Source organism: Vibrio sp. Y20_XG_PY13 (genome assembly GCF_024181925.1).
GTDB lineage: Bacteria > Pseudomonadota > Gammaproteobacteria > Enterobacterales > Vibrionaceae > Vibrio > Vibrio parahaemolyticus.
Map to the genome: position 1 here is coordinate 173015 of NZ_JAMZAL010000006.1, position 114532 is coordinate 287546.

Below are 114532 nucleotides of genomic sequence, written 5' to 3' on the forward strand. Positions count from 1 at the left end.
CCAAAGCTTGAATGCCTAAGTTCATATCTTCAAGTTCATCTACTTCACGAACACAGCCGTAAACGACTATACCTTCCCATTCGTTTTCTTCCGCAATGGTTGCGATTTCTGCATCGATAAGGGCCTTACGTAGGGAACCGCCACCGTCAATTAACAAAACGCGACCAAGTCCATCTTGCTCTAATGTCTCGCGGATCAACGAATTATCTTCAAAACACTTGATGGTGGTGATTTGCCCGGCAAATGAAGCGCGACCGCCAAAGTTACTGAACATTGGTTCAACCACATCTACCTGATCGAGGTAGATATCACAGAGTGCTGAGGTATTGTATTCCATAGCGTACCTTTCTAAACAGAAATTGGTTGTCTTTGAGTATATCTAGGCATTAAGTCAATGCAATGACAATCCTTTTTTAACTTACTAGAGTTTGAGCTACCACAATTGTTGCAAACAAAACGTTGGTGACTAAAGAGCATTTCACGATGACTGGCATCATTGGTGCTATCTGAGCGGGCTTTTGTGTATGCCAAACAGCTTTACCATGATCGGCCACGAAATAAATACTAAGTAAAAATGGCAAGCTAATCCAAACGGGTTTGTCTTGAATTAACAAGTAAGCCGCAAAGGCAAGGATAGCTCCGCCAAGTAAAATAAAGTGGTACTGTTTGGCTTTACGTTGACCCAAGCGTACTGCAACCGTGCGTTTACCACAGTCTCGGTCGTTCTCTATATCACGCATATTGTTGATATTGAGTACTGCAACGGCAAGTAAACCGCAGCCTAAAGCAGGTAAGAATAGCGAGGTGTCTACGTGACCGGTATGCAAGAAGTAGGTACCGGATACGCCGAGTAGACCAAAAAACAAGAACACTGATATATCGCCAAGCCCCACGTAACCGTATGGTTTACTACCCATGGTATAAGCAATGGCTGCGAGAATGGCCAAAATTCCCAGCCCGATAAAAGTGACAATGCTTTCCAATGAACTTAGTGAATAGAAAACTAACACCAGGCCTGAAATAGCGGTCAGAACGATATTAAAGATAATCGCTTGTTTCATTTGTTTCGCACTTACCGCGCCAGACTGCATCGCTCGCAATGGGCCGAGGCGTTTGTCGTTATCTGTACCTTGAACGGCATCGCCATAGTCGTTTGCCAGGTTGGACAGAATTTGCAGCAATGTCGCGGTTACGAAAGCCATGATGGCAATCGTCAGTGAGAAATGACCCGCCGAGTAGGCGAGCACGCTACCAGTTAAGATAGAGACCAATGCCAGAGGTAATGTTTTTGGACGAGCGGCTTCAAGCCAGATCTGTAGAGATTGTTTCATGGAAATTTCGTGCTAGTAACCAATGTGCCCAGTATAGACATAAATTTTTATGTACACTATTAACTTAAATCAAATAGGAGACGATTAAGTAAACTAATATGAGTATTAAAAGCAATACAGCGAAGTTCCTATAGCCTTAAGAATTCATTATTTATGAGTGATTCTATAACTTTATTTCTTTTCATGTTTTTTGAAATTGATATAGCTTTAAGTTTTTCATTGCTGCTTTCAGATAAGTTTATACAATATTGCTTTTTAGATTGAACTTTATCTCTAAACTTCTTTTGATTCCATGCCTTTTTTATCCTTTTAATAGTAATGTCTCTTTTGTTCTCTTCAATTGTATCAAAAAAAGCGATAATGAAATCTTTTAGGTCTTGCGTTGATTTTTTATTATTCCAAATATATTTAATAACCAAAGGCTCATGTTTAAGTATGTAGCTCCATGCCCATTTTATTTTTTCTTCATCATCTTTCAACCATGAAATGATCTCAGTTTTATCAAGTGATAAATACCACTTTCTTACAATAGCCCTCTCTAGTTCAATATGGCTATGCTTGCTTCTATTTACCTTTCTTATATATGATATTACCCAGGCTACTCTTTCTTTAAAACTGCTTCCATTTGGATTCAATGATATTTTCCCTGATGGTTTTTTTTGAATATAAAACCATGAAAAATTACAAAATCTTTCATTTTTTCTTATTTCATTTTTTATATATAAAATTGAATTATATTTTTCTTCTATTTCCCCGACAATCCTTTTGCAATCTTCGAATGAATATGATTTAAGAGCGGCATTTATTATACTTTCATTTTCTTTAATACTTAATGATTCTTCCCATACTGCTCTAATATCATGTGTTGATAGCTGACGAGCATAGAATCTTCCCATAGTTTCATCTTCAATTTTGACATTGTAATTTCCCATAATTAAACCCTCTGAAATGTTAATGTATAGCAACTAGTATCTTATATTTACTACAATGTAGTTTCAATCTATTTGGATTTGTGCCTATAAAACTACAATGTAGTTTTAGCCGGAGATGTAAGTTAAACGCTGACATTAACTAATTCCTCATGGTTGTCGCTAACTTCAGAGTCGCTCTTTTGCATCTGTTATACAGGAGGCTTAGACTGAACTCTTACCCGATATGTTGGTATGGTTAATATACATACATAACACATACTTAAAGAAGTACTCATATCCTAGATACCACTACCTTAGTAGAATTAGTATGCTCTCCTTAAATACCATGTATTAAATAACACAGTAATTCATATCTTTGGATTAATACCAAAGAGAATGAATGATGATTTATACTTACAAAGGTTTAGAGGTTCTTTATCCGGTCAGTGAACTCAATACACACTATCTAGATCGGATCATATTAACCATGTCTAAAGCATTAAAAGACTATAAGAGAGTTCATGCGTTAAGACTGGATTTGAGACTTCCTGTTTCTGATAGTGAAAAAGATATACTTCGCAGAGATGAGGTTTTGAACAATACATTTAATCAAAAAAACATAATTAAACGATTCTTTGAATCATTGAAGGCAAAAATAAAAGCGCAAGAAAAAAGAATGAAAGCGAGTGAGAAAAGGGTATATCCATGTCACCTACGATATGTTTGGTGTAGAGAAAGAAATAAATCTAACAATGACCACTATCACCTTGTCCTGTTTTTTAATAAAGATAGATATTTTAGTAGCGGTTATAGAGATAATGAAGAGAGTTTAGTAAGACTCATTATGGATGCATGGAGTAGTGCACTAGGAGAGTATGTTGATAATGCAGATAGGTTGGTTCAACTTGTTTATAAAGGTACACATTACTTAGATCAAAATAAATATGACTTCGAGAATAAATACCAGGCCCTCTTTACAAGACTCAGTTACTTTGCCAAAAATAGAACGAAGCATTATGGTGAAGGAAAACGTTGCTTTGGAACGAGTCAAGGATGATAGCCAATATACACACCTGTTTAGTATTTCGAAACGTGATTGCTCTTTAGATTGATTATAAGTGTAGAGATAACTGGAATAGCATATAGCCTCTTAGTTTCAATCTGCCATTCGGAGTATACTAGATAAGCACACAGCATTGGGTAGTCCGGTCATGCGCCGCTGGTATATTGGCCTCGATAACAACAGTAGTGTTAATGATATCCGTCCTCAGGACCCTACGTCTGTGTCAGTGTAAATGCCGTCTCACGTACTTAGTTATTCATGTATTATTTCTGAATACGCTTCGTTGTGCTCCATAATGACATTGGGAGTCTGACAAAAAAATAGGAAGCTAGGCCTCCTATTTTTACGATCTGCTGAAGATTACTGTTTGGTTAGAGTAACACATGCATCGTAGGTAAAGTTAGCAGGTGCAGGTTTTACCGTGTTGATGGTAACGCAGTCATCGATAGTTGCGTCGATGTTTACGTCAGTTAGACGGTACCAAATGCTAACACCACTATCAGTGTATTCAATCGATGCGATTTCACCGTGTTTGAATTCACCAATAACTTCGAATGTCATAGGACGACCTTGGTAGTCGATAGCACCAACGCCAGCAGGTACTTCTTCACCAATAGATTCTTCAGTTGCAGCTAGTGATAGCCCAGAGGTGTAAGCGAATACAGGCAAGTCTTTGTTAGGTAGCACGCCGTCACCATCGATGTCGATGAAGTAATCCACGTGTGGAATATCAAAGTCTAGACCGTTGTCTGCGTAGTACTTCTGAGTATTTTCATAAGCGGCAGTTTTGTATAGTGCGAGGCTGTACTGGGTTAATGCTTGTTTCATCTCTTCAAACTGAACGGACTTAGGCTCTAACAAGACCTGACCAATTTTCTCGATTTGTTGCTCTAACGTGAGTCCGTTTTCGGTCGCCATGGTTAAAGTACTTGCAGAGATAACGAGCAGCACAGTGCTGGTATCGCCAGCGTTAGAAAGGTTGACGTTATAGAAGTTAATATCGTCTGCCCATTGCGCAGGGTCATAACTGTAAAGGCTTAGCAGCTCAGAGGTGGTTTCATGTACCGCCTCATCAAAGGACTGTCCGGCTTGTACCTTTGCCATGATACTGGCTTTCATGGCCGCTGTAGCAACATTGAAGTTCACTTGTGTCGTCGCGTTCATATCGACAAAAGCGCTCATGCGCATCTGTTCATCACTTTTTCCTGTGAGCTCATTAAAGTAATTTCCCTGTGCAACGAGCTCGACATAAGGCGTATTGAACCGCTCATTCATGTTGTAATTACCTTCATAGTCCTCGATTTGAGTGGTGTACGAGGTATCGGTCTTTTCTAAGTCTTGGTTAAGTTCATAGGCAGTGACGACGGAGCCAGGTTGTAGAGGGCCTTTCTGTACAGCACCACCAAATTGATACGGCTGTCCTAAGTCGTTATGGTCGCTCCCGCCAGAAGAGCCTCCACACCCGATTAAGGCGAAAGGAGCGGAAAAGAGAGCAGTGGTAAGTAGGGTTTTAGATAGGTTCATTCTATTTCTCCATAGTAAGTTTTAGAGGGGACTATTGTGTTGAATTCAAGATGAGAGCTAGCGATATCAAACAGCTCTTGAACTTCAGAGGCGAGCAGAGTTGCATCCGTTTGAAGTTCAAAGCGAAAGCTCGACATGGTGGCCTCCTGGATGTTGCTAAGAGGTAAGGTGTTCAACTTGGTATGCGTGTGTGTACGCCAAACGAGATAAGGGCTGCCGTGATGGAGTACGAGACTTATTGGTTGAACGTTAGCTAGGCGTAGAGTGCCGTCTCCTTTGTTTATCTTTAATGAGATAAGACGTTGTTGAAGTGTCGCTAGACATACAATCTGAAAAATTTGGATATCGACTTGAGTGTGTTTACTCAATGGGGGTGGGGCTGTGATAGGAACTTTGGATGACCAATGATTTTGTATGTTATTGATGTCTTCAGGAGTTATGTTCGAAAGGAGGTCATCTAAGAGTGGAGCAAGGCTGCTAGGCAGATGATGCTTGGTTGACTCTATGAGCCAATAGATCAATACCGCTTCGTGAGCCGTCGTGCTCATCTTCAGAGTTTCGGTTTTTTGGTAACCAAAGGGTTTGTCTCTATCATCCACCATTACATTGGGAAACATGGCACAGATAGCGGACAGATTACGTTGGATAGTACGCAAGGAGCGCTCTAAACCAAGCGGGGACAGTTGAGCTTGAATTTGCCTGGCGGTGACTTTCTTATTGTAAGGAATAAGGTTGTAAATCGCCAAGATAAGCTCAAGGTGATACTGAGTTTGGTTAGGTTGCGTCATGGTCAGTTCAACAAGGTTCGTTCTGTTGGATATGACAATATCAAAAAGGCGCGACAAAGCTTGTCGTATCAATATTTTAAGCGGAAATGATACGACGCAATTTGTCACGCCTGCGTCATGAAGTGTCGTGATTAAGGGGGCAGAGGCTTACTTTCCAACGATGGATAAATCGATCTCGTCAAAATCCATGCTTGAAAGATGTCGAGCGAACGTTTTCATCCATACCTGAAGAAGGTCGATTACTTCTGGATGTTCAAGGTTTACCGCCCCTGTATCGGGCTGATAACACCATCCCTTGGCAAGATGAAAGTACAGTTCAGGTTGAACGTTGAGCGCGCTCTCAAAAGGGTAAGAAAAGCTGATAAAGAAGACAATCTGCCAGGGCTCTGAATTTGCAGTGCGTTGGAACTGCACTTCAACAGGATGAATACCTCGGCCATGGCGGTAGTAGCTTAATTGGCGGCAAGTTAGGAGCAACTGTTTGGCATTGTCAGGTAAAGAGTACCCCTTCAATAGATTTTCCAATAGTTGATGCAATTGTGGCGCTAAAGAAACACCACCATAAATTGTGTTGATCATAGCCACCCCTTTTCTGCAAACGAGACACTACTTTCTCCTACAACGATATGGTCAAGCACCCTGACATCCACTAACGCTAAAGCGTCGATAAGCTTGCGTGTGATACGCCTATCCGCTTGAGATGGGGAAGGGTCACCAGAAGGGTGGTTATGCGCCAGAATGACCGCCGCAGCATTTACTTCCAAAACGCTTTTGACGACCTCGCGCGGATAGACGCTGGCGGAGTCAATGGTGCCTTTAAAGAGTGATTTAAACTCGATGACACGGTGTTGGCTATCAAGTAATAGCAGAGCGAAAACCTCGTGCTCCGAGCTGGCTAGTTTGAATCGAACATACTCTTTGGTTGCTTCAGGGTTACAAAGGGCATTACCTCGAACGTAGCGGTTAGCTAGGATTTCAGCAGCATGCTCTAGGATTTCATTTTCTTGATGTTTCTTTTGTTTTTGGTAGTGAAGGTGATTGCTCGACATAGGTCCTCCAAGTGTTAAACGATAGGTACTTCACTAAGAGGACATATATCTGAAAGTAATTAGATTCAGAGTGAATAAGAGTCCTGAACGTTTTTTCTAACCCACAGCGTTATCCCATGGGTAAATGAATTAGGAGTAGGTCCCATGAGATTTTAAAGCCGAAAGAAGTGATGGAAAAGACTGAATTAAGCCGATCGGCTATCTACCGAAAAATGAACGATGATGCTTTCCCGAAGTCGGTCAACTTAGGTGACCGTGCGGTGGCATGGGTAGAAAGTGAAGTAGATGATTGGATGGAGAGCATTCTATTGACACGTTGATGTGAGGGAAGTCAGCTACTTTGATTTGAGCTATTTATGAATATATATCATTTAGTTGAATGACCTTTTATTACGATAAACGAGAAGTTTCAAAGTGTGTTATTCAATCGAAAGGGTTGCCATCGACAACCTTTTTTACTTGTTAATAATGGAGTTTTTATGTCTTTGTATCAAACGCTTGGTAAGGCAATTACAGGAACTGCGAGTGTTGCTGGTGTGATCACTGCTGCGCCAGTATTTGGCCCGAAAGGAACAATTACATCTAGTGGCATTGTTGTGTCTGTGTTGGTTGGAACGTCAGCGGCATTGATTGACCAAGCTGTGCAATCCACACGTTTGCAATGCCCTACTGTCACAGCTAACGAATATTGTGACGAAATATAAGATACAAAACCTTTAATTATATTTGTTTCAGGTTCTATATTTGAGAGTCCATGTCTGAGTACGCTTTCTTTATTCAGGAAGAGGAATCATCTAATTGATATTAAACATAGATTTCGATTAGTTGCCTAAAAGTTCTCATCCTACAATAAGGTGAAAACGCGTGTTAGATGGCGCTACGAGATTAGAGTAAACTTAATTTGTTATCCATAGAGGTATAGGCATTGCGCTCTCATCGTCTATGGATATTTTTTTTGAAGTTTAGTATCATTTTCGCGTAGATAAATAAAGCCATTACCCCAGAGCCACTCCTATTAAAAGTAGTGTTATGGTAATGGCTTAAATGAACTTAAATTAGCCAAATGAAAATTTCCAAAAATGTACATTTACACTAGGTCATTCTATAGGCTAATTGATTCTTACTATTTACAGAATAAAGCGACTTAGGTCTTCGTTTTCGATCGTATCACCTAAACGTTCTTTAACGTAAGCAGCATCAATCACAAACTTAGCACCAGATTGCTCTGCTGCATCGTAAGAGATTTCGTCCATCAGACGTTCCATCACGGTATGTAGACGACGAGCACCAATGTTTTCTGTGGTTTCGTTTACCGTCCATGCCGCTTCTGCGATTTGCGTGATACCGTCTTCGGTAAATTCGATATCGACGTTTTCTGTCTTCATCAGCGCAATGTATTGTTCAGTCAGCGACGCTTTAGGTTCAGTCAAAATACGTTTGAAGTCGTGGCTGCTCAGTGCTTCCAATTCCACACGGATTGGCAGACGGCCTTGCAGTTCTGGAATGAGATCAGATGGCTTGGCAACTTGGAATGCACCGGATGCAACAAACAGAATGTGGTCTGTTTTTACCATGCCGTGTTTTGTCGAAACGGTACTGCCTTCAATCAGAGGAAGTAAGTCACGTTGCACTCCTTCACGAGACACGTCCGGGCCAGAGCTTTCGCCACGTTTACAAATCTTGTCGATTTCATCAATGAAAACAATACCGTTGTTTTCTACGTTGAAAATCGCGGCTTCTTTTAGCTCTTCTTGGTTTACAAGTTTTGCAGCTTCCTCTTCTGCCAGCGCTTTCATCGCGTCTTTGATTTTTAGCTTACGCTTTTTCTTGGTGTCGCCGGCAAGGTTTTGGAACATACCTTGTAGCTGGTTGGTCATTTCTTCCATACCAGGAGGTGCCATGATCTCCACACCCATTTGAGGCGCTGCTACATCGATTTCAATCTCTTTATCGTCTAGCTGACCTTCACGGAGTTTTTTACGGAAGATTTGGCGAGTGTTTGAGGTGTCTTCTTTCTGCTCGACTTGACCCCAGCTATCGCGTGCCGGTGGCAGTAGTGCATCGAGAATGCGCTCTTCAGCTTGCTCTTCCGCGCGGAATTTTACTTTTTCCATCGCTTGTTGGTGGGTCATCTTCACTGCGACATCAGTCAGGTCACGAATGATGGTTTCAACTTCTTTACCAACGTAACCCACCTCGGTGAACTTTGTTGCTTCGACTTTGATGAATGGCGCATTGGCTAGTTTAGCAAGACGACGAGCAATCTCTGTCTTACCAACACCAGTTGGACCGATCATTAGAATGTTCTTCGGTGTGACTTCGACGCGCAAGCTTTCTTCTAGTTGCATACGACGCCAGCGGTTACGAAGGGCAATCGCAACCGAACGTTTTGCTTTGTCTTGACCAATGATGTGACGGTTCAGTTCATGAACGATTTCGCGAGGGGTCATTTCAGACATATTCTTTCCTTACTTCGTTACGATTACGCGGCTGGAGTTTCAGGCTCTGCAGTTGAGTCTAGTTCTTCTACGGTGTGGTGATGGTTGGTGAATACACAGATATCACCAGCGATGTTCAGTGCCTTTTCCGCGATTTCACGTGCATCTAAGTCAGTATTTTCTAAAAGTGCAGTTGCGGCTGCTTGTGCGTATGCACCACCAGAACCAATTGCAATCAAATCATTTTCTGGCTGAACGACATCGCCGTTACCAGTGATGATGAGTGATGCTGTTTCGTCTGCAACAGCAAGCAACGCTTCTAACTTACGAAGAGCTCGGTCGCTGCGCCAGTCTTTTGCCAGTTCTACGGCTGCTTTCGTCAGATGGCCCTGGTGCATTTGTAGTTTGCTTTCAAAGCGCTCAAATAGGGTGAAGGCGTCCGCTGTACCGCCAGCAAAACCAGCAAGCACTTTATTGTTGTATAGGCGGCGAACTTTGCGCGCGTTACCTTTCATGACGGTATTGCCTAGAGATACTTGGCCATCACCCGCGATGACGACTTTGTTATTTCGACGTACAGATACAATGGTAGTCACAGTCGACCTCTTAATTATTTCTCTTTGGATTTAATTCAGTATATGGGGGAGAGGAACTTGGGATTCAAGGGGAGGGCGTTTTTCACATTTGCTAACGCTGATGATGCCAATAACACGCGAGGAATAAAAAGACCAACAGCGAATGCGGTTGGTCTTTGTGAGATTAGAAGTTTTCTTTCCAAATTGCGCACGGTTCGATTTTCGCGCGTTGCAACTTGTGGCGATCTTTCTCTGCATCGCGTTTGAACTTGTACGGGCCAAGTACAACACGGTACCAAGAACTGCCTTCTTTCTTACGAATTTTGCTCGAAAGACCTTGGAAAGCAATAGCCAGTTTTCGTTCTTCGGCCTGCGCTTGGGTTTTGTAAGCGCCACACTGCATTACGTATGGGATTTTAGATACTTCGATTTCTTTAGCGACGACTTCCACTTCTCGCTTGGGTAAAGATTCGACGTATTCCCACTTCTCTTCAGGTGGTGGTGGCAAATCCTTTTTCGGCTTTGGCTTACTGACGGTCGTGGTAGGTTGTTGAACCACGGGTGGTTTCGGTTCTGGATCGTTACTTAATAAATACAGACCATAGCCAAAACCGCCCACAAGCAAGATTGCAAGTAGACCACTACGCCAAGGTTTTCTTTTGGGAGGTTGTTTTTTTGTCGACTTTTTTGGAGCGCCTCGCCCCCGTCTCACATAATCTCTGTTTGCCACGGTTACTTCTGGTCATCAAGGATTCTTCCAAATATGGTAATCCAGAACGGGTCGAGAAAACACCCTATTGATGTAATCTTGATAGCTACGTATCAGATAGAGAATACAAAAAGCGGCGCCAATGGGCACCGCTTATCGTTAGTTTACATGATAGTCGCGTTGGACTACCGAGCGCTTAGGCGCGTTGCGGTGGCGCTGCGCTACCACGGACAACAAGCTTAGTTTCTAGTAAGCGTGAACCTGAATGAACGTCATGACCTTTAAGGAGTTCAAGCATCATAAGCATCGCTTGGCGGCCAATTTCATAACGAGGTTGAGAAATGGTCGTTAACGGTGGATCGCAGTATTGAGCAAAGTTGATATCATCGAAACCAACCACTGACAGATCTTGCGGAACGCGCAGACCGAGTCGTTTCGCTTCTTGGATTGCGCCGATTGCCATGGTGTCGCAGTGGCAGAAAATCGCAGTTGGTGGCTCTGGAAGTTCTAGCAACTTACGTACAGCTTTCGCGCCGCCGTCAAAAGAAAACTCAGTGATAACGCTGTATTGTGGGTCTTTACTGATCCCCGCGCGACGCAAGGCTTGTTGATAACCTTGCTGGCGGAACTGGCACAATACCGCTGTGTCTGGCCCTGAAATTTGTGCTATGCGTTTATGGCCAAGTTGAGTTAGGTAATTGACCGCTTCAAAAGCAGACGTTAGGTTGTCAATGTGCACGGTTGGTAATTCTAGCTCTGGCGCAAACTCACAAGCCATGACCATTGGTGGCAGGTTTTTCTGTTCTGGCTTGCTGACATCAAATGGCAGGTCGGTGCCAAGCAGTAACATGCCATCGGCTTGTTTGGTGAACACTAGATTCACAAACGAGCTTTCACGCTTTTTCTGCTGGCCGCTGTCACCGAGCAGTACGAGGTAGCCATGTTCCATAGCGGCGTCTTCGATACCACGAATGATTTCAGAAAAGTAAGGATCACAGATGTCAGGAACGATGGTAACAATCGTTTTTGATTCGTTTCTACGTAGATTACGCGCTAATGAATTTGGAGAATAGCCCGCTTCAAGGACGGCATCTTCGACTCTTTTTCTTGTTGAAGAAGAGACTTTTTCTGGATTCATTAATGCTCGAGATACCGTAGCTGTCGACACTCCCGCAAGCTGGGCAACATCCTTCATTGTCGCCATAGTGTTTAACCTCTCAAATTTTTGCCAAGATGACGTTATTCCCTGTCAGAAGTCGTAGGTTTTTATCACTGGTAATCAGTGCCTATCTAATCACGTTGTTAGTGGTTATTTTTAGGGAGTAGGCGATAAAGCATCGCTTGGCTACTGCTTCAAATTTTGGGAATAGTCATTGTTTTAATCTAAGCCTATGGGGTAAACCCACTTTAGACTTTGCTAATTTGGATAGTCTATTCATTTCTATCGGGAAAGTTACGGTCTGTTTAACAAAAATTGCAATCTCGATGTGAGTCTCATCACATTAAAAGGTAATTCATTACATAGTTAAACGTTTGCTAGCTGAGATCTTGTGGTTCTATGTCTAAATTCCAGCGAACTTTTTTGGCATTAGGCAACAACTCAATAGCAGGTTTGGCACTGGTTAATAACTTTTGCATTAATGAACGGTGCTGGGTTTGGAGTAACAGCTGCCAACGGTATTTGCCTGCGCGTTTGGCGAGAGGCGATGGTGTTGGACCAAGCACCATGCAGGTGTCGTCAAACAAAGGGTGCGATTCTAAGGTAAAGCGAACTTGGCGCAGAAAATCTTCTACGATCTCGCTCTGATTCGCTTCGGCTTTAAATAGAGTCAGGAAACTGTACGGTGGCAACTGCGCCAGTTTACGTTCCTCTAATGCCGTCATAGCGAAGTGTCGGTAGTCCTTTTCCAATAAGGCTTGCAACAAACTGTGCTCAGGATGGTGAGTCTGCAAAACCACTTCCCCCGGCTTACTTGCACGTCCGGCTCGCCCTGCGACTTGAATGAATAGCTGCGCTAATCTTTCGGAGGCGCGGAAGTCGCTACTATATAGAGAGCCATCAACATCTAGCAAGGCGACGAGCGTTACATTGGGGAAATGGTGTCCCTTAGCCAACATTTGAGTGCCTATCAAAATTTGATATTCACCCTTGCGGATGGAGTCCAGCGCATCTTCTAAACTGCCTTTGCGGCGCGTACTATCTCTGTCGATACGGATGGCTTTGTATTCGGGAAACAATTGTGCCAATTGTTGTTCTAACTGTTCGGTACCGACACCAACGGTAACCAGTTGAGTTGAACCACAGCCCTGACACTGATGAATCACTGGTTGCTGAGAGCCACAATGGTGGCAGCGAATCTCATTGCTGTATTGGTGGAAGGTGTAATAAGCATCACAACGTTTGCATTCGGCAATCCAACCACATTCATGACACATGAGAGCAGGGGAGAATCCACGACGGTTAAGAAACAGCATCACCTGATTGCCTGCTTTAAGGTGTTTGCGCATTTCCGCAATCAATGGGGCAGATAAACCACTTTCTAAATACTGACCTTTGACGTCGAGCACTTTATTAGTGGTAGGAACCGCAGAGCCTGCGCGTTGGGTCAGGGTTAAATGGTGATACTTGCCTGACAAGGCATTGTGCAATGTCTCCAGTGCAGGTGTGGCTGAGCCCAGAACAATCGGAACTTGTTCTTTATGAGCGCGCATTACAGCAACATCGCGTGCATGATAACGCAAGCTATCTTGCTGTTTGTAAGAGGTGTCATGTTCCTCGTCCACAATGATAATCCCGAGATCAGCAAAAGGCGCGAGTAGGGCAGAGCGTGTGCCGATAATGATTCCGGCCGCTTTGTCGCGTGCAGAAAGCCACGCATTCAGACGCTCCGTCTCGTTTAATCCGGAGTGGATAACGTCAACTGGCACATTAAAACGGCGTTTAAAGCGGTTGATGGTTTGTGGTGTTAAGCCAATCTCTGGTACTAAAACCAAAGCTTGTTTACCTTTCTCTAAGACCGGCTTGATCAGGTTAAGGTACACTTCTGTCTTACCTGAGCCCGTGACGCCTTCTAATAAATAGCAGACAAAACCTGTTTGGCTATTTACGCTCGCAATAGCTAGCGCTTGTTCGTGGTTGAGCTTTGGCTTCTCGACGTCGCATTCAACGTGCTGTCCCCACTGGGTGATTGCAGGCTTCTTCTCGATACGTTCAATCCAGCCTTTATCTTCTAAAGACTTTAGTACAGTTGAGGCTATCTCTTGGTCGACAAATTCCTGGTGAGGCAAAGCGCCGTTAACCAACATTTGCAAGACCTTCTGTTGTTTGACCGCTCGACGATCAAGCCCTTGCATCAGCTTGTCTTTACCGGATTCGGTAATTTGCCACTCTTGTAGCGTCGCAAAATCTGCAGGCTTTCCTTTACGCAGAGCTGCCGGCATCGCATTGTGTAGCGTATCTCCAAGTGGGTATTGGTAGAATTGGCTGCACCAAGTCAGCAACGAATAAAGCTTTTCAGACCATACCGGCTGAGAATCAAGAACTGCTTTGATTGGCTTGAGTTGATCTTTGGGGAAATCCGAGTGATTAACCATCGCGGTGACGATGCCAACTAACGTTTGACGTCCAAAAGGTACGGATACGCGCCCGCCAATGATAGGAAACAGGTGTCCTGGGATGGCATAGTCAAATTGTTTGTCGAGAGGTACGGGCAGTGCCACTCTAGCAATGGATGGACGCATAGATTCGTAGCTATATAAAAGAAGAAAGGACTGTAGAGTTTATTAAAATCGTCCCAGGAATACGAGTCAACCTACGGAGTGTGTTCGGAAATATACTAATATCACCGGATTGGTGAAAAAAGTGGCGAAAAAATTGCCATACGTATTGATCCTATCTAGGGGATTCATTACTATATCGCGCCTTGAGATATGGCTTCAGCAATTGGTTGGTGCGGTATCCCATTTTATTATTAATTGCGTGTGGTGTGCGGCTTAGATTCGTATAGCGACACGGCCTACTATTGAGGTTATCCCATGAAAGCTGGTATCCACCCAGAATACAAAGCAGTAAACGCTACTTGTTCTTGCGGCAACTCTTTCGAGTTCAACTCTACTCTAGGTAAAGAGTCTATCCACCTAGACGTATGTGACAAGTGTCACCCATTCTACACTGGTAAGCAACGTATCGTTGATACAGGCGGCCGTGTTGATCGCTTCAACAAGCGTTTCGGTGCACTATCAAGCGGTAAGAAATAATAGCAACTGCTATTACGATTACAGTTTAGAAAAGGACGCTTCGGCGTCCTTTTTGTTTATGGCCCATTTTGCAGGTGACCATAAAACAGCAAGTTAAAAATAGTTTCGATTATTTTTCATTCAGCCCTTGCAACCTAAAGTGTGATCTGTATAATGCGTCGCACTGGTTAAGCCAGTTGTGAACCAATGAGCAGTGAGGAGCTAACTTCCTTATAGGACTGTTAGGTAATGTAGACTCAGCTTATGTTCGCGGTTAATACAATTAGCTATCTTTTCTTCGGAAAAACTATCCCCAAAGGTGACTTTGGCACGTAGGGATTGTTAATCGAAAATTAACTGACAATGCGTCCTAATCTTGGATGCTACGGTTTCACATAAATCAATCGGCATTCTCTCGTCTTGGCGAGCTTGAGTGGCGATATTGTTTGTGTAATTTTTAAAATTGGAGCTCTGTCTCATGCAGAACCAACGTATCCGTATCCGCCTAAAAGCTTTCGATTACAAACTAATCGATGCTTCTACAGCGGAAATCGTTGAAACAGCTAAGCGCACTGGCGCACAGGTTCGTGGTCCAATCCCACTACCAACTCGTAAAGAGCGTTTCACAGTTCTTATCTCTCCACACGTTAACAAGAAAGCACGTGACCAGTACGAAATCCGTACTCACAAGCGTCTAATCGACATCGTTGAGCCAACAGACAAAACTGTTGATGCTCTAATGCGTCTAGACCTTGCTGCGGGCGTTGACGTTCAAATTAGCCTAGGTTAAGGGAGATTAGAAGTATGATTGGTCTAATCGGTCGTAAAGTGGGCATGACCCGCGTATTTACTGAAGAAGGCGTTTCTATTCCAGTAACTGTTGTTGAAGTTGAAGCTAACCGTGTTTCTCAAGTGAAAACTCTTGAAACTGATGGCTACGCTGCAATTCAGGTTACAGCTGGTTCTAAGAAAGCTAACCGCGTAAACAAAGCTGAAGCAGGTCACTTTGCTAAAGCTGGCGTTGAAGCTGGTCGCGGTCTTTGGGAATTCCGTTTAGAAAACGGCGAAGAGTTCGAAGTTGGTGCTGAACTAACTGTTGAACTATTCAACGAAACTAAGAAAGTAGACGTTACTGGTACATCTAAGGGTAAAGGTTTCCAAGGCGCTGTTAAGCGTTGGAACTTCCGTACTCAAGATATGACTCACGGTAACTCATTGTCTCACCGTGCTCCTGGTTCTATCGGTCAATGTCAGACTCCAGGTCGCGTATTTAAAGGCAAGAAAATGGCAGGTCACATGGGTGCTGAGCGTGTAACGACTCAAAACCTAGAGATCGTACGTGTTGACGCTGAGCGCAACCTGCTTCTTATTAAAGGTGCAGTCCCAGGCGCAACTGGCGGCAACGTGATCGTTAAACCAGCTGTTAAAGCATAACGTCTCAGGAGTAAGTAATGGAACTAATGGTTAAAGGTGCTGATGCACTAACTGTTTCCGAAACTACTTTCGGACGTGAGTTTAACGAAGCTCTTGTACACCAAGTAGTTGTTGCGTACGCAGCAGGTGCTCGTCAAGGTACACGTGCTCAAAAAACACGTTCAGAAGTATCTGGCGGTGGCGCTAAGCCATGGCGTCAAAAAGGTACTGGTCGCGCTCGCGCTGGTACAATTCGTAGCCCAATCTGGCGTACAGGTGGTGTTACTTTTGCTGCGAAACCACAAGATCACAGCCAAAAAGTAAACAAAAAAATGTACCGCGGTGCTATGAAGAGCATTCTTTCTGAGCTTGTTCGTCAAGAGCGTCTAATCGTTGTTGATAACTTCTCAGTTGAAGCACCAAAGACTAAAGAGCTAGTTGCTAAGCTGAAAGAGCTTGAGCTAACTGACGCTCTAATCGTGACTAGCGAAGTAGATGAGAATCTATTCCTAGCTGCTCGTAACCTATACAAAGTTGACGCACGTGATGTTGCTGGTATCGATCCAGTATCTCTAATCGCGTTTGACAAAGTTGTAATGACTGCAGAAGCAGTTAAGCAAGTAGAGGAAATGCTAGCATGATCACTGAAGAGCGTATCCTAAAAGTTCTACGTGCACCGCACATCTCTGAAAAAGCAACTATGGCAGCTGAGAAAGCGAACACTATCGTTTTCAAAGTAGCTAAAGATGCAACTAAAAAAGAGATCAAAGCAGCTGTAGAAAAGCTATTTGAAGTTGAAGTTAAGTCTGTAAATACTCTTATCACTAAGGGTAAGACCAAACGTCAAGGTCTACGCCAAGGTCGCCGCAGCGACGTTAAGAAAGCGTACGTTACTTTGAAAGAAGGTCAAGATCTTGACTTTGTTGGCGGCGCGGAATAACAGGAGTAGTTAAAAATGGCTATTGTTAAATGTAAGCCGACTTCCCCTGGTCGTCGTCACGTTGTTAAAGTTGTTAACGCTGACCTACACAAGGGCAAGCCATACGCACCTCTTCTAGAGAAAAACTCTAAGAATGGCGGTCGTAACAACAACGGTCGTATCACAGTACGTCACATCGGCGGTGGTCACAAGCATCACTACCGTGTAATTGACTTCAAACGTACTAAAGACGGTATCCCAGCGACAGTTGAGCGTCTAGAATACGATCCAAACCGTAGCGCAAACATTGCTCTAGTTCTTTACAAAGACGGTGAGCGTCGCTACATCCTAGCACCTAAAGGTGTTGTAGCTGGTGATGTTATTCAGTCTGGTGTTGATGCACCAATCAAAGCTGGTAACACTCTACCAATGCGTAACATCCCAGTAGGTTCAACTGTACACAATGTTGAACTTAAACCTGGTAAAGGTGGTCAGCTAGCTCGTTCGGCTGGTGCTTACGCTCAAATCGTTGCTCGCGACGGTGCGTACGTAACTATCCGTCTACGTTCTGGCGAAATGCGCAAAGTTCTTTCTGAAGGCCGTGCAACAATCGGTGAAGTTGGTAACTCTGAGCACATGCTACGCGAACTTGGTAAAGCTGGTGCTTCACGCTGGCGCGGCGTACGTCCAACCGTACGTGGTGTAGTAATGAACCCGGTTGATCACCCACACGGTGGTGGTGAAGGTCGTACTTCTGGTGGCCGTCATCCAGTATCTCCTTGGGGTATGCCAACTAAAGGCTTCAAGACTCGTAAGAACAAACGCACTGACAAGTACATCGTACGTCGTCGTAACAAGTAATCTATATAAAGAGGAATCGCCATGCCACGTTCTCTCAAGAAAGGTCCTTTTATTGACCTACACTTGCTGAAGAAGGTAGAGAAAGCGGTGGAAAGCGGAGACAAAAAGCCTATTAAGACTTGGTCCCGTCGTTCAATGATCATCCCTACGATGATCGGTTTGACCATCGCTGTCCATAATGGTCGTCAGCACGTACCAGTATTTGTAACTGATGAAATGATCGGTCACAAACTGGGCGAATTCGCACCAACACGTACTTACCGCGGTCACGCTGCGGATAAGAAAGCTAAGAAGCGCTAAGGAGTAGATAATGGAAGCAATTGCTAAACATAACTTTGCTCGCATTTCGCCTCAGAAAGCTCGCTTAGTTGCGGATCTAATCCGTGGTAAATCTGTTGACCAAGCTCTAGAAATCCTAACGTTCAGCAACAAAAAAGCTGCTGCACTAGTTAAGAAAGTTCTAGAGTCTGCTATCGCTAACGCGGAGCACAACGAAGGTGCAGATATTGACGATCTGAATGTCGCAAAAATCTTTGTAGATGAAGGCCCAACCATGAAGCGTATTATGCCTCGTGCTAAAGGTCGTGCGGATCGTATCTTGAAGCGTTCAAGCCACATCACTGTTGTTGTAGCAGATCGCTAGAGACTAGGAGAGTAAGCAATGGGTCAAAAAGTACATCCAAATGGTATTCGTCTAGGCATCGTTAAGCCTTGGAATGCTACATGGTTTGCTAACACCAAAGATTTCGCTGACAACCTAGACGGCGACTTCAAGGTACGTCAGTTCCTTACAAGTGAACTGAAAAAAGCGTCTCTATCACGTATCGTTATCGAGCGTCCTGCTAAGAGCATCCGTGTGACTATTCACACTGCTCGTCCAGGCGTTGTTATCGGTAAGAAAGGTGAAGACGTTGAGAAGCTACGCGCAGCTGTAGCTAAAATTGCAGGTGTACCAGCGCAAATTAACATCGCTGAAGTACGTAAGCCTGAACTAGATGCGCAACTTGTTGGTGACAGCATCGCGTCTCAGCTAGAGCGTCGTGTTATGTTCCGTCGTGCTATGAAGCGCGCAGTACAAAACGCTATGCGTCTAGGCGCTAAAGGTATCAAAGTGGAAGTAAGCGGTCGTCTAGGCGGCGCTGAAATCGCACGTTCAGAGTGGTACCGTGAAGGCCGTGTGCCTCTACACACTCTACGTGCTGACATTGATTACGCAACTTCTTCGGCTCACACTCAATACGGTGTGATCGGCATTAAAACTTGGATCTTCAAAGGTGAAATCCTAGGTGGTATGCCAGCAGCTAACGCTGTAGAGCCTAAAGGCGACAAGCCTAAGAAGCAGCGTAAAGGCCGTAAGTAAGGAGTCGACAGATGCTACAACCTAAACGTACTAAGTTCCGTAAGGTTCAGACTGGTCGTAACCGTGGTCTAGCTAAAGGTACTGATGTAAGCTTCGGCGAATTCGGTCTTAAAGCTGTTGGCCGTGGTCGTCTAACTGCTCGTCAAATCGAAGCGGCACGTCGTGCAATGACACGTCACGTTAAGCGTCAAGGTAAAATCTGGATCCGTGTGTTCCCAGACAAACCAATCACAGAAAAACCACTAGAAGTTCGTCAAGGTAAGGGTAAAGGTAACGTTGAGTACTGGGTAGCCCAAATCCAACCTGGTAAGGTTATGTACGAAATGGGTGGTGTACCTGAAGAATTGGCACGTGAAGCGTTCCGTCTAGCGGCACGTAAACTGCCTTTCAAAACTACATTTGTAACTAAGCAGGTGATGTGATGAAAGCACAAGATCTACGCGAGAAAAGCGTTGAAGAGCTTAACGCTGAGCTAATGAATTTGCTACGTGAACAGTTCAACTTGCGCATGCAAGCTGCAACTGGTCAACTACAGCAAACTCATACTCTGAAAGCTGTACGCCGTGATATCGCACGTGTGAAAACTGTTTTGACTGAGAAGGCAGGCGCATAATGAGCGAAGTAAAACGTACTCAACAAGGTCGTGTTGTTAGCGACAAGATGGACAAGTCTATCACTGTTGCAATCGAACGTTTCGTAAAACACCCAATTTACGGTAAGTTCGTTAAACGTACGACTAAAGTACACGCACATGACGAAAACAACGAGTGTGGCATTGGCGACACTGTTGAAATCGCAGAGTGTCGTCCACTGTCTAAGACTAAGTCTTGGACTTTGGTGAAAGTTGTAGAAAAGGCGAAGATGTAATCTTCACTCTTCTATGATAATAAACGGCTCCAAAAATATTTTTGGAGCCGTTTATTTTTTGACTACCCAATCACAGAAAAGGGTGGTACAATTCGCGTCCCTTATAAAGAGGCAGCCCGACCCGTGATGGGTCTAGTTATTAATATTTAGCGGAGCACTAACATGATCCAAATGCAAAGTATGCTGGACGCAGCTGATAACTCAGGCGCACGCAGCGTAATGTGTATTAAGGTTCTGGGTGGCTCACACCGCCGTTATGCACATATCGGTGACGTCATCAAAGTTACTGTTAAGGAAGCAATTCCTCGCGGTAAAGTTAAAAAAGGTGACGTTATGAAGGCGGTTGTAGTGCGCACCCGTAAAGGCGTACGTCGTCCTGACGGTTCTGTCATTCGCTTCGACCGAAATGCTTGCGTACTGTTGAATAACACTACTGAGCAACCAATCGGTACACGTATCTTTGGTCCTGTGACACGCGAACTTCGTGGCGATAAGTTCATGAAGATCGTTTCACTGGCTCCAGAAGTTCTGTAAGGAGCACGTAGAAATGGCAGCTAAAATCCGTCGTAATGACGAAGTAATCGTTCTTGCTGGTAAAGACAAAGGCAAGAAAGGTAAAGTAACTAAGGTCCTAGCAACTGGTAAAGTTATCGTTGAAGGTATCAACCTTGTTAAGAAACACCAGAAACCTGTTCCTGCACTAGGTATCCAAGGCGGTATCGTAGAGCAAGAAGCAGCAATCGATGTTTCTAACGTGGCTATCTTTAATGCAGCTACTGGTAAAGCTGACCGTATCGGTTTCCGTTTTGAAGACGGCAAAAAAGTTCGTTTCTTCAAGTCTAACGGCGAAACCGTTTCTAACTAATAGAAGTAATTTGGAGTTCTACTATGGCGAAACTGCATGATTACTACAAGTCGTCTGTAGTCGCTGAACTGACCAAACAGTTCAGTTACACAAGCGTCATGCAAGTCCCTAGAATCGAGAAAATCACCCTAAACATGGGTGTTGGTGAAGCAATCAACGATAAGAAACTGCTAGAAAACGCAGCATCTGATATGGCAACGATCTCTGGTCAAAAGCCACTTATCACTAAAGCGCGTAAATCTGTTGCAGGTTTCAAAATCCGTGAAGGCTACCCTATCGGTTGTAAAGTAACCTTGCGTGGCGAACGTATGTGGGATTTTCTTGAGCGTTTGATTAACATCGCTCTTCCACGTGTACGTGACTTCCGTGGTGTTAGCGCTAAGTCTTTTGACGGTCGCGGTAACTACAGCATGGGCGTTCGCGAGCAAATCATCTTCCCGGAAATCGACTTTGATAAAGTTGATCGTGTACGCGGTCTAGACATCACTATTACGACGTCTGCTGGTACTGATGAGGAAGGCCGTGCTCTGCTGGCTGCCTTTAACTTCCCATTCCGTAAGTAAGGTGAAGGGTTACTGTTATGGCTAAACAATCAATGAAAGCACGTGAAGCTAAACGTGCAAAGCTAGTAGCTAAGTTCGCTGAAAAGCGTGCAGCGCTAAAAGCTATCATCAGCGATGTAAACGCATCTGAAGAAGATCGTTGGAACGCAGTTCTTACACTGCAATCTCTTCCACGTGATTCAAGTGCATCACGTCAGCGCAACCGTTGTAACCAAACTGGTCGTCCACACGGTTACCTACGTAAGTTCGGTCTAAGCCGTATTAAGGTTCGTGAAGCTTGCATGAAAGGCGAGATTCCGGGTCTTCGTAAGGCTAGCTGGTAATTGCCACTTAATCATTTGGAGTAAATCATATGAGCATGCAAGATCCGATTTCGGATATGCTGACCCGCGTTCGTAACGGTCAGGCAGCAAACAAAGTTGCTGTTAAAATGCCTTCTTCAAAGCTTAAAGTTGCAATTGCTGCACTACTAAAAGCTGAAGGTTACATCGTTGACTTCGCTGTTGAAGGCGAAGCAAAACCTGAGCTAGAAGTAACTCTTAAGTACTTCCAAGCTAAACCAGTAATCGAGCAACTTAAACGTGTTTCTCGTCCAGGTCTACGTGTTTACAAGAAGAAAGATGAACTTCCTTCTGTAATGGGTGGTCTTGGTATTGCTATCGTTTCTACTTCCAAGGGTCTTATGTCAGACCGCGCTGCACGTAAAGCAGGTCTTGGTGGTGAAATCATCTGCTACGTAGCTTAATAGGAGTAGAATATGTCTCGTGTTGCTAAAGCACCTGTCGCTATTCCAGCTGGCGTAGAGGTGAAACTAAACGGCCAAGAAATCACTGTAAAAGGTGCTAAAGGCGAACTAACTCGCGTACTAAACGACGCTGTAGTTATCGCTCAGGAAGAAAACAACCTAACTTTCGGTCCTAAAGAAGGTGTTGCTAACGCTTGGGCACAAGCAGGTACTGCTCGTGCACTAGTTAACAACATGGTTGTTGGTGTTACTGAAGGCTTTACTAAGAAGCTAACTCTTAAAGGTGTTGGTTACCGTGCTGCTATCAAAGGCAACGCTGTAGGTCTAACACTAGGCTTCTCACACCCAGTTGAGCACGAGTTGCCAGCGGGTATCAAAGCTGAATGTCCAAGCCAAACTGAAATCGTGATTACTGGTTGTGACAAACAACTAGTTGGTCAAGTTGCGGCTGACATTCGTTCTTACCGTCAACCTGAGCCTTACAAAGGTAAAGGTGTTCGTTACGCAGATGAAAATGTGCGTACTAAAGAAGCTAAGAAGAAGTAAGGTAACACTATGGATAAGAAAGCATCTCGCATCCGTCGTGCTACACGCGCACGTCGTAAGATTGCAGAACTGGGTGCGACTCGCCTAGTTGTACACCGTACTCCTCGTCACGTGTACGCACAGGTTATCGCGGCTAACGGCTCTGAGGTTATCGCAGCAGCTTCTACTGTAGAAAAAGCGATCCGTGAGCAAGTGAAATACACTGGTAACGTTGATGCAGCTAAAGCAGTAGGTAAAGCTGTTGCAGAACGCGCTCTTGAAAAAGGCGTAACTGCAGTTGCATTTGATCGTTCTGGTTTCCAATACCACGGTCGAGTAGCGGCGCTAGCAGAATCTGCTCGCGAAGCTGGTCTGAAATTCTAAGGTAGGGTTGGAAGATGGCTAAAGAACAACAAGTTCAAGCGAATGATTTGCAAGAAAAGCTAATCGCAGTTAACCGTGTTTCTAAAACGGTTAAAGGCGGTCGAATCATGAGCTTCACTGCACTAACAGTAGTTGGTGACGGTAATGGTCGTGTAGGTTTCGGTTACGGCAAAGCTCGTGAAGTACCTGCAGCGATCCAAAAAGCAATGGAAAAAGCGCGTCGTAACATGACTACGATCGCTCTAAACGAAGGCACTCTTCACCACCCAGTGAAAGGTCGCCACTCGGGCTCTAAAGTTTACATGCAGCCTGCAGCAGAAGGTACTGGTGTTATCGCAGGTGGTGCGATGCGTGCAGTACTAGAAGTTGCTGGTGTACACAACGTACTATCTAAAGCATACGGTTCAACGAACCCTATCAACATCGTTCGTGCAACGATCGATGCACTAGGTAGCATGAAGTCGCCAGAAATGGTTGCTGCTAAACGTGGTCTAACTGTTGAAGCTATTTCGGAGTAAGAACACCATGGCAACTATTAAAGTAACTCAAACTAAAAGCTCAATTGGCCGCCTACCAAAGCACAAAGCTACTTTGCGTGGTCTAGGTCTTCGTAAAATCAACCACACAGTAGAACTTGAAGATACTCCGTGCGTACGCGGTATGATCAACAAGGTTTACTACATGGTTAAAGTTGAGGAGTAATCAGAATGCGTTTGAATACTCTTGCACCGGCTGCTGGCTCTAAACATGCTCCTAAGCGTGTAGGCCGTGGTATCGGTTCTGGCCTAGGTAAAACTGGTGGCCGTGGTCACAAAGGTCAAAAATCACGTTCTGGCGGTAAAGTTCGTCCAGGTTTCGAAGGCGGTCAGATGCCTCTGAAACAACGTCTACCAAAATTCGGTTTCACTTCTCGTAAGAGCCTAGTGTCTGCTGAAGTTCGTCTAGCTGAGCTAGCGAAAGTTTCTGGTGACGTGGTTGATCTAAACAGCCTTAAAGCTGCTAACATCATCACTAAGAACATCGAATTCGTTAAAGTTGTTCTTTCTGGTGAAATTAACAAAGCAGTGACTGTTAAAGGTCTACGTGTGACTAAAGGCGCTAAAGCTGCAATCGAAGCTGCAGGCGGTAAAATCGAGGAATAATCTCGAGGAACGAGGTACAGATGGCTAAGAAACCAGGACAAGATTTTCGTAGTGCTCAGAGCGGCTTAAGTGAACTAAAGTCGCGCTTGTTATTCGTAATTGGTGCACTTTTAGTATTCCGAGCCGGCTCTTTTGTGCCGATTCCTGGTATTGACGCTGCTGTACTTGCCGATTTGTTCGAACAGCAAAAAGGTACCATCGTTGAAATGTTTAACATGTTCTCCGGTGGTGCTCTTGAGCGTGCATCTATATTAGCATTGGGCATCATGCCGTATATTTCGGCATCTATTGTTGTCCAATTGCTAACTGTAGTTCATCCAGCGTTAGCTGAACTCAAAAAAGAGGGTGAAGCAGGCCGTCGTAAGATCAGCCAATACACACGCTACGGCACGCTTGTACTTGCAACCTTCCAGGCTATAGGTATCGCAACAGGCTTACCAAACATGGTCGACAATCTGGTTGTTATCAACCAAACCATGTTTACGCTAATTGCTACCGTAAGTTTAGTAACCGGCACCATGTTCCTAATGTGGTTAGGTGAACAAATTACAGAGCGTGGAATTGGTAACGGTATTTCGTTACTAATTTTTGCAGGTATTGTTGCTGGATTGCCTTCTGCAATCGGTCAAACAATCGAGCAAGCGCGTCAAGGTGAATTGCATGTACTTCTTCTGTTGCTAATCGCGGTATTAGCTTTTGCAGTAATTTACTTCGTTGTTTTCATGGAACGTGGTCAGCGTCGAATCGTCGTTAACTACGCGAAGCGTCAACAAGGTCGTAAAGTATTTGCTGCACAAAGTTCTCACTTGCCACTTAAAATTAATATGGCAGGTGTTATTCCAGCGATTTTCGCATCAAGCATTATCCTGTTCCCAGGAACACTGGCTCAGTGGTTTGGTCAGAATGGTGAGAGCAGCGCGTTCGGTTGGTTAACTGACGTGTCTTTGGCTCTTAGCCCAGGTCAGCCATTGTATGTAATGCTATATGCAGCAGCAATTATCTTCTTCTGTTTCTTCTACACGGCGTTGGTTTTCAACCCGCGTGAAACAGCAGATAACTTGAAGAAGTCTGGTGCATTCGTACCCGGTATCCGCCCAGGTGAGCAGACAGCGAAGTACATCGATAAAGTAATGACACGTCTTACCCTTGCTGGTGCACTGTACATTACCTTTATCTGTCTGATTCCCGAGTTCATGATGGTCGCGTGGAACGTACGTTTCTACTTCGGCGGTACATCACTACTAATCGTAGTTGTTGTAATTATGGACTTTATGGCACAGGTACAGACTCATCTGATGTCTCAACAGTATGATTCTGTGTTGAAGAAAGCGAATCTGAAAGGCTACGGCCGTTAATCCGGCGGTAGACTCAGTTTCATTTACGGAGTTTAGCAATGAAAGTTCGTGCTTCCGTTAAAAAAATCTGCCGTAACTGTAAAGTAATCAAGCGTAACGGTGTCGTTCGCGTGATTTGCAGTGAGCCAAAGCACAAACAGCGCCAAGGCTAATTAGCAGAAATTTTTACTTGAAAATGAAGGTTGGGTCGAGTATATTCCTCGGCCTACCTTTTGCGTGCAAAAGAAGTAGTATTCCGCAGCGTATCCATAACGGGCTTTGCTGCGGCTAATTCTTTTATAGAAACACTTAGGAGTGAATAATGGCCCGTATAGCAGGCATTAACATTCCTGATCAGAAACACGCTGTAATCGCTCTAACGGCGATCTACGGCATCGGTAAAACTCGCTCTCAAGCTATCCTAGCTGAAGTGGGTATTGCTGAAGATGTTAAGATCAGTGAACTAACTGAAGAGCAGATCGATCAACTGCGTGATGGTGTAGCTAAGTACACTGTAGAAGGTGATCTACGTCGTGAAGTATCTATGAACATCAAGCGTCTTATGGACCTTGGCTGTTACCGTGGTCTTCGTCATCGTCGCAGTCTACCGCTACGTGGACAGCGTACTAAAACCAACGCTCGCACCCGTAAGGGTCCGCGTAAGCCGATCAAGAAATAATCGGGAAGGTAGAGTACAATGGCTAAACAACCAACTCGCGCTCGTAAGCGCGTACGCAAGCAAGTTGCAGATGGCGTTGCGCACATCCATGCTTCTTTCAATAACACAATCGTAACCATTACTGACCGTCAAGGTAACGCTCTTGCATGGGCTACTGCAGGTGGTTCTGGTTTCCGTGGTTCTCGTAAGTCTACTCCGTTCGCTGCACAGGTTGCTGCTGAGCGTTGTGCTGAAATGGCTAAAGAATACGGTCTAAAGAACTTGGAAGTTATGGTTAAGGGTCCTGGTCCAGGTCGTGAATCTACTGTTCGCGCACTGAACGCAGCTGGTTTCCGCATCACAAACATCGTTGATGCTACACCAATCCCTCATAACGGTTGTCGTCCACCTAAGAAACGTCGCGTATAACGTTTCTAGGACTATTGGAGAAGAATCATGGCAAGATATTTGGGTCCTAAGCTGAAGCTTAGCCGTCGTGAAGGCACTGACTTATTCCTTAAGTCTGGTGTTCGCGCGATCGATACCAAGTGTAAAATTGATAACGCACCAGGTGTACACGGCGCTCGTCGCGGTCGTCTATCTGAGTATGGCGTTCAGCTTCGTGAGAAGCAAAAAGTTCGTCGTATGTACGGCGTTCTAGAAAAACAATTCCGTAACTACTACAAAGAAGCTGCACGTCTTAAAGGCAACACAGGTGAGAACCTACTTCAGCTTCTTGAAGGTCGTCTTGATAACGTAGTTTACCGCATGGGCTTTGGCGCAACTCGCGCAGAAGCACGTCAGCTAGTTAGCCACAAAGCTATCCTAGTTAACGGTAAAGTTGTAAACGTTCCTTCTTTCAAAGTAGCGGCTAATGACGTTGTTTCTATTCGCGAGAAAGCTAAACAGCAAGCTCGTATCAAAGCAGCTCTAGAAGTTGCTGAACAACGTGAAAAACCAACTTGGATTGAAGTAGATGGTGGCAAGATGGAAGGTACATTCAAGCGTATGCCTGAGCGTTCTGATCTATCAGCTGACATCAACGAACAATTGATCGTCGAGCTTTACTCTAAGTAAGGTTTAAACTAAAGAGAGGACACAATGCAGGGTTCTGTAACAGAATTTCTTAAGCCACGTCTAGTTGACATCGAACAAATCAGCTCGACTCACGCAAAAGTAACTCTTGAGCCATTAGAGCGTGGCTTTGGTCATACTCTGGGTAATGCACTTCGCCGCATTCTTCTATCTTCTATGCCTGGTTGTGCAGTGACAGAAGTAGAAATTGAAGGCGTACTTCATGAGTACAGCACTAAAGAAGGCGTACAAGAAGATATTCTTGAAATCCTTCTAAACCTTAAAGGTTTGGCAGTGCGTGTAGCTGAAGGCAAAGATGAAGTGTTCATTACTTTGAACAAATCAGGCTCGGGCCCTGTGGTTGCAGGTGACATCACCCATGACGGTGATGTAGAGATCGCTAACCCTGAACACGTTATTTGTCACCTAACGGATGACAACGCTGAAATCGCAATGCGTATTAAAGTTGAACGTGGTCGTGGTTATGTTCCAGCTTCTGCGCGTATCCATAATGAAGAAGACGAGCGTCCAATCGGTCGCCTACTAGTAGATGCTACTTACAGCCCAGTAGACAAAATTGCCTACGCTGTAGAAGCAGCTCGTGTAGAACAGCGTACTGATCTAGACAAGCTTGTTATCGATATGGAAACAAACGGTACTCTAGAACCTGAGGAAGCAATCCGTCGTGCAGCTACTATCCTAGCTGAACAATTGGATGCATTCGTAGATCTTCGTGATGTACGTGTTCCTGAGGAGAAGGAAGAGAAGCCAGAATTCGATCCGATCCTACTGCGTCCTGTAGACGATCTTGAACTAACAGTTCGCTCTGCTAACTGTCTGAAAGCAGAAGCGATTCACTACATCGGTGATCTAGTACAACGTACTGAGGTTGAGCTACTTAAAACGCCTAACCTTGGTAAAAAATCTCTTACTGAGATTAAAGACGTACTTGCGTCACGTGGTCTGTCTCTGGGCATGCGCCTAGAAAACTGGCCACCTGCATCAATCGCTGAAGATTAATCGATACTAGTTAGAAGGATTAGGTCATGCGCCATCGTAAGAGTGGTCGTCAACTCAACCGCAACAGCTCACATCGTAAAGCGATGTTTAGCAACATGGCTAGCTCTCTAGTACGTCATGAAGTTATCAAGACTACTTTGCCAAAAGCAAAAGAGCTACGTCGCGTAGTTGAGCCTTTGATTACACTAGCTAAGACTGACAGTGTTGCTAACCGTCGTCTAGCATTTGCACGTACTCGTGACAACGAAGTAGTTGCAAAACTATTTAACGAACTAGGTCCACGTTTTGCTGCTCGTCAGGGCGGTTACACTCGTATCCTAAAAGCTGGCTTCCGTGCTGGTGATAAAGCTCCAATGGCTTACATTGAGCTTGTAGATCGCCCAGCTGCTGAAGAAGCTGCTGAGTAATCAGTTCGTAAGAACGAGAAAGCCGAGCGTTAGCTCGGCTTTTTTGTATCTGTAATTTGCTCAAAAATGGGAGCCTACTGTTTGTATGCTCCCATTCTTTTTACTTCTATTTCGATGGGGATTTCGCTTAAAGCGAAATTACTTACCGCTCGTCCATAGACCGCTTAAAGACTTCAATAGTCCCTCACTTGCTCCTTGCTCATTTAGGTAACCTAAAATCACTGGTGCAAATTGGCTGATCATCGATGGGTCTAGTCCTAGTGCATTAAATGCGCTTTGTACTGCACTCAAGCTTTCGATGTTACCTAACAGGCTTTGTGCACCTTTCAAGTTGGATAATCCAGGGATCAATGACTGCAATTCCGTGCTGTTTTGTTGAGACAGTTGGCTTTGAGCAAGTGCAATTAGGGCACTGCTGCCACCTGCAGCTTGTTCTGTCGAAACTGGTAGCTGACTCGTTAGTAGCTCAGTAAGAGGTGAAGATTCTGCATTTAGGCCTTGGCTTACCATATCCATAAGACCATTTTTGCTGCTCTTATCTACGACAGTGTCCAAAAACGCATGTGCGTTGCCAATATTCACTGATAGGAGAGCTAAAGTTAGGAGAGTTTTACGCATAGTACCTCCGACGGTTGAGCGTTTTAACTTATTTGTTGTATTTATTTTTTTAGGTCATCTGACTGATAACTTCTATTATTTTATAAAAAAAGCGGCGCTAATGCGCCGCTTTATGTAGGTCATTGAGAAAAGTCTCAATTATAGAATGTCTAGTAGCTCAACTTCGAATACTAGTGCTGCGAATGGAGGGATTGCAGCGCCTGCGCCACGTTCACCGTACGCAAGGTCTTGTGGGATGTATAGTTTCCACTTAGAACCTACAGGCATTAGTTGTAGAGCTTCAACCCAACCTTTAATTACGCCAGTTACTGGGAACTCAGCTGGTTGGCCGCGAGATACAGAGCTGTCGAATACTGTGCCGTCTGTTAGTTCACCGTGGTAGTGAACACGTACAGATTTATCAGCTGTTGGGATTTCGCCAGTACCTTCATTGATGATTTCGTACTGTAGGCCAGATTCAAGAACATTAACTTCTGGACGTAGAGCGTTGTCTTTTAGGAACGCTTCACCATCAGCTGCTGCTGCTTTAGCTGCTTCTTGACGAGCTGCTTCTGCGCGAGTGTGTAGCTCTTGCAGTGCATTGTTGATTTCGTCAATTTCGATTGATGGCATTTCGCCAGTCAATGCTGTTGCGATACCCGCAGCGATAGCGTCAACGCTAAGGCCTTCAAGACCAGAGCCAGCTAGTTGCTGACCCATTTGCAGACCAATGCCGTAGCTTGCTTTTTGTTCTGCAGTTTCAAATTTAATTTCAGACATGAATGTCGCTCTTATTAGGAGTGATAAAGGTAACAGGATATCAGTTTCGAGCTTAGGTTTAAATAATTGCTGGCGATTGCGTTATCTGACCAGTCAGCGTGTGACTTATCTCTTACTCCAAGTGAAATTTCTGCTAATTTAAACCAAATTCCATTTTACTTTAGTCAAAACCATATACTCTCCGCGCTGGTATTTTTATACTGGTAGTAGAAGTATTAAGGGACACATCAACATGAATCGTCGCAGAAAGAAAAAGCAGCAAGTCGACTACGTCGAGTTGGTCAAACAAAAGTTCGCTGCTATCAACTGGAAGCAGCCGTTCAACAAAAGTAAGTGGTTGGAACGTGTAGAACCAATCAAGGCATTTTGGCAGCGCTTACCTAAATTCCATCAACGAGCTTTGATGGTGTTAATGCCATTATTACTTCTACTTCTGATTGTACCGTTACCGAAAAAGACGGAAGCGTTAGTCGAACAGCAGGGTGAAGTGGATAGCCAGCGTGTTGCGATCCAGTTAAATGCGCAAAGCCTGAGTCAGCAACGTACGTCGCAAAACTCGGGGCCTAAGTCAGAAGACTGGAAAGAGTACCATGTGAAGAATGGTGATACGTTAGCTCAAGTTTTTCGCAACAATCAGCTTTCTATGGCTGACCTTAGCGCCTTAGTAAAAATAGAAGGAAGCGACAAGCCACTGAGCCATATCAAGCAGGGGCAACTCATCCGTTTTAAACTCTCAGAAAACGGCCAGTTAGATATGTTGCAACTGGAAAAGAGTGATCATTCGGTTATGTTCTTCCGTCTATCGGATGGCAGCTTCGGCAGAAACAAATAGTTTCCGTTGTAGATTTAAAAAAGACGCAATCATCTCGCGTCTTTTTTATTGCAGTTTTGTAGAGGTTTATTGAGTCGATTGCTTCCTGCGCATGTCTACGTGTGGAATTCCATCTTCTAAGTAACTGTCAGAAATAACCTCAAATCCATGGTGAGCATAAAAATCGATAAGATGTTCTTGTGCACCAATGTCTATGGTTTTTTCGGGCCATAACGTAGAGCATGCTTGGATGGCTCGTGTGATTAGCTGATGGCCTAAGCCACCACCTCGGGCTGTTTGTTTGGTCACGACTCGGCCAATACTGACGTTATCATAAGTGGTTCCAGCTGGCAGAAGCCGAGCGCAGGCAACTAATTCATCATTGTGGTAGCCGAGTAGGTGATGAACGCCGTCAATAACATCCCTACCATCTAGCTCTGGGTACGGGCAAGTTTGCTCGACGACGAACACATCGACGCGTAAGCGCAGCATCTCATACAGTTGTAAAGTAGTTAGTTGAGCAAAAGGCAAAGTGATCCAAGTGGTCATGTCCGTCGTCCATAATGATAGTAGAGTGCCTGAATGTACTCGCTTTTGTTTCAATACTCATTAACAATGGTTAATTTTCACTGGTCTTCCCAGAAAATCTGGCGATAATGTGCCCTCTTTTTCATCCCACCTGAGGATATTTCCCTGTGAGCAAACAAACTTTTGACCAAGTAGGCCTGAACCCAGCGCTACTAGAAACGCTGGATTCATTGAACTACACCCATATGACGCCAATTCAAGCGTTAAGCTTACCGGCGATTTTGAATCAGCGTGACGTAATTGGTCAGGGTAAAACGGGCTCGGGTAAAACAGCTGCGTTTGGTCTTGGCGTGCTATCAAATCTAAACGTAAAACGATTTCGCGTGCAGGCTTTGGTGCTGTGTCCGACTCGCGAACTGGCGGATCAAGTTGCTAAAGAAATTCGAACGCTAGGGCGTGGTATTCATAACATTAAAGTACTTACGTTGTGCGGCGGTATGCCGATGGGACCGCAAATTGGTTCGTTAGAGCATGGTGCACATATCCTTGTGGGTACTCCGGGGCGTATTCTGGATCACCTTGAGAAAGGCCGTATTAACTTGGAAGAGCTGAATACACTGGTGCTGGATGAAGCCGATCGTATGCTAGAAATGGGCTTCCAAGACGCTTTGGATGCGATTATTAATGCGGCGCCTAAACAGCGTCAGACATTGCTGTTTAGCGCAACATTCCCAGAGAAGATCGAGAAAATCGCTCAGCGTATTATGAAATCGCCAGAGATGATCAAGGTTGAATCGACTCACGATACTTCCAGCATTGCTCAATACTTCTACAAAGTAGAAGGAACTGAAGCGCGTGATGAGGCGCTAGCGAATCTTCTTTTGACTTACCAACCAGAGTCGGCGGTGGTGTTCTGTAATACGAAGAAAGAGGTTCAAAATGTTGCGGATGAATTACACCATCGTGGCTTTAGCGTGATCGATATTCACGGTGATCTTGAACAGCGTGAACGTGATCAAGCACTGGTGCAATTTGCGAACAAGAGCGTTTCTATTCTTGTAGCAACGGACGTGGCGGCACGAGGTTTGGATGTGGACAATCTTGATGCTGTGTTCAACTTTGAGCTGTCTCGTGACCCAGAGGTACACGTGCACCGTATTGGCCGTACTGGCCGAGCAGGCAGTAAAGGTTTGGCGTTCAGCTTCTTTGGTGAAAAAGACGGTCTACGTGTTGCTCGTATCGAAGAGTACTTAGAGATGGATGTGGTACCCGCGACCTCCTTGCCAGCGAAATCAAATCAGCAGCCATACCAAGCGAAGATGGTGACCATCAACATTGATGGCGGCAAGAAGCAAAAAGTTCGTCCTGGCGATATTCTTGGTTGTTTGACTGGCAAAAATGGCATCCCAGGTGCGCAAGTGGGCAAGATTCATTTGTTCCCTGTGCGTTCTTACGTTGCTGTAGAAAAGTCTGCCGCGAAGAAAGCATTGCAAATTATCAGTACGGGTAAGATGAAAGGGCGTCAGTTCCGAGCGCGTCTTCTTAAATAAGTCATTAGATTGAACAAAGGCTCTTCGTTGGAAGAGCCTTTTTTGTTTGGCGCGTCTCTTATTTGTTGTCTTTTGCTAAACGCGCTTTAATACGGCTTAAGCTGATAGCGGTAATGCCGAGGTAAGCCGCAATTTGGCTGTCGGTAATGCGTTGTTCTAAATCTGGGTAGTGGTGGCAAAATAGCTGATAACGTTCCTCAGGCGAATACAACAGCATAAAACGTTCTTTATTCTCTTTGTTCATCAACTGCGTTTCGAGCAATTTTAGGTAAATTGAGTGCTTTTCGGCGCGCCATTGATGCAATGCCTCGATAGGCAAACAGAATAAATGACATGCGGTCAGCGTTTCCAATAAGTACGGTGAAGGTTGACCTTTTATCACGCTTTCAAAGCCGATCACCCAGTCCTTTTCCCAATAAAACTCTTTGCTGAATTCTTTGCCTTTCTCTGTGAGATAGTTTGCGTGGCATAACCCTTCCAGAATGAAGTAGATGTGAGAACTAAATTCACCTTGATGGCTAAGAATGTGCCTAGTGGGTAATTCTAACTCTTGTCCATAGACCATGAGTTGTGAGGCTTCGTCTTCTGAAAAGCCATGTTGAGTGAGATCGAAAAATACGTCGTTTTGCATGAAGGTTATCTGCAGTGAAAGGGTTAGCGCATTTGAACTATCTTAACTGCTTTGCGCAGTAACAAAAAGCGGCTCACAGAGGAGCCGCTAGTTTGAACATGGAGTCGCTTATTTGTTTAAATCGATCTGATAAATCGCAAAGCCCACTTCGTCAGTTGTGACGCGTTTCATCGGGTATTGGTCTTTGTCTTGGATAAACTTCGAAGCTTTTTCGCTCGGTGAGGTTTCAAAGCGAATATCCAGTTTTTTGTCTGACTTAATTGGTGCGAACGACCAGTTATTGTCAACGCTTGGCGTGACTTCGCCTTTTTCCTCACTGACGCGAGAAATGTACGCGGCAACCACAGAACGGTTTTCGTCTGGAGAATCAAATGCAATGAAGTCCGGACCAGTGCCAGGGAAGGTATTGCTGTACGCGCGGTAATTGTTAGTCGCGATGATGAAATCTTGTTTCGGATCAACTGGTTTACCATTGAAAGTCAGATTCACGATACGCTGGGAGTCCGGGTTAATGACTTTACAATTCGCGTCGTACTTCGGTGGTTGAGTGATGTCGATTTGGTATTCCACACCATCAATCACGTCAAAGTTGTACGTACGGAAGTTATCCCAATCAATTAACGATTGTGGCTGAGTCGTATTGACATCAATGCGCTTGAATTGGCCCGCGCTGCACTCTAGCCATTCATGTACTTCTTTGCCTTTCACCTTCATTGCGACGAGCGTATTTGGGTATAGGTACAAGTCGGCGGCATTGCGGAAAGTCAGTTGGCCAGATTCAACCTCAGTGAAGCCGTTCGGATCATCTTTACGTCCGCCCACTTTAAACGGCGCTGCCGCGCTCAAAACTGGAATGTCAGCAAGGTCTGGATCGCCTTGAATGAAACGTTCAACGTAGTCTTTTTGTGCAAGGTTAACGATTTGGATTGTTGGGTCGTCTTGCACCAAAGCCAAGAAGCTGTACATCACGTCATTCGCTTTACCAATTGGTTGGTTAACGAATTCGCGAGTGCCTTTGTGATCGTCTTCGAGTGCTTTAATGATGCCTTGGTCTGCTTCTGCAAGCGATTTCTTAGTCGCTTTGTCGAAAATTGGTCGAGCTTCAGATTGTCCTTCCACTACTTTCCATTGGCCGTCTTTTTGCTCGATGACTAGATCCATGACTCCCACGTGGCTACCCCAACGGCCAGACATGACGGCAGTGACACCGTTGATGGTGCCTTTGTTGTTGTCTACGCCTTGTAGATTCTCAAATCCTTTGCCTGGGAAGACCGCGTGAGAGTGACCAAACGCAATGGCATCAATGCCTTTCACTTGCGTTAAATAGTACACCGAGTTCTCCGCACCTAGTTTATATGGATCGGTTGAAACCCCTGAATGCGGAATCGCGACAATAATGTCCGCACCTTCCTTCTTCATCTGCGGAATCAGCTTCTCTGCAGTTTCTTTGATGTCTTTGGCAACCACGTTACCTTCAAGATTTTTCTTATCCCAAACCATGATTTGCGGTGGAACAAACCCGATGTAACCCACTTTTACTTGATGAACTTCGCCATCGGTATCTTTAAAACTGTGTGTTTTGATCAGGTAAGGTTGGAAGTAATGTTCGCCAGTTTTCTTATCAAACACATTGGCGTTGATGTAGGGGAAGTTCGCGCCGGCCAGCGTATTTTGTAAGAAGTCCAAACCATAGTTGAATTCATGGTTACCAATGTTCCCCACATCATAGTGCAATTGGTTCATGGCTTTGTATACAGGATGAACTTCCCCAGCCTGTATGCCTTTTGCCGCCATGTAGTCACCCATCGGGCTACCTTGAATTAAGTCGCCGTTGTCGACCAACACGCTGTTTTCCACTTCGGATTTTGCCTGCTTAACTAATGTGGCTGCGCGGCTCAAACCAATTTGTTGTGATGGTTGGTCTTTGTAGTAATCGTAATCCATCACGTTGGTGTGGATGTCAGTGGTTTCAATAATGCGAAGCTTGATCGTGTCTGCCATTGCTGGCCCTGCAAGCGTCAACATGCCACTCAAAACTGCGACGGAAATAGGATTAACTGCCATTTTCATGAGGTGCTCCAATTTAATGGGATAGGAAGTCGAGTGTAACGAATTTTAATGCAACTTAATGATTAAGGTGCAGAAAACTGTGAATCAACGACATTTTACTGAACCCTTTTCATATTAAACGCCGACTTTTTCACGATTTTGAATGAGACCAAACAAAAACTTCTTAGCAGATTTTTGAATAAAAAATGAAATTTTAGAATTTCAGGTAATAAAAACACCCCGCCATAATGCCTGCATCACAATATCAATGGACGATGAGCAAGCACATGGCAACGAACGATTCAGTCACTACTTTACCTGTACAAAAGCCGAGGTTGGTTTCTGACAACCAAGTGTCTGGCGTCACTCGTTTTGCAAAGCAGTCACTCAAACCAGGCGAAGTGGCATTGGTTGGTGCTGGCCCTGGCGACCCTGAACTTCTCACTATTAAAGCACTGAACTGTTTACAACAGGCGGATGTGGTCTTGTACGACTATTTGGTGTCTGAAGAGATCATGGCGCTGATCCCAAGCGATACGATTTTAGTTTGTGTTGGCAAGCGTGCAGGGCACCACAGTGTACCGCAAGAAAAGACAAATCAACTTTTGGTTGATTTTGCTAAGCAAGGCTACCGAGTAGTACGAGTAAAAGGCGGTGATCCTTTCGTATTTGGTCGCGGTGGAGAAGAGCTAGAAGTTTTGGCTGATGCTGGCATTCGTTTTCAAGTGGTGCCTGGTATTACTGCCGCAGCAGGAGCAACAGCATATGCTGGCATTCCGTTGACGCACCGTGATTATGCTCAATCGGCCATTTTTGTTACTGGTCACTTGAAAGAAGAAAGTGATGAGATGGATTGGTCAACACTGGCTCGTGGTAATCAGACTTTAGTGATCTACATGGGACTCATGAAATCACACTATATTCAGAATCAGCTCATTCAGCACGGAAGAGCGGCTTCAACTCCGATTGCTATTATCGAGCGCGGTACGCAAATTCAGCAAAAAGTTTTTACGGGAGAACTTTCCCAACTATCTGATTTATCGAAGGAAGCTCAGGCGCCATCTTTGATTGTCGTAGGAGAGGTAGTGCGATTGTCTCAAAAGTTAGATTGGTTTTTGTCTAGTACTGATTTCAACAAAAGTGCTATTGCCAACTCCATATAATTTCAGTCCAAAGATTAGAGACGTAACGCGCCTTCAAGCTTAAAAAGGAAATACAAAACATGGACCAACAACGTTTAACTCACCTTAAACAACTCGAAGCGGAGAGTATTCATATCATCCGCGAAGTTGCTGCTGAGTTTGATAACCCAGTCATGATGTATTCGATTGGTAAAGATTCATCAGTGATGCTGCATTTGGCGCGTAAGGCGTTTTACCCAGGTAAGATCCCATTTCCGCTGTTGCATGTGGATACCGATTGGAAATTTCGCGAAATGATCGAATTCCGTGATCGTACTGCGGAAAAATACGGTTTTGAGCTTTTGGTTCATAAGAACCCAGAAGGCATCGCAATGGGATGTAGCCCGTTTGTTCATGGCTCGTCAAAGCATACGGACATCATGAAAACGCAAGGTCTTAAGCAAGCGCTAAACAAATATGGCTTCGATGCTGCTTTTGGTGGCGCTCGTCGTGATGAAGAAAAATCACGCGCAAAAGAGCGAGTGTATTCGTTCCGTGACAAGAACCATACCTGGGATCCGAAAAACCAACGTCCAGAACTTTGGAAAACCTACAACGGTCAAGTGAATAAAGGTGAGAGCATTCGAGTGTTCCCACTTTCTAACTGGACCGAGCTTGATATCTGGCAATACATCTACCTAGAGAACATCGAAATTGTCCCGCTTTATCTTGCTGATAAACGTCCGGTTGTCGAACGCGATGGCATGCTGATCATGGTGGATGATGACCGTATGGAGCTTCAACCGGGTGAAGTAATTGAAGAGAAAAGCGTGCGTTTCCGTACGTTGGGCTGTTATCCACTGACAGGTGCGATTGAATCTGAAGCGAATACGCTGACGGGCATCATTGAAGAGATGCTGGTGGCGACCTCAAGTGAGCGTCAAGGCCGCGCGATCGACCACGATCAGTCAGGATCGATGGAACTCAAGAAACGTCAAGGTTACTTCTAAAAGATCTAAGGAAAGAGAATGAACAGTGCAGTTGAAGCTCAATTAGCCGAGCTTGGTATCGAAGGCTATTTAAAACAACATCAGTACAAGTCTCTGCTTAGATTTCTGACTTGTGGTTCTGTGGATGATGGGAAAAGCACCCTGATTGGTCGCTTACTCCATGATTCAAAACAAATTTATGAAGACCAACTAGCAGCGGTTCACTCAGATAGCCAACGCGTTGGTACGACGGGTGAAAAGCCAGATTTGGCGTTGCTTGTCGATGGTCTGCAGGCTGAGCGTGAACAAGGCATCACAATCGATGTTGCTTACCGTTACTTCTCGACGCAGAAGCGTAAGTTCATCATTGCTGATACGCCTGGACATGAGCAGTACACGCGCAACATGGCGACAGGCGCATCGACGTGTGATTTAGCGGTGATCTTAGTGGATGCCCGTAAAGGCATTTTGGATCAGACGCGTCGTCACTCTTTCATTTCAAACCTATTGGGCTTGAAACATTTTGTTGTCGCAATCAACAAGATGGATTTGGTGGATTACTCGCAAGCGCGCTTCGAAGAAATTCGTGATGAGTACCTGAAGTTTTCTGAAAATCTAACTGGCGATATTGATATTCAAATTATCCCGATTTCAGCGCTGGAAGGCGACAACGTAGTGGATAAAGGACAGAACCTGAACTGGTTTGAAGGTCCATCGTTGCTTGAGTTGCTAGAAACGGTGGATGTGGACTACGAAAAAGGTGCGGGTGAATTCCGTTTCCCTGTTCAGTACGTGAATCGTCCTAACCTTGATTTCCGTGGCTTTGCGGGCACGGTGTCGTCTGGCTCTGTGAAAGTCGGTGATGCCATCAAAGCATTGCCGTCAGGTAAAACGTCGACTGTCGCTCGCATTGTGACCTTCGATGGCGACATTGAAGAAGCGCAAGCTGGTTTAGCCGTTACGTTGACTCTGAATGATGAAATTGACATCAGCCGTGGTGATTTGATCGTGCTTGAGAATGCGCAAGTGCAAACCACCAACCATTTGCTTACCGATGTGGTGTGGATGACTGAGCAGCCGTTGCAACCTGGTCGCGATTACGACATCAAGATTGCAGGTAAGAAGACCGTTGGTCACGTAGAGTCGATTCGTCACCAGTACGACATCAATAACTTGTCGACACATGGTGCTGCGGAACTGCCTCTAAATGGCATTGGTTTGTGTGAGTGGTCGCTCAATGAATCAGTAGCTTTGGACAATTACCAAGACTGCGCAGATACCGGTGGTTTCATCATCATCGATCGCCTAACTAATGTGACCGTTGGCGCTGGCATGGTGAAAGAAAGCTTAACCGAGCTTGAGCGCGGTTTGGCTGATGTATCTGCCTTTGAACTTGAGTTGAACGCCCTTGTTCGCAAACACTTCCCGCATTGGGAAGCTAAAGACCTAAGCCAGTTACTCAAGAAGTAATGGCAGTAAGCCTAGGGACGTTATCAGTGTCTAGGTTCACAGCCTAACCGAGTGCGAAATGCGGTTAGGCTGCCTCTAACACCGGAATGTTCAGTGAAGCCCAAGAAAATCTGAGCATTCTGGCACTCTTTTTCGCTTTGCTTTGCTCTGGTTACTTGTTTTATCGCTCTACACACTGTCGTTGTGTTGCGGTTTGTTTCGCTCGTTTCGGGCTGTTTGGTAAGGAAAGGCTATGTGGGAACAAGGATTTGTATTAGCGATTTTGCTTGGCATTATCACTTGTTTGCTTGTGACTAAGATTAAGCCGAGCTACGTTTTTGCTGGTGCAGCCTTTATTGCTTTCATGGCGGGAATGATGGATTCCACGACCATTGCTGCGAACTTTACCAACTCATCATTGTTAACTTTGGTCCTGTTGATTCTCGCTTCTTGTGCATTAGAAAAAACGTTACTGATCAGTTGGGTGAGCCGTAGTATTTCAGAAGGTCATTTAGGCAGTGTGATCGCCAAGCTTGGGTTATCGACCGCCTTACTGTCTTCCTTTACCAACAATACGGCCGTTGTTGTGTCTTTGATTGGTGCGATTAAACGCAATCAACAGCACGCGCCTTCTAAGCTACTGATTCCACTTTCTTACGCGGCGATATTTGGCGGCACATTAACGCTTATCGGTACTTCGACCAACCTTATTATTAATAGCTTTGTGGAAGATGCAGGGCTACCGAGTCTGAGCTTTTTTACTCCGACGATGATTGGCTTGGCTGTCTTAGCGGGTGGTCTTTTAATTCTTATTCCGCTGAGCTATTTGCTGCCAAGTTACGATGACCAAAACCAAGAAGACTTACCGTATTTCCTTGAATCTCGTGTTGAACCAGGTTCACCTTTGGTTGGCCGTACCATCAGTGAAAACAATCTGCGTGCGCTGCGTAAGTTGTTTCTTGCAGAGGTGGTTCGTGATGGCGTGACGGTATCGTCAGTAGGCCCCGACTTCGTGCTGAAAGCGAAAGATCGCCTGCTGTTTTGTGGTGATGTCGAAAGTGTGGCGACCTTGCAAGAAATTCCGGGGCTGACGCTATTTGGGCAACAGCATTTGAATGGTCAAAACTTTATTGAAGTGGTGGTCAGCTCATCTGCAACCTTCTGCCATAAGACCTTGAAAGAAAGCCGCTTCCGCGATCGTTTTGATGCGGTTGTTGTCGCCATTCGTCGTGGGCATGAGCGTTTAGAAGGTGGATTGGGCAGTATTACCTTAGCTCCGGGCGATACTTTAGTGTTGGTGCCGGGCAAGCGTTTCGAATCTGAGCGTCGAGCGCACCGTAAAGAATTTGTGTTAGTGCACGACTTAGATTCCAGCGCACGTTTGGACTCCAATAAATCGACGATTGTGTTGATTGGTTTTGCTGCGGTTATCGCCTGTGCACTACTAGAACTTGTGCCGATCATTAAAGGGCTCGCGGTATACATCATTGCACTCATTGCGTTTGGCATAGTGCAAATCTCTGAGCTTCGCCGCCGTTTTCCAATTGATATTGTGGTGATTGTGGGCTCTGCGCTCTCTATTGCGCAGCTGATGATTTCATCGGGCTTGTCCGTCAGGATGGGCGAGATGTTTATCGAAGCCTTTAACGGCTGGGGCGTATTTGGTGCGCTGGTGGCCACATACATCATGACCTTGGTGCTGACTGAATTGGTGACCAACAATGCCGCTGCCGCGTTAGCATTTCCGATTGGCTATAGCATGGCTGTCGGGTACGGAGTGGATCCGATGCCATTTATTATGGCGGTATTGTTTGGCGCAAGCGCGAGCTTTATTTCTCCCTACGGGTATCAAACCAACTTGTTGGTTTACAGTGTAGGTAATTACAAATTGACCGACTATGTGCGAATTGGTGTGCCGATTTCGATTGTGTATTCCGTATTGGTACTGACATTGATACCGGTCTTCTTTCCGTTTTAATTCCGATAAATACAAGGATTCGTTATGACCGCTGAAACACCGGTAAAAGATGAAAACATTGTCTGGCATCAGCACACGGTTGATAAACAGTTTCGTGCTGAGCTGAAAAAACAGAAACCAGCAGTGCTTTGGTGTACTGGTTTATCTGGCGCAGGTAAGTCAACCGTCGCGGGCGCGCTGGAGAATCGTTTAGCTGAGTTGGGCTACCACACTTATTTGTTGGACGGTGACAATGTTCGTCATGGCCTGTGTAGTGATCTAGGCTTTTCTGAACAAGATCGCCGTGAAAATATTCGTCGTATTGGCGAGTTGGCGAAACTGATGGCAGATGCGGGTTTGATTGTGTTGTCCGCGTTCATTTCTCCTCACCGTGCTGAGCGTCAACTCGTTCGCGATTTACTGCCCGAAGGTGAGTTCATTGAAGTGTTTGTGAATGCATCTCTCGAAGTGTGTGAAGGCCGAGATCCAAAAGGTTTATACAAAAAAGCGCGAGCAGGTGAGATCCCAAATTTCACGGGTATTGATTCTGAATATCAAGCGCCAATCAATCCAGAAATCGATTTGCCAGCAGGCGAGAAGAGCGTCGACGAGTTGGTTGAGTTGTGTTTGAATGAGCTTAAACAGCGTCGTGTGATCAGCTAACTCAGCTTTTGGATCATAGGTAGCCAAAAGCCTAGTGTACTGCTTGAGGAGCTTTTAGATCATAGGTGACCTAAAGCTCCTAGAGCGAAACTAAACGGTATAGTTCACGCTGCTGCTTGCTTCGGTGCTTACGCTAAACTTTTGATTTAACAAGGCGAGCATTTGATCGTAGTACTGGGAATTTGGCTTGTTGCCAAGCAGTTTGCACAGTTCGTTACCCGTCGGCGTGAAACGGTAGTACAGCAGACGGATGCCCTTCGTATTCACTTGCAGAGACAAATTCTTGCCTTGATATGCCAGTATCAATGGCGTTTCAATGCCGATCTCTCCTGATTCCAGTTCTGTGCTATGCAGTAACCCCAATTCAATCAATACTAATAGACTTGAGTACGGCAATTGAAAGCTGCCCATATTCAGATTGCTGGTGGTATCTCGTTTACCAAAGTTGAATATTCCGCCATGTGCCTTATAGCCTATCAATAACTTTTTACTGTTATCGCCGCCAAAACTGCACGCCAAAGAGGCTGCTCTTTGTAGTGTTTGCGCTTCTTTTGGGGACATATCCTTAAGGACTTTCAGCGCTTTCATCGACGTGGAACCTGGGTTGGTCACTTCACGCTTCATTACTTGCGCCCACAACTTCTGCATTGAACTGTTGTGGATGTCTTGGGCCATATCAAAAAATCGATACAACCAATCTTGATCGGGTTCACCTGCGGTTTCATCGCGGCAAGCGTTGTGCGCGAGTTTTAGGATTTGCTCAAGGTTTTTTTGTCTTTGCTCTTGGCGTCGTTGGTCTCGCAGTTGTGCTCTTTCTAATGCGGATTTGGCAGGAGGGTCAGTTTGCAACAGAGCGTCGAGGCCATGAGATTGAGCGATGTTTTTAATTCTGCTCGCACTGTCTTTGATGTAACCCGTTTTCTTGTCGTGGTGACCGTTTTTCTGCGTATTAGGCTGGTGTTCAATCACTACAGGTTGTTTCGTTGTTTCTGCCATGTATTTTCCTACCAAGAGCTTGCGTTTGACGCTTGCCTCAATTTACACCTTAATCCGCGAGGCGACCAGAGAGAGCGTCTCAGATTTTGAAGGAATAGGTCTATCCAAAATGATAATGAGTTGTTAAAATTGTTATCGTTATTTTGGAGGGGCGATGAAGTTCTCGGAAGCAAGTAAACTGAAAAAGCACCTGTCGATAGCGTTTCTTTTGATTCTTTATGTGGGCGTGTTAGCGTACTTATCGCGCTACATTGTTTAACATTTAAAGATGACAAAGGCGCCGATGCGACGCCTTTGGTGTACCTCGAAATCGACGACTACATATCGTCGTAGGCTTCGATTTTTGAACCTTCAATCACATACGCTGTTTCTGCCAGTTCATGGTTAATGGTTTCGGTTTTTAACGTTCCCACCACGTAAATGACATCCCAAAGTTCCTGTACTGGTGCGCCTTTCGGAAATTTCACGTAAATGATTTGGTTTGGTGGTGGTGGTGGTACGTGGATACACGCCCCAAAATACGGCACCAACAAAAATTCCGTCACCGTGTTGGCATCTCCCTCAAGAGGAATCACGAAGCCAGGGATTTTGACCTGACTGCCATTGAGTTCTGGTCTGACGTTACCGATTTTTGATTGCTGCGCCGCGCCACCACTGTGATCAGATGCGGGCATCCCCACGCTGTCGAACAGCTTACGTTCCGCTTCAGGAACCAGATCGATCCAGTCGAGCGTTAATGGCTCATCACTCGCCATGACCGGCGTCGTAAATGCAATCGCGAGTAAGCAACTGGCTAAAACTTTTTTCCACATCGTTAGATCCTTATGGTCATTCCGTCACTGAGTGACTGTCTGTAGGCGCGGAATGCTGGAATAAAACCAATCACAATACCGGCGCATTGTACAAAGCTAAGCAGCATCCATTCGTACGCAGAAAGCGTGCTTAACGTGAGATTTATACCGTAGTGTTGTTGAATTAGGGGCTGAAGTAGGGCGAGTATCGCATACAGCCCCAAAACGCCGGTGACGATACCTGCTGCTGTGAGTAAACTCGCTTCACTAATGAGCAGAGAAAAAACGTGGCGTGGGCGCGCTCCCATAGCGCGTAAAATGGCCATTTCTCGACGTCGTTCTTGTAAGCTGGTCAGTAGGCTGCTTAACATGCCGAGTAAACCCGCGATAACCACAAAACCAGAAACCGCCATCAAGGCCTGTTCTGCGACAGACATCATGCCCCATAATTCGTGTAGCGCGACACCGGGCATAATTGCACTGAGAGGCTCTTTCGGGTAGTTGTTGATCTGCCTTTGCAACGCAAAAGTTTGAATGCGTGATTTCAAGCCCACAAGCATGGCAGTGATCTGTTTTGGTTGAAAGTCCCTTTCTTGTAATACCTTCGCATCTGGTGTTGGACCCAAGCGTGCACCACTTTCCCAACCGACATGAATGGCTTCGATCGCCTCTAACGAGACGTGAACCGTCTTATCTACTGGTGTGCCAGTTGGAGCTAAAATACCAACAACTTTGAATGGCAGTTTATCGTGACGGCTGAAGCCAACATCACTGATACCATGGGCAATGATGATTTCACTGTCTATCTGGTAACCCAATTGTTTGGCGACGTCCGATCCGAGTACGGTTTCAAATAATCCATTGAACTCTTTCCCTTTTGAGAAAGTAAGTGGTTGCTTACTTCCGTACTTATAATACTCAAAGTAACTATGATTGGTCCCCATCACTCGAAAGCCTTTGTGAGAGTCTCCGAGCGAAATGGGAATTGCCCAATCAACCGCGCTATGCTGGCTGAATTCTTGGTAGCTTTTCCAATCGATATTATTGGTGGCATTACCGATACGAAAGACTGAATACAACAGTAAGTTCACTTGGCCTGAGCGTCCGCCGACAATTAGGTCGGTTCCGGAAATAGTGTTCGCAAAGCTGTCTTTTGCTTGAGTGCGGATACGTTCTACGCCAAGCAGCAAGATTACCGATATTGCTACCGTCATGATCGTCAACACCGCTGTCGCTTTGCGGTTCATCAAGCTTTTCCAAGCGAGTTTGATTACAGCACTCACGCTAGCACCTCCATGTTATTGCTTTGGTTTATTTCTGGCAGATTAATGGTGCGATCGAACAAGCTTTCCAGAGTTGGATCATGGCTGACAAAGATTAATGTCGCGTTGGCTTGATTAGCCTGTTCCATCAGCAGCTCGATGAACGCCATGCGATTATCATGATCGAGTGCAGATGTCGGCTCGTCAGCAATGACTAACGCAGGATGCCCTATTAGCGCACGAGCTGCAGCCACTCGCTGTTGTTGTCCAATACTCAGCTCCGACACTGGGCGAGAGTGTAAATTTGTCGGTAAATGAAGCCGCTCCAACAAGGTTGTCGCTTGTGATAAAAGCTCGGCTTTGGAGGCGTTTGGTGTCACGCGATCTCGTCTCACTTTACTGAACTGGCAAGGAAGTAATACGTTGTCGATGACATTCAAATACGGCAGCAAGTTGAATTGCTGGAAGATATAACCAATGTGGTCGGCGCGGAATCTATCTCTGCGGCTTGAACTCAGCGTCGCTAAGTTCGTATTGAGTACTGATAACGAGCCCGAACTTAACGTATTGATTCCGGTGATCAAAGCTAAAAGTGTGGATTTTCCGCAGCCACTTGGCCCTTTGATAAAGACATGCTCACCCGTCGCTATCTGCAAATCAGGAATATTGATCACCGCGGTCTCTGAACCGGGCCAGACAAACTGAGCCTGTTTGAGCTCAACCACGTTTGATGCTGAATCAGTCATAGTAAATCACCAAAGCGAATTAAAAAAACACAGCGTGTAAGTGGGTACTTACACGCTATTTGGGTTATTTGATTGTGATTTGAGTGTTGCTTTTGGTTAAGCTAGTGGCTGATTGAGTCGTATCTGTGAATAGGTTTACATTTACCGATTCAGTACTTGGGAATTGGTTAAACCAATCAGTTTGAATATGGCTGAGTTCGCCGACTTGGGCACAATGAAAGCGATATTGCACGGTAAATTCACCGTGGTCGCTGTGCTCTGAATGGTCGTGACCTTCATGACCGTCGTGATCATGTTTGTCGTGATCGTGATGGGCGTGTTCATCATGGTCATGGCCTTCATGATCATGGTGCTCATGTTCTTCATGTTGCCCCCCAAGCGAGTGTTCAACATGAACTTCTTCAATTTCGCATTGTGCTTGTGGGTTAATCGCAAACAGTGCGTTGCTATCTTCTAGCGTTGCGACTGCGTGTTGCAGTGTTTTCTCTTGCTCTGCATTTTCTGGTGCGTGTTCAAAGCCGACTACATCTGCACCAGGAGCTGTGATTTCGAGCAGCAAGTCACTGCCGTCTTGGGCAATATTAAATTCAACATGACCATGAACGTGCGCACTGTGTTGGCGGTATTCTTCTGCTGTTGCGACTGTCGATAGAGACAAACCGATAACGATCGCTAAAACCTGTTTAGATGGCATTTTACTTTCCTAATTTTGCTGATAAATCCGAGATCTGGTTGATTTCAGATTAGTACTCATTTGACGTTCTGTTATTGAAACGCGTCTATACACGTTGGAAATAACGTAATTGGGTTGTGTTTGAGTGTTTACGCAAAATAAGGCGGTGCACGCGCAGCGCTGAATACTTCTTCTACATGATGCGAGCGCTCTGAGACATCATCATAATGGGCCCGTGTGTATGACGGCACTGGGATTGCTGGTTGTGCTTTAGCGAGACCATGTTGCGTGCCAGCAAAGAGTTGGCAGTGATGATGAGTATGATGCTCTGGTGTGAGGTCGACTTGATGAAAGATCGAAGCAAAATTCCAGATGATCAGCAAAGCAACACTGAAAAGTACAACAGTGCGATGCCAAGATCTGAAAATGGTTTGCCAAGAAAAGTACATCTGAACGCCTGAAATCCTAACGGGTGTTATAATATAACACTCATTATTGGCAAAAGTTCACTCTTTTGTCTGGTGAGGAAAATTTAACACAGCATATTAGTGGGACATGGTGTGATTGAGGCTCCTGATTGGTGCCGAGTCAGGAGCCGTCATCTCGAACTAAATACTTTGCTTGATAAGGCCAATCACTTGTGTAATTTCGTCTTGCGTCAATGCGCCTTCTTTCACAAACAGAACTTTGCCTTGTTTGTCTTGTACGATGATCGCAGAGCTTTCTTCTTTTAGCCCCCAAGTGTTCGCCACCAAGCCATTTTCATCCAATACCATTGATGACCAAGGAAACTCTTTTTTACTGTCTTGTGCAGAAGATTTCACAAATGAGCCAGTGCCCCAAATCGCATCATCTTGGTTGATGATGGTGGTGGTCTGGTAGCTATCTTCTGGGAATTTAGCGGCGGTAATTGCAGTCATCAGCGGTGCGTTCATCTCTTTTGAACTGCTGCGACCAGCAATCGCTTGAATTACGCGGACTTTACCTAACATATGCTGTGTTGCCCAAGGCTGGTAAGCCACACCTTCACCTTGTAAAACAATTTCACCGTATGCGCCGACTTGTGCAGGTGGAACGGTTTCACCAACCGACAAGTTATGTGCGAAAGCCAAACTTGGAGAAAGAGCAAGCAGTATAGGTAGGAGAGTCTTAGTTTTCATATTGTTATATTCCGTTTGGGTTTGGGAGTTAAGCCAGTATATATCCAGTCCCGGCAAATTTGTAGAATTGTTGATAACATTTATTTAACGTATGCAGTGGTGTAATGTTGCGTTGTAGTTAGAATTTGCTACACTGAACTCCGTCGCAAAATGCGCATTAAGGTTGCAGAGAATAAGCAATCGGGGTTTTCTCAAAGGAATTGAGGTGAATTATGCTACGTGAGTTTGCTGTATATCGACCACTACAAGTGGCCCGTTTCGTAAAGACGTTGTTTAAAGGGCAATTCTTCATTGTTGGAGTGGGAAGTTTCTGCTTTGATAATGGCAAAGTGCTGCTTCCTGATGTGAAAGATCAAAAGCGACTGGCTGTCTTTAAAGAAGTAAACCAAGCAATTTCATCATTATCCGCCTAAACCATTCATGGCGTATTAACCCAAAAAACGAAAGATTAAAAAGAGCGACCTTGGTCGCTCTTTCTCGTTTCAGTGCAGTTTGATTAGCCTTGCAAGCTTGGTGGGAAGCAAACACCTGTGCCGCCTATGCCACAGTAGCCATCCGGATTCTTTGCAAGATACTGTTGATGGTAGGTTTCTGCAAAATAGTAAGGCCCTGCTGGGACGATCTCAGTAGTAATCGTTGAGCGAAGCTCAGCTTCTAATGCTTGTTGATACTGAAGCTTTGATTTTTCAGCAAGTTCTTGCTGCTCTTGAGAGTACGTGTAAATCGCAGATCGATATTGTGTGCCGAGATCGTTACCTTGGCGCATGCCTTGAGTCGGGTCATGCTTTTCCCAAAATACCGCAAGGAGTTGTGCTAGTGAGATAACACGCTCATCAAACACGACTCTCACAACCTCAGTATGACCGGTTTTACCCGTACACACTTCTTCGTAGGTTGGATTTGGTGTAAACCCACCCGCATAACCCACAGATGTCGAAACCACGCCATCCAATTGCCAAAAAAGACGCTCGGCGCCCCAAAAGCACCCCATGCCTAACAAAATCTGTTGCTGATGATGGGCTAGTGGTGCCGTTAGACTCGATTGATTTACAAAATGACAATCTTCAATCTGCATTGGTTGTTCTCTACCAGGCAGGGCATCTTCTATACTGATTAATGTCTGTTTGTTGAGCATGGTATTTGTCCTTTAATACGTGTCTTAAATTTGCGAACTTTTTCATTTCGTCTGTATCTGATGTTGTTATGACATAGACCGCGGTAAACCTATTAATATTACAGACTTAGCCTTTAATTGGCGTTATCATTATTTACGTTTATTTAACCTCATTCAGCTAAAAAAGCATGATAAAAAAAGCTCTCCCCATCATTGTTGGCTTGTTGGTTGTTTCTCAGAGCGCGTATGCCGATGTTTCTTTAAAGCTTAAAGGCATCGATGGCGCACTGGAAGATAACGTGAAAGCGTACCTGTCTTCGATTCCAGAGAAGGATTACTCCACTTCGCTGCGCTTTCAGGCGCGATTGGATCAAAGTATCACCGAAGCGCTTAATGCGCTTGGCTATTATCATGCAAAAATTTCATACTCTATTTCCGAAGGGAATGACGAGCTGATCGTTAACATCCACAAAGGTTTACCAGTTAAGATCAAAGTAATGGATGTCGTGATCAGCGGTGAAGCGAAAGAGGATGAAGAATTCGCGAATCTCATCGCCAAATCGCCTTTAAAAGTTGGGCGGATTTTAAATCAGGGTGAGTATGACAGCCTTAAATCAGGGATTCGTAACCTGGCTTTGCAACGTGGTTACTTCAATGGTGACTTTAAGCTCAACAAGCTGGAAGTGATCCCCGAATTGAATGAAGCCAATGTGCGTTTGCACTACGACAGCGGTATTCGCTATCACTTTGGTCCGGTAGAAATTACGGGAAGCCAGATCTGGGAAAACCGTGTTGAGTCGATGCGACCTTTTGAAATTGGCGAACCTTATCTTGTCTCTGATGTGGGTGAATACAACCAAAACCTGTCTAACACCGATTGGTTTTCCTCCGTGTTTGTTGAGCCTGACTTAAGCAAGCTTGAAGATGGGCGCGAGTTGCCGATTAAAGTCTCGTTAGCGCCTGCTGCGAAAAACCAGATTGAAACCGGTATTGGTTACTCCACCGATACGGGTGTGCGCGGTACTTTAAAATGGAAAAAACCATGGGTAAGTGCACGCGGTCATAGCTTTAATACGGCGCTTTCTCTCTCCAAACCAGAACAAACCATCACCGCCGGCTACAAGATTCCATTAGACGACGTCTTACGTGAATACTATCAATTGCAATTTGGTCTGAAGCATTTGGACAACCGTGATACTGAGAGTTTGGAATCAAACCTTGCGGTAGAAAGACACTGGTTAACCGACGGTGGTTGGCACAAAACCGTGTACGTTCGTCACTTGTACGAAAACTTCTCGCAAGGTTTGCAAGATGATGGCGTGCAGTTTGTGCTTCCAGGGGCAACCTTTTCGCGTACTCGTGTCCGTGGTGGCAGTATGCCAATGTGGGGCGATAAGCAAAGCGTAACGGTTGAATACGGCGATCCGGCGCTACTGTCTGAAACGCGAGTATTGCGTTTGCTTGGGCGATCTTCGTGGATTCGTGGCATCGGCGAAAACCATCGTGGTTTGTTCCGTCTCGAAGGGGGGGCTAATATCACGGAGGAATTTGAAAAGCTTTCGCCATCGTTGCGTTTCTTTGCTGGTGGTGACAACAACATCCGTGGTTATGGCTATGAATCCATCTCACCTGTCGATGAAAGTGGCGCATTAACGGGTGCGAAATACATCTTAAGCAGCACCTTAGAGTATCAATATCGTGTTTACGGCAACTGGTGGGCCGCAACGTTCTACGATATTGGTGATGCGTTTAATGACACACCTGAATGGAAATCTGGTGCCGGGGTTGGTATTCGATGGGCTTCACCTGTGGGACCGGTAAGCTTCGACTTTGCGTGGGGGCTGGATGAAAAGCCAAACAACGAATTCCGCATCCACTTCTCTTTGGGGCCTGAGCTATGATCAAAAAGATGTTTAAGTGGACCAAGTGGTTATCACTAAGTTTGATTGGCCTGCTGTTGTTAATCACTATTTTTATCGCAACGGTACTGTTTACCCATCCGGGATTGAAGTTGGCGATTTGGGGCGCAGAGAAAGCCTTGCCTCAACTCAAAGTCGAGAGCATTCAAGGTTCGCTATTCCCTCGTTTTGCACTGCAAAATGTCAGCTTTGTTGATGAGTCTTTACATATTGATGCGAAAGTTGAGCGCCTTGCGTTGGCGATTAACTTCCGCTGTTTCTTTGACCCAAAAGTATGTGTTGATGAACTGGCGTTACAAGGTGTTAACTTCCAAATGCCAGAATTGCCACCTGCCAGTGAAGAGCCTGAAGAAGAAACACCACCGCTGCGTTCTATCAGTACGCCAGTGCCAATTTTTGTCAATAAAGTCAGCTTTAATGACATCAACGTCAATGTGTTAGGCAATCAGATTGATTGGCAAACGTTCTCGACCGCTTTGTCGATGCAGGGCGATCGTTTGGTGATCGCACCAACCGCGTTGAAAGACATCAATGTTGCGCTCGCACCAAGTGAAGCTGAACCTGAAGCGGCTGCCGAGGAGCCGAAAGAAACTGACGCTACGCCGCAAGATATTGTGTTACCAGAAGTATGGATTCCACTGACGGTGGAAGCGCGTCGTCTGGATATTCATAATTTTAAACTGGCGGGTGAAACGCCAGTGATCGTCAATCATCTTGGTTTGGTTGCAAGAGCGGGTGGTGAGCGTGTTGATGTCAAAACGTTAGAGCTCGACATGCCAGAAGTGGAAGGCAAGTTAAGCACACAAGTGACCCTTTCTGCTGATTACCCAATCAAAGCGCAATTGGACGCGTTAGTGAAGCAAGCGGATGCGAAGGGACAAAAACTGTCGCTTTCGGCCTCTGGTTCGGTTGGGGATTTATCGTTAAATGCTACGCTTTCTGAGCTTGTACAAGCGGAGATCAAAGGTGACATCCAACCGCTTAAAACGCAGTTGCCGTTTGATGTATCGATCAAAAATGTTCAAGCGCAATGGCCGCTATTTGGGCAAAGTGATTATCAGGTTTCTGTACCAAGTTTGGCGGCAAAAGGTTCACTTGATGGTTACGAAGTCGCATTAGAAACCAAAGCGTCAGGCAAAGACATTCCCGCCGTTGATGTTGCGCTGAACGGCAAAGGTACGCTGGAGCAAATCGATCTCGAAAGCCTTGTAGTGAAAACTTTGGGGGGCGAACTTTCCGGTAAAGTTATGGCGAATTGGGCGGCGCCAATCAACTGGCAAGCCGACCTGAACCTGAAAAACATTCAACCAGGATTGCAGTGGAAAGAAGCAGAAGGGGATATCAGCGGTAGCCTCTCGACTTCGGGATCGTTAACGGAACAAGGTGGTTGGCAAGTCAGTTTGCCTAAGTTAGACATCGACGGCATTTTGCGAGGTTACCCATTGAATGTCGAAGGGCAACTTGAAGCGTCTGATAAGAATGGCAAAGGTGAAGACATCCAACTAACCACTCAAGGTTTAGCGCTTTCTCATGGCCCGAACCAACTGAGTGCGAAGGGCAAGATCGACAAACAAATCTTGATGGATGTTGAGGTTAACTTCCCTGACTTTGCGAAAAGTATTCCTGATCTTGCGGGTAAGATGCAAGGTAAAGTAGCGCTACGTGGTAGTTTGAAAGAGCCTGATATCAATCTTGATCTCGCTTTAAATCAGATCAACTGGCAGCAACAGGCGAATATAGAAACGATCACCTTAAAGGGCGATGTGACGCCTCTGCCAGCTCCAAAAGCGAACTTAAGTCTTATTGCGAATAACATTACCTACGACGACATTAAAGTCGATAGCGCGGATCTTGAAGTCTCTGGAGATGAAAAACTGCATCAACTTACGCTTGATGTGGTGTCAGATCTGGTTTCGACCAGTTTGGAAATCGAAGGGACGTTTAAGCAGAAGCCAGAAATGATTTGGGATGGGGCGCTGCGCCGCTTGACGCTGAGCTCGCAACAAGGTCCTTGGTCACTGCAAAAATCGACTGCAGTGAAGGTCAATATCGACAAACAGATCGCGAATGTTCAAGCCCATTGTTGGTTGCAAGCGAAGTCGAGTGTGTGTCTAACCGAAGATATTAGTGTCGGTAAGAGTGGCCAAGCGAAGTTAGCGATCAATGATTTTAATTTTGACCAAATCAAACAATTCCTGCCGCCAGAAACCAAGCTGCAAGGTTCAGTTAATGCACAGGCTTTTGCTAAATGGGCTCCAGAGAAAAAGCCTGAAGTTACCTTGAGTGTCAACATGCCAAAAGGCCAAGTTGAACAAGCACTAGAGCAGCCAATTAAAGTGGGCTGGGACAGCTTCAGCTTTAAAGCGGCATTAGCGAAAGACAAGCTTGATGCTGAGTGGTTATTTGATGTGAAAGATAACGGTGACTTGTCTGGTAAGGTTTCTTTACTGAATGTCTCATCTGAGAAGCCAACTATTGACGGTAAGGTTGCGCTTTCTACGTTCCACTTGGACTTCTTGGCTCCGTTGATCGGGGAATACAGCTTGTTCAAGGCGAATATGAATACTGATTTGGCCTTGTCTGGTGATGTAATGCATCCAAAAGTGAATGGTCAGTTCCTTATCGATCAAATGAAGCTGCAAGGCGAAGTGACGCCAATCGACATCAACTCCGGACAAGTCGTGATCAACTTTAAAGGTCACCAAGCGGATCTGGATGCTGGGATCATTACGCCTGACGGTAAGCTAGAAATCACCGGTGATGCTGACTGGCGTGACTTGCAAGACTGGCGCACTCGCGCCCGCGTGTTTGCAAAAGAGCTGAAAGTTGATATGCCGCCGATGGTCAAAATCAAAGTTGAGCCGGACATGACCATCGATGTCACACCGCAGTTAGCGAAGGTGGAAGGTAACATCAATCTGCCATGGGGGCGTATCGTCATTGAGGAACTGCCACCAAGTGCGGTTGGGGTGTCGAGTGATACCGTGATTTTAAACAAGGATTTACAGCCAGTTGATGAAGTGACGGCTATGCCATTCAATGTCGAAACGGACATCAACATCAAGATTGGTGACGACTTCCAACTTGCGGCGTTTGGCTTGAAGGGCGGCTTGAAAGGTAGCCTTAACGTGACACAAAAAGACAAAGGACCATTCATCGTTGGTGAGGTAAACATCGTTGACGGTTCTTACCGTTCATTTGGTCAAGATTTGGTGATCGAAGAAGGTAAGATCTTAATGAACGGTCCAGCGGATCAACCGTATGTATCGATCAAAGCGATTCGTAACCCTGACAATACTCAAGACGATGTGATCGCGGGTGTGCGTGTGACTGGCCCAGCTTCCGATCCGAGTGTGGAAATTTTCTCGGAGCCTGCGATGCCACAAGCCAACGCGTTGTCTTACCTGCTTCGTGGTCAAGATATTGATGGTGAGTCGGGTGGTAACGCGATGACGACCACATTAATTGGTCTGAGTTTGGCGAAAAGCGGTCGTGTTGTTGGAGAAATCGGTGAAGCCTTTGGCGTACAAGATTTACAGCTTGATACGGCTGGCTCGGGTGATGACTCTCAAGTGACGGTGAGTGGTTACATTTTGCCAGGTCTACAGGTTAAATATGGTGTTGGCATCTTCAACTCGCTGGGTGAGTTCACGGTGCGTTACCGATTGATGCAAGACCTGTATTTAGAGGCGGTATCTGGTGTAGATAGCGCAGTTGACCTACTCTATCAATTTGAATTTGATTAGGGCGCACGTCCTAACCACACAGAACTCATAGCTAAGGAGTGGTTATGCAGCATTTGATTTTTGTCTACGGGACGTTACGTAAGGGAGAGTACAACCATCATTATTTGAGCTCGGCTCAATTTCTTGGTTTACATGAAACGGACGCCCAATTTTCGCTCTACGATGTAGGTTCGTACCCAGCGCTGTCAGAAGGGCAGCGCTCAATCCAAGGCGAAGTTTATCTGATTGATGATGATACTTTGGTGGCGCTCGATAAGCTTGAAGACGTACCGGTCGAATATCGTAGAGAGAGCATTGCAACGCCATTTGGCCAAGCGTGGATTTACTTGTATCAAGACACGGAGCAGCTTACGGAAGAGATAGCGTCTGGTGACTGGTGTCAAAGGGTGTGAACTATACTTAAGTAACCATCGTAAGAACGTTGTCGAGATTTAAAAACGTTTCTAAACACGTTAGAAAACGACAAGTCAGAAAAGTAAGGAGTGATGATGAGAGTGTTAATAATTGGCGCGATGATGATGCTTCTGTCTGCTTGTGCGCAAACCACCTTACCAGCTTCAACCAGTGTGACTGATTGGCAAGCGTTCGGGAAACAGTCTGCCTTAGATGGATTACGAGAGTTGTCACAAGAGCGGATAGCTAAGTTGGATGGTACTAACCACGCAACGCCAGAACTGATCATGGCCTACCAAAACGGTTATCAAGAAGGTAAGCTAGAGTATTGTGAGCAAAGTGCCTATATGCTGGGTGTGGTTGGACGACCGTATTTCGGAATCTGCGATGACGTTGACCCGTTCTTCCAACACGATTATGACGCTGGTCGTATGTCCTCCGCGGGAGCTCCTATCTAAGGCAAGCGTTTAGGTTAGAAAGCAAAAGAGCTGCACTTTGCAGCTCTTTTTGTATTTGGGGTTGGCGTTTACGCTTATTTGTTTTGCGCACGCTCGTAAGATTGTAGAATCTCTGCTTTTGCCGCTTCTACATCTGCCCAGCCATCAACTTTCACCCACTTTCCTGATTCCAACTCTTTGTAGCGCTCAAAGAAATGCGTGATTTGCGCTTTTAGCAACTCAGGAATGTCGCCCACATCTTGAATGTGTTCATACTCTTTAGAGATTTTAGAGTGCGGTACGGCAACGACTTTGGCATCTTCGCCCGATTCATCCGTCATCTTCAAAACGCCAACAGGTCGGCAGCGAATAACAGAACCTGGCATGAGTGGGTATGGCGTTGGGACAAGGACATCTACTGGGTCACCATCAAGCGAAAGTGTGTTGTTCACGTAACCGTAGTTACATGGGTAAAACATTGGCGCAGACATGAAACGGTCGACAAATACAGCACCAGAGTCTTTATCTACTTCGTATTTGATAGGGTCAGCATTGGCAGGGATTTCGATAACGACGTAAATATCTTCAGGTAGCGATTTACCTGCTGGTACATGGTTTAGGCTCATTTGAATATTCCTTTTCATTGAGGATGAGTAGCCAGAAGATCGCCCTCATCTATGATTAATTCGCATTTCACTTTAGCGACAAAAACGCGGCAGGTAAACACCTGCCGCGTTGGACAAAGGTCTGAGATTATTCTTCGTCGCGGTGCAGTTCGAGGAACTCTTCAACTTTGCGAACCATGTTCTTCGAACCCACAAAGAAAGGTACACGCTGGTGTAGCTCAGTCGGTTTGATGTCCATGATGCGATTCACGCCATCTGATGCAATGCCGCCCGCTTGTTCGATGAGAAATGCCATTGGGTTGCATTCGTAAAGCAGGCGAAGTTTGCCTTGCGGGTGACTTTGCGTACTTGGGTAAAGGTAGATGCCACCTTTAAGCAGGTTGCGATGGAAATCCGCCACCAAAGAACCAATGTAGCGAGAGGTGTATGGACGACCGTCTTCAGGCACATTCTCTTGGCAGTATTTGATGTACTTTTTCACACCTTGTGGGAAACGAATGTAGTTACCTTCGTTGATGGAGTAGATCTTACCATCTTCAGGAATCATCATGTTTTCATGAGATAGGCAGAAGCTGCCGATGGATGGGTCGTAAGTAAAGCCGTTTACGCCGTTACCTGTGGTGTACACCAACATAGTTGATGAACCGTAAATTACGTAACCTGCTGCAACTTGCTTATGACCTGGCTGAAGGAAATCTTCTTCTGTCGCGGGTGTGCCAATAGGCGAAACACGGCGATAAATAGAGAAGATGGTACCGACAGACACGTTTACGTCGATATTTGAAGAACCATCAAGTGGGTCCATCAATACAACATACTTTGCGTTTTGGTTGAGTTCTTTGTTGAACGCAACCGCTTCATCTTCTTCTTCACTGGCAACGCCACAAACTTGGTCACGAGCTTCAAGCGCCGCTTTAAATTTGTCGTTCGCGTACACGTCTAGCTTTTGCTGCGCTTCGCCTTGGACATTTTCCGTGCCGACAGCGCCAGTGATATCACCAAGACCTGCTGCGTTGATTTCACGGTTAACGATTTTTGCAGCTAAACGAATGGATGCTAAAAGAGATGAGAGATCACCGCTAGCGTGGGGGAAATCCGCTTGTTTTTCAACAATGAATTCGCCTAGGGTGCGCATTCCTGACATGGTTAATCCTTACATTTACATTTCATTGGGGGTGTTGCGCAACGGGCATCTCTTTATGGATGTTAAACGTTTGCGCTAGATGTAATTTTAAGTCGTGGATCTTTTTAATGGTAATGAAGTAACTGTCTGAGATCTCAATTTATTTGTCTGCTCAAATTAGGGATTCATTCGCAGGTCAGAGCGCTGTACAGTCTCTGTTCAACCTTGTCATATTTGTGAAAGGGACTGCAAGAAGAAGGCTAAAGTCACTCGCTTTTCTGGTCGTTATCGCGATAATGAAGGCATCAAAGAACGCATTACAAGGTTTAGTTTATGCACATTCATATCTTGGGTATCTGTGGCACGTTTATGGGCGGCGCAGCAATTTTAGCGCGTCAATTAGGGCATAAAGTGACGGGTTCTGATGCCAATGTTTACCCACCGATGAGCACATTGCTAGAGTCTCAAGGTATTGAAATTATTGAAGGCTTCGACCCGTCTCAACTCGATCCTCAACCTGACCTTGTGGTGATTGGTAACGCGATGAGCCGTGGCAATCCGTGTGTTGAGCATGTACTTAATAGCAACATGCGTTACACCTCAGGACCACAATGGCTGAACGAATTTTTACTGCATGACCGTTGGGTGCTGGCTGTCTCCGGCACACACGGCAAAACGACCACTTCGAGCATGCTGGCGTGGATACTCGAAGACTGTGGTTACCAACCTGGGTTCCTCGTTGGTGGCGTGTTGGGTAACTTCGGTGTGTCGGCTCGTTTGGGCGAAAGCATGTTTTTTGTTGTTGAAGCGGACGAATATGACAGTGCTTTTTTCGATAAGCGTTCTAAGTTTGTGCATTACCATCCTCGCACTTTAATCATGAACAACCTTGAGTTCGATCATGCTGACATCTTCGATGATCTAGAAGCGATCAAGCGCCAATTCCATCATTTAGTGCGAACGGTACCGGGCAATGGTTTGATCTTAGCGCCGAAGCAGGATCAAGCTTTGACGGATGTATTAGAGCGTGGCTGCTGGACGGAAAAACAGTTCTCTGGTGAGGATGGTGACTGGCAAGCGCACAAATTAGTGCTTGATGGCTCAAAATTTGAAGTTGCTTTGCAAGGCGAGAAGGTCGGTATCGTCGAATGGGATTTGGTGGGTGACCACAATGTGGATAATGCACTGATGGCGATCGCTGCCGCACGACACGTTGGTGTAACGCCGGAACTTGCTTGTCAGGCGTTGGGGCGTTTTATCAACACTAAGCGTCGCTTAGAGCTCAAAGGTGAAGAACAAGACATCACGGTTTACGATGATTTCGCGCATCACCCTACGGCAATTGAACTGACACTGGGTGGTTTGCGTAACAAAGTGGGTGAAAAACGTATCCTTGCTGTGTTGGAACCTCGCTCTGCCACCATGAAGCGTGGTGTTCATAAGAACACACTCGCGGATTCGCTACACAGCGCAGATGAAGTGTTCTTATTCCAGCCAGACAATATCGAATGGTCGGTGCAAGACATTGCTGATCAATGCAAGCAGCCAGCGTTTGTCGATGCCGATATGGATAATTTTGTAGCTAAAATCGTCGAACGTGCTCAGCCTGGAGACCAAATTCTGGTAATGAGTAACGGTGGCTTTGGTGGTATTCACGGAAAACTTCTTGAGCAGTTAAAACTAAAAGCCTGATTGATATGCACAACAAAATACAACCCTCTCAGAAAAAAGCCATCACGTTGGCATTAACGGGGGCCTCTGGTGCTCCTTATGGCCTTCGTCTTTTAGAATGTTTGGTCGCGGCGGATTATCATGTCTACGTTCTGATTTCTTCGGCGGCTCGCGTTGTGATGGCAACCGAACACAACCTTAAGCTGCCAAGTGGGCCGGAAGCGGCGCAGCAAGCATTGGTAGAGCACCTGAACTGCAATCCAGATAACATCACCGTTTGCGGTAAAGATGACTGGTTCTCACCGGTAGCGTCTGGCTCAGCGGCACCAAAGCAAATGGTGGTTTGCCCATGTTCAGCAGGAAGTGTTGCGGCGATCGCGCATGGTATGTCGGACAACTTGATCGAACGGGCGGCTGATGTGGTAATGAAAGAACGCGGGCAACTGTTGCTCGTGGTTCGTGAAACGCCATTTTCAACGCTACATCTGGAGAACATGCACAAGCTATCGCAAATGGGCGTCACCATCATGCCAGCGGCTCCGGGCTTCTACCATCAGCCAAAGAGCATTGAAGACTTAGTGGATTTTATGGTGGCGAGAATTCTCGACCACTTGGGTATTGAGCAAGGTTTAGTGCCTCGTTGGGGCTATGACCAGCGCTCGTGAGCTGATTGTGTAACCACTCAAATACCTTTACAATCCATCCAACTCATCGGGGAGCAAACCCATTTTGCATTGAGTCAATCAATGCATTTGGGCGCTGAGACCTAAGTGCTTTACTAGGGACCCGTATTACCTGAACCAGATAATGCTGGCGTAGGAATTGAGTCTGGATATTGGAAATCCTTAATAGCCGCCTCAAACCCTGTGCCGCTCAACTTATTTCTCTGAAATACTCATGGAGAGCGAGCAGTGAAAACCACTCCAAATCTGATTGCCTTAGCTGCAATCACCTCTACTTCAGCGTTTGCCGCTGAAAACACATTAACCATCTATACCTACGACTCTTTTGCCGCAGATTGGGGGCCGGGTCCTAAAATCGAGCAAGCTTTTGAAGCAAAATGTGGCTGTGACGTTAACTTCGTGGCATTAGACGATGGTGTGTCGATCCTGAATCGTCTTCGTCTTGAAGGCGGTAATAGCAAAGCCGACATCGTGTTAGGTTTGGATAACAACCTGATGGCTGAAGCGAAGAAAACCGGTCTGCTTACCGAGCACAATGTGGATACGGCCAACACAGTGTTACCAAACGGTTGGAGCGATACGACGTTTGTACCGTACGATTACGGCTACTTCGCGTTTGTGTACAACAAAGAGAAACTGGCTAATCCGCCGAAAAGTATGAAAGAGCTGGTGGACACGCGCGACGATTTGAAAGTGATTTATCAAGATCCGCGTACGTCAACGCCAGGCCAAGGTTTGATGCTGTGGATGAAATCCATTTATGGCGACGATGTGACGCAAGCGTGGCAGAAGCTAGCAAGCAAAACCGTAACGGTCACGAAAGGTTGGTCAGAAGTGTATTCCATGTTCCTTAACGGCGAGTCGGACTTGGTGCTTTCTTACACCACGTCACCTGCGTACCACTTAATTGCGGAAAACGATTCAAAGTTTGCGACGGCGAATTTTGCTGAAGGCCACTACATGCAAGTTGAAGTCGCCGCCAAAGTGAAAGGGTCAAAAAATTCAGAACTTGCTGATCAGTTTATGAATTTCATTTTAAGTGATGAGTTCCAATCAGCGATGCCAACGGGCAACTGGATGTACCCAGTTACTGACGTTGAGTTACCTAAAGGTTTTGAAACCTTGAGCGTTCCAAGCAAGTCGTTGAGCTTTAGTGCTGATGAAGTGGCAAAAATGCGTAAGTCTTGGATTCGCGAATGGCAAAGCGCACTGACGTTTTAGCTGACGTTTCCACCCTCATCTGAATGAGATAGGTTTTACCTTTGAATTCTGTTCCAAAAATAGGTTTAGGGGTCGCGATGATCATCGCGACCTTTGTTATTTCTGCCCTAGGTGCTTTGATTGTTCAAGCCCCTTCACTTGATGTGTCTGTGGTATGGGACGACCCGTATTATCAACATGTCACCAAGTTCAGCTTTTACCAAGCTTTTCTTTCCACACTGCTCAGTGTTGGTTTTGCCATTCCAGTTGCGCACGCGCTTTCGCGTCGCCAATTTTGGGGTAAATCATTACTGCTTAAGCTATTTGCATCGACACTGGTTTTACCGGTTTTGGTTGGTGTTTTTGGGCTATTAGCGATTTATGGCAATAGCGGTTTGTTAGCGCAATGGCTGCAAGCTTTCGACACCAAACTTCCATTTTCTATTTATGGTTTGAATGGCATCTTACTTGCCCATGTGTTCTTTAATTTACCTTACGCGGCACGCTTGCTGCTGCAAGCCTTGGAGTCTATCCCTGCTGAGCAACATAAGCTGTGTGCGCATCTTGGTATGAGTCATTGGGATAAGTTTCGCAGGGTGGAATGGCCGCGTTTAAGGCAGCAACTTCCTCACGTTTGTGGCTTGGTATTTATGTTGTGCTTCACCAGTTTTGCCACCGTGATGGCGCTGGGAGGTGGGCCCAAATCCACCACTATTGAACTGGCCATCTATCAAGCGATTAAGTTTGATTTTGATTTGCAAGCTGGTGCGTTATTAGCGTTGTGGCAAATGCTGTTGTGTGGACTACTTGCGATTGGAGTACAGAAGTTAACAAAGCCTGTTGCTATCAGTGCTGGCAGCACATCGGTACAGCAATTTTTAACGAAGGATCATGGGTGGTCAAAAGCATGGGATAGCTTTTGGATCATAGGTGCCTTTTTACTGGTGATACCGCCGTTACTGATGGTGTTATTGAGTGGTATCAACCAACAAGTTTGGACGGTGTTAACCGATGAACGTTTTTGGTCTGCGTTATCTAACTCGCTCAAAGTTGCGGGGTTAGCCAGTGCGCTTGCGGTCGCTGCGGGAGTGTCTATATTGTTGACCAGTCGCCGTTGGCGTTTGCAGTATAAAAACACGCGAGCTGATCAGATAGAGTTAATCGGTACCATTATTCTAGTGACGCCGGGGCTGGTGATTAGTACTGGCCTATTCTTACTACTGCGATCATTTACCGATGTTTTTAGCTTGGCGTTTTTTGTCGTGATTTTGGTGAATGGTTTGATGGCTTTGCCTTACGTGATCAAAACGCTAGCGCAACCGATGCTGCACATTGAGCAACAGTATCAGTATGTCTGTGCCAGCTTAGGCATGCGTGGCTGGCAACGATTTAAAGTGGTGGAGTGGCAGGCGCTGCGCAAGCCGTTTGCACATGCGTTTGCGATCAGCTTTATGTTTGCAATAGGGGATTTAAGCGCGATAGCGCTGTTTGGTGGACAAGAATTTCGTACCTTACCTCTGTATTTGTTCCAGTTGCTTGGCAGTTATCAGATGGATGCCGCTGCGGTGGTGTCCGTAACGCTATTGTTGTTGAGTGTGGGCTGTTTTACCTTGATAGAGAAAGTATTGAAAGCGAAGGAGAAAGCATAATGCTAGTGTTGGATGATGTGCAGTACACCTACCAACGTGAACTGTTTCGTTTTGAGTTGAGCATTGAACGTGGTCAGATTGTATCGTTGATGGGGCCGAGTGGGGCAGGGAAATCAACCTTGCTGGCTCTGGTTGCAGGATTTATCCATCCTGACCAAGGTGACATTCGGGTTGATGGTGAGTCGATTGTGCGCAAAGAGCCTTATCAGCGTCCTTTCTCCATGCTGTTCCAAGAGCATAACTTGTTTTCTCACTTGTCGGTGCGTGACAACATTGGCTTAGGTTTACACCCGGGACTAAAGCTTACGGTGGACCAAAATCGTCAGATTGAACAAGCTGCGCAGCAAGTTGGTGTTGCAGAGTACCTCGACCGTTTGCCTGAGCACCTTTCTGGAGGGCAGCGTCAACGTGTTGCCTTAGCGCGTTGTTTTGTTCAGCCTCACTCCATGTGGCTGTTGGATGAGCCTTTCTCGGCGCTTGATCCGGTGTTGCGTGAAGAGATGCTGAGCTTGGTAAAAAAACTGGCCGCGGAGCGGGGAATTACCGTGTTGATGGTTACGCATCATCTTAGTGATGCCAAAGCGATTGCGAGTCACTTTGTCTTTGTTGCTAACGGAAAAGTAGAAGCGGTGGGTGAGATTGATGCCCTGACTGCCGAACATCCCAGCAAGACCCTACAGGCCTTCGTTCGCGCCGCCGGATAATGATTAGAGATACAAAAAAGGTTGATGCGAGCATCAACCTTTTTTCTTTTCTTGAGTGGCCGTAAGCTTAACCTTGCGGCTTCACTACCATCACGTTGATTGGAGAATATTCCACAACTTTACTTGCAACAGAACCAAGCATCACTTTGTTGATTTTCGAACGCTTGTGACTTGGCATAATAATAAGGTCTGCGCCCAAACGTTCGGCGTAATCAAGAATTGTTGCGTAAGCTTTGCCTTCGGCAACGTGCACTTTGTAAATCACTTCATCATCAATGTGCTCGCTGGCAAATGCTTTTAGCTGCTGCTTCACATCTTGCTTCATTTTCGCCGCTGCGTCTTTTGGGAAGTAAGTGGCGACCATCGACATGTGAATACCTGGCAAAACAGTGAGCAGGTGGATTTCTGCGTTTGCTTGTTTTGCTTGCCACACCGCCAGTTCAACCGCTCGGTCTGAGAAGCCTTGGTCATTTAGATCAACCGGAACAAGAATTTGTTTATACATTCAATGTCTCTCACTAAGGCCCCAGATCCGCGGGGCCAAATCGGTTATGCGCTCAGTTGTTCCTTGCGAGCACGACGTTTTTGGTTCATGGCAAGTACCAGCAGAAGAATCAAGCAAGGTACAAATACCCATTCTTTCATTGGACGATCCGCGTCTTGAACGACCCATTTGATTTCCCAATCAAAGTCGATACCAGATGACTCCGCAGGGCTACCAAATTCAACCATGTCGACGACCATTTTGCCGTCGTTCTCAGTCAGCATCAGACCCATTGAAGAGATACGCTCTTCAGCCGTCGTTGCTCTGTCTTCGAATGGCAGACGTACCGTTTTCTCGACGTATTCGCCTTCGAGGTTTTGTCCGGCAACACGTAACTCAATGGATTCTCCTACATTTAGGTTTTCCGTGATTTGAGCTATCTCAACCCCAGGAGAAAGAACTTTCGCTGGGTATAACATGTCCCACCAAAAACCAGGTCGGAAGAATGAGAAAGTTAATACTAATAATAGGACGGTTTCCCACCACTTGTTACGAGTCAGCCACCATCCCTGTGTAGCGGCAGAGAATATCAGCATCGCAATGATGGAAGAGATTACCGTGAGTGCTAAATGCCACCAAGAATCAATACCCATCAACAATAATTGGGTATTGAAAACAAACATGAATGGCAGAATGGCGGTTCGAATATCGTAGGTAAAGCCTTGGATACCGGTACGAATTGGATCGGACTTCGCGATTGCTGCAGCGGCAAAGGCAGCCAGACCGACCGGTGGTGTATCATCGGCGAGAATACCGAAATAGAACACGAACAAGTGCACTGCAATCAGTGGAATGATAAGACCGTGCGCTGCGCCGAGCGTTACGATAACTGGCGCCATTAGCGTTGATACTACAATATAGTTTGCTGTGGTAGGCAGACCCATACCGAGAATCAGACTGATAACCGCAGTAAACAGCAGCATTAGGATGACGCTACCGCCAGAGATAAACTCAACAAAGTCCGTCATCACCAAGCCGATACCAGTTAGCGTCACAACGCCAACAACCGTACCTGCCGCCGCTGTTGCGACACCGATACCGATCATGTTGCGAGCACCAGCCACCAAGCTTTCAGCAAGATCAACAAAACCCTCTTTGGTTTGCTGTACTAGGTCGCCTTCTTTCGCAAGTAACGCCATCAGAGGGCGTTGTGTTAGCAAAATGAAGACCATAAAGACGGTTGCCCAAAACGCTGATAAGCCAGGTGAGAAGCGCTCTACTGTTAAACACCAAACCAGTACCACGATAGGTAGCAGGTAGTGTAAGCCAGACTTCACTGTAGGCCCCGGATCTGGCACTTCAGTCAGCTCTGCATCAATCTCAATTGCGCCATCTTTCATGTGGTTCGCAGAAATTTTTACGAGGCCGACGTAGGCGATGAGTAGCGCGATCGTTACTATCGTAGTCGCTGCGTCGCCAAAGACATCTTTCGTCCAACCTACACCGTAGTACACCAAAGCGCTGATTACACACAGACCTAAAATGGTAGCTGTGAATGAAAGTAGGCTTTGCAGTAACGTTGGATTATGACGACGAGGTAAGCCAGTCATACCCGCTTTACATGCTTCAAGGTGAACGATGTAAATCAACGCAATGTAGGAAATCAGCGCTGGAAGTAATGCCGCTTTGATAACCTCTACGTAAGAAATCCCAACGTATTCCACCATCAAAAACGCTGCCGCGCCCATGATTGGCGGGGTGAGCTGACCATTGGTTGACGCTGCCACTTCAACTGCACCCGCTTTTGTGCCCGGGAAGCCGACTCGTTTCATCAATGGAATGGTAAAAGTACCCGTGGTTACGACGTTTGCGATCGATGAGCCTGAAACCAGACCCGATAGACCAGATGCGACAACCGCGGCTTTAGCTGGGCCGCCTTTCATATGACCAAGTAGAGAAAATGCGACTTTAATGAAGTAAGCACCTGCACCCGCACGCTCTAGCATCGCGCCAAACAGTACAAACAAGAATACGAAAGAAGTGGATACACCTAACGCAACACCAAATACCCCTTCGGTGGTTAGCCACAGATGCGACATCGCTTTACCTAAGCTTGCGCCTTTGTGGGCTATGACATCTGGCATGTATGGGCCAGCAAATGTGTAAGTCAGGAACACGGCGGCCACAACCATTAGCGGAGGCCCTAATGCACGACGAGTCGCTTCAAGTAGCAATATCATGCCAACGACCGCAACCACAATATCGGCAGTGGTGGGCGCGCCGGAACGTCCTGCGAGTTCGGTGTAGAAAAGGTAGATATAGGCAGCCGAAAAGCTACCCGCTAACGCTAGAATCCAATCCACAAGAGGAATGTGATCACGCGGAGAGTTCTTCATTGCTGGATAAGCAGTGAAGGCCAAAAATATCGCGAAAGTGAGGTGAATCGCTCGCGCTTCAGTGTCATTCAGTACGCCAAAATTGAAAATAAATGGTAGCGGGGAGGCGTACCATAATTGAAATAGTGACCAACACAGAGGGACTAACCAAAGGATTCGTCCTTGCACTCCCGAAGGGTTACGTGCGCCCGTGTCTGCTTGAGCCACCATTTCTTGCACATCTTGAGACGGAGTCTTATTCGTCGCCATGTACTTTTTCCTTATTATTGATGGTCCTGTCCGTTCTTCTATCGAGAACCACACTTCGCCTTTATCAGTGTAGTGAATGGAGCGAAGTTTGCTTTCGAGTATTCCGCTGCCGAATCACAAAGCAAGAGTACCGAGTGCTTTGTTGGCGGCGTTAAAGTGTTTTCTTGGGTATTGAGTGCGCAGTTCTAAGAAAAACTGGCAAATGAACAAAGCATGCTGGTTCAACGTGCTACAACCAGCGTACTCAATCAGGCAGAAAACCATCTTTTTCTGCCTGAGATTGAAATAAGTGAGTGCTTACTTAATTAGACCCACTTCTTTGTAGTATTTTTCTGCACCTGGGTGAAGAGGGATAGAAATACCTGCTTTCACCATGTCTTCTTTTTTCAGGTTAGCAAAAGCTGGATGCAGACGTTTGAAGGTGTCGAAGTTCTCGAACACGGCTTTAGCAACGTTGTATGCAACTTCATCAGAAACATCAGCTGTTGTTACCATTGTTGCTGCAACACCAAAGCTCTTCACGTCTTTATCTGTACCACGGTACATACCAGCCGGCACTGTGCTGAATGCGTAGTACGGGTTGTCTGCGACGATCTTGTCGATCTTAGGACCAGTTGCAGGCACTAGCTTCGCATCACATGATGTTGTTGCTTCTTTGATTGAACCGTTTGGATGGCCAACCATGTAGATGAACGCATCAATTTTGTTGTCACAAAGTGCTTGAGAACGCTCTGAGCCTTTTAGCTCTGAAGCAAGTTTGAAGCTGTCATTTGTCCAGCCCATTGCTTCCATTACTACGCCCATTGTCGCGCGGTCACCAGAACCTGGGTTACCGATGTTGACACGCTTACCTGCTAGGTCTTGAACGTTTTCGATGCCAGAGTCAGCACGTGCGATGATGTTGAAAGGTTCAGTATGAAGAGAGAACATTGCACGCAGTTTTTTGTACGGGCCTTGTTCCGCAAACTTGCTCGTACCGTTGTAGCCGTGGTACTGCCAATCCGATTGCACGATACCAAAATCTAATTCGCCTGCACGGATAGTGTTAACGTTGTAAATTGAGCCACCAGTTGATTCTACTGAACAACGGATGTTGTGGTCTTTACGACCTTTATTTACCAACTTACAGATAGCACCACCAGTAGGGTAGTAAACACCAGTTACAGAGCCAGTACCGATAGTAATAAACTCTTGAGCGTTAACCGCGCCTGCGCCCATTACAGCTGCAGCGATAGCGCCTACTTTGAGAAGTTTGTTAAATGCCATGAATTTCCCTTCCTTATATTCATTATTTACCCGGAAATAACCATAAATCACTTCTGGAGTTTCCTATTTGGAAACGGCATCTTTTCCAATCCAATTGTTTGAAAAAGCGAGCAAATCATAACAAAAAATTGGCAGAAAATTATCCGAATGTTAAATGTTATAGCGAATAAGTCTAAAGCTTGCGACAAGGTGTAGTGATTGATCTTCGGTTTAATTCTTTTTATAACAGCTAGTTAGGTATGATTAAGGCAAGATGGTGAAAAAGATCAATTGCGTGATATTAATCACAAAAGTGGTGGGTAAAAAGTAGTCACATGAAGCAATTTGTTTACATAAATAATGGGCTACAAAATAGTATTTCTTTCATAGCCCACAAAGAGTTACTTAAACCAATGCTCGTCGGTCTCAGCCTGTGTACTCGAATAGCTCACATACAGACTTGAACAATTGTTCAGTTGATACTGGCATTGTAGGGGTAATAAAAATGGTATCGTCACCCGCTACTACGCCAAGAATACCCTCGGATTTACCTAACGAGTCGAGTAGGCGAGCAATAAGCTGTGCTGCGCCAGGACCTGTGTGAATGACAACCAATGCCGCATTGTGATCGATGTCTAAAACCAGTTCACGTAGAGAGCTGCTTACTGTTGGTACGCCCAACTCGGCCGGTAGGCAGTACACCATTTCCATTTTTGCGTTACGAGTACGAACAGCACCAAACTTGGTCAGCATACGTGAAACTTTAGATTGGTTAATGCTTTCAAAGCCTTGCTGCTTGAGTGCGTCAACAATTTCACCCTGTGAGCCAAAGCTCTCTTCTTTTAGCAGGGCTTTAAAGGCGCGGACTAGGTTATCTTGTTTCTCTGAATTGCGCATAGTCATTATGATTCTCTTAGTACGTGTCAGCAATTTTGCATATTCTCGCATATATATTCATGCAGTGCCAAAAAGTCCCGGCATTCTGTTAGTTGCATCACTGTAAACCATAAACAGAACAGGATTCTTTAAGATTATTCAACCAGTCTCGTTTTGTCCTGTTGAATTTCTTGTCATTTCAACAGAATAAAAGAATAATCCAACCTTCATTTGTAGCACGACAACAGCGAGTTGCGCGAGGTCGCAAAGCTGGCGTTAATTGATTGTAATCAAGTTGTGATTCCGATAGCTTATTTCAGTTGGTTACAAACTACCCTACGAATACGTTTATAAGAGAAATACTCTCAAGGAGAACTACATGAAAGTAGCCGTTATTGGTGCCGCTGGTGGCATCGGTCAAGCCCTTGCCCTTCTGCTTAAGAACCGTCTTCCTGCTGGTTCTGATTTAGCCCTATACGATATTGCTCCAGTTACGCCTGGCGTAGCAGCAGATCTTAGCCACATCCCAACACCAGTATCGATCAAAGGTTATGCTGGTGAAGATCCAACTCCTGCGCTAGAAGGTGCAGATGTAGTTCTTATCTCTGCGGGTGTTGCTCGTAAGCCGGGCATGGATCGTGCGGATCTGTTCAATGTAAACGCTGGTATTGTGAAATCACTTGCTGAAAAGATTGCGGTTGTTTGTCCTAAAGCATGTGTAGGTATCATCACTAACCCAGTGAACACAACAGTGCCAATCGCTGCAGAAGTTCTGAAGAAAGCGGGTGTTTACGACAAGCGTCGCCTATTCGGTATTACCACACTAGACGTGATCCGTTCAGAAACGTTTGTTGCTGAGCTAAAAGGCAAAGATCCTAGCGATATTCGTGTACCAGTTATCGGTGGTCACTCTGGCGTGACAATTCTTCCTCTTCTTTCTCAAGTAGAAGGTGTGGAGTTTACAGCTGAAGAAGTAGAAGCTCTGACTAAGCGTATTCAAAACGCGGGCACAGAAGTTGTTGAAGCAAAAGCGGGTGGCGGTAGTGCGACACTTTCTATGGGCCAAGCGGCTTGTCGTTTCGGTCTAGCACTTGTACGAGCTCTTCAAGGTGAAGAAGGCGTTGTTGAGTGTGCTTACGTTGAAGGTGATAGCGAGCACGCACCTTACTTTGCACAACCAGTGAAGTTGGGTAAAGAAGGCGTAGAAGAAGTACTAAGCTACGGCGAATTGAGCGACTTCGAAAAAGCGGCGCTAGATGGAATGCTAGAAACGTTAAATGGCGACATCAACATTGGTGTTGAATTCGCTAAATAATCTCTATAACGCGAATTAAGAAGAAAGCCGATCTTAGGATCGGCTTTTTTGATCTTTTTGCTCTGAATTACGTATCACAAGCGAACCAAAACAACATTGTTAAGGAGAAGATGATGGAAGCAAGTCGAATCCGAAAAGGCATGGTTGTTGAGTGCCAAGAAGGCGTCGGTACGATTTTGGTTGTCGACCGTGAAGCAGAGACCGTTTTGTTATCCAAGCAAGGCTCAGATCAACAGATAGCAGTGAGTTTTGATGAGATAGAGGACGATCCACAGCTGCACGGTGGAAGCGAACGATACTATTAGTCAAAGTCGTTGAAATTGTCTAGAGCTGAGACGAAAAAGGAAGAGCGAAATGCTCTTCCTTTTGTGTTTCTTGCTAAAGGGTCCGATGGTGCTAGCGAGTGCGTTTTACCGCAACATGAGCCAGCGTGATAAGCGCTTCTTTGTATTCTGATTCTGGTAGTACTTCCAGTTCAGCGATCGCCTTATCTGCTTCTTCTAACGCTTTCTGCGTAGTGTATTCTAACGAACCGGCCTCTTTCATAACGGCTAGGATTTCATCTAAGCGTTCCATGCCATTGGCTTTTTCAATCGCTTCGCGAATCATCAGCGCATTTTCTGGCGTCGTATTACGCATTGCATGCAACAGAGGCAGTGTCGGTTTTCCTTCAGCCAAATCATCACCAACGTTTTTGCCCATGTCTTCGCCATCGGATGTGTAGTCCATCACATCATCAATAAGCTGGAATGCAGTGCCTAGGTATTTACCATAATTCTGCAGAGCCAATTCAACGTGTTCTGGAGCATCATTTAAGATTGCGCCAATTTGCGTTGCAGACTCGAACAAGCGTGCAGTCTTTGAGTAGATGACTTGCATGTAGCTTTCTTCGGTAGTGTCAGGATCGTTACAGTTCATCAACTGTTGAACTTCACCTTCGGCGATCACATTTACTGCATTACTCATTAGTTGAAGGATCTTCATGGATCCTAGCTCAGTCATCATCTGAAATGAGCGAGTGTAAATAAAGTCCCCAACAAGTACGCTCGCGGCATTACCAAACGCAGCATTCGCTGTCGCTTTTCCACGGCGCATGTCTGATTCGTCCACGACATCATCGTGCAGCAAAGTCGCTGTATGGATGAACTCGATAAACGCCGCTGCCATCGTATGGCCAGTGCCTTGGTACCCCAATGCACGTGCTGACAATATTGCCAGTAACGGTCGTAGACGTTTGCCTCCACCACTCACGATATAGAAACCGAGCTGGTTGATTAAAGAGACATCAGAATTTAGTTGGGCTTGAATTGTTTCATTCACTTTTGCCATGTCATCGGCAGTAAGCGCTTGGATAGTTTTAAAATCCATCGTATATCCGGCTGAAGTTAGACCCTGCAAGGCTTATTCGATTTATATAATTGTCGAATAATACACTAAAAAACGTTGATTAATACATTACTAAAGGGCATGATTGCCGCACTTTTCTTTGGCGATTAGCTTTTCGCCAATTTTTTCAAAATATGGCTTGTCATAGGGGCATCTCTTCTGTAGAATCTGCGCCCTATTGATGATTAGTTTAGCGCACACCCTCATGAAAAGGCTGTGCGGAAAAAGCGGAGTAAAATATGTACGCTGTTTTCCAATCTGGTGGTAAACAACACCGTGTAAGCGAAGGTCAAACTCTTCGTTTAGAGAAATTAGACGTTGAAACTGGTGCAACTGTAGAATTTGATAAAGTTCTTCTTGTTGCTAACGGCGAAGACATCAAAGTTGGTGCTCCTCTTGTAGAGGGCGGCAAAATTGTTGCTGAAGTTGTACAACACGGTCGTGGCGATAAAGTTAAAATCGTTAAGTTCCGTCGTCGTAAGCACTCTCGTAAGCAACAGGGTCACCGTCAGTGGTTCACTGAAGTGAAGATCACTGGTATCAACGCTTAATCTATTAGGAGAGTTTAACAATGGCACACAAAAAAGCTGGTGGTTCTACTCGTAACGGCCGCGATTCAGAAAGCAAACGTCTAGGTGTTAAGCGTTTCGGTGGTGAATCTGTACTTGCAGGTAACATCATCGTTCGTCAACGTGGTACTAAGTTCCACGCTGGTAACAACGTAGGTATCGGTAAAGACCACACTCTATTCGCTCTTACTGAAGGTAAAGTGAAGTTCGAAGTGAAAGGTCCTAAGAACCGTAAGTTTGTAAGCATCGAAGCTGAGTAATTAGGTTTTTACCAAGTTACTTAATAGCTTTAAGCTGAATTCAAAAGCCCTGCCGAATCGGCGGGGTTTTTTATTTATGGCAGTCGACATATCGAAGTTTCTCGTTAGAATCCGAGGCGATTTGAATCTGGGAGCTTAGATCTGTCATCTGCTAAAATTGTCGGATGACACAGTAGATTTAATCCACGCACGAAGTAGTCGGAGTAAAAGATGAAGTTCGTAGATGAAGCGGTAGTAAAAGTTCAGGCTGGTGATGGCGGTAGCGGCGTTGTCAGTTTCTGGCGTGAAAAATTCATCACTAAAGGTGGCCCTGACGGCGGTGATGGTGGTGACGGCGGTGATGTTTACATCCAAGCTGATGAAAACCTAAATACCCTAATTGATTACCGTTTCCAACGCTTCTACGAAGCGGAGCGTGGTGAAAACGGTCGCGGTGGTAACTGTACTGGTAAACGTGGTAAAGACATCGTTCTTCGCGTACCAGTGGGTACTCGCGCAGTAGATATCCACACTAACGAAATTGTGGCAGAAGTTGCTGAGCACGGTAAGAAAGTGATGGTCGCGAAAGGCGGCTGGCACGGTCTTGGTAACACGCGTTTCAAATCTTCAGTAAACCGAGCGCCTCGTCAAAGAACGCTAGGTACGAAAGGTGAAATTCGTGAAATCCGTCTTGAGCTACTGCTGTTGGCAGACGTTGGTATGCTTGGCTTGCCAAACGCAGGTAAATCAACGTTTATTCGCGCGGTATCAGCGGCAAAACCAAAAGTAGCAGACTACCCGTTTACCACGTTAATCCCAAGCTTGGGTGTGGTGAGTGTTGTTCCTGAAAAGAGCTTTGTGGTTGCTGACATCCCGGGGCTTATCGAAGGGGCTGCTGATGGTGCGGGTTTAGGTATTCGTTTCTTGAAACACCTAGAACGTTGCCGAGTGTTGCTGCACATGATTGATATCATGCCGATTGATCAGTCTGATCCTGTACAAAATGCACTAACCATCATTGATGAGCTAGAGCAGTACAGTGAAAAACTGGCAAGCAAACCTCGCTGGTTGGTGTTCAACAAAGTTGATCTGATGCCTGAAGAAGAAGCGAATGAAAAGATCCAAGAGATCTTGGATGCGCTAGGTTGGGAAGACGAGTACTTCAAGATCTCTGCGATCAACCGTTCTGGCACCAAAGAGCTTTGCTACAAACTTGCTGACTTTATGGAAAACCTACCTCGCGAAGAGGAAGAAGTGGCTGAAGAAGATAAAGTTAACTTCATGTGGGATGATTACCATAAAGATGCAATGGCAGGAAAAGACGTTGTTACTGAAGATGACGACGACTGGGATGATTGGGATGACGAAGAAGATGACGGTCACGTTGTCTACGTTCGTGACTAATTGTTCTCTCCAAGCGATGTCTTGCTAGAAAATTTAATAAAGCCGCAAAATCTATTGCGGCTTTTTTTTGTATCTAAATCATATTTAGATGATGTGATTTGCGGCACAATAGTGGCTTCGCGTGATAATTCTGGACTGGGCTCCTTCACGTGAGAGTAAGCAACACCCTAAAAGGACTTAGACCTATCTATGAATCTAGAAACCATACCGTCTGGAGAGTTGACGGTATCTAACCAACGCTCCATTTCTCGACTTGTCGCTCAAGCCGGACAAATGCTGTTGGCCCATGGCGCAGAAAGTACGCTTGTGTGCGATATCATGCGTCGTATTGGCTTAGCTTGTGGCGTGCATGAAGTGGCTGTAGCCCTCTCAGCCAATGCCTTGGTTGTCACGACCGTAATGGATGGACATTGCATCACCACTACTCGAAGCTGTGCCGATCGTGGCATCAACATGCGCGTTATTACGCAAATTCAACGTATCTGTATCATGATGGAGCGCGGGTTACTCGATGCTGCCATGGCGCAGAAAAAACTGAATACCATCAGCCCAGAACGGTACAACCGCTGGCTAGTGGTGCTTATGATTGGCTTATCATGCGCGGCATTCAGCCATTTAGCGGGTGGCGATTGGGGCGTATTTATTATGACCTTCTTGGCCTCGGCTGGTGGCATGATCGTGCGCCAAGAGATTGGCCATCGTCACTTCAATCCATTACTTAACTTTGCTGCTACCGCATTTGTAACCACGTTGATTTCTGCTCAAGCTGAAATTTATCAAATTGGTAATTTACCAACCGTAGCGATGGCATCGTCGGTGTTGATGTTGGTGCCTGGTTTTCCACTGATTAATTCGGTAGCAGACATGCTAAAAGGTCACATTAACATGGGTATTGCCCGGTTTGTAATGGCCAGTTTGCTGACGTTAGCAACGTGTTTGGGCATTGTGGCGGCAATGAGTGTAACTGGTATTTGGGGGTGGGCAATTTAATGAATATTTTTGATTTAACGCTCGGTTTGCTCAATGACATGTTTTTTGCTGCCATCCCTGCAGTCGGCTTTGCGTTGGTGTTTAATGTGCCACAGCGAGCTTTGATCTATTGCGCGGTAGGTGGTGCGATTGGTCACGGAAGCCGTTACTTGATGATGCAGTTTGGAGTACCGATTGAGTGGGCGACCTTCTTCGCTGCCACCTTGGTTGGCATGATAGGGGTTCATTGGTCTCACCGCTTTTTGGCTCATCCAAAAGTGTTTACTGTCGCTGCATTGATACCTATGGTGCCGGGCGTTTTTGCTTACAAAGCGATGATTGCGATGGTGGAGATTAACCATTTGGGTTACTCGCCAGAGTTAATTGCGACCTGCATGGAGAACTTTCTTAAAGCCATGTTTATTATTGCTGGTTTAGCAGTTGGCCTCGCAGTTCCTGGGCTGTTATTCTACCGCCGCAGACCGATAGTATAAGGACCCGACATGATCATTAGTATGATTGCCGCGATGGCAGACAACCGCGTTATTGGCAAAGATAATCAAATGCCTTGGCATCTTCCTGCGGATTTTGCTTGGTTTAAACGTTGTACGATGGGGAAGCCCGTCGTAATGGGAAGAAAGACTTACGATTCAATTGGTCGCCCTTTGCCAGGACGTTTGAATATTGTCATTAGCCGAGATGAATCATTGAGTATTGAAGGCGTTACGACGGTGACTTCAGTTGAAAAAGCGTTAGAGGCTGCAGGTGATGTTGAAGAAGTAATGATCATTGGTGGTGGTGCTATCTACGCTTCTTGTTTAGCGATGGCAAATAAACTGTATGTCACACATATTGATGCTGTAGTTGAAGGTGACACCCAGTTCCCAGACTGGGGTAATGAGTTCAAAGAGACATATTCTGAAACCTACCAAGCGGATGAGAAAAACGCTTACAACATGCGTTTTACGATTTTAGAAAAGCAATAGTTAGAAAAGTCTCTCGAAGCAGAATAGAAAAAAGCACCGTAACCACGGTGCTTTTTGTTTTTGGAGTAACGATCTAGTGATTAATCGAGAGCGTCTTGGGTAAAGAGTTGTTTGTCTTCCCAACGGATCATCGTCAGCGAACCACCCCAGACACAACCTGTATCGAGTCCAATGACTTTTTCATCGATATAGCCCTGCAATGCTGCCCAGTGGCCGAATAACACTGTTTTTTCTAACGGTATGCGGTGCGGCAGTTCAAACCAAGGTACCAATTGGTCACCTGTGACTTCTTGCGGAGGCAGTTTGCAGTCCATATCTAAACGACCATCAGAAAAGCAGAAACGCATTCTTGTAAAGGCATTGATGATATAGCGGTAGCGATCTAGACCTTCCAGTGAGTCATCCCAAAGATCTGGTAAGTTGCTGTACATATTTTTTAGCAACCACGGCAACTCTTCGCCTTGGATAATACGTTCTACTTCGCGAGCGCATTGTCTTGCTGTTTCTAAATCCCATTGCGGTGAAATACCCGCATGACACATCACAAACTCGTCGTGCTCTGCCAGAAGAGGTTGTTTAGCTAGCCAAGAGAGCAGTTCTTCGCGGTCTTTAGCGAGGAAAATAGGGGTCGTTTTATCTTTGTCTTTTCGCTTTTTCAGGCCGTAGGATACTGCCAGTAAATGCAAGTCATGATTGCCGAGTACGACTTTTGCGCTGTCACCGAGTGACTTTACGAAGCGCAGTGTTTCGAGTGATTTCGGGCCGCGAGCCACCAAATCTCCTGCGAGCCAAAGTTGGTCATGTTGAGTGGAAAAGTTGACGCGCTTGAGTAGCTGCTGTAGTTCGTCAAAACAGCCTTGGATGTCACCAACGATATAGGTAGCCACTGAATCTCCAATCTTATTAATTTAAAACGTTCGGAATCGCTAAACGAAATGGCTCAATTTCAGTGATGAATTCCTGGCCTTTTTCATCCAGCATTTTGTAGTGTCCTTGCATGACACCAACAGGCGTTTCTAACGCGGTACCACTGCTGTAAGTGTATTCATCGTTGCTTGGAATAAACGGCTGCTGCCCAACAACACCTTCTCCCTCTACCGTCATTTGTTTACCGTTGGAATCGGTAATCAACCATCGGCGACTTATGAGCTGCACTGTCTGCTGGCTGAGGTTTTTAATGGTAATGACGTAGGCGAAAACAAAGCGTTGTAGCTCTGGATTGGATTGCTCTTCGATGTATTTGGTGTGAACTTGAATCTTGATGCAGGGTTGAATGACGTCCATGTGCACTCCTTGATAAACTTAATAATAAGCCAAACCGGCAAGGGTTTGGCTTATTGTTTGAGTTATTAGTGCTGCGGGTTGTCCGCTAGCCAGTTCGCCATCGCGACGAATTGTTGTAGCGTTAGGTTTTCTGGACGCATGCTTGGGTTTACACCTAGCTCTTCCAGAACTTCTGCGCTCAACAGAGATTTGTAGCAGTTACGCACGGTTTTACGGCGTTGGTTAAAGCCTTCACGACAAACTCGATCGAGTAAACGTAGATCTTTCGCTGGGCATGGTAGCTCTTCATAAGGTACTAGGCGAACAACAGCGGAGTCTACTTTCGGTGGCGGAACAAATGCGGTTGGTGGTACTTCTAGTACAGGTACAACTTTACAGTAGTACTGCGCCATTACCGTTAGACGACCGTAAGCTTTACTACCTGGGCCTGCTGCCAAGCGATTCACCACTTCTTTTTGAAGCATAAAGTGCATGTCTTGAATGTCTTTATGGAATTCAAATAGGTGGAACATCAAAGGTGTAGAGATGTTGTACGGCAAGTTACCGAAGATACGCAGCTTGTTGTTTGGCTTCACTAACTGAGTGAAGTCAAAGCGCATTGCGTCGCCTTCATGAATCGTTAGTTTGTCTGCTAAATCAGGGTGGTTACGTAAACGCTCGGCAAGGTCACGGTCCAGTTCAATAACGGTGAACTTATCTACTTCACGGCCAACGGGTTCTGTGATTGCACCAAGACCCGGGCCGATCTCAACCAGATTCTGACCTGGCTTTGGGTTAATTGCTGATACGATGCCATCAATAATGTATGGATCGTTCAGGAAGTTTTGACCAAAACGTTTACGCGCTTTGTGTCCTAAATGGACATCATTTCTCATTGTTTCTTCTCTACCAATTCTATCGCATGCGTGAGCGCTGTTCGGAAGCTCCCTGTATCCGCTTGACCTGTCCCTGCCAGCTCTAATGCAGTACCGTGATCTACCGAGGTTCTAATAAAAGGTAGACCAAGAGTAATGTTTACTGAACGTCCAAAGCCTTTGTATTTTAATACTGGCAATACTTGGTCGTGGTACATGCCTAAAACAGCATCTGCATCGTTTAAATATTTTTCATTGAAAATGGTATCTGCCGGCAGTGGGCCGATCAGCTTGATACCTTTTTCTTTTTGAATCTTTTCCAGTGTCGGAGTGATGGTTTCGATCTCTTCACGACCTAAACAGCCATCTTCACCTGCATGAGGATTAAGCCCGCAAACATAGATGTTTGGCTCTGCGATGGCAAATTTTTCTACGAGGTCTTTATGAAGAATATCGATGATCTTCTCTAGTCGCTCTTCGGTGACCGCTTTTGACACATACGCCAATGGAATATGTGTGGTAACCAATGCGACACGCAGTCCTTCTGTTGCCAACATCATGACCACTAACGGTGTATTTGATTTCTCGGCAAAGAATTCAGTATGACCACTAAATGCAACACCTGCGCGATTGATCACCCCCTTGTGAACAGGGCCGGTGACAATAGCATCAAATTCATCATTCATACAGCCCAAAGCGGCTCTTTCTAGCGTTTTTAATACGTAGTGGCCGTTGCTTTCATTAAGTTGACCAGCAATCGCGTTTTCCGAAATTTCAACGTGGTCAACGATAAGTGTGCCCGCTTTTTGCGCCTTAGGTGCTTCTTCAGGATTGTAATCAAAGAGTTGGACATCAATGCCAAGCATTTTGGCACGTTCCAGCAACATGTTTTTATCTGCGCAGACGACAATCTGGTGTGCCCAATCTTCTTTTGATAGAGCCAGCACTAAGTCAGGGCCGATGCCCGCAGGTTCTCCTGCTGTTACGACAATTCTGCGAATTGAATTAGTTGTCATTGTTGTCATCCACGATTTCAACAAACGCACTTGCACGCAGCTCTTGCATCCATGCGCCTGCTTCTTCATTAAACTTTCGATTGAATAGAATGCGGTAAGCTTTATTCTTCATTGCTGAATCTGTGCGGTCGACTTGGCGTCGGTCTAACACTTCAACAATGTGCCAGCCATGAACCGTTTTGAATGGTTCACTGATTGAGCCAACTGGTAGCGTTTCAACTTGGTGTTTAAATTCAGGAACATAAAGATCTGGTGTTTGGTAACCAAGTTCACCATCTTGAGCCGCAGAGCCTGGGTCTTGGCTGTATTGTGAGGCCAATTGAGCAAAGGTCGCTTCGCCAGCTTTGATGCGACGAACGAATTCATTTAACTGCTTTTTAGCGCCTTCATCACTAAGAATCACGGTTGGTTTGATCAGAATATGGCGAGCGTTAACTTCCGTCACCGCAACGGTTTCCAGACCCTTCACATCTTCAATTTTTAGGATGTGGAAACCAACGCCACTACGGAATGGGCCAATGATACTGCCTTTGTTCTGCATCTTGATTTGATCAGCAAAGATGGTTGGCATTTCTTCTTTACGCATCCAACCCCAATCACCACCTTGGAGAGCTTTCGGACCTTTAGAGTAGGTGTAAGCCATTTCGGTGAAGTCTGCGCCGTCGTTCAGTTTTTTAACTAGGGCTTTCGCTTGTGCTTCTACTTCTGATTTATCTTGACCGTCGGTGAAACGCAGTTGGATATGACCGATTTTGTATTGCACGGTTGCGTTGGTTTCTTTCGTTAGCTGGTCTGCAAGGCTATCAACTTCTGCTGGAAGGATATTGATTCGGCGACGAACTAGCGCATTACGAGCTTCTGACGCTGCAATTTCTTTACGGATTTGCTCGCGGAACTCTGGGTAGCTTAGGCCTTCTGCTTGCACGGATGCTGCCAGTTCTTCCACGCTTTGGTTATTGTTGCGTGCGATTTCTGCGATGGCTTGGTTTAGACGGTTATCGTCGATGCGTACACCAATACGGTCAGCTTCTTGGCCTTGCAGCGTATCGATGATCAGTTTTTCTACCACTTGCTCTTTGAGCACGCTTGCCGAAGGTAGACTTTTTCCGCTTTGACGAGCATTGGCTTGTAGGGTTTTCATCGCAGTATTGATGTCGCTTTGTAGAATGACACCGTCGTTAACGATGACAGCAACCTTATCAAGCTCTACCGGTGCTGCTACTGCTCCACAAGAGAGTAGGGTCGTGAATAAGATTGATTTCCAAATTTTCATTTAAAATTCCGTCAGTATTTTTTGAAGAAGCGTCTTATTTAGAGTAAGACGCTTAATTCGATTAATTGTTCAAATAGAATGGGCGACCGTATTTAATCGCGTTGTCGGAACCATCCAGTTCTTTGACTGCTGTACCGGTGCTTTGATTTGTCGCAAAGCCTTGAATACCGAAGTTAACACTAAAGTTGTTTTCGTATTCAGGAGAGGAGCCCGTACTGCCGATGGCTTGATTTTCCCAACCGAGTAATTGGTTAGAGTATGTCAAACCAATGTACCAACAATCAGATTGGTAACGCAGGCTTGCTAGCCATTCCATATCGGTATTTTCATTTAGGTCATAGTAGTACTGACCGCTTGCAGACCAGTTACGGTTGAACTCGTATGCCGCTACGATACCTGCTTGTGAAATACCTTTACGAGTAATAGTGTCGAGGTTTTCGAGAATGATCGTATCTTCGATGTATTCGCGAGTGACATAGCGGTAGTTACCTTGAATAAAGCCGCCGTTAAACTGATATTCCAACGTACTGTTGGCAAGCTGCATTGAGCTTAAGTCGATGTCGTACTGAACGCCACCGTGATAGAACAGGTAGTCGTTGTAGTTGAAATCAGCTTCAACTGCCCATGAAGAGTAGTTGGTTGTCTCGTCTGGAATGTTCGGGCTATTGCTGATTTTCGTCTTCTTATCGAAGTAGTAGATCTGACCAAACGACACGTTCAAACGTTCTTTGTAGTCATCATCAAAGAAGCGCGTACTTGCACCGTAGCTCAGCTGGTTAGCCGATGCGATCTTATCAATACCACTGTACTTACGACTGCGGAATAGACCGTAGTAGTCAGTTTGCAGCAGCGTTGTATCGTAGTTGTAGATGTTGGTTTGATCTTCTTCTGGTACGTATAGGTACTGAAGCTGTGGTTCTAGCGTTTGTGTGTAGCCTTTGATCCAACTGGTGTCACGCTCTAAGTAAATCTGAGCATGGGTACGAAACTCAGGAATAACACGAGAAACTTGTTCATCAAGCTGGTTTTTCAAGTCCACGTCTGTCAAGCCAGTAAGGTCTTGAGAGTAGTAAGTGGAAAGTACGCGCGCTTCCGTTGTCCAAGTGGCCCAAGAGTTTGACAGCGGCATGGTTAATCCCGGCTCTATGTGAACGCGAGTCGCATTTGGTCGAGCGGTATCACTAGTGTCAAAACGGCTGACTTGGCTTTTTACGTCGAAGTTAAGGTGATCACCCCACAACGGCGTGTAGTAGTTCAAATCTAATTGAGGAAGTAAACGATATGGACGGTTTTCTTCTTTCAAGAGGATTTGGAAATCTCGAACGGTTAAAGACGCATCCCAGAAATCTGAACGGTACTGCACATGTCCTTCTTGGACTAACTGACCGTCTTCACGGTTACCGATGTCAGAGTCCAAATCTAGGAAGTAATCAATGTCACTGACTTGTGAGTAATCAACTTTCACAATCCACTGTTTATTGATAATACCATCGTGCTTAACTTGGTAACCCCAGCGAGAATCATCTTGATATTTTTTATCGCTGTTGAGGTATTCGCCTTTCAGTTTACCTTCACCCCAGCCATCGGTCAGGTAACGGAAATCGGTGTCGAGTTTGGTGCCACGTTGCTGCATGTAGAGTGCAGTGAGTGTCATGTCGTATTGAGGTGCGATGTTCCAGTAAAATGGCACTTCCACTTCCATACCGTCACTAGAACCGTAAGAAAGAGAAGGGAATAGGAAACCGGTTTTACGCGTGTTGCCAATAGGCATGGTCATGTATGGCACGTAAAACACGGGCACATCCATGATCTCAAAACGAGGGTGGTGCAGCGTGGCGGTCTCTTCGTCTTGGTCTACATCGATACCAGACGCAACCAAGCGCCATGAATTATCGCCTTCCGGACATGATGTGATTGAGCCATCTTCTAGTTCATAGACAGACTGACCTGTACGCGCAATGTAAGCGGCAGTACCACGACCTTGTTGGCAAAGAAATTGGTATTCGGTGTTTTCAAGCGAGAAGGTATCTTGGTTGATGTCGTTGGTAACACGATCTGAGCGGGCTTTAACTTGTCCGTCATTGAAGGTCACGTTGCCTTCTGCCACCACCACGTTGTCTTGTTGGTGCAGGGTTACGCTATCTGCGGTGATTTTCTTCGGACCTTGCGTTACTTGGACGTTTCCAGAGTATTGTGCTTTGTCACCATTAATGGCTTGCAGGTTGTCCGCTTCTACCACTACTGGGGTATTAAGAGCGTCCTCCTCGCCACTTGTTTCGACCAAACATTGATCTGTGGCGGGCATTTCCTGCACACTATCATTTATATTCGCTTCAGCTTGAGTGGTGGGTACAAACAAGGCGGTGCTGATAGAGGCCGCTATAAATGTGCGGGAGAAATGTTGCATTGAATTGAACTTTCCTGTGTCACTACTACTCGATGGCTATAGGGCTTGTTGTACCCTAGCGTCATAGCCAAATGAATCAACTATAGTCGCAATTGTCCCAGCGTATTGATTTGCTATGGCATAATGACGACAAAAATAGCTGCAAAGATAAGCAGGCGAAATGGCCTAGCCGAAATAAAACTAATTCCATTATCATAAAGGAAATCGTTCCATCCGGCACTATAAGACCGTCGTCGTCGATAAAAATTCATTGATAGAGAACACATAATGCATATTTTTGGCAAAATTCTGGGTGCCTTTTTTGGCTTGTTACTGGGTGGTCCATTCGGTTTGCTGTTTGGTTTATTTATTGGTCACCAATTCGATAAAGCCCGACGTTTAAGTCAATCTGGGTTCTCTACAGGCGGCTTTGGAAAAGGACCGAGTCAGGCGCAGCGTCAGGAAGAATTCTTTAAAGCGGCGTTTGCAGTAATGGGACACGTGGCAAAAGCCAAAGGTCAGGTCACTAAAGAAGAGATCCAACTTGCGACTGCCATGATGGATCGTATGAATTTGCATGGCGAACAACGCCGTGCGGCGCAAGATGCATTTCGCGAAGGGAAAGAGAGTGATTTCCCATTAGAAGATGTGCTGGTGCGTGTAAAAATCTCGACCGCTGGCCGTTTTGATTTACTGCAATTCTTCCTTGAACTGCAAATTTCCGCTGCTTTTGCTGATGGAGCTATCCATCCAAGTGAACGTAATGTGTTGCACAAAATTGCTCGTGGTTTAGGTTTCTCATCTGAGCAACTAGAGCGTCGCCTGCAAATGCAAGAAGCGGCGTTCCGTTTCCAACATCAAGGTGGTTTCCATGGTCAGCAACAAGGCCAATACCAGTCGTCAGGTTGGCAGCAAGCCTCACAGGCGGATCAATTGGCCGATGCGTACAAAATTTTGGATGTGTCACCAGAGGCGGACGGTAAAACCGTTAAACGAGCTTACCGTAAGTTAATGAATGAGCATCACCCTGATAAATTGATGGCCAAAGGTTTACCGCCAGAAATGATGAACGTCGCAAAAGAAAAATCGCAAGAAATTCAAAATGCTTACGATTTAATTAAAAAGGTAAAAGGCTTTAAGTAAGCCAAAATCTAGCAAGCAAACTAGAAAGTAAAAAGGGCACTTGGTGCCCTTTTTTAGCTTTTGGGTTATCGGTGGCTAAAAGCATGTCAAGCTGAACAAGGATGGATAAATCAGTCGGCTTGGTTCAAGCTCCAATCGTAGTCGTACTTCACCCGACCTGAAAAATGGTTGTATTGTGGCGCGTACTTTCTGATGTGGTTAAACACCTCTTTCTCACCACCAAAATCAACGGCAAACCACTCATAAATTGAAGATATTTTCGCCGTATTACCTTCAATAGAGACGCCTTTTTTGCTGTTGATAAAGGTCTTTGCGGCACTCTCTAACAAGGTTTGAGTATTCTCAGCGGTAAAAGCTTGAGTTTGAAGATTCGGGCAGCCTAGGCTTGCACAATTGACAGCGTAGTGCGTTCTTGGGTCTTGCCAGATTGGTCGTAAAATTCGGTGCTCAATATCATTCAAGGTCAGACTTTTTCCGTTAATGATGATGACATCTTGATCCCATGGGCCAAAGCTAAACAGCCCGCCTAACTTGGTGATCGACGTTATCGGGTAGTTATCCAAAATTAGGTGAACCGTCAGCGCGTTGTACAGATTTACCCAATACGCGTATTGCTCGGCTTGGCGGTATTGCAATGGATTTAAACTAGCGAGACGTTGAATGTACTGCTTTAACTTTGTTTTATCGGCGAACGAGACTTGGTTGTAACGAAATAGAGTGTTGTCGCCTCGGGTAACTAGATAGCTGTCGAGTAACTGTTGCCACTCCAGATGAGAGATTGAGGTTTGGTTGACCTCGTTGGACTGCTGCCAATAAGGCCATAAGTCGGCTTTTGGTGCGGCGAGAGCGGAAAAGGAGAGTAGGGCACACAGTAGCAATAAGAAACGCTTCATAGAGAGACCTTTAGTGAGACTTAATTGTTAGTGTAGACCCGTCTAGTTGTTGTTTTCTTTCTTTAATCTATGCATAAAAACAAAACAGGCTGACAATGGTCAGCCTGTTATTTGTGTATTCAAAGAAGCGTTTTAACGCAGGAAGCTTGGGATATTGGCTTCATACTCAGCGATTTTGTCTTCGTGCTGAAGCGTCAAACCGATGTTATCTAAGCCATTAAGCAGGCAGTGACGACGGAACTCGTCGATTTCAAAGTCATACTCCTTTCCGTTTGCGCGCACCTTTAGGGCTTCCAGATCCACTTCAATTTGCGCACCTTCATTGGCTTCAACGAATTGGAACAGTTCATCCACTTCTTGCTCAGTCAGACGAACCGGAACCATTTGGTTGTTGATGGAGTTGCCGTAGAAAATGTCCGCAAAACTAGGTGCGATCATCGCTTTAATGCCGTAATCAGCCAAAGCCCAAGGTGCGTGTTCACGAGATGAGCCACAGCCGAAGTTTTCACGCGCAAGTAGGATAGAAGCGCCTTGGTAACGTGGCGCATTCATTACAAACTCAGGGTTTGGTCGCTCGCCTGCATCATCAAGGAAGCGCCAGTCATGGAAAAGATGCTTACCGAAACCTAGGCGAGAAACTTTTTGTAAAAACTGCTTTGGAATGATGGCATCCGTGTCAACGTTGGCGGCATCTAGAGGCACAACCAAACCAGTATGTTGTTTAAAACCTGACATGATTGTTCTCCCTAATCCTGTTTATCAAAAGTTAATTCACGAATGTCAACAAAGTGACCAGCGATAGCTGCCGCGGCTGCCATTGCAGGGCTAACCAAGTGAGTGCGGCCATCACGACCCTGACGGCCTTCAAAGTTACGGTTTGATGTTGATGCACAACGCTCGTGAGGTCCCAAACGGTCATTGTTCATTGCTAAACACATTGAACAACCTGGTAGACGCCATTCAAAGCCCGCTTCTTTAAAGATGACATCCAAGCCTTCGGCTTCTGCTTGTGCTTTCACCTGTTCTGAGCCCGGGACAATCAATGCTTGAACGTGCGATGCGACCTTACGGCCTTTCGCCACGACGGCGGCAGCGCGCATGTCTTCGATGCGAGAGTTCGTACAAGAGCCAACAAACACTTTATCTACTTGGTAGTCAGACAATGATTTGCCTGCTTCTAGGCCCATGTAAGCCAATGCTTTTTCAGCAGACGCTTTTTCGATTGGATCTGTGAAGCTTTCTGGTGCTGGAATCGGTTGGTCAACGGCAATGACCTGACCTGGGTTTGTGCCCCAAGTTACTTGTGGTTTGATGTCAGCAGCGTTTAGCGTTACTACGGCATCAAATTCGGCATCTGCGTCAGTTTTTAACGTCTTCCAGTACTCTACTGCAGCATCAAAATCTGCGCCTTGCGGTGAGAACTTACGACCTTTGATATATTCAAACGTGGTTTCATCTGGTGCAATTAGGCCTGCTTTTGCGCCCAGTTCAATGGCCATGTTACATACCGTCATGCGGCCTTCCATAGAAAGGTCAGTAATCGCTTCACCGCAGAATTCAACCACATAACCAGTACCGCCCGCAGCCGTTGTTTTGCCGATGATCGCTAGAACGATATCTTTTGCGGTAATACCCGGTGCGACTTTACCTTTCACTTCGATTTTCATTGTTTTCGCACGTGCTTGTTTTAGCGTTTGAGTCGCTAGTACGTGTTCAACTTCAGAGGTACCGATACCGAAAGCCAGTGAGCCAAATGCCCCGTGTGTTGCGGTATGAGAGTCACCACAAACGATGGTCATACCCGGTAGAGTAATGCCTAGCTCTGGGCCCATAACATGGACGATGCCCTGATATTTGTGGTTTAGGTCGTAAAGGGTAACACCGAACTCTTCGCAGTTTTTCGATAGCGTTTCCATTTGGATACGCGCCATCTCGCCAGAGGCGTTGATGTCTTTGGTTGTGGTCGAAACGTTGTGATCCATCGTGGCGAACGTTTTGCTAACCTGACGAACTTTACGACCTTTTTCACGCAAGCCATCAAAGGCTTGTGGAGAGGTCACTTCGTGTACCAAGTGACGATCAATATAAAGAATAGGGGTTTCCCCTTCAGCCGCGACTGCAACGTGTGCGTCGTAGACTTTTTCGTATAGTGTTTTGCCCATTGCTTCCTTTCCTCGTCGTCCTTGTCACCGCAACGGGATGATCCGATGCGGTGATGGCAAACGACAGTTATATTTATAATGTCAGTCTGTTTATGAGTTCAAAATGTACTCAGCGATCTTGTCACCCATTTCTGATGTCGTCAGTGCAGGCTTGTCGCTTGCTAGGTCTGCGGTAAGCTCGCCTGCCGAAAGTGCTTTAGATACTGCGGATTCGATATCTTGCGCCGCAGCTTCTTCGCCAAGGCTGTAACGCAGCATCAGTGCTGCAGAAAGGATCTGCGCAACTGGGTTAGCAATGTTTTTGCCTGCGATATCTGGTGCGCTGCCACCGGCAGGCTCGTATAGGCCGAACTTGCTTTCGTTAAGACTTGCTGAAGGCAACATGCCCATAGAGCCCGTGATCATTGCACACTCATCAGAGATGATGTCGCCAAAGATGTTTGAACATAACATGACGTCAAACTGGGCTGGGTCTTTGATTAACTGCATGGTCGCGTTGTCGATGTACATGTGAGACAACGCGACATCTGGGTAGTCTTTGGCAATCTCTTCCACAACTTCACGCCATAAGATAGAACTCTGCAGAACGTTTGCTTTGTCAATTGAGCACACTTTCTTACGACGTAGACGAGCCGATTCAAACGCGATTTTTGCAATACGTTCGATTTCGTAGCGGTGGTACACCTCGGTATCAAATGCTTTTTCGTTAGCGCCTTCACCCTCGCGGCCTTTCGGTTGGCCGAAGTAGATGCCACCAGTTAGTTCGCGTACGACGACAATATCAAAGCCACGACCTGAGATGTCTGCACGTAGCGGTGAGAAAGCTTCTAGACCTGCGTGGATTTGCGCAGGTCGAAGGTTACAGAACAGTTGGAAGTGCTTACGTAGTGGCAGCAATGCACCGCGCTCTGGCTGGTCGTTTGGTGGCAAATGTTCCCACTTAGGGCCACCAACCGAACCAAATAGAACCGCGTCAGACTCTTCACACGCTGTTACCGTACTTTCTGGAAGTGGGCAACCATGATTATCGATAGCAATACCACCAACATCATGTTCTTCGCGCTCAAATGAGATGCCATGTTTTTGCTCGATAGCATCCAAAACTTTATGCGCTTGAGCCATCACTTCTGGGCCGATGCCGTCACCAGGAAGTACGGCAATTTTGTATGATTTGTCTGTCATGTTATTCCTTTAATCTTCTAATTTTTGAGCTTAATTATTTGAAATCGTGTTATTTGTCCCTGAGCGATAAAGCTCAGTATGACTATACCGTAGCAATCTTTTTCTGCTTCATCTCGGCAATGGTGTCTGCGCGATGGATGCTGTTGATAACATGCAATAGCGCTTGACCAGAAGCTTCTACGATATCGGTTGAAACGCCCGTACCGTGGTATTTTCTACCTTTGTAGTTGGCAATGATGTCTGCTTGACCTAGACCATCCTCACCTTCACCTTTTGCGGTTAGATCGAATTTATCTAGTACGATCTCGTAACCTGTCACGCGGTAGATACATTGGTATAGCGCATCAACCGGACCATTGCCGACCGCCGCTTCACACATTTCCGCATCACCACATTGCATCTTGATGCTGGTGGTTGCCATCACGCTGCCCGATTGCACGCTTAGGTAATTCAACTTGTAGAAGTCATCTTCTTCACGCAAGTTGGAGAAGTGCATTAGTGCTTCCAAATCGTAATCAAACACTTGGCCTTTACGGTCGGCCAGTTTCAAGAAGTCGGCGTACAGTGCGTCTAGGTTGTACTCATCTTCTTTATAACCCATGGAATCCATGTGGCTCTTCACCGCCGCTCGGCCGCTACGACTGGTTAGGTTAAGTGCTTGGTTCTTAAGACCAATCGACTCAGGCGTCATGATCTCGTAAGTGTTCTTGTTCTTTAACATGCCGTCTTGGTGGATACCTGAAGAATGGCTGAATGCATTGGCACCCACGACCGCTTTGTTGCTTTGGATCGGCATGTTGCACAGTTGACTCACTAACTTGCTAGTACGATGGATTTCTTCGTGCTTGATCCCCGTGCTTACGCCCAGAAGCTCTTGACGCGTCTTGATGATCATCGCGATCTCTTCTAGTGAGCAGTTACCCGCACGCTCGCCGATACCATTGATGGTGCCTTCAATTTGGCGAGCACCGGCTTGTACTGCTGCAATTGAGTTTGCGACCGACATGCCCAAGTCATCATGACAGTGCACAGAAATGATGGCCTTGTCGATGTTCGGCACGCGGTTGAAAAGCGTTTGGATGATGCCACCGAACTCGCTTGGCACTGTGTAGCCAACGGTATCGGGAATGTTGATGGTGCTTGCTCCAGCATCAATTGCGGCTTCAACCATGCGACATAGATTGTCGATTGGTGTTCGGCCTGCGTCTTCACAAGAAAATTCGACATCATCGGTGTAGTTACGCGCGTGTTTAACGGCGTTGACCGCCATTTCAAGTACGTCATCGTAACTGCGGCGTAGCTTGTCTTGAACGTGAATCGTGGAAGTGGCTAGAAAAGTGTGGATACGGAATTGGTCAGCAACTTTTAGCGCTTCAGCTGCGGCATCGATGTCTTTCGCAACGGCACGCGAAAGGGCACAAACTCGGCTATTTTTGATGTGTTTTGCAATAGTTTGTACGGACTCGAAATCGCCAGGGGAAGAGATAGGAAAACCAGCTTCGATAACATCAACGCCCAGCCTTTCAAGCGCATAGGCAATCTGCAGTTTTTCTTTAACCGTCAAGCTTGCTGACAACGCTTGCTCGCCATCACGCAAGGTGGTGTCGAATATAATGACCTGATCGTTCATGTTTGCTTCCTTCCTGATTTCTGCACTTTCGTGCAAGTTAATCGTTTACTTCCAGTATTTAGATATAAAAAAACCCGCATTTTCATGCGGGTTTCTAAGAAATTGGTGTGGTTATTTTTCTTCCACAGCCTACCCGCGCGAACTGGTCACGATCAGGAGGAGGCTAAGCAGGATAGAAAAATGAGCTGACATAGTTGTTAAGCTTTCCACAAATTTAAGTTAACAAATTAGTACCGCACTCCTTGGAGCGCGTCAACCCTAAAGTCGATTTTTTATTCATATCGGATGAGTGGTTTAATAATAGGCAGCTGATACATCGACACATTTAATCAATTCAAAGTGCAATCAGTTAAAAGTGAAGAAAACGTGCTAGAACCTGAGCGGGCGACAAAGATCACAGCCTAAAGCTTTGTGTTATCAAAATTCCGGTATAGGGATTGCGACTTATCACACAAAGGTCTTAATTGCTTGGCGAAAATACGCGCTGACCATTTATAGTAGTGCAGTTGCATTAGGTGAAGAGAAACAGAAGGTAAAGGATTCATGGTCACAGCAAAACAACTTGGACGTTCGGCACTCGCATTAACATTGATCAGCTTATCTGGTTGTCAACTGTTTCAATCAAACACGAATGCTGAGGTGGCTTCTCCGGTGATCGTGAACGATCATGCGCAAAGTATTATGGTGATCAGCGATCAAATGGACATGTACTTAAGCAGTGAAGGGCGGGAATCTTTCTTAAATCAGATGCTGGTGGCGCTTGAGTCGGATAGCCGAGATAAATTCAAAGGCAAAGATCCTGACACCTATTCGTGGTGGAAGATCCGCGTGCAACCTAATGAGTGGCAACAAGCGGAGATAGTCAGGCCAGTAGAAGAGGGAGTGGATACCTCTAACAAGCTGGAGTTTATGGATGTCTCCTATCGTTCAAAAACGGGGTTAAATTTGCGCTCCAAACCGAGTGTAGAGAGTACAAAGCTGGGGCAACTTGAAAAAGGCGAAGTGTTCAATGCGTTGGCGAGAGTTGAAGGAGAACCTTGGATTCTGGTTGAACAAAAGGCGTTATTAAGGGCTACGTGCACCAAGATTACGTACGCAGCAACGTAGTGAATCGCGATATTTTGTCGACTCAACCGAATCCGTTGCTCGATGCTCAGCAAGCGACTCATTCCGTATCGAGTGCCCGACACGAGCTGCTGGGCAGCTTCACTTGTCGAGCACTGAGCTATGAGTTAACTAAAGACGGTGATGTGACCACGGGGTCACTACGCGCATGCCGCAAAAAACGCAAAGTTTGGTATATCGATACGCCGTCTGCCTCACCAGCTAACCCTTCGTAATTCTTATTGCTTTTATTGATGTGTTTAACGGTATGGTTGGGCACATCAATGTGCGCTATTCCGTCCATTCTACTTTTGTCACTAATTGTCCAACTTCCCGTCATGTAGCTGTCACCTAAACCTCCTACTTTGCACACAAAGGCGTTGTCAAAGTAAGGGAAGGTCACATGCGAACCATTGAGACAATCACACAGCCAATAGCAACCATCGCTAAGTTTGATTTAGCATTCTCTAGCGTATGTCTTCAGCACCGTTTTAACCAACAAGTTGCCAACATCAGTAAAGGCGTTTCGCACAGTGGAGATGGGCATCTCTACGTCGTCTTAGGGCTGTTAGCTTGGTATTTAGATAAAGAACACGGCTCTTGGTTTATGTTAGCCGGATTGCTGGCATTTGCCGTCGAGTTACCCATTTACTGGACGCTAAAAAACAGCTTTAAACGCCGTCGTCCCGAAGAACTGAGCGCTTTGTTACCTGCTTTTATCACCCCTTCTGATCGCTACAGTTTACCGTCTGGACATACTGCTGCTGCGTTTGTCATGGCAACACTTATCAACCATTACTACCCAGAACTCGGTTATGCCGCATTCTCTTGGGCGAGCTTAATTGGCACGGCGCGTATTTTGCTCGGTGTCCATTTTTTTACTGACGTCATCATCGGGGCGCTGTTGGGAAGTGCGTGTGGTGCTCTGGCTATTGCGATCGTAGGAGGCTAATGGATGAAAATTCTATACGGTGTTCAAGGTACGGGAAATGGCCACATCGCACGTGCACGTGCAATGAGCAAGGCATTTGAATCGCACGATGTGCAGGTCGACTTTCTTTTTTCTGGACGAGCACCGGAGAAATACTTTTCAATGGAAGCGTTTGGCGATTATCAGACTCGTCGCGGTTTTACGTTTGTGACGGAAAAAGGCTCGGTCAATTACGCCAAAACGGCCTTGAACAACAATTTGATTCATTTTTTCAAAGAAGTGAACCAACTCAACCTGGCGCCTTATGATTTAATCATCAACGACTTTGAACCCGTCACGGCTTGGGCTGCTCGTCAACAAAATAAGCCGTGTATCGGTATCAGTCACCAAAATGCGTTTCGCTATCCAGTGCCTCTGAAGGGGGCTAGCTGGCTGGATAAATCAGTACTTGAGTATTTTGCTCCATCTCAACATCAGCTTGGATTGCACTGGTATCACTTTGACCAGCCGTTGCTACCGCCCATCGTCCACACTTTGGATAACCAAGCGGATAACGATGATTTCGTGTTGGTGTATTTACCGTTTGAGTCGATTGAGGACATCTGCGACTTGTTGTTCCACTTTAATCAGCAGACGTTTATTTGTTATCACCCCGACGTGATAGAAGTAGAGAAAGTGGAGAACATAGAATTGCGTCCGCTGTGCCACGCCAACTTTCAGCACCATCTACATCGTTGCTGTGGGGTCATCGCCAATGGCGGTTTTGAACTGCCTTCAGAAGCACTTTCTCTTGGCAAAAAACTGCTAATGAAACCACTGGCAGGACAATTTGAACAGCAGAGCAACGTAGCCACGCTTGAAGATCTTGGGTTAGCCACTGCAATGGACAGTTTAGACATTTCTACCGTACGTCAGTGGCTCAAAGAGCAGCAAGCTGAGAGTGTTAAATACCCCGACGTTGCACAAGCCATCGTGAATTGGGTTTTACAAGGGGCGTGGGATTCGCAAGAAGAACTCTCCAAACAGTTGTGGGAGCAGGTGGATTTTCCGAGCTATGTATCCAATATCTAAGTGTGTTTGCTCGGATTGTTTGTGGCAAACACATAATAACTATTAACTACCTATTATTACGTTTCTTCCAACATTCCTACATGGTACTTGATGCAGCTTTTCGATTTCGAAGGGCTGCATTTTTATTCCCTCTCGTTCATTTCTATTCATTGTTTAATTGCAGATTATTTGACTGATACGCGCAAATTTACGCCAAAGGCATAGTCTGTGTTTTTTGGTTTGTTGGTTATTGATAGGTGAGGTAAATGTGTTTCAATGTTTGTTCTTAGTCTTATCAATTTGCTAAATACATACTCAAAGAGTGTGGTTTTAGTTGTTTTATAGTTTTTTATATTTTTCTCAATTTGTTGATTTTAAATGATTAAATACCTAAGTGGCTAAAATTTAGTGATTAAATATCAATCTAGTTGCTAAACCCCAATCGATTAGTTGATAGTACGCTTCGAGCCGGAAGTATCCGGACGATAAATATAATAAAAATTAGGTTTCTATTCGTAAAAATGATTCGAATCCAGCCGCCGTCTTTTGTGCGAGATGGGATTCTATTCGTTATGAATTCATTGAAACAATTTGACGATTACAAAAGAGGCGCACTCAATGTTAGAGAAAAAAGATGCGATGAGCGCAATTGCTAGCTACCGTATGGAAAGCACTTTGCGTGGTGTAGATTTGAACCTACTGACTGTATTTGATGCTGTGATGCAAGAGCAAAATATCACTCGTGCAGCACACAACTTAGGCATGTCTCAACCGGCAGTAAGTAATGCCGTGGCACGTCTAAAAGTGATGTTTAACGATGAACTGTTCATGCGTCAGGGCCGTGGTATTCAACCAACTCAACGTGCGCGTCAACTGTTTGGCCCTATCCGCCAAGCATTGCAACTGATCCGTAACGAATTGCCAAGCTCGGTATTCCAACCAGAGTCGTCAACTCGTCTATTCAAGCTGGCGATTTGCAGCCCATGTGACATGCGCTTTGCTCCAAAAATCATGGCGAAGATTAATCAACAAGCGCCAAACGTTCAGCTACATCTAGACGCGGAATTTGACCGTCTTCTTTCTGAGCGCATGCGTTACCAAGAAATCGACTTCGTGATCGATTACGCTCGTTTTGATGAGCAAGGTTTCTCAAGCACAGAAATCTTCAAAGATGAATTGGTGGTTATCGCTTCGAAAACGCACCCACGTATTCAAGGTGGCGTAAGCGCCGAGCAGCTAATTAACGAAAAGCACGCGAAACTGTCTAAAGTTCACGGTCAACGTAGCTTCTCTGAGCAGGCGTACCGCGAGCTTGACTGCCAAGCTGCGTACGAAGGTTCAAGCCTAAGCAACTTGCTTTACGTTGTTAGCCAATCTGAGTTAGTGACTATCGCACCACGCTGGATGGCGGAAAATGCGGTGAACAGTGACCAACTGCAGATTCTAGACTTCCCATTTGCGAACAAAGAAATCAGCGGCTTCCTTAGCTGGCATGAATCAAGTGAAAAAGACAAAGGCCACATTTGGCTACGTGACCAGCTAATGGTGACGTGTGGTGAAGTGGTTGCATCAAAATAAGTTTATTATTTGGTCTGATGAACTGGTCAGACTGGATTTGTAATCATCAATTTTTACAATTGTTTGGCCCCGAGAGACGCTTGTCTTTCGGGGCTTTTTATTTAGGTTAATTAATAAGCGAAACAGCAAGTTATTTTGCCTAAACCTCCAGCAACTTCAATTGGGCCTTGAGTTCATTAGTGATAGTTGTCTCTTATTAGTGATAAGTTTGATACTGGTCAGTTGCGTTTTAGCATTGCGTGAGTACACTTGTTCGCTCAAATAGCTTACGCCTGTAAGCCAAAAGGTAAGTAAAAGAATGGCCAAGTTAGATTTTCATATCGTTAAACGTATTCGTGAACAAATTGCGAACGGTGGTACCCGCGTTGCACTGAAACATAAAGTAGCAGGAGCATGGCAAGGTATTACTTGGGAGCAGTTTGGTCAGCAAGTTGATACTTTATCGCTTGCACTTTTGGCTCAGGGTTTAGGAGTCCAAGATAAGATCGGCATTTTCTCAAACAACATGCCGCAATGGACGATTGCTGATTTCGCTGCACTGCAACTGCGTGGCGTGACGGTGCCTATCTACCCAACCAATACTGCTGCTCAGTCGGCATACATCATCGACAACGCAGATGTAAAAGTTCTGTTTGTTGGCGAACAGCCTCAGTTTGATGCTGCTGTGAGCATTTTTGAACAATGTGAGCAGTTAGAGCTGATTGTTGCGATGTCGGACGATATTGAGCTTGGCGATCATGACTTTGTTATCTCTTGGAAAGACTTTGTCGCAAAAGGTGATACTAGCCATCAAGCTGAACTTGATGAGCGTTTGGAACAAGCGAAAGTCGATGATTTGCTTACGCTGATCTACACCTCAGGTACTACGGGTCAACCTAAGGGCGTGATGTTGGATTATGGCAACATCGCAGCTCAGCTAGAAGGTCACGACCAACGCTTGAGCTTATCTCAAGATGATGTTTCTTTGTGTTTCCTTCCGCTTTCACACGTATTTGAACGCGCTTGGACATTCTACGTATTATACAAAGGTGCGACGAACTGTTACTTGCAAGACACTATGCAGGTGCGCGATGCATTAAGTGAAGTGCGTCCAACCGTGATGTGTGCAGTTCCTCGTTTCTACGAAAAGATTTTCTCAGCGATTCACGAGAAAGTGTCTCGAGCACCGATTCATCGCAAGATCATGTTTACTTGGGCGGTGAACATGGGCGCGAAAATGGCACTTTGCCATCAAGAAAAGCGCAAACCTTCGATGATGCTGCGCAAAGCACACGCATTAGCTGACAAGCTGGTGCTCAGTAAGCTGCGTGCACTGCTCGGTGGTCGTATCAACTTTATGCCATGTGGTGGCGCGAAGTTGGATGAAACCATTGGGCGCTTCTTCCATGCTATTGGCATCAACGTGAAGTTGGGCTATGGCATGACAGAAACCACCGCGACGATTTCGTGCTGGGATGACAAGTGCTTTGATCCGGATTCTATCGGTATGTCGATGCCTGGCGCGCAAGTGAAGATTGGCGAAAACAACGAGATTCTGGTTCGTGGCCCGATGGTGATGCGCGGTTACTACAAAATGCCAGAAGAGACCGAAAAGACGTTTGATGAGCACGGTTTCTTAAAGACCGGTGATGCTGGCCATATTGATGAAAATGGCAACCTGTTCATCACCGATCGCATTAAAGAACTGATGAAAACCTCTGGTGGTAAATACATTGCACCGCAAATGATCGAAGGTGCGATTGGTAAAGACCACTTCATTGAGCAGATTGCGGTGATTGCCGATACACGCAAGTTTGTTTCTGCGCTGATTGTGCCGTGTTTTGACTCTCTTGAAGAATATGCGAAAGAACTGAACATTGCATACCATGACCGAGTTGAGCTTATCAAACACCACCAAGTGGTCGAAATGCTTGAGAAGCGAGTGAATGAACTGCAAAAAGAACTGGCGAAATTTGAGCAAGTTAAGAAGTTCAAACTGCTACCAAGAGCTTTCTCTATGGACGATGGAGAGTTAACGCCAACGCAAAAACTGCGTCGTAAAGTGATTAACGATAAATACCAAGACGAAATCGAAGAAATGTACAACGAAAAGTCAGATAAAAAGTAACAAGCACTGACTTAGATTTCAGATTGATGAAAAGATCCCCAGCCGTACCTTTTGGTATCGTTGGGGATTTTTGTATGTGCAGCAGTTCGGCTTGATGATGCAGATAACGGGTGAATTTCTGATGTTTGGGTAAATCTCTGTGAAATTATGTTCTTTTTTTTGTCGTTATGTTTTTTGATCGTGCTGCTTATTTGCGATTAGTTGGCTTCTATTCCTGTTATCGTTCTGCTTTCTAGTGTCTTGTTTAAAAACTAGACATATCTCTCATTAGACCCGTTGCTAATAAACCGTTACATTTGTTGATGAACCTTGCGGGATGTTATGACGAACGCAAGACATAGCCGAAAACGTGGAAGTATTTCGATTAGGCTACGAATAAGACCTAGACTATGTAAAACCAGACCAAACCGTTGACCTTACGGTGTGGAATTCTGGGTAAGGAGAGCAATTATGACAGCAATGTTGTCAGGTGCAGAGATGGTGGTGCAATCTCTGATAGAGGAAAACGTAGAGCAGATCTTCGGTTATCCGGGTGGTTCCGTTTTGGATATCTATGATGCACTGCACGCAAAAACCGACCAAATTAAACACGTACTAGTAAGACACGAACAGGCTGCGACGCACATGGCTGATGGCTATGCTCGCGCAACAGGTAAGCCGGGTGTGGTACTGGTATGTTCAGGGCCTGGCGCAACCAATACCATTACCGGTATTGCAACGGCGTACATGGACTCCATCCCGATGATCGTGATTTCAGGGAACGTGCCAAACAGCCTGATTGGTAACGACGCTTTCCAAGAATGTGACATCGTGGGCGTCTCTCGTCCGGTAGTAAAACACAGCTTTTTGGTGAAAAAGGCGGAAGATATCCCTGAAACGATCAAAAAAGCCTTCTACATTTCAACAACGGGTCGTCCTGGGCCAGTTGTGATTGATTTGCCTAAAGACGTAATGAATCCGCAAATCAAACTGCCTTACCAATATCCAGAAAGCATCTCGATGCGTTCATACAAGCCAACCACTTCGGGTCATAAAGGCCAAATCAAGAAAGCACTGAAGTCTTTGATTGAAGCGAAAAAACCGGTGCTTTATGTCGGTGGTGGCGCAGTCATTTCTGGTGCTCACGAACATATTTTAGAACTGGCAGACAAACTTAACCTGCCAGTTGTCAGCACCTTAATGGGCCTAGGTGCATTTCCGGGTACTCACAAAAACTCGCTTGGTATGTTAGGTATGCACGGTACCTACGAAGCCAATATGGCGATGCACGAAGCGGATCTAATCTTCGGTATTGGGGTACGTTTTGATGACCGCACCACCAATAACCTTGAGAAGTACTGTCCAAATGCGAAAGTGATGCACATTGATATTGATCCGTCGTCGATCTCCAAAAACGTCAAAGTGGATCTTCCAATCGTAGGCTCTGCTGAAAAAGTACTGACTACTATGCTTGGTCTACTGGCAGAGCAAGATTGTGGCAACGATGAAGCGGCGATCACTAAGTGGTGGGATGATATTCAAGTGTGGCGCGATCGTCAGTGCTTGTCTTACGAAACGTCGTCGGATCGTATTAAGCCACAGCAAGTCATTGAAACACTGCACAAGCTAACCAATGGTGACGCGTATGTGGCGTCTGATGTAGGCCAGCACCAAATGTTTGCGGCGTTGTACTACCCATTCAACAAACCTCGCCGTTGGATCAATTCGGGTGGATTGGGCACAATGGGCTTCGGTCTTCCTGCTGGTATGGGCGTTAAGTTCGCGATGCCTGAAGAAGAAGTGGTGGTGGTGACGGGTGATGGCAGTATCCAGATGAACATTCAGGAGCTATCGACGGCCATGCAGTACGATATTCCTGTGAAGATCATCAATCTGAATAACCGATTCCTCGGTATGGTAAAACAGTGGCAAGACATAATTTATCAAGGTCGCCACTCTAACTCTTACATGAGTTCTGTTCCGGATTTTGCTGCGATTGCAGAAGCTTATGGTCACGTCGGCATTCGTATCGAAACGCCAGATCAGCTCGAAGAAGGGCTACAAAAAGCGTTGGATATGAAAGATCGTTTGGTGTTTGTTGATATCAACGTAGACGAAACCGAGCACGTATACCCGATGCAAATTAAAGGCGAAGGTATGGACAAGATGTGGCTAAGCAAAACGGAGAGAACTTAATATGAGACACATTATTTCATTGCTATTGGAAAACCAACCGGGTGCGTTGTCTCGTGTTGTCGGCTTGTTCTCTCAACGTGGTTACAACATTGAATCATTGACCGTATCGCCGACGGATGACGAAACGTTATCGCGTTTGAACATCACAACCACATCGGATGAAATGCAGCTGGAGCAAATCCAGAAACAGCTACACAAGTTGATTGATGTACTGAAAGTGCAAGAAGTTACTGAGTTTGAACACATTGAACGTGAACTGATGATGGTGAAAGTGAAAGCCAGTGGTTTTGCTCGAGCGGAAGTGAAACGTACGGCAGATATTTTCCGTGGACAGATTGTGGATGTCACCGCTTCTCAGTACACAGTGCAGCTTGCTGGCACCAGTGAAAAGCTCGACGCGTTCATCCAAGCCATCTCCGAAGTCACCGAAGTGGTCGAAGTCGCACGTAGCGGGGTAGTGGGTATTGCCCGTGGAGAACGAGCGTTAAAGCCTTAACAAGCCTCATATCTGACCGAAAAGCCACTGTATTACAGTGGCTTTTTGTTTAGATGCTGCCAAATAATGATATAATTGTCGTTTTAGTAGGCATCATAGGCTGTAGGACGCGTGAAAGTAAAAAAGCTGGTCGGCACATTATTGGCGACAGCACTATTCTTTAGTGCCCTCACCGCCACCTACTACTACCAGAAATACCAAGCCCTCTTAGCGAATAATGTTGAAAACACCGCCAAAGAAGCCTTACACCAACTGGCTTACACCGGGCGCGAATACAACAATATTCAAGATCAGATAGAAACCATCAGCGACCTACTTGGTCACAGTCAAAGCCTTTACGATTACTTACGTGAACCCAGTAAAGCCAATCTGACCATCTTAGAGAACATGTGGAGCTCGGTTGCTCGCAACCAAAAACTGTACAAGCAGATCCGTTTTCTCGATACCTCTGGCACCGAAAAAGTTCGCATTAAATACGATTTCAAAACCAGCATCGCTGGCCCATCATTGATCCTTCGAGATAAATCTGCGCGAGAGTATTTTAAATACGCGCAGAGTTTGGATAACGAGCAAATCTCAGCTTGGGGGATTGAACTTGAAAGGGACAAAGGTGAGTTGGTTTATCCGCTAAGTCCGTCACTACGCATTTTGATGCCAATTTCAGTGAATGACGTTCGACAGGGTTACTTAGTGTTGAATGTCGATATCGAGTATCTGTCATCCCTTCTCAACTATTCACCAGTGCGAGATTTCCATATCGAGTTGGTTAAGCACAAAGGCTTTTACATCGCGAGTCCTGACGAGTCGCGCTTGTATGGCGATATTATTCCTGAGCGTTCTCAGTTTAATTTCTCGAACATGTATCCAGATATATGGCCGCGAGTGGTATCTGAGCAAGCGGGGTACTCTTATAACGGTGAACACTTGATTGCGTTTAGCTCGATTAAGTTTGTCTCCAATGAGCCTTTGCATCTCATCATCGACCTCTCGAATGAGCAGTTGTCAAAAAGAGCGACGCGCGACATCAATGACCTTATTCAAGAATCCTTGTTTGTATTAAGTCTTGTGCTGGTTTTCACTTTGCCAATTACCGCGTTGGCGCTGCATTACCGTCGTCATAGTGTGGAATCGAAGTTAGCCCGTGCCGCACTCGATGGTATGACCGCCGTCATGATTTCTGACGCGTCGCTCCGCATCATCATGGTCAACCAAGAGTTTGAAAACATGATGGGTTATTCTACCGAACAAGTGAAAGGCTCGAATGCCCACAGCCTGATTTTGCTTCCTGAAGACCTCGAAGAGACGCTAAACATTTGGAATAAGTTAGGGCGCGAGAATGTTTGGGAAGGCGAAGTACGCTGCCGTACCCAATTGAATCATGTGTTTACGGCGATCATGCGTATCCAAGCGAACTTAACAAAGTCCGGTAAAATCAGCTATTACATCACTTCGCTGGTGGATATTTCTGAACGTAAAGCGTTGGAAGAGCAGCTGCGCAACTTAAGTGAGAAAGACGGTTTGACTGGACTGTGGAACCGCAGAAAGTTTGAAGAACAATTAACCCACTACGCGAATATTGTAGAACGTTATCCTGATACACCGACGACGTGTTTGGCTTTGTTTGATATTGACCACTTTAAGCGCATTAACGATGAACGCGGTCACGATGAAGGGGATAAAGTCATTTGTAGCGTCGCAGAAACGTTACTACGTGAAGTGCGCACTACGGATTTTGTTTCTCGTGTCGGTGGTGAGGAGTTTGCGGTGATCATGCCTCATACCACAGTCAAAGAGGCCGAAGTGGTGCTCAATCGTTTGCGAGTCGCGGTTCAGCTGCGAAGCAATATGACCGTTACCGTCAGTGCGGGTTATAGTGACCTCACTGCCGACCGAACTCGAAGCTATAAGTGCGCAGATATCGCGCTGTATGAATCCAAAAGCGCTGGTAGAAACTGCGTTTCTTTGTGTCATAGCATTGATGATATTGCTTAGTTCACATGGGCGAGAGAACCGTTTATACCAAAAAGAAAAAATCGGGATATACCCGATTTTTTCGTTAACAAGCGAGTTGATTTGGCGTGACGTTTATAGCGGGTTGTCGATGGCGGTTTCGACACATTGCAACGACTTCAACAAATAACGATCCAGAAACTGCACCGCATCGTCACTATTTTTAGACAGCGACAACTTCATGATCATCTCTTGTTCATCGATATTACAGTGACCTTGATTGTTCGTTCCTAGCACTTGCATAGCAAAGTAATGGTAACGCTTGATCTGGTTTAAAATATCTCGGAAGAAGGTAAACAAATTGTGCGAGTTCGCCCCCTCAAGCAACGCCTCAAGAAAGTGATAGTGGCGTTCTTCCCATTCTCTCCAGCAAAAGCCTTGGTCGAGATTCACTCTAGATAGTTTGTGGTATGAAGTTAGGACGTCCAGTTCCCAGTTCTCATCACCTGTCATGATCGCCTTTTTCAATAGAAATGAAGCCGTCATCCGTAGGCTTTCATACAAGTCATTCAACTCATGCTTACACACTGGCGCAACCCAGCAGCCTTTTTGTGGCGCGAGTTTGACGTATTTGCTCCACGATAGCTGAACCAATGCTTCGCGAATAGGGGAGGCACCTACGTTGTATTTCTCTTTTAGCTCTGCAACCACAAGTTTTTGACCAGGTTTTAGCTCACCAGTCAGGATATCCTGACAGATCATTTTTGATACTTTGTCGGTAAGAGTGGGACTGGACACATACACCTCATAGAATTTTTTATCGTGACGACAAAATTAAACAGTACGCAGTTCTGCGTGAGGTGAATGATACAGGTAGCGTATTATTAGAGCAAGAAAGCCATATAAAAAAAGAGGGCATAAGCCCTCTTTCTCAATAAACTGAAGTGTTAAAAATTCAGTCTTATAGTACGTGTACAGAAGCTGTGTTCGTAGTACCTGAAGCGACTAGAGCACCAGAAACCATTACTACGATGTCGCCTTTGTTACCTAGACCAGATTCTAGAGCAAGTTCTTTACCTGCTACGTAGAATGCGTCAGTGCTTTCGATAGCGTCAACAACAACTGGAGTAACACCCTTAGTTAGAACTAGTTGTGCTGCAGTTTTCTTGTTAGTTGTTAGCGCTAGGATGTTTGCAGTTGGGAAGTACTTACGTACTGAACGTGCAGACTTACCGCCTTCAGTTGCAACAACGATCAGTGGAGCAGCAAGTTTTTCAGCTGTGTCTACTGCGCCTTTACATACTGCTTCAGTGATGCGTAGGCGTGGGCTGTCTAGACGAGAACCTAGTTCAGCTTTAAGTACAGAGTCAGTACGTTTAGCGATTTGAGCCATGATAGTTACCGCTTCAACAGGGTATTTACCTTTTGCTGTTTCGCCAGAAAGCATTACTGCGTCTGTGCCGTCCATTACTGCGTTTGCAACGTCGCCTGCTTCCGCACGAGTAGGACGTGGGTTGTTGATCATAGAATCAAGCATTTGAGTTGCAGTGATAACCATCTTACGTGCACGGTTACACTTCTCGATCATCATTTTCTGAGCGAAGATTACTTCTTCAGCTGGGATTTCAACACCTAGGTCGCCACGAGCAACCATGATGCCGTCAGAAAGTTCTAGGATCTCATCGAAGTTATCAACACCTTCTTGGTTTTCGATCTTAGAGATGATGTGGATGTTCTCGCCGCCGTTTGCAGCTAGAACTTCACGGATTTCTTGAACGTCAGAAGCTTTACGGATGAAAGATGCAGCTACGAAATCAACGCCTTGCTCACAACCGAATTTAAGGTCGTTCTTATCTTTTTCAGATAGAGCAGGTAGGTTTACAGAAACGCCTGGAAGGTTCACACCTTTGTTTTCGCCTAGAGCACCGTTGTTAAGAACTTTACATTTAACTTCAGTGTCAGTTGTTGCGATAACTTCCATCTCGATTAGACCGTCGTCTACTAGGATAGTGTTACCAACGTTTAGGTCAGCTGCGAAGCCAGCGTAAGTTACTGCAACTTTGTCTTTGTTACCTACAACTGAAGTGTCAGTTGTGAAAGTGAATTCTTGACCAGCTACTAGATCAACGTCGTTACCGCCTTCTAGTTTGATAGTGCGGATTTCTGGACCTTTAGTATCTAGAAGGATTGCTAGTTGTTTGCCAGTAGCTTCCATTACTTTGCGGAAGTTCGCGATACGAGTGCCGTGTTCTTCGTAGTCACCGTGAGAGAAGTTAAGACGCATTACGTTCATGCCTGCGTTTACTAGTTCAGTTAGCTTCTCTACAGATTCAGTTTTAGGGCCAATCGTACAAACGATTTTGGTCTTTTTCATGGAAGATACTCTCCGGTAAGTATAGTTACAATTTGAAAGTCGGTTATTTACTCTGAAGTTAGGCGCTTTTGATGACATTTAGTGCCTGCCACCCACCGATTTTCCGCCGTATTATTGAACTTCAGATTCTGAAAGTCTTTCACCAAGTTTAGTCATTTTATGACTAAAAGATCGGCGATTTTGGTTACCTTTTTGTGACTAATCCCACTTTATATGCAGAAAGTTGCAAAAAAATAGCCGTCAGTTCTGTAATTTTTTTTCTTTTCGGTGGCGAATTCTACCACCGAATGAATCCAATATCACTGTTTAAGAATTGTCTTAGGACAAGGTTTTATCGAGAAATATTAATTTTTTGGATCGAAATAAATGGACTTGAAAGTTTCGGTTTGACTATAATAAGTTTCACATCGAAACTTAAATTCAAAACGTAAATGTCGAAACGAAACACTCAACTGAGAAGACACGCGATTTCCAACATGGTCAATGAGCTCGGAGAAGTCAGTGTTGATGAACTGGCTCTAAAGTTCGAAACCTCAGAAGTCACGATTAGAAAGGACTTAGCTTCTCTAGAAAAAAATGGACAACTTTTACGCCGATACGGTGGTGCGATTGCCATCCCTACGGAAGTTATTCATGAAGAACTAAGCTCTAATGTTTCGACTCGAAAGTTAAGTTTGGCGAAAGCTGCGGCATCATTGATTCGCGACCATAATCGAATCGTGATAGACAGCGGTAGCACGACCGCTGCGCTGATTCAGCAACTGAACGACAAACGTGGCTTGGTGGTCATGACCAACTCATTGCACGTCGCCAATGCCCTTAACGAGCTAGAGAGTGAACCCACTCTGCTAATGACAGGCGGAACTTGGGATACGCACTCTGAATCCTTTCAAGGCAAAGTAGCCGAATCTGTATTACGAGCTTACGACTTTGACCAGCTGTTTATTGGTGCGGATGGCATCGATTTGGAGCGCGGAACCACAACATTTAATGAGTTGGTTGGCTTAAGTAAGGTGATGGCAGAAGTCTCTCGTGAAGTCATCGTTATGATCGAGTCCGAAAAAATCGGCCGTAAGATCCCTAACTTAGAGCTCGCTTGGCATCAAATTGATGTGCTGGTCACCGATGCGGATATCCAACCAGAGCACAAAGTACAGATTGAACAACATGGCGTGAAAGTCATTTGCGCCTAATCTAATAATGTAACTAGTTTCATATTTCGCTTCCCTCTAAATACAGGCCTTTGCTTGCTGCCTCTATCTGAAACATGGCTAGGGAAGAACAAAACTACAAACGGAGATAAACACATGTGTGGAATCGTAGGTGCAGTAGCACAACGAGATGTTGCAGAAATTTTAGTTGAAGGCTTACGCCGCTTGGAATACCGCGGTTACGACTCTGCGGGCGTCGCAATTGTTGACGCTGAAGCGAACCTAACGCGCATTCGTCGCCTAGGTAAAGTACAAGAGTTGGCGGACGCGGTTGATGAAGCGAAAGTGGTTGGCGGTACTGGTATCGCTCACACTCGTTGGGCGACGCACGGTGAACCTTCTGAAATCAACGCTCACCCACACATGTCTGGCGACATCACGGTGGTTCACAACGGTATTATTGAAAACCACGAAGAGCTGCGTGAACTGCTTCAATCTCGTGGTTACGTATTCGAATCGCAAACGGATACAGAAGTTATCGCACACATGGTTGAGTGGGAACTGCGTACAGCTGAATCTCTACTAGAAGCGGTACAAAAAACAGCGAAACAACTTGAAGGCGCATACGGCACAGTGGCGATGGACCGTAAAGACCCATCTCGCATCGTTGTAGCACGTTCTGGCAGCCCAATCGTGATCGGTTTTGGTGTCGGTGAGAACTTCCTTGCTTCTGACCAACTTGCACTTCTTAACGTAACACGTCGCTTCATGTACCTAGAAGAAGGTGACGTAGCAGAAATTACTCGCCGTGACGTAACGGTTTTCGATGTGACTGGCGAACGTGTTGAGCGTGAAATTACCGAATCAAACGCAGAGCATGATGCAGGTGATAAAGGCCAATACCGTCACTTCATGCAAAAAGAAATCTACGAGCAACCTAAAGCGTTGATCAACACAATGGAAGGCCGCATCACGGCAGACTCTGTTGTAACTGATGCGATCGGTGTGCATGCGGCAGACATTCTAAGCAAAGTAGAACACGTACAAATCGTCGCGTGTGGTACGTCTTACAACGCAGGTATGACAGCGCGTTACTGGTTTGAAGACATTGCTGGCGTGAGCTGTGACGTCGAAATCGCGTCTGAGTTCCGTTACCGTAAGTTTGTGACTCGTCCAAACAGCCTTCTTATTACGTTGTCTCAGTCTGGTGAAACAGCAGATACGTTAGCAGCACTTCGTCTTGCGAAAGAAAAAGGTTACATGGCGGCGATGACCATCTGTAACGTAGCGGGTTCTTCTTTGGTTCGCGAATCCGATTTTGCATTCATGACTCGCGCTGGCGTCGAAATCGGCGTGGCTTCAACCAAAGCGTTCACGACTCAGCTTTCTGCACTGCTTATGCTGGTAACAGCACTGGGTAAAGAGCAAGGCCGCATCAGCAAAGAGAAAGAAAAAGAGATTGTCGAAGCGCTACACGCACTTCCTAAGCAAATCAACGCGGCACTTTCTTTCGAGAAAGAAATTGAAGCACTAGCAACGGATTTTGCAGACAAGCACCACACATTGTTCCTAGGTCGTGGCGAGTTCTACCCAATCGCGATGGAAGCGTCTCTAAAACTGAAAGAGATCTCTTACATCCACGCAGAAGCGTACGCGGCGGGTGAACTGAAACACGGTCCTCTTGCGCTGATTGATGCTGACATGCCTGTTGTTGTGGTTGCACCAAGTAACGACCTACTTGAAAAGCTAAAATCTAACGTTGAAGAAGTGCGTGCACGTGGCGGTCTTCTATACGTATTCGCAGATGCAGACGCAGGCTTCGAAGGCGATGAAACAATGAAGATCATCACGATGCCTCACGTTAGTGAAATCACGGCGGCGATCTACTACACCATCCCAATGCAGTTGCTGTCTTACTACGTAGCACTGATCAAAGGTACGGACGTAGACCAACCACGTAACTTAGCGAAAGCGGTGACGGTTGAGTAATTACGCTTAACAGCAAAAATCCTAATGTCGGTAGACATTAAAGTTTGGAACTGTGACATTAAAGTTTGAAACTGTACCACTAAAGTTGAAAACTTTTTAAACCCGGTTAAACTGATTGAAAGTTGACCGGGTTTTTGTTATGGCAAAATCAAAGTACGTTTTAACTGAAAAGCAGATCATCAAGCGGATAAGTGAAGGCCGAGGTGCAGGAAGGCTTTCTGGCTATAAGCCGTGGCTGTATGTCAATGAGGTTCCTTCAGAAGGTCGATCTCAGAGAGTTTACTCTCACCTAACGGGGCGGATTCATCATGTACTATCGGATCTTGAGTTCGCAGTCTTTCTCCTTCTAGACCATAACCCTGCCGTAACAGACATTCGTGAGCAGTTTCCACTCAACAGAGATGGCACTCTCAATATTTCCAAGGACGGTCAACTTTGGCACCCTTCGCAAGGAGGGGTAAATCTTGTCATGTCCTCTGACTTTTTGGTTAGCACCGCTTCTAAAACTCAGCCCAAATTCGCTATTCAAGCAAAATATTCCAAAGACTTAAAAGATCCGAGAACTATTGAGAAGCTAGAAATAGAACGCCGTTATTGGCAGCTAAAAAGAATCCCCTGGTTCCTCGTAACAGATAAAGAGATAGACAAAACAGTCGTATCGAATATTGAGTGGTTATACGGGGTTAAGGGGTACTTTGATGAAGTAATAACGGATGAGCTATCGCTTACTTTTGGGCATATCAGTGCTTATTTTGTTCAACACCCAGAAAGAAAAGTCGTTGATCTGTGTAAAGAGTATGACATGGCATACCAGCAAGATCTTGGTCAGTCGCTTTATGATATTCGTTTAATGTGTGCAGCAAGGCTTATAACGTTCGATATTCGTTTACCATTTCATAGTTTGAAAGCGAAAGAAATTGCGTTTAGAAGCGTTTCTTTGTTCGGGGGGCATCGTAATGTGGCCAGTTAACGAAACTCTAGCGTTTGACGGTAAGGCTTACCGCGTGCTTTTTACCGAGACAAATTACTTCTATTGGATTGCTATTGATGAGGATAAAGGTTTACCGGAAAGAGTCTATTTTGATGAATGCCGTAACTGGGTTGATGAAGGGCGTATAGAAAAAATTCCGGACCCTTATTCATACCTTCAAGGAGAGTCTTGGACCAAAGAGTCAAATGCATATCAGAAAAGGCAGAACGACTTTGATTTGATTAAGCCTATCGTAGATGGTGAAGGAGCATTTGACAAAAGGGCTCGAGCAAAAAGGGTTAGTCATGCGGTTGCCAATTCAAATAAAACCAAATCGACCATCTATCGTTTAGTTCGGAGATATTGGCAGCGTGGACAAATAAAAAATGCCCTAATACCAGACTACAAAAACTCAGGCGCTGCCGGAAAGAGAAGAAACTTCACAACAAATAAAGCTGGTAAGTCTAGGGTTTACGGTGTCGGTGATGGCAAACAAGTCACTGAAGAAATCAGAAAACAGTTCCGAATTATTTGTGATAAATATTTGATGAATGATAAAGGGAACTCCGTTGCTTATGCACATAGAAAGTTTTCAAAAGCATATAAGTTAAAGAACCCAGGTGTTGAAGAGCATGAAATTCCAACACTCCGCCAATTTAGATACTTCTACAAAACCGAGTATAGCAATGTCACAAAGCTTACCGTTCAAACACCTCAAGGCAATTACAATAAAGATGTTAGGCCACTACATGGAACTGCAACCGAGCAAGCTTTAGGCCCAGGGAGTCGATATGAGATTGATGCCACCATTGCAGATATTTACTTGGTCGATGATGACGATGCAGACAAGGTTATCGGTCGGCCGACGATTTATATGGTCATTGATGTTTTTAGCCGTATGGTTGCAGGGTTTTATATTGGTTTCGATAACCCATCTTTCCCCGTTGCAATGAAAGCACTGATATGCAGCTTTAGCAGCAAAATAGAAACTTGCGCAAAATATGGTATCGATATTTCAGAAGAACAGTGGCCATGCATAGGCATTCCCGATGTGTTGCTGGCTGATCGTGGCGAATTGATGAGCCATCAAGCAAATTATTTGGTTGATGCTATTGGTGTTCGCCTTGAAAGTGCTCCACCTAGAAGAGGCGATGCTAAAGGCATTGTCGAGAGATCATTTGGTACATTGCAGGCTAAGTTCAAGCCCTATATGCCAGGTGTCGTAACTGGTAACAAGGTTAAGAAGCATGGTGAAAGAGACTATAGAGTTGAAGCTGCTGTGGCGAGATCAGACTTTATTGAAATACTGCTCTATTCAATACTTGCTCACAACTTAAACAAGCCATTGGATAAGTACGATCGTGCTCCTGATATGCCAGAAAGCCTTCCATCGATCCCTATTGAGCTTTGGAGGTGGGGCCTACAGAATCGTACTGGGCGTTTACGAGCTATTGATACGGATATTGCAAAAATACTGCTGTTACCTCGTCAAAAAGTCACTGTATCTGAATTGGGCATAAAGTTATGGGGATTAACCTACACAGGAAAAGAAATTATTCAGACAGGTTGGATGCACCGTTCTTCGGAAGTGTCTAGACCTAAAAAACTATTTGCAGCCTATGAGCTTGGTTCTGCTAATCACATATATCTGTTTCCTGAAGAAGGAAAAAATACATTTTGGGTTTGTGATCTTTCTAGTCGAAGTAGAGAGTTCCGTGATCTAACTTGGTATCAAGTATGGGAGCGTCAAGCAGATCAAAAGCAGATTTTAGCTGAAGCTAAGTATCAATTTGCACCCGTAGAACGAGATTTTGATGATCTTCTTGAAAAGAAACTGAAGAAAGCTACAAAAAATCGTAAAACCAGTACATTGAGCAACGCGCAAAAGATAAATGACATCAAAGGCAATAAACGGAATGCGCGAGAGCAAGAGAGAAAGGAACTAGCAATACAGCCCGCGAGGGCAAAACAAGAAGAAGTTGCACCGGTTATACCTATACATGGAGAGGAGGAAAGTTATCAACTGCCTGACTTCATACCGGAGCTCTTTGATGATGAGGGTGATAGCTGATGAAGAGAAATCAAGATCATCGTGTAGTTGCAGTCTATCAAGGTGCAACACTCTCAGCTTATCGAGGTAACCCGCTGATAGAGGCACTACCACCAATAAATAGTTTCTTGGACGACTCGAGTGCTCTAAAGGGCTCGTTGAGGTGTACCGCAGAAGATATCCATCGAAATGGTATTGAAAGAGCGCATAGTATCTGTCGTGTTATTGATGATTTTTTTCAACCCCTCAGTCAGCACATACAGTTGCACGAACGACTGTCACTGATGATACGGCGTGGTTATGTTGGAAGAAACCCCGAAACAGGTGATTGGGCAAGACATATACAAAATGGTTACGAACGTGTATTAACTGGTGATTTAAAGGCGATAAAGTTCACGGAAGTTAGTTCTACAGCCCAAAGTATGACATTGATTGGATGTAGCGGTAATGGCAAAACAACAGCGATCAAGCAGCTTTTGTCGTTATACCCTCAAGTTATTTACCACCCTGACAGAAATCTTGAGCAAGTCGTTTATCTAAAAATTGACTGCTCCCATGATGGATCACTTAAAGAGCTGTGCTTGAACTTTTTTCGTGCGATGGATAGAGCGTTAGGAACATCAAATTACGAAAGACAATACTCGATGAGCAAAAGACCGAGTATTGAAACACTTTTAGCAGCAATGGCTCAGGTTGCAAATGCTCACGCAGTAGGTGTTCTTATTATTGATGAAATACAGCACCTTAGTCGTTCTCGCTCTGGTGGATCTGAGAAAATGCTCAATTTCTTTGTGACGTTAGTAAATACCATTGGTCTTCCTGTGATTTTGGTCGGGACACCACGAGCTCGTGAGATATTTGAGGCTGATATGAGATCTGCAAGGCGAGGCTCTGGTCTTGGAGCTATTTTTTGGGATCCAATGGAAGAAGGAAGAGAATGGAAAGCGCTCACGGATAAGTTATGGACTCTTCAATGGCTACAAAAACGTGATGAGGTGCTGTCGGATGACATTCGTTCTCTATGGTATGACCTGAGCCAAGGTGTTTTAGATATTGTGGTTAAGCTATATGTCTTGTGTCAGTTGAGAGCAATAGCGACAAAAGTAGAAAGGATCACACCTAAATTAATGCAACAAGTTTATGAGGATGAATTAAAACCTGTTCATCCAATGCTAGCAGCGCTTCGCTCAGGTGATGTTGAAGAAATGATTAAGTTTTCAGATCTTAAACTAAGCAATACTGATAAAAGGTTACTTGAGTTACAAAAACAGGTAGCAACAACTGTTCAGCAGACACCGGAGGAGTTTGCATATCAACAGCTCAGAACCGATGAAGAGCGACGTGTATATATGGCCCTAAAAGACGAGTTTGACTCAACACTTTTAGCTCCTGTAATACGACAGCTGTTTGATCTGAATCTAGATTTGACATGGGTCAGCTTACTGCCACTGGTACATGAGCAACTCACTAACCCTGAACAGTTACTATCTAAAAAAGAGCCTAAGCCAAGTAAAGGCAAGAGGGCCTTCTCAATTAAACAGGCGCAATGGCATACCCTTGATAGTGAGGATTTGAGGTTTGTTCACTCTCAATCGGATTCTGATAGCGAAGTGTACACCGCAATGTCAAATTTGGGTCTGATTCTAGACATTCAGTCATTACTGGAAAAGGCGGTTTAATATTGCGTTGTTTCCCTGTCCCTTACCCAGATGAATTAATCTATAGCTTAGTAGCTAGAGCTGGAATTCGCAGTGCGATAACAAGCTCTAAACAGCTACTAGATGAAGTGTATGGTGACAGAAAAGTGATTGCGACAATTGACCTGCCTAGTCATTTATCTTCAATATCAGAGCAGCTAGTTAACACGGGACGATTTGACGTCCAACAGCTTATTTATGAACATACAATGTTCCCGATTTACGCTCCTTTTGTTGACGAAAGCATTAGGATTAGAGCGATGGAGCGAATGAAACATTGCGCTAAGGGCTCTGTTCATCTAATGCTAGGAGCCCCAGCTTCTATTGTAAAAACATCAGATGATTTTTGTGTTTGCCCAGCTTGTGTCGCGGAGCAAAAACAAAAATTTGGGGAAAGTTATTGGTCTAGGTTGTGGTTTTTACCATCCTTACCTTATTGCCCTGAGCACGGCCTTCTGAATAAATCGACAACCTCTTACCATGATAGTCGGCACACGTACCATGCATGTAGCCGAATACAATGTCAGCCCTTTTTATGTAACCACCAGAATATAACAGCGCAGCGGTTTGCTTACTTAGCGAGCAAAGCTAAAGAGGTAATGTGTTTACCAGCCCAAGGCTCCCCGACTCAGCATCAATGGAGCCTTTTCTACAATCATCTAGCACACGACTTTGGGTGTGGAAAAGGCCCTAAACAGGTTGCTCACGATAAGATTGCGGACTTAGTTGTAAGCAAGATCGTTACCCCTGAGTTAACCATCAATTCTGATAGAGATACTAACTGGCTTCGCACGTTATTTCGCCGTCATCGTAAAGCTTTTAGCTATCTACAGCACTTAACGGTTTGGTCTGCTTTTATTCCTGAAATGTCGGCTAGTGAAATTATAAAAGAAGTAAAATCAAAAGATAAAGTGACGGTATCGATCCCGAAGGACAATGCTCAGCTTGTGCCAAATCCAAGTGAAGAAAAACGTGAGCTGTGGCGTCACTTAATAGGTAACGCCCCGGTTAAGAGAGCACGCAAACTTCCTGGTGGTGGTGCACTGTATGCTTGGCTGTACCGAAATGATAGAGATTGGCTATTGGCTTTCAATCGAGACCATCAATCCCAATCGGTCGTAAGGCAGAAAAAAGTAGACTGGAGAGCAAGAGACCGATTACTAACTAAGCAGCTTATTAGGATTGTCGAACGATTAGATACTGTTATTGATGGTCCCCGAAGAAGCAAAAATTTCTTACTCAAGCAGCTAGATGATTACGGTTCGGTGAGCAAAAAACTGAACTTATTACCCTTGCTATCTTTTGCTTTGAATCGGTATCAAGAAAGCGTCTTTGAGTTTCAAGCTCGTCGGCTAGTCATGGCTGTAATCGCAAAATCAAAAACAGGTTCAGGAATGAGTCGCTGGCAATTGATGCGTTCAGCAAGCCTCCCCAATGAAAGAATAATGCCAGTTATCGCTGATTTACTTGGCTGGGTAACTACAGGATCAGATTACAAATAAGGAAATGATATGGGAGTCAGGTTTTACAAGTGTGACGATGATGTACGTATAGTCCATACAGGTAAAATTTTAGTACGAACAAGTGATTCATCTTACCGACCTTCAATTGAAGTTTGGTGTTATCCCCCACAACAGAAAAATAATTTTCATGCGACTGCATTTTCTAACGTCCCTGCTTTGTATCGAGGAAAAATAATTAATCAAAGAGAGTTATCAGAAAGTTACGCTAAACGAGGGCGTCATAAATTTAGAAGTAATGAGTTCCTTCGGCATAGTAGCTTGAGTGAGTTCCCCGACTCAGAGTCAGCAGAGTCTTTAAGAAAGAAAGAGTCAGAGCAACATGCATTTGTATTAGACCGAGTTTCGGCCCCTAAACTGATTATTCCTCAGCTAGAGTTGGCAAGGGTCCTATTTTATGCCAGCTCGTACTTATCGCGAGCGTCATTAATGTCTTCTCGTTTGCTTACAGACTTCAAGGTCGAAGTTAACACCAAGGAGGACTATGCCAATATCGAAGTGTTGCAAACATCAAACTTTCCTCCTTCAGCATTCAATGATTCTGCAACAAGAGCAATGTTGAGCTGGTTGCTCATTGATAGCAATGCAAAGCGTTCATTTGAGTCGATTTTTAGATATTTCAACGTCGAAAAGGACCGAGATGTATCTGCGGGGTATAAGCGTTGGCTATTTCACTTCGATCCTCCCCAAATGGCTGGATGGTCTTTCGAATACGAAGGCAGGCTTGATGCAAGTGGCCGCTACTTTCTGGTTGAAAAGATCACGGATATTGAAATTAATGCTCAAATGCCGTCTAGGGTCTATTTTCATAACCCGTCTTTTACGCATCCAGATGAAGTCCAAGAGCCAACCATTGGTGGCAAAGGCCCTGAACCATACGAGCGTCCAGAAGATCATATTATCGATGATGATCGTGAGGCTTCCGATGCTAACCATGCATTCTTACTAGGTGAAAATACCTGCTCAGTAAGGTTTAAAAATCGTTTTTCAACGTCGAAAGCAACAACCCCCAAAAGGAGTCATCGGCCAGATAGTAGCAAAGATGCAGCTAAGAAAGCTGGTGATCAGGTCAGTACCAATGAGCCTGGTAGTAATGGTGAGATACCTTCGGCAGACATGGGAGGAGGTATGCAAGATTGCACTGATCGATCGGAGGAGTATGCTTCTCGTTTTACGGCCTTTAACATGATGGTGCAAATGCTAGAGGAAAAATACGCCTGTACAATCATTGACTCGTACACTCATGAGCTGGATCAGGTTGGACTTAGTAAATGCTACTTGATTGACTCTGATGCAAAGAGAACGATTCGTTGCGTTGTCGTGGAGCGAAATGGTCATGTGAATTACTTGCTCGAAGTTGATGTAACAGGCCTGAGTAAATGGATCTCCACAAAATGTATACGGCAGATTGATACTCGCAATTGGAAAGAGCAGTTTTCTCGAATCAAAAAAGGCGTAGTGACAAAGTCTCTGGGATGGCCGACAAAGGAAATGGATTCCATGTTTGGCTTCAAAAAGCATATTGGTATTTCTCACCCGAAATCCGTTGAAGGACACCCTACGGGAATTCCTACAGAATCAATCTTAGATTGGGCAGGAAGAGTCGCAGATAAACTCTAGCTTACAGATCAAAAGTGGTCGTTTAGTGTTCCCTACAAAATATTTTGTGATTAGATGATACCTAATAAAATTAATTAGGTTGAGGCCTATTCAGTGTTTTATGGCCATCTGTCCAGCTTCAACCGGTAGAGATTGATTAGTCATTTCGGATAAAGAGCAGCATTGAGTGACGCTTTTCAATGTGAGTACGCGATGTCGGTCCGTATTTTATAAACAGAGTTTTAAGAAATTGGTTGAATTGGACAAACAAGACGCATGACAAATGATGGTCTGAAACAAACGGTAGCAGCGAGTTCACTAGCTAAAGAAAGTGCGAAAGGAAAGCCAGATAGGCTTTCGCAGATAGCGCAGTTGCCACAAGCAACCAGGGATCGCATTGCCCACATCGACTTCACCTTATTGTTTAAGGGAGAAGCGGTACGGGCAGACTTAGTAGATCGCTTCAGCATTGCCGCCGCACAAGCAACGAAAGACTTCACAATGTACCGAGAGCTTGCACCAAGCAACATTGAGTATGACCAAAAGCTCAAGTTGCATAAGCGCGGTGAAGCATTTGCCCCTTTGTTCGACTATGACGTTGTGAGAACGCTGGCAACCATCAGTCAAGGCTTTGGTGATGGCTTTACTGGCAAGGTAAAGCCAACGCTGGCGTGTGAAGCGCCTTATCACCTCAACAAGCCGAGTCTAACGATAGTGGCTAAAGTCACCGAGGCCATACACAAAGGCAAAGCCTTGAGTATCACCTATGTGTCGTTATCGAGCGGTGAAACGACGCGTGAAATTGTGCCGCATACGCTAGTGGACAGTGGCCGAGGCTTTTATTACTGAAAGAATTACTTGCTGAAGATGGAAGTATTTGGATTACGTTAGATGATAACGAGGCTCAAAGAGCAAAGATATTGCTTGATGAAATTTTCGGAGAACATTGTTTTGTTGCTTCTATCGCATGGCAGTCTCGTTATTCTGTTTCAAATGATGCCTCTATTTCAATGTCACATAACTATGTGCTCGTATACTCCAAAGCTCCTGATACTTGGAAAAAGATTAGAA

The 114532-nt window shown here is 45.3% G+C and carries 118 protein-coding genes, 2 pseudogenes and 1 riboswitch (2 of these 121 cut by a window edge); of the genes and pseudogenes, 75 read left to right on the top strand and 45 right to left on the bottom strand.

Annotated features, from left to right (window positions below):
- From rraA to NL646_RS15750, 3 genes are all read right to left on the bottom strand, one after another.
- Positions 1–337, bottom strand: the 5' portion of a protein-coding gene (gene rraA, locus NL646_RS15740) for a ribonuclease E activity regulator RraA (protein WP_020904308.1). 176 nt of this gene lie to the left of the window's left edge; only the first 337 of its 513 coding nucleotides appear in the window; it begins with the start codon at positions 335–337; its stop codon lies beyond the left edge, outside the window.
- A gap of 76 nt (positions 338–413) precedes the next feature.
- Positions 414–1331 (bottom strand): 1,4-dihydroxy-2-naphthoate polyprenyltransferase, encoded by a 918-nt coding sequence (locus tag NL646_RS15745; RefSeq protein ID WP_253664424.1) that lies wholly within the window; start codon positions 1329–1331, stop codon positions 414–416.
- Between the two features lie 128 nt (positions 1332–1459).
- Positions 1460–2263: a hypothetical protein gene (locus tag NL646_RS15750; protein ID WP_253664425.1), complete on the bottom strand. Its 804-nt coding sequence runs from the start codon at positions 2261–2263 to the stop codon at positions 1460–1462.
- Between the two features lie 379 nt (positions 2264–2642).
- On the opposite strand from NL646_RS15750, the gene NL646_RS15755 reads away from it, so the two are divergent.
- Positions 2643–3299: an inovirus Gp2 family protein gene (locus NL646_RS15755; RefSeq protein WP_253664426.1), complete on the top strand. Its 657-nt coding sequence runs from the start codon at positions 2643–2645 to the stop codon at positions 3297–3299.
- A gap of 366 nt (positions 3300–3665) precedes the next feature.
- Here the strand turns inward: NL646_RS15755 and NL646_RS15760 are convergent, their stop codons facing one another.
- From NL646_RS15760 to radC, 4 genes are all read right to left on the bottom strand, one after another.
- Positions 3666–4829: a hypothetical protein gene (locus NL646_RS15760; protein ID WP_253664427.1), complete on the bottom strand. Its 1164-nt coding sequence runs from the start codon at positions 4827–4829 to the stop codon at positions 3666–3668.
- On the bottom strand, positions 4826–5617 hold the full coding sequence (locus tag NL646_RS15765) for a YafY family protein (RefSeq protein WP_253664428.1): 792 nt from the start codon (positions 5615–5617) through the stop codon (positions 4826–4828). The genes NL646_RS15760 and NL646_RS15765 overlap by 4 nt, the downstream gene beginning before the upstream one ends.
- A gap of 147 nt (positions 5618–5764) precedes the next feature.
- Positions 5765–6196, bottom strand: coding sequence for a DUF2787 family protein (locus tag NL646_RS15770; protein ID WP_253664429.1), 432 nt, complete (start codon positions 6194–6196; stop codon positions 5765–5767).
- A complete protein-coding gene (gene radC / locus NL646_RS15775; RefSeq protein WP_253664430.1) occupies positions 6193–6666 on the bottom strand; it encodes a DNA repair protein RadC in 474 nt (157 codons plus the stop codon). The genes NL646_RS15770 and radC overlap by 4 nt, the downstream gene beginning before the upstream one ends.
- A gap of 149 nt (positions 6667–6815) precedes the next feature.
- Between radC and NL646_RS15780 the strand changes: the two genes are divergently transcribed.
- Both NL646_RS15780 and NL646_RS15785 read left to right on the top strand, forming a co-directional pair.
- A complete protein-coding gene (locus NL646_RS15780; protein ID WP_257390322.1) occupies positions 6816–6986 on the top strand; it encodes an AlpA family transcriptional regulator in 171 nt (56 codons plus the stop codon).
- A gap of 159 nt (positions 6987–7145) precedes the next feature.
- Positions 7146–7370 (top strand): hypothetical protein, encoded by a 225-nt coding sequence (locus NL646_RS15785; RefSeq protein ID WP_005489715.1) that lies wholly within the window; start codon positions 7146–7148, stop codon positions 7368–7370.
- A 423-nt stretch (positions 7371–7793) separates the two neighbouring features.
- Here the strand turns inward: NL646_RS15785 and hslU are convergent, their stop codons facing one another.
- The 5 genes from hslU to priA form a co-directional block, all read right to left on the bottom strand.
- Complete coding sequence (gene hslU / locus NL646_RS15790) at positions 7794–9125, bottom strand: HslU--HslV peptidase ATPase subunit (protein WP_005489452.1); 1332 nt, start codon at positions 9123–9125, stop codon at positions 7794–7796.
- A gap of 23 nt (positions 9126–9148) precedes the next feature.
- Positions 9149–9700, bottom strand: a complete 552-nt coding sequence (gene hslV, locus NL646_RS15795) for an ATP-dependent protease subunit HslV (RefSeq protein ID WP_005489705.1) — start codon at positions 9698–9700, stop codon at positions 9149–9151.
- A gap of 163 nt (positions 9701–9863) precedes the next feature.
- Positions 9864–10409, bottom strand: coding sequence for a cell division protein FtsN (ftsN, locus tag NL646_RS15800; protein WP_005481405.1), 546 nt, complete (start codon positions 10407–10409; stop codon positions 9864–9866).
- Positions 10410–10584: 175 nt separating this feature from the next.
- On the bottom strand, positions 10585–11631 hold the full coding sequence (cytR, locus tag NL646_RS15805) for a DNA-binding transcriptional regulator CytR (RefSeq protein WP_254894148.1): 1047 nt from the start codon (positions 11629–11631) through the stop codon (positions 10585–10587).
- 293 nt (positions 11632–11924) lie between these two features.
- On the bottom strand, positions 11925–14129 hold the full coding sequence (gene priA, locus NL646_RS15810; protein ID WP_069497098.1) for a primosomal protein N': 2205 nt from the start codon (positions 14127–14129) through the stop codon (positions 11925–11927).
- Between the two features lie 294 nt (positions 14130–14423).
- On the opposite strand from priA, the gene rpmE reads away from it, so the two are divergent.
- From rpmE to rplQ, 29 genes are all read left to right on the top strand, one after another.
- The gene (gene rpmE, locus NL646_RS15815) at positions 14424–14645 is read left to right on the top strand and encodes a 50S ribosomal protein L31 (protein WP_005457203.1); all 222 of its coding nucleotides are present in this window, start codon (positions 14424–14426) and stop codon (positions 14643–14645) included.
- A gap of 457 nt (positions 14646–15102) precedes the next feature.
- Complete coding sequence (rpsJ, locus tag NL646_RS15820) at positions 15103–15414, top strand: 30S ribosomal protein S10 (protein WP_004410492.1); 312 nt, start codon at positions 15103–15105, stop codon at positions 15412–15414.
- Positions 15415–15428: 14 nt separating this feature from the next.
- Positions 15429–16058, top strand: coding sequence for a 50S ribosomal protein L3 (gene rplC / locus NL646_RS15825; protein WP_005456132.1), 630 nt, complete (start codon positions 15429–15431; stop codon positions 16056–16058).
- 17 nt (positions 16059–16075) lie between these two features.
- Positions 16076–16678 (top strand): 50S ribosomal protein L4, encoded by a 603-nt coding sequence (gene rplD / locus NL646_RS15830; protein ID WP_005379556.1) that lies wholly within the window; start codon positions 16076–16078, stop codon positions 16676–16678.
- The gene (rplW, locus tag NL646_RS15835; RefSeq protein WP_004398471.1) at positions 16675–16977 is read left to right on the top strand and encodes a 50S ribosomal protein L23; all 303 of its coding nucleotides are present in this window, start codon (positions 16675–16677) and stop codon (positions 16975–16977) included. The genes rplD and rplW overlap by 4 nt, the downstream gene beginning before the upstream one ends.
- Before the next feature lie 15 nt (positions 16978–16992).
- The gene (rplB, locus tag NL646_RS15840) at positions 16993–17817 is read left to right on the top strand and encodes a 50S ribosomal protein L2 (RefSeq protein WP_005489461.1); all 825 of its coding nucleotides are present in this window, start codon (positions 16993–16995) and stop codon (positions 17815–17817) included.
- Positions 17818–17838: 21 nt separating this feature from the next.
- Positions 17839–18117 (top strand): 30S ribosomal protein S19, encoded by a 279-nt coding sequence (gene rpsS, locus NL646_RS15845; RefSeq protein WP_004394525.1) that lies wholly within the window; start codon positions 17839–17841, stop codon positions 18115–18117.
- Between the two features lie 10 nt (positions 18118–18127).
- A complete protein-coding gene (rplV, locus tag NL646_RS15850) occupies positions 18128–18460 on the top strand; it encodes a 50S ribosomal protein L22 (RefSeq protein ID WP_005383164.1) in 333 nt (110 codons plus the stop codon).
- 18 nt (positions 18461–18478) lie between these two features.
- Positions 18479–19177, top strand: coding sequence for a 30S ribosomal protein S3 (gene rpsC, locus NL646_RS15855; RefSeq protein ID WP_005383161.1), 699 nt, complete (start codon positions 18479–18481; stop codon positions 19175–19177).
- An 11-nt stretch (positions 19178–19188) separates the two neighbouring features.
- On the top strand, positions 19189–19599 hold the full coding sequence (gene rplP / locus NL646_RS15860; RefSeq protein WP_005379577.1) for a 50S ribosomal protein L16: 411 nt from the start codon (positions 19189–19191) through the stop codon (positions 19597–19599).
- A complete protein-coding gene (rpmC, locus tag NL646_RS15865; RefSeq protein WP_005379576.1) occupies positions 19599–19790 on the top strand; it encodes a 50S ribosomal protein L29 in 192 nt (63 codons plus the stop codon). Before rplP ends, rpmC begins: the two co-directional genes overlap by 1 nt.
- Positions 19790–20044, top strand: coding sequence for a 30S ribosomal protein S17 (gene rpsQ / locus NL646_RS15870; protein ID WP_005461671.1), 255 nt, complete (start codon positions 19790–19792; stop codon positions 20042–20044). Before rpmC ends, rpsQ begins: the two co-directional genes overlap by 1 nt.
- Positions 20045–20206: 162 nt before the next feature.
- On the top strand, positions 20207–20578 hold the full coding sequence (rplN, locus tag NL646_RS15875) for a 50S ribosomal protein L14 (protein WP_005489425.1): 372 nt from the start codon (positions 20207–20209) through the stop codon (positions 20576–20578).
- A 13-nt stretch (positions 20579–20591) separates the two neighbouring features.
- Entirely contained in the window at positions 20592–20909 is a 318-nt protein-coding gene (rplX, locus tag NL646_RS15880; protein WP_005455662.1) for a 50S ribosomal protein L24, read from the top strand.
- A 23-nt stretch (positions 20910–20932) separates the two neighbouring features.
- The gene (rplE, locus tag NL646_RS15885; RefSeq protein WP_005455660.1) at positions 20933–21472 is read left to right on the top strand and encodes a 50S ribosomal protein L5; all 540 of its coding nucleotides are present in this window, start codon (positions 20933–20935) and stop codon (positions 21470–21472) included.
- A 17-nt stretch (positions 21473–21489) separates the two neighbouring features.
- Positions 21490–21795, top strand: coding sequence for a 30S ribosomal protein S14 (gene rpsN, locus NL646_RS15890; RefSeq protein ID WP_005455658.1), 306 nt, complete (start codon positions 21490–21492; stop codon positions 21793–21795).
- Between the two features lie 29 nt (positions 21796–21824).
- Entirely contained in the window at positions 21825–22217 is a 393-nt protein-coding gene (gene rpsH, locus NL646_RS15895; protein ID WP_005455656.1) for a 30S ribosomal protein S8, read from the top strand.
- 12 nt (positions 22218–22229) lie between these two features.
- Complete coding sequence (gene rplF, locus NL646_RS15900) at positions 22230–22763, top strand: 50S ribosomal protein L6 (RefSeq protein ID WP_005455654.1); 534 nt, start codon at positions 22230–22232, stop codon at positions 22761–22763.
- Positions 22764–22772: 9 nt separating this feature from the next.
- Positions 22773–23126, top strand: a complete 354-nt coding sequence (gene rplR, locus NL646_RS15905) for a 50S ribosomal protein L18 (RefSeq protein WP_005435088.1) — start codon at positions 22773–22775, stop codon at positions 23124–23126.
- 14 nt (positions 23127–23140) lie between these two features.
- A complete protein-coding gene (rpsE, locus tag NL646_RS15910; RefSeq protein WP_005435090.1) occupies positions 23141–23644 on the top strand; it encodes a 30S ribosomal protein S5 in 504 nt (167 codons plus the stop codon).
- Between the two features lie 7 nt (positions 23645–23651).
- Positions 23652–23828, top strand: a complete 177-nt coding sequence (gene rpmD / locus NL646_RS15915; RefSeq protein WP_000201159.1) for a 50S ribosomal protein L30 — start codon at positions 23652–23654, stop codon at positions 23826–23828.
- A 5-nt stretch (positions 23829–23833) separates the two neighbouring features.
- Positions 23834–24268 (top strand): 50S ribosomal protein L15, encoded by a 435-nt coding sequence (gene rplO, locus NL646_RS15920; protein WP_005450562.1) that lies wholly within the window; start codon positions 23834–23836, stop codon positions 24266–24268.
- A gap of 20 nt (positions 24269–24288) precedes the next feature.
- Entirely contained in the window at positions 24289–25623 is a 1335-nt protein-coding gene (gene secY, locus NL646_RS15925; protein WP_005481401.1) for a preprotein translocase subunit SecY, read from the top strand.
- A gap of 38 nt (positions 25624–25661) precedes the next feature.
- On the top strand, positions 25662–25775 hold the full coding sequence (rpmJ, locus tag NL646_RS15930; RefSeq protein ID WP_000868186.1) for a 50S ribosomal protein L36: 114 nt from the start codon (positions 25662–25664) through the stop codon (positions 25773–25775).
- A 149-nt stretch (positions 25776–25924) separates the two neighbouring features.
- A complete protein-coding gene (gene rpsM, locus NL646_RS15935) occupies positions 25925–26281 on the top strand; it encodes a 30S ribosomal protein S13 (protein WP_005450559.1) in 357 nt (118 codons plus the stop codon).
- Positions 26282–26299: 18 nt separating this feature from the next.
- Positions 26300–26689 carry a 30S ribosomal protein S11 gene (gene rpsK, locus NL646_RS15940; protein WP_001118870.1) on the top strand — a complete coding sequence of 130 codons (390 nt, stop codon included), beginning with the start codon at positions 26300–26302 and terminating at the stop codon, positions 26687–26689.
- Positions 26690–26716: 27 nt separating this feature from the next.
- Positions 26717–27337: a 30S ribosomal protein S4 gene (rpsD, locus tag NL646_RS15945; protein ID WP_005383146.1), complete on the top strand. Its 621-nt coding sequence runs from the start codon at positions 26717–26719 to the stop codon at positions 27335–27337.
- A gap of 24 nt (positions 27338–27361) precedes the next feature.
- Positions 27362–28354: a DNA-directed RNA polymerase subunit alpha gene (gene rpoA, locus NL646_RS15950; RefSeq protein WP_005383143.1), complete on the top strand. Its 993-nt coding sequence runs from the start codon at positions 27362–27364 to the stop codon at positions 28352–28354.
- Positions 28355–28380: 26 nt separating this feature from the next.
- Positions 28381–28761, top strand: a complete 381-nt coding sequence (rplQ, locus tag NL646_RS15955; RefSeq protein ID WP_005383141.1) for a 50S ribosomal protein L17 — start codon at positions 28381–28383, stop codon at positions 28759–28761.
- A gap of 138 nt (positions 28762–28899) precedes the next feature.
- On the opposite strand, the gene NL646_RS15960 is transcribed toward rplQ, so the two are convergent.
- Together NL646_RS15960 and NL646_RS15965 are read right to left on the bottom strand one after the other, a co-directional pair.
- Positions 28900–29379: a DUF2780 domain-containing protein gene (locus NL646_RS15960; RefSeq protein ID WP_005489714.1), complete on the bottom strand. Its 480-nt coding sequence runs from the start codon at positions 29377–29379 to the stop codon at positions 28900–28902.
- 138 nt (positions 29380–29517) lie between these two features.
- Positions 29518–30138 (bottom strand): FKBP-type peptidyl-prolyl cis-trans isomerase, encoded by a 621-nt coding sequence (locus tag NL646_RS15965; protein WP_005496936.1) that lies wholly within the window; start codon positions 30136–30138, stop codon positions 29518–29520.
- Between the two features lie 232 nt (positions 30139–30370).
- Here NL646_RS15965 and NL646_RS15970 point away from each other — a divergent pair, with 232 nt between their 5' ends.
- A complete protein-coding gene (locus NL646_RS15970; RefSeq protein WP_020904298.1) occupies positions 30371–30970 on the top strand; it encodes a LysM-like peptidoglycan-binding domain-containing protein in 600 nt (199 codons plus the stop codon).
- A 66-nt stretch (positions 30971–31036) separates the two neighbouring features.
- Here NL646_RS15970 and NL646_RS15975 read toward each other — a convergent pair whose 3' ends face one another.
- Positions 31037–31498, bottom strand: coding sequence for a GNAT family N-acetyltransferase (locus NL646_RS15975; protein ID WP_025534124.1), 462 nt, complete (start codon positions 31496–31498; stop codon positions 31037–31039).
- 146 nt (positions 31499–31644) lie between these two features.
- On the opposite strand from NL646_RS15975, the gene dbpA reads away from it, so the two are divergent.
- On the top strand, positions 31645–33027 hold the full coding sequence (gene dbpA, locus NL646_RS15980) for an ATP-dependent RNA helicase DbpA (RefSeq protein WP_253664431.1): 1383 nt from the start codon (positions 31645–31647) through the stop codon (positions 33025–33027).
- 58 nt (positions 33028–33085) lie between these two features.
- Here dbpA and NL646_RS15985 read toward each other — a convergent pair whose 3' ends face one another.
- Both NL646_RS15985 and cpdB read right to left on the bottom strand, forming a co-directional pair.
- Positions 33086–33658 carry a Crp/Fnr family transcriptional regulator gene (locus NL646_RS15985; RefSeq protein WP_253664432.1) on the bottom strand — a complete coding sequence of 191 codons (573 nt, stop codon included), beginning with the start codon at positions 33656–33658 and terminating at the stop codon, positions 33086–33088.
- Positions 33659–33766: 108 nt separating this feature from the next.
- Positions 33767–35728 (bottom strand): 2',3'-cyclic-nucleotide 2'-phosphodiesterase, encoded by a 1962-nt coding sequence (gene cpdB, locus NL646_RS15990; RefSeq protein ID WP_253664433.1) that lies wholly within the window; start codon positions 35726–35728, stop codon positions 33767–33769.
- 266 nt (positions 35729–35994) lie between these two features.
- Between cpdB and cobA the strand changes: the two genes are divergently transcribed.
- The 5 genes from cobA (at position 35995) to cysC (ending at position 41886) form a co-directional block, all read left to right on the top strand.
- Positions 35995–36870 carry a uroporphyrinogen-III C-methyltransferase gene (gene cobA, locus NL646_RS15995; protein WP_017449009.1) on the top strand — a complete coding sequence of 292 codons (876 nt, stop codon included), beginning with the start codon at positions 35995–35997 and terminating at the stop codon, positions 36868–36870.
- 59 nt (positions 36871–36929) lie between these two features.
- Positions 36930–37838 (top strand): sulfate adenylyltransferase subunit CysD, encoded by a 909-nt coding sequence (cysD, locus tag NL646_RS16000; protein ID WP_005454659.1) that lies wholly within the window; start codon positions 36930–36932, stop codon positions 37836–37838.
- An 18-nt stretch (positions 37839–37856) separates the two neighbouring features.
- Positions 37857–39287, top strand: coding sequence for a sulfate adenylyltransferase subunit CysN (cysN, locus tag NL646_RS16005; RefSeq protein ID WP_253664434.1), 1431 nt, complete (start codon positions 37857–37859; stop codon positions 39285–39287).
- A 232-nt stretch (positions 39288–39519) separates the two neighbouring features.
- Positions 39520–41244 carry an SLC13 family permease gene (locus tag NL646_RS16010; protein ID WP_005454668.1) on the top strand — a complete coding sequence of 575 codons (1725 nt, stop codon included), beginning with the start codon at positions 39520–39522 and terminating at the stop codon, positions 41242–41244.
- A gap of 24 nt (positions 41245–41268) precedes the next feature.
- Positions 41269–41886: an adenylyl-sulfate kinase gene (gene cysC, locus NL646_RS16015; RefSeq protein ID WP_253664435.1), complete on the top strand. Its 618-nt coding sequence runs from the start codon at positions 41269–41271 to the stop codon at positions 41884–41886.
- Positions 41887–41976: 90 nt separating this feature from the next.
- On the opposite strand, the gene NL646_RS16020 is transcribed toward cysC, so the two are convergent.
- From NL646_RS16020 to NL646_RS16050, 7 genes are all read right to left on the bottom strand, one after another.
- Positions 41977–42882 (bottom strand): TIGR03899 family protein, encoded by a 906-nt coding sequence (locus NL646_RS16020; RefSeq protein WP_140069926.1) that lies wholly within the window; start codon positions 42880–42882, stop codon positions 41977–41979.
- Positions 42883–43199: 317 nt separating this feature from the next.
- Positions 43200–43694 (bottom strand): DUF3299 domain-containing protein, encoded by a 495-nt coding sequence (locus NL646_RS16025; RefSeq protein ID WP_005479671.1) that lies wholly within the window; start codon positions 43692–43694, stop codon positions 43200–43202.
- A gap of 2 nt (positions 43695–43696) precedes the next feature.
- A complete protein-coding gene (locus NL646_RS16030) occupies positions 43697–44956 on the bottom strand; it encodes an ABC transporter permease (RefSeq protein WP_253664436.1) in 1260 nt (419 codons plus the stop codon).
- A complete protein-coding gene (locus tag NL646_RS16035) occupies positions 44953–45681 on the bottom strand; it encodes an ABC transporter ATP-binding protein (RefSeq protein ID WP_253664437.1) in 729 nt (242 codons plus the stop codon). Before NL646_RS16035 ends, NL646_RS16030 begins: the two co-directional genes overlap by 4 nt.
- A 64-nt stretch (positions 45682–45745) precedes the next feature.
- On the bottom strand, positions 45746–46375 hold the full coding sequence (locus tag NL646_RS16040; protein WP_140069923.1) for a DUF2796 domain-containing protein: 630 nt from the start codon (positions 46373–46375) through the stop codon (positions 45746–45748).
- A gap of 128 nt (positions 46376–46503) precedes the next feature.
- Positions 46504–46803, bottom strand: a complete 300-nt coding sequence (locus NL646_RS16045) for a DUF2607 domain-containing protein (RefSeq protein ID WP_218745534.1) — start codon at positions 46801–46803, stop codon at positions 46504–46506.
- A 159-nt stretch (positions 46804–46962) separates the two neighbouring features.
- Entirely contained in the window at positions 46963–47514 is a 552-nt protein-coding gene (locus tag NL646_RS16050; RefSeq protein ID WP_017449016.1) for a YtfJ family protein, read from the bottom strand.
- 212 nt (positions 47515–47726) lie between these two features.
- On the opposite strand from NL646_RS16050, the gene NL646_RS16055 reads away from it, so the two are divergent.
- On the top strand, positions 47727–47927 hold the full coding sequence (locus NL646_RS16055) for a DUF1107 domain-containing protein (protein ID WP_005454667.1): 201 nt from the start codon (positions 47727–47729) through the stop codon (positions 47925–47927).
- 83 nt (positions 47928–48010) lie between these two features.
- On the opposite strand, the gene msrA is transcribed toward NL646_RS16055, so the two are convergent.
- Positions 48011–48649, bottom strand: coding sequence for a peptide-methionine (S)-S-oxide reductase MsrA (gene msrA, locus NL646_RS16060; RefSeq protein ID WP_021450132.1), 639 nt, complete (start codon positions 48647–48649; stop codon positions 48011–48013).
- 167 nt (positions 48650–48816) lie between these two features.
- Between msrA and NL646_RS16065 the strand changes: the two genes are divergently transcribed.
- The 4 genes from NL646_RS16065 to NL646_RS16080 all read left to right on the top strand — a co-directional run bounded on the left by NL646_RS16065 (position 48817) and on the right by NL646_RS16080 (position 55144).
- Positions 48817–50529 carry an autotransporter assembly complex family protein gene (locus NL646_RS16065; RefSeq protein WP_005489530.1) on the top strand — a complete coding sequence of 571 codons (1713 nt, stop codon included), beginning with the start codon at positions 48817–48819 and terminating at the stop codon, positions 50527–50529.
- Positions 50526–54293, top strand: coding sequence for a translocation/assembly module TamB domain-containing protein (locus NL646_RS16070; protein ID WP_253664438.1), 3768 nt, complete (start codon positions 50526–50528; stop codon positions 54291–54293). Before NL646_RS16065 ends, NL646_RS16070 begins: the two co-directional genes overlap by 4 nt.
- Positions 54294–54337: 44 nt before the next feature.
- Positions 54338–54685: a gamma-glutamylcyclotransferase gene (locus NL646_RS16075; RefSeq protein ID WP_005454676.1), complete on the top strand. Its 348-nt coding sequence runs from the start codon at positions 54338–54340 to the stop codon at positions 54683–54685.
- 96 nt (positions 54686–54781) lie between these two features.
- Positions 54782–55144, top strand: a complete 363-nt coding sequence (locus tag NL646_RS16080) for a DUF2799 domain-containing protein (protein WP_253664439.1) — start codon at positions 54782–54784, stop codon at positions 55142–55144.
- A 74-nt stretch (positions 55145–55218) separates the two neighbouring features.
- Here NL646_RS16080 and ppa read toward each other — a convergent pair whose 3' ends face one another.
- Positions 55219–55749, bottom strand: a complete 531-nt coding sequence (gene ppa / locus NL646_RS16085; RefSeq protein ID WP_005454643.1) for an inorganic diphosphatase — start codon at positions 55747–55749, stop codon at positions 55219–55221.
- Between the two features lie 127 nt (positions 55750–55876).
- Complete coding sequence (gene fbp, locus NL646_RS16090) at positions 55877–56893, bottom strand: class 1 fructose-bisphosphatase (protein WP_005454699.1); 1017 nt, start codon at positions 56891–56893, stop codon at positions 55877–55879.
- Between the two features lie 312 nt (positions 56894–57205).
- Here fbp and mpl point away from each other — a divergent pair, with 312 nt between their 5' ends.
- From mpl to thiQ, 5 genes are all read left to right on the top strand, one after another.
- Positions 57206–58564 carry a UDP-N-acetylmuramate:L-alanyl-gamma-D-glutamyl-meso-diaminopimelate ligase gene (mpl, locus tag NL646_RS16095; RefSeq protein WP_253664440.1) on the top strand — a complete coding sequence of 453 codons (1359 nt, stop codon included), beginning with the start codon at positions 57206–57208 and terminating at the stop codon, positions 58562–58564.
- A gap of 5 nt (positions 58565–58569) precedes the next feature.
- Entirely contained in the window at positions 58570–59208 is a 639-nt protein-coding gene (locus NL646_RS16100; protein ID WP_005454680.1) for a flavin prenyltransferase UbiX, read from the top strand.
- A gap of 37 nt (positions 59209–59245) precedes the next feature.
- A riboswitch (TPP riboswitch) is annotated at positions 59246–59382 on the top strand.
- 72 nt (positions 59383–59454) lie between these two features.
- The gene (gene thiB / locus NL646_RS16105) at positions 59455–60447 is read left to right on the top strand and encodes a thiamine ABC transporter substrate binding subunit (RefSeq protein WP_253664441.1); all 993 of its coding nucleotides are present in this window, start codon (positions 59455–59457) and stop codon (positions 60445–60447) included.
- Positions 60448–60488: 41 nt separating this feature from the next.
- A complete protein-coding gene (thiP, locus tag NL646_RS16110) occupies positions 60489–62075 on the top strand; it encodes a thiamine/thiamine pyrophosphate ABC transporter permease ThiP (protein ID WP_253664442.1) in 1587 nt (528 codons plus the stop codon).
- On the top strand, positions 62075–62779 hold the full coding sequence (gene thiQ / locus NL646_RS16115) for a thiamine ABC transporter ATP-binding protein (protein ID WP_193292495.1): 705 nt from the start codon (positions 62075–62077) through the stop codon (positions 62777–62779). Before thiP ends, thiQ begins: the two co-directional genes overlap by 1 nt.
- A 67-nt stretch (positions 62780–62846) precedes the next feature.
- Here the strand turns inward: thiQ and NL646_RS16120 are convergent, their stop codons facing one another.
- From NL646_RS16120 to argR, 4 genes are all read right to left on the bottom strand, one after another.
- The gene (locus tag NL646_RS16120; RefSeq protein WP_005454686.1) at positions 62847–63284 is read right to left on the bottom strand and encodes a universal stress protein; all 438 of its coding nucleotides are present in this window, start codon (positions 63282–63284) and stop codon (positions 62847–62849) included.
- A gap of 44 nt (positions 63285–63328) precedes the next feature.
- Positions 63329–65908, bottom strand: coding sequence for a TRAP transporter permease (locus NL646_RS16125; RefSeq protein ID WP_021487174.1), 2580 nt, complete (start codon positions 65906–65908; stop codon positions 63329–63331).
- A gap of 297 nt (positions 65909–66205) precedes the next feature.
- Positions 66206–67174 (bottom strand): TAXI family TRAP transporter solute-binding subunit, encoded by a 969-nt coding sequence (locus NL646_RS16130; RefSeq protein ID WP_005489477.1) that lies wholly within the window; start codon positions 67172–67174, stop codon positions 66206–66208.
- Between the two features lie 405 nt (positions 67175–67579).
- The gene (argR, locus tag NL646_RS16135) at positions 67580–68050 is read right to left on the bottom strand and encodes a transcriptional regulator ArgR (protein ID WP_005430583.1); all 471 of its coding nucleotides are present in this window, start codon (positions 68048–68050) and stop codon (positions 67580–67582) included.
- A 358-nt stretch (positions 68051–68408) separates the two neighbouring features.
- Between argR and mdh the strand changes: the two genes are divergently transcribed.
- A complete protein-coding gene (gene mdh / locus NL646_RS16140; protein ID WP_005454639.1) occupies positions 68409–69344 on the top strand; it encodes a malate dehydrogenase in 936 nt (311 codons plus the stop codon).
- A 113-nt stretch (positions 69345–69457) separates the two neighbouring features.
- The gene (locus NL646_RS16145; protein WP_005479653.1) at positions 69458–69649 is read left to right on the top strand and encodes a hypothetical protein; all 192 of its coding nucleotides are present in this window, start codon (positions 69458–69460) and stop codon (positions 69647–69649) included.
- A gap of 91 nt (positions 69650–69740) precedes the next feature.
- Here NL646_RS16145 and ispB read toward each other — a convergent pair whose 3' ends face one another.
- The gene (gene ispB / locus NL646_RS16150) at positions 69741–70712 is read right to left on the bottom strand and encodes an octaprenyl diphosphate synthase (RefSeq protein WP_005479642.1); all 972 of its coding nucleotides are present in this window, start codon (positions 70710–70712) and stop codon (positions 69741–69743) included.
- Positions 70713–70969: 257 nt separating this feature from the next.
- Here ispB and rplU point away from each other — a divergent pair, with 257 nt between their 5' ends.
- From rplU to folA, 6 genes are all read left to right on the top strand, one after another.
- Positions 70970–71281, top strand: a complete 312-nt coding sequence (rplU, locus tag NL646_RS16155) for a 50S ribosomal protein L21 (RefSeq protein ID WP_005383096.1) — start codon at positions 70970–70972, stop codon at positions 71279–71281.
- Positions 71282–71301: 20 nt separating this feature from the next.
- Positions 71302–71559: a 50S ribosomal protein L27 gene (gene rpmA, locus NL646_RS16160; protein ID WP_005383095.1), complete on the top strand. Its 258-nt coding sequence runs from the start codon at positions 71302–71304 to the stop codon at positions 71557–71559.
- A gap of 210 nt (positions 71560–71769) precedes the next feature.
- The gene (gene cgtA, locus NL646_RS16165; protein WP_005489537.1) at positions 71770–72942 is read left to right on the top strand and encodes an Obg family GTPase CgtA; all 1173 of its coding nucleotides are present in this window, start codon (positions 71770–71772) and stop codon (positions 72940–72942) included.
- A gap of 189 nt (positions 72943–73131) precedes the next feature.
- Entirely contained in the window at positions 73132–73932 is an 801-nt protein-coding gene (locus NL646_RS16170; protein ID WP_005459610.1) for a threonine/serine exporter family protein, read from the top strand.
- The gene (locus NL646_RS16175; protein ID WP_005459611.1) at positions 73932–74405 is read left to right on the top strand and encodes a threonine/serine exporter family protein; all 474 of its coding nucleotides are present in this window, start codon (positions 73932–73934) and stop codon (positions 74403–74405) included. The genes NL646_RS16170 and NL646_RS16175 overlap by 1 nt, the downstream gene beginning before the upstream one ends.
- Before the next feature lie 9 nt (positions 74406–74414).
- The gene (folA, locus tag NL646_RS16180; protein ID WP_005459612.1) at positions 74415–74897 is read left to right on the top strand and encodes a type 3 dihydrofolate reductase; all 483 of its coding nucleotides are present in this window, start codon (positions 74415–74417) and stop codon (positions 74895–74897) included.
- Between the two features lie 80 nt (positions 74898–74977).
- Here the strand turns inward: folA and apaH are convergent, their stop codons facing one another.
- The 6 genes from apaH to lptD form a co-directional block, all read right to left on the bottom strand.
- Positions 74978–75784: a bis(5'-nucleosyl)-tetraphosphatase (symmetrical) ApaH gene (apaH, locus tag NL646_RS16185; protein WP_005480531.1), complete on the bottom strand. Its 807-nt coding sequence runs from the start codon at positions 75782–75784 to the stop codon at positions 74978–74980.
- Between the two features lie 16 nt (positions 75785–75800).
- Complete coding sequence (gene apaG, locus NL646_RS16190) at positions 75801–76181, bottom strand: Co2+/Mg2+ efflux protein ApaG (RefSeq protein WP_005459620.1); 381 nt, start codon at positions 76179–76181, stop codon at positions 75801–75803.
- Positions 76182–76246: 65 nt separating this feature from the next.
- Positions 76247–77056: a 16S rRNA (adenine(1518)-N(6)/adenine(1519)-N(6))-dimethyltransferase RsmA gene (gene rsmA / locus NL646_RS16195; RefSeq protein WP_005459622.1), complete on the bottom strand. Its 810-nt coding sequence runs from the start codon at positions 77054–77056 to the stop codon at positions 76247–76249.
- The gene (pdxA, locus tag NL646_RS16200; RefSeq protein ID WP_025501697.1) at positions 77053–78051 is read right to left on the bottom strand and encodes a 4-hydroxythreonine-4-phosphate dehydrogenase PdxA; all 999 of its coding nucleotides are present in this window, start codon (positions 78049–78051) and stop codon (positions 77053–77055) included. The genes rsmA and pdxA overlap by 4 nt, the downstream gene beginning before the upstream one ends.
- Positions 78041–79324: a peptidylprolyl isomerase SurA gene (gene surA / locus NL646_RS16205; protein WP_253664443.1), complete on the bottom strand. Its 1284-nt coding sequence runs from the start codon at positions 79322–79324 to the stop codon at positions 78041–78043. The genes pdxA and surA overlap by 11 nt, the downstream gene beginning before the upstream one ends.
- Before the next feature lie 61 nt (positions 79325–79385).
- Complete coding sequence (gene lptD, locus NL646_RS16210; RefSeq protein WP_005459627.1) at positions 79386–81731, bottom strand: LPS assembly protein LptD; 2346 nt, start codon at positions 81729–81731, stop codon at positions 79386–79388.
- A gap of 267 nt (positions 81732–81998) precedes the next feature.
- Between lptD and djlA the strand changes: the two genes are divergently transcribed.
- On the top strand, positions 81999–82853 hold the full coding sequence (gene djlA / locus NL646_RS16215; protein WP_253664444.1) for a co-chaperone DjlA: 855 nt from the start codon (positions 81999–82001) through the stop codon (positions 82851–82853).
- A 110-nt stretch (positions 82854–82963) separates the two neighbouring features.
- Here djlA and NL646_RS16220 read toward each other — a convergent pair whose 3' ends face one another.
- The 5 genes from NL646_RS16220 to leuA form a co-directional block, all read right to left on the bottom strand.
- Positions 82964–83746: a DUF547 domain-containing protein gene (locus NL646_RS16220; RefSeq protein ID WP_029863489.1), complete on the bottom strand. Its 783-nt coding sequence runs from the start codon at positions 83744–83746 to the stop codon at positions 82964–82966.
- A gap of 132 nt (positions 83747–83878) precedes the next feature.
- Complete coding sequence (leuD, locus tag NL646_RS16225; protein ID WP_005480538.1) at positions 83879–84481, bottom strand: 3-isopropylmalate dehydratase small subunit; 603 nt, start codon at positions 84479–84481, stop codon at positions 83879–83881.
- Between the two features lie 11 nt (positions 84482–84492).
- A complete protein-coding gene (leuC, locus tag NL646_RS16230; protein ID WP_005459505.1) occupies positions 84493–85908 on the bottom strand; it encodes a 3-isopropylmalate dehydratase large subunit in 1416 nt (471 codons plus the stop codon).
- A 90-nt stretch (positions 85909–85998) separates the two neighbouring features.
- Positions 85999–87090: a 3-isopropylmalate dehydrogenase gene (leuB, locus tag NL646_RS16235; RefSeq protein WP_025441259.1), complete on the bottom strand. Its 1092-nt coding sequence runs from the start codon at positions 87088–87090 to the stop codon at positions 85999–86001.
- An 82-nt stretch (positions 87091–87172) separates the two neighbouring features.
- The gene (gene leuA / locus NL646_RS16240) at positions 87173–88720 is read right to left on the bottom strand and encodes a 2-isopropylmalate synthase (RefSeq protein ID WP_005459507.1); all 1548 of its coding nucleotides are present in this window, start codon (positions 88718–88720) and stop codon (positions 87173–87175) included.
- Positions 88721–89263: 543 nt separating this feature from the next.
- On the opposite strand from leuA, the pseudogene NL646_RS16245 reads away from it, so the two are divergent.
- From NL646_RS16245 to NL646_RS16280, 8 genes and pseudogenes are all read left to right on the top strand, one after another.
- Positions 89264–90060, top strand: a pseudogene (locus NL646_RS16245) (SH3 domain-containing protein).
- Between the two features lie 167 nt (positions 90061–90227).
- Positions 90228–90776 carry a phosphatase PAP2 family protein gene (locus NL646_RS16250; protein WP_005488413.1) on the top strand — a complete coding sequence of 183 codons (549 nt, stop codon included), beginning with the start codon at positions 90228–90230 and terminating at the stop codon, positions 90774–90776.
- A 3-nt stretch (positions 90777–90779) separates the two neighbouring features.
- Entirely contained in the window at positions 90780–91826 is a 1047-nt protein-coding gene (locus NL646_RS16255) for an MJ1255/VC2487 family glycosyltransferase (RefSeq protein ID WP_005459649.1), read from the top strand.
- A gap of 597 nt (positions 91827–92423) precedes the next feature.
- Positions 92424–93383 carry a LysR family transcriptional regulator CalR gene (gene calR / locus NL646_RS16260; RefSeq protein ID WP_005459522.1) on the top strand — a complete coding sequence of 320 codons (960 nt, stop codon included), beginning with the start codon at positions 92424–92426 and terminating at the stop codon, positions 93381–93383.
- Positions 93384–93681: 298 nt separating this feature from the next.
- Positions 93682–95490, top strand: coding sequence for a long-chain fatty acid--CoA ligase (locus tag NL646_RS16265; protein WP_020840033.1), 1809 nt, complete (start codon positions 93682–93684; stop codon positions 95488–95490).
- Positions 95491–95940: 450 nt separating this feature from the next.
- Complete coding sequence (locus tag NL646_RS16270; protein WP_005480580.1) at positions 95941–97665, top strand: acetolactate synthase 3 large subunit; 1725 nt, start codon at positions 95941–95943, stop codon at positions 97663–97665.
- A gap of 1 nt (position 97666) precedes the next feature.
- The gene (gene ilvN, locus NL646_RS16275; RefSeq protein WP_005459526.1) at positions 97667–98161 is read left to right on the top strand and encodes an acetolactate synthase small subunit; all 495 of its coding nucleotides are present in this window, start codon (positions 97667–97669) and stop codon (positions 98159–98161) included.
- 111 nt (positions 98162–98272) lie between these two features.
- The gene (locus NL646_RS16280) at positions 98273–100153 is read left to right on the top strand and encodes a GGDEF domain-containing protein (RefSeq protein WP_024700383.1); all 1881 of its coding nucleotides are present in this window, start codon (positions 98273–98275) and stop codon (positions 100151–100153) included.
- Between the two features lie 93 nt (positions 100154–100246).
- Here NL646_RS16280 and NL646_RS16285 read toward each other — a convergent pair whose 3' ends face one another.
- Together NL646_RS16285 and pykF are read right to left on the bottom strand one after the other, a co-directional pair.
- Entirely contained in the window at positions 100247–100915 is a 669-nt protein-coding gene (locus NL646_RS16285; RefSeq protein ID WP_005480529.1) for a GntR family transcriptional regulator, read from the bottom strand.
- A 157-nt stretch (positions 100916–101072) separates the two neighbouring features.
- Complete coding sequence (gene pykF, locus NL646_RS16290) at positions 101073–102485, bottom strand: pyruvate kinase PykF (protein ID WP_005453794.1); 1413 nt, start codon at positions 102483–102485, stop codon at positions 101073–101075.
- Positions 102486–102916: 431 nt separating this feature from the next.
- Between pykF and NL646_RS16295 the strand changes: the two genes are divergently transcribed.
- The 9 genes and pseudogenes from NL646_RS16295 to NL646_RS16335 all read left to right on the top strand — a co-directional run.
- The gene (locus NL646_RS16295) at positions 102917–103678 is read left to right on the top strand and encodes a DeoR/GlpR family DNA-binding transcription regulator (protein ID WP_253664445.1); all 762 of its coding nucleotides are present in this window, start codon (positions 102917–102919) and stop codon (positions 103676–103678) included.
- 114 nt (positions 103679–103792) lie between these two features.
- Entirely contained in the window at positions 103793–105625 is a 1833-nt protein-coding gene (gene glmS, locus NL646_RS16300) for a glutamine--fructose-6-phosphate transaminase (isomerizing) (protein ID WP_005453795.1), read from the top strand.
- Between the two features lie 139 nt (positions 105626–105764).
- Positions 105765–106595, top strand: a complete 831-nt coding sequence (locus NL646_RS16305; protein ID WP_253664446.1) for a TnsA endonuclease N-terminal domain-containing protein — start codon at positions 105765–105767, stop codon at positions 106593–106595.
- Positions 106582–108666: a transposase gene (locus NL646_RS16310; RefSeq protein ID WP_253664447.1), complete on the top strand. Its 2085-nt coding sequence runs from the start codon at positions 106582–106584 to the stop codon at positions 108664–108666. Before NL646_RS16305 ends, NL646_RS16310 begins: the two co-directional genes overlap by 14 nt.
- The gene (locus tag NL646_RS16315) at positions 108666–110324 is read left to right on the top strand and encodes an AAA family ATPase (RefSeq protein WP_253664448.1); all 1659 of its coding nucleotides are present in this window, start codon (positions 108666–108668) and stop codon (positions 110322–110324) included. The genes NL646_RS16310 and NL646_RS16315 overlap by 1 nt, the downstream gene beginning before the upstream one ends.
- Positions 110325–110326: 2 nt before the next feature.
- Positions 110327–111844, top strand: a complete 1518-nt coding sequence (locus NL646_RS16320) for a TnsD family Tn7-like transposition protein (RefSeq protein WP_253664449.1) — start codon at positions 110327–110329, stop codon at positions 111842–111844.
- Between the two features lie 9 nt (positions 111845–111853).
- The gene (locus NL646_RS16325) at positions 111854–113482 is read left to right on the top strand and encodes a Tn7-like element transposition protein TnsE (protein WP_253664450.1); all 1629 of its coding nucleotides are present in this window, start codon (positions 111854–111856) and stop codon (positions 113480–113482) included.
- 255 nt (positions 113483–113737) lie between these two features.
- Positions 113738–114292 (top strand): annotated as a pseudogene (locus tag NL646_RS16330) (WYL domain-containing protein); the annotation flags it as partial.
- Positions 114293–114306: 14 nt separating this feature from the next.
- Positions 114307–114532, top strand: the 5' portion of a protein-coding gene (locus NL646_RS16335; RefSeq protein WP_253664453.1) for a DNA methyltransferase. Its footprint extends 293 nt past the window's final position; the window shows 226 of its 519 coding nt (coding positions 1–226); its start codon is at positions 114307–114309; its stop codon lies beyond the right edge, outside the window.

What these genes read in the sequence shown, in the direction of transcription:
- rplP (WP_005379577.1), top strand. Translation starts at nt 19,189, where the DNA reads ATGCTACAACCTAAACGTACTAAGTTCCGTAAGGTTCAGACTGGTCGT.
- NL646_RS15745 (WP_253664424.1), bottom strand. Translation starts at nt 1,331, where the DNA reads ATGAAACAATCTCTACAGATCTGGCTTGAAGCCGCTCGTCCAAAAACA.
- secY (WP_005481401.1), top strand. Translation starts at nt 24,289, where the DNA reads ATGGCTAAGAAACCAGGACAAGATTTTCGTAGTGCTCAGAGCGGCTTA.
- NL646_RS15975 (WP_025534124.1), bottom strand. Translation starts at nt 31,498, where the DNA reads ATGACCACTTGGATCACTTTGCCTTTTGCTCAACTAACTACTTTACAA.
- calR (WP_005459522.1), top strand. Translation starts at nt 92,424, where the DNA reads ATGTTAGAGAAAAAAGATGCGATGAGCGCAATTGCTAGCTACCGTATG.
- rplU (WP_005383096.1), top strand. Translation starts at nt 70,970, where the DNA reads ATGTACGCTGTTTTCCAATCTGGTGGTAAACAACACCGTGTAAGCGAA.
- NL646_RS16010 (WP_005454668.1), top strand. Translation starts at nt 39,520, where the DNA reads ATGTGGGAACAAGGATTTGTATTAGCGATTTTGCTTGGCATTATCACT.
- NL646_RS16305 (WP_253664446.1), top strand. Translation starts at nt 105,765, where the DNA reads ATGGCAAAATCAAAGTACGTTTTAACTGAAAAGCAGATCATCAAGCGG.
- NL646_RS16310 (WP_253664447.1), top strand. Translation starts at nt 106,582, where the DNA reads ATGTGGCCAGTTAACGAAACTCTAGCGTTTGACGGTAAGGCTTACCGC.
- NL646_RS15960 (WP_005489714.1), bottom strand. Translation starts at nt 29,379, where the DNA reads ATGCGTAAAACTCTCCTAACTTTAGCTCTCCTATCAGTGAATATTGGC.
- NL646_RS16255 (WP_005459649.1), top strand. Translation starts at nt 90,780, where the DNA reads ATGAAAATTCTATACGGTGTTCAAGGTACGGGAAATGGCCACATCGCA.
- rsmA (WP_005459622.1), bottom strand. Translation starts at nt 77,056, where the DNA reads ATGAGAAATGATGTCCATTTAGGACACAAAGCGCGTAAACGTTTTGGT.
- NL646_RS16125 (WP_021487174.1), bottom strand. Translation starts at nt 65,908, where the DNA reads ATGGCGACGAATAAGACTCCGTCTCAAGATGTGCAAGAAATGGTGGCT.
- thiQ (WP_193292495.1), top strand. Translation starts at nt 62,075, where the DNA reads ATGCTAGTGTTGGATGATGTGCAGTACACCTACCAACGTGAACTGTTT.
- rpsH (WP_005455656.1), top strand. Translation starts at nt 21,825, where the DNA reads ATGAGCATGCAAGATCCGATTTCGGATATGCTGACCCGCGTTCGTAAC.
- cpdB (WP_253664433.1), bottom strand. Translation starts at nt 35,728, where the DNA reads ATGAAAATGGCAGTTAATCCTATTTCCGTCGCAGTTTTGAGTGGCATG.
- rplB (WP_005489461.1), top strand. Translation starts at nt 16,993, where the DNA reads ATGGCTATTGTTAAATGTAAGCCGACTTCCCCTGGTCGTCGTCACGTT.
- NL646_RS16080 (WP_253664439.1), top strand. Translation starts at nt 54,782, where the DNA reads ATGAGAGTGTTAATAATTGGCGCGATGATGATGCTTCTGTCTGCTTGT.
- rpsN (WP_005455658.1), top strand. Translation starts at nt 21,490, where the DNA reads ATGGCTAAACAATCAATGAAAGCACGTGAAGCTAAACGTGCAAAGCTA.
- glmS (WP_005453795.1), top strand. Translation starts at nt 103,793, where the DNA reads ATGTGTGGAATCGTAGGTGCAGTAGCACAACGAGATGTTGCAGAAATT.
- NL646_RS16100 (WP_005454680.1), top strand. Translation starts at nt 58,570, where the DNA reads ATGCACAACAAAATACAACCCTCTCAGAAAAAAGCCATCACGTTGGCA.
- NL646_RS16325 (WP_253664450.1), top strand. Translation starts at nt 111,854, where the DNA reads ATGGGAGTCAGGTTTTACAAGTGTGACGATGATGTACGTATAGTCCAT.
- rplV (WP_005383164.1), top strand. Translation starts at nt 18,128, where the DNA reads ATGGAAGCAATTGCTAAACATAACTTTGCTCGCATTTCGCCTCAGAAA.
- rpsJ (WP_004410492.1), top strand. Translation starts at nt 15,103, where the DNA reads ATGCAGAACCAACGTATCCGTATCCGCCTAAAAGCTTTCGATTACAAA.
- ilvN (WP_005459526.1), top strand. Translation starts at nt 97,667, where the DNA reads ATGAGACACATTATTTCATTGCTATTGGAAAACCAACCGGGTGCGTTG.
- rplR (WP_005435088.1), top strand. Translation starts at nt 22,773, where the DNA reads ATGGATAAGAAAGCATCTCGCATCCGTCGTGCTACACGCGCACGTCGT.
- leuB (WP_025441259.1), bottom strand. Translation starts at nt 87,090, where the DNA reads ATGACAGACAAATCATACAAAATTGCCGTACTTCCTGGTGACGGCATC.
- leuA (WP_005459507.1), bottom strand. Translation starts at nt 88,720, where the DNA reads ATGAACGATCAGGTCATTATATTCGACACCACCTTGCGTGATGGCGAG.
- argR (WP_005430583.1), bottom strand. Translation starts at nt 68,050, where the DNA reads ATGCGCAATTCAGAGAAACAAGATAACCTAGTCCGCGCCTTTAAAGCC.
- NL646_RS16315 (WP_253664448.1), top strand. Translation starts at nt 108,666, where the DNA reads ATGAAGAGAAATCAAGATCATCGTGTAGTTGCAGTCTATCAAGGTGCA.
- rpmJ (WP_000868186.1), top strand. Translation starts at nt 25,662, where the DNA reads ATGAAAGTTCGTGCTTCCGTTAAAAAAATCTGCCGTAACTGTAAAGTA.
- NL646_RS16220 (WP_029863489.1), bottom strand. Translation starts at nt 83,746, where the DNA reads ATGAAGCGTTTCTTATTGCTACTGTGTGCCCTACTCTCCTTTTCCGCT.
- NL646_RS16170 (WP_005459610.1), top strand. Translation starts at nt 73,132, where the DNA reads ATGAATCTAGAAACCATACCGTCTGGAGAGTTGACGGTATCTAACCAA.
- rpmC (WP_005379576.1), top strand. Translation starts at nt 19,599, where the DNA reads ATGAAAGCACAAGATCTACGCGAGAAAAGCGTTGAAGAGCTTAACGCT.
- NL646_RS15965 (WP_005496936.1), bottom strand. Translation starts at nt 30,138, where the DNA reads ATGTCTGAAATTAAATTTGAAACTGCAGAACAAAAAGCAAGCTACGGC.
- NL646_RS16025 (WP_005479671.1), bottom strand. Translation starts at nt 43,694, where the DNA reads ATGTGGAAAAAAGTTTTAGCCAGTTGCTTACTCGCGATTGCATTTACG.
- rplX (WP_005455662.1), top strand. Translation starts at nt 20,592, where the DNA reads ATGGCAGCTAAAATCCGTCGTAATGACGAAGTAATCGTTCTTGCTGGT.
- NL646_RS15760 (WP_253664427.1), bottom strand. Translation starts at nt 4,829, where the DNA reads ATGAACCTATCTAAAACCCTACTTACCACTGCTCTCTTTTCCGCTCCT.
- cgtA (WP_005489537.1), top strand. Translation starts at nt 71,770, where the DNA reads ATGAAGTTCGTAGATGAAGCGGTAGTAAAAGTTCAGGCTGGTGATGGC.
- apaG (WP_005459620.1), bottom strand. Translation starts at nt 76,181, where the DNA reads ATGGACGTCATTCAACCCTGCATCAAGATTCAAGTTCACACCAAATAC.
- leuC (WP_005459505.1), bottom strand. Translation starts at nt 85,908, where the DNA reads ATGGGCAAAACACTATACGAAAAAGTCTACGACGCACACGTTGCAGTC.
- NL646_RS16065 (WP_005489530.1), top strand. Translation starts at nt 48,817, where the DNA reads ATGATAAAAAAAGCTCTCCCCATCATTGTTGGCTTGTTGGTTGTTTCT.
- NL646_RS16050 (WP_017449016.1), bottom strand. Translation starts at nt 47,514, where the DNA reads ATGAAAACTAAGACTCTCCTACCTATACTGCTTGCTCTTTCTCCAAGT.
- djlA (WP_253664444.1), top strand. Translation starts at nt 81,999, where the DNA reads ATGCATATTTTTGGCAAAATTCTGGGTGCCTTTTTTGGCTTGTTACTG.
- NL646_RS16295 (WP_253664445.1), top strand. Translation starts at nt 102,917, where the DNA reads ATGTCGAAACGAAACACTCAACTGAGAAGACACGCGATTTCCAACATG.
- priA (WP_069497098.1), bottom strand. Translation starts at nt 14,129, where the DNA reads ATGCGTCCATCCATTGCTAGAGTGGCACTGCCCGTACCTCTCGACAAA.
- NL646_RS15765 (WP_253664428.1), bottom strand. Translation starts at nt 5,617, where the DNA reads ATGACGCAACCTAACCAAACTCAGTATCACCTTGAGCTTATCTTGGCG.
- rpsQ (WP_005461671.1), top strand. Translation starts at nt 19,790, where the DNA reads ATGAGCGAAGTAAAACGTACTCAACAAGGTCGTGTTGTTAGCGACAAG.
- NL646_RS16250 (WP_005488413.1), top strand. Translation starts at nt 90,228, where the DNA reads ATGCGAACCATTGAGACAATCACACAGCCAATAGCAACCATCGCTAAG.
- NL646_RS15985 (WP_253664432.1), bottom strand. Translation starts at nt 33,658, where the DNA reads ATGCAAAACGACGTATTTTTCGATCTCACTCAACATGGCTTTTCAGAA.
- NL646_RS16045 (WP_218745534.1), bottom strand. Translation starts at nt 46,803, where the DNA reads ATGTACTTTTCTTGGCAAACCATTTTCAGATCTTGGCATCGCACTGTT.
- cysC (WP_253664435.1), top strand. Translation starts at nt 41,269, where the DNA reads ATGACCGCTGAAACACCGGTAAAAGATGAAAACATTGTCTGGCATCAG.
- ispB (WP_005479642.1), bottom strand. Translation starts at nt 70,712, where the DNA reads ATGGATTTTAAAACTATCCAAGCGCTTACTGCCGATGACATGGCAAAA.
- rplQ (WP_005383141.1), top strand. Translation starts at nt 28,381, where the DNA reads ATGCGCCATCGTAAGAGTGGTCGTCAACTCAACCGCAACAGCTCACAT.
- cobA (WP_017449009.1), top strand. Translation starts at nt 35,995, where the DNA reads ATGGCAACGAACGATTCAGTCACTACTTTACCTGTACAAAAGCCGAGG.
- rplF (WP_005455654.1), top strand. Translation starts at nt 22,230, where the DNA reads ATGTCTCGTGTTGCTAAAGCACCTGTCGCTATTCCAGCTGGCGTAGAG.
- ppa (WP_005454643.1), bottom strand. Translation starts at nt 55,749, where the DNA reads ATGAGCCTAAACCATGTACCAGCAGGTAAATCGCTACCTGAAGATATT.
- rpoA (WP_005383143.1), top strand. Translation starts at nt 27,362, where the DNA reads ATGCAGGGTTCTGTAACAGAATTTCTTAAGCCACGTCTAGTTGACATC.
- cysN (WP_253664434.1), top strand. Translation starts at nt 37,857, where the DNA reads ATGAACAGTGCAGTTGAAGCTCAATTAGCCGAGCTTGGTATCGAAGGC.
- rpsC (WP_005383161.1), top strand. Translation starts at nt 18,479, where the DNA reads ATGGGTCAAAAAGTACATCCAAATGGTATTCGTCTAGGCATCGTTAAG.
- NL646_RS16120 (WP_005454686.1), bottom strand. Translation starts at nt 63,284, where the DNA reads ATGTATAAACAAATTCTTGTTCCGGTTGATCTAAATGACCAAGGCTTC.
- cysD (WP_005454659.1), top strand. Translation starts at nt 36,930, where the DNA reads ATGGACCAACAACGTTTAACTCACCTTAAACAACTCGAAGCGGAGAGT.
- NL646_RS16130 (WP_005489477.1), bottom strand. Translation starts at nt 67,174, where the DNA reads ATGGCATTTAACAAACTTCTCAAAGTAGGCGCTATCGCTGCAGCTGTA.
- rpsM (WP_005450559.1), top strand. Translation starts at nt 25,925, where the DNA reads ATGGCCCGTATAGCAGGCATTAACATTCCTGATCAGAAACACGCTGTA.
- mdh (WP_005454639.1), top strand. Translation starts at nt 68,409, where the DNA reads ATGAAAGTAGCCGTTATTGGTGCCGCTGGTGGCATCGGTCAAGCCCTT.
- mpl (WP_253664440.1), top strand. Translation starts at nt 57,206, where the DNA reads ATGCACATTCATATCTTGGGTATCTGTGGCACGTTTATGGGCGGCGCA.
- rpsK (WP_001118870.1), top strand. Translation starts at nt 26,300, where the DNA reads ATGGCTAAACAACCAACTCGCGCTCGTAAGCGCGTACGCAAGCAAGTT.
- NL646_RS15970 (WP_020904298.1), top strand. Translation starts at nt 30,371, where the DNA reads ATGAATCGTCGCAGAAAGAAAAAGCAGCAAGTCGACTACGTCGAGTTG.
- pdxA (WP_025501697.1), bottom strand. Translation starts at nt 78,051, where the DNA reads ATGACAACTAATTCAATTCGCAGAATTGTCGTAACAGCAGGAGAACCT.
- leuD (WP_005480538.1), bottom strand. Translation starts at nt 84,481, where the DNA reads ATGTCAGGTTTTAAACAACATACTGGTTTGGTTGTGCCTCTAGATGCC.
- folA (WP_005459612.1), top strand. Translation starts at nt 74,415, where the DNA reads ATGATCATTAGTATGATTGCCGCGATGGCAGACAACCGCGTTATTGGC.
- NL646_RS15750 (WP_253664425.1), bottom strand. Translation starts at nt 2,263, where the DNA reads ATGGGAAATTACAATGTCAAAATTGAAGATGAAACTATGGGAAGATTC.
- NL646_RS16040 (WP_140069923.1), bottom strand. Translation starts at nt 46,375, where the DNA reads ATGCCATCTAAACAGGTTTTAGCGATCGTTATCGGTTTGTCTCTATCG.
- rpsS (WP_004394525.1), top strand. Translation starts at nt 17,839, where the DNA reads ATGCCACGTTCTCTCAAGAAAGGTCCTTTTATTGACCTACACTTGCTG.
- rplC (WP_005456132.1), top strand. Translation starts at nt 15,429, where the DNA reads ATGATTGGTCTAATCGGTCGTAAAGTGGGCATGACCCGCGTATTTACT.
- NL646_RS16070 (WP_253664438.1), top strand. Translation starts at nt 50,526, where the DNA reads ATGATCAAAAAGATGTTTAAGTGGACCAAGTGGTTATCACTAAGTTTG.
- rplD (WP_005379556.1), top strand. Translation starts at nt 16,076, where the DNA reads ATGGAACTAATGGTTAAAGGTGCTGATGCACTAACTGTTTCCGAAACT.
- NL646_RS16020 (WP_140069926.1), bottom strand. Translation starts at nt 42,882, where the DNA reads ATGGCAGAAACAACGAAACAACCTGTAGTGATTGAACACCAGCCTAAT.
- rpsE (WP_005435090.1), top strand. Translation starts at nt 23,141, where the DNA reads ATGGCTAAAGAACAACAAGTTCAAGCGAATGATTTGCAAGAAAAGCTA.
- NL646_RS16270 (WP_005480580.1), top strand. Translation starts at nt 95,941, where the DNA reads ATGACAGCAATGTTGTCAGGTGCAGAGATGGTGGTGCAATCTCTGATA.
- rpsD (WP_005383146.1), top strand. Translation starts at nt 26,717, where the DNA reads ATGGCAAGATATTTGGGTCCTAAGCTGAAGCTTAGCCGTCGTGAAGGC.
- rpmE (WP_005457203.1), top strand. Translation starts at nt 14,424, where the DNA reads ATGAAAGCTGGTATCCACCCAGAATACAAAGCAGTAAACGCTACTTGT.
- NL646_RS16265 (WP_020840033.1), top strand. Translation starts at nt 93,682, where the DNA reads ATGGCCAAGTTAGATTTTCATATCGTTAAACGTATTCGTGAACAAATT.
- NL646_RS15785 (WP_005489715.1), top strand. Translation starts at nt 7,146, where the DNA reads ATGTCTTTGTATCAAACGCTTGGTAAGGCAATTACAGGAACTGCGAGT.
- rplW (WP_004398471.1), top strand. Translation starts at nt 16,675, where the DNA reads ATGATCACTGAAGAGCGTATCCTAAAAGTTCTACGTGCACCGCACATC.
- radC (WP_253664430.1), bottom strand. Translation starts at nt 6,666, where the DNA reads ATGTCGAGCAATCACCTTCACTACCAAAAACAAAAGAAACATCAAGAA.
- NL646_RS16055 (WP_005454667.1), top strand. Translation starts at nt 47,727, where the DNA reads ATGCTACGTGAGTTTGCTGTATATCGACCACTACAAGTGGCCCGTTTC.
- NL646_RS15770 (WP_253664429.1), bottom strand. Translation starts at nt 6,196, where the DNA reads ATGATCAACACAATTTATGGTGGTGTTTCTTTAGCGCCACAATTGCAT.
- surA (WP_253664443.1), bottom strand. Translation starts at nt 79,324, where the DNA reads ATGAAAATTTGGAAATCAATCTTATTCACGACCCTACTCTCTTGTGGA.
- NL646_RS15755 (WP_253664426.1), top strand. Translation starts at nt 2,643, where the DNA reads ATGATGATTTATACTTACAAAGGTTTAGAGGTTCTTTATCCGGTCAGT.
- rplN (WP_005489425.1), top strand. Translation starts at nt 20,207, where the DNA reads ATGATCCAAATGCAAAGTATGCTGGACGCAGCTGATAACTCAGGCGCA.
- rplE (WP_005455660.1), top strand. Translation starts at nt 20,933, where the DNA reads ATGGCGAAACTGCATGATTACTACAAGTCGTCTGTAGTCGCTGAACTG.
- msrA (WP_021450132.1), bottom strand. Translation starts at nt 48,649, where the DNA reads ATGCTCAACAAACAGACATTAATCAGTATAGAAGATGCCCTGCCTGGT.
- NL646_RS16035 (WP_253664437.1), bottom strand. Translation starts at nt 45,681, where the DNA reads ATGACTGATTCAGCATCAAACGTGGTTGAGCTCAAACAGGCTCAGTTT.
- fbp (WP_005454699.1), bottom strand. Translation starts at nt 56,893, where the DNA reads ATGTCAGGAATGCGCACCCTAGGCGAATTCATTGTTGAAAAACAAGCG.
- NL646_RS16075 (WP_005454676.1), top strand. Translation starts at nt 54,338, where the DNA reads ATGCAGCATTTGATTTTTGTCTACGGGACGTTACGTAAGGGAGAGTAC.
- pykF (WP_005453794.1), bottom strand. Translation starts at nt 102,485, where the DNA reads ATGAAAAAGACCAAAATCGTTTGTACGATTGGCCCTAAAACTGAATCT.
- rplO (WP_005450562.1), top strand. Translation starts at nt 23,834, where the DNA reads ATGCGTTTGAATACTCTTGCACCGGCTGCTGGCTCTAAACATGCTCCT.
- NL646_RS16145 (WP_005479653.1), top strand. Translation starts at nt 69,458, where the DNA reads ATGGAAGCAAGTCGAATCCGAAAAGGCATGGTTGTTGAGTGCCAAGAA.
- rpmA (WP_005383095.1), top strand. Translation starts at nt 71,302, where the DNA reads ATGGCACACAAAAAAGCTGGTGGTTCTACTCGTAACGGCCGCGATTCA.
- hslU (WP_005489452.1), bottom strand. Translation starts at nt 9,125, where the DNA reads ATGTCTGAAATGACCCCTCGCGAAATCGTTCATGAACTGAACCGTCAC.
- rpmD (WP_000201159.1), top strand. Translation starts at nt 23,652, where the DNA reads ATGGCAACTATTAAAGTAACTCAAACTAAAAGCTCAATTGGCCGCCTA.
- NL646_RS16175 (WP_005459611.1), top strand. Translation starts at nt 73,932, where the DNA reads ATGAATATTTTTGATTTAACGCTCGGTTTGCTCAATGACATGTTTTTT.
- lptD (WP_005459627.1), bottom strand. Translation starts at nt 81,731, where the DNA reads ATGCAACATTTCTCCCGCACATTTATAGCGGCCTCTATCAGCACCGCC.